This window comes from Bradyrhizobium sp. CB2312 (genome assembly GCF_029714425.1).
Taxonomy (GTDB): Bacteria; Pseudomonadota; Alphaproteobacteria; order Rhizobiales; family Xanthobacteraceae; genus Bradyrhizobium.
Map to the genome: position 1 here is coordinate 5586522 of NZ_CP121668.1, position 111235 is coordinate 5697756.

At 64.7% G+C, this 111235-nt stretch carries 117 protein-coding genes and 3 pseudogenes (2 of these 120 only partly in view); 62 read left to right on the forward strand and 58 right to left on the reverse strand.

The genetic code is table 11. The features are described 5' to 3' along the window. From pdxA to QA642_RS27485, 6 genes are all read left to right on the forward strand, one after another. Positions 1-421: the 3' portion of a 4-hydroxythreonine-4-phosphate dehydrogenase PdxA gene (gene pdxA / locus QA642_RS27460; protein WP_283079642.1), read on the forward strand. 593 nt of this gene lie to the left of the window's left edge; only the last 421 of its 1014 coding nucleotides appear in the window; its start codon lies beyond the left edge, outside the window; the stop codon is at positions 419-421. Continuing rightward, entirely contained in the window at positions 421-1278 is an 858-nt protein-coding gene (rsmA, locus tag QA642_RS27465; protein ID WP_283079643.1) for a 16S rRNA (adenine(1518)-N(6)/adenine(1519)-N(6))-dimethyltransferase RsmA, read from the forward strand. The genes pdxA and rsmA overlap by 1 nt, the downstream gene beginning before the upstream one ends. Positions 1279-1300: 22 nt before the next feature. Beyond that, positions 1301-2359 (forward strand): alcohol dehydrogenase, encoded by a 1059-nt coding sequence (locus QA642_RS27470; protein WP_283079644.1) that lies wholly within the window; start codon positions 1301-1303, stop codon positions 2357-2359. 148 nt (positions 2360-2507) lie between these two features. Beyond that, a complete protein-coding gene (locus QA642_RS27475) occupies positions 2508-2669 on the forward strand; it encodes a Flp family type IVb pilin (RefSeq protein ID WP_283079645.1) in 162 nt (53 codons plus the stop codon). Positions 2670-2736: 67 nt separating this feature from the next. Beyond that, the gene (locus QA642_RS27480; protein ID WP_283086992.1) at positions 2737-2973 is read left to right on the forward strand and encodes a hypothetical protein; all 237 of its coding nucleotides are present in this window, start codon (positions 2737-2739) and stop codon (positions 2971-2973) included. Between the two features lie 324 nt (positions 2974-3297). Continuing rightward, the gene (locus QA642_RS27485) at positions 3298-4017 is read left to right on the forward strand and encodes a Crp/Fnr family transcriptional regulator (RefSeq protein WP_283079646.1); all 720 of its coding nucleotides are present in this window, start codon (positions 3298-3300) and stop codon (positions 4015-4017) included. A 19-nt stretch (positions 4018-4036) separates the two neighbouring features. On the opposite strand, the gene QA642_RS27490 is transcribed toward QA642_RS27485, so the two are convergent. Next, positions 4037-4768 carry a Crp/Fnr family transcriptional regulator gene (locus QA642_RS27490; protein WP_283079647.1) on the reverse strand — a complete coding sequence of 244 codons (732 nt, stop codon included), beginning with the start codon at positions 4766-4768 and terminating at the stop codon, positions 4037-4039. A 155-nt stretch (positions 4769-4923) separates the two neighbouring features. On the opposite strand from QA642_RS27490, the gene QA642_RS27495 reads away from it, so the two are divergent. The 4 genes from QA642_RS27495 to QA642_RS27510 all read left to right on the forward strand — a co-directional run bounded on the left by QA642_RS27495 (position 4924) and on the right by QA642_RS27510 (position 8099). Beyond that, complete coding sequence (locus QA642_RS27495) at positions 4924-5163, forward strand: hypothetical protein (RefSeq protein ID WP_283079648.1); 240 nt, start codon at positions 4924-4926, stop codon at positions 5161-5163. Between the two features lie 15 nt (positions 5164-5178). After that, the gene (locus QA642_RS27500) at positions 5179-5880 is read left to right on the forward strand and encodes a Crp/Fnr family transcriptional regulator (protein ID WP_283079649.1); all 702 of its coding nucleotides are present in this window, start codon (positions 5179-5181) and stop codon (positions 5878-5880) included. Positions 5881-6079: 199 nt separating this feature from the next. After that, a complete protein-coding gene (locus tag QA642_RS27505) occupies positions 6080-6487 on the forward strand; it encodes a hypothetical protein (RefSeq protein ID WP_283079650.1) in 408 nt (135 codons plus the stop codon). Positions 6488-6869: 382 nt separating this feature from the next. Continuing rightward, the gene (locus QA642_RS27510; RefSeq protein ID WP_283079651.1) at positions 6870-8099 is read left to right on the forward strand and encodes a hypothetical protein; all 1230 of its coding nucleotides are present in this window, start codon (positions 6870-6872) and stop codon (positions 8097-8099) included. On the opposite strand, the gene gmk is transcribed toward QA642_RS27510, so the two are convergent. The 9 genes from gmk to QA642_RS27555 all read right to left on the reverse strand — a co-directional run bounded on the left by gmk (position 8032) and on the right by QA642_RS27555 (position 16690). Continuing rightward, complete coding sequence (gmk, locus tag QA642_RS27515) at positions 8032-8691, reverse strand: guanylate kinase (protein WP_283079652.1); 660 nt, start codon at positions 8689-8691, stop codon at positions 8032-8034. The two genes, QA642_RS27510 and gmk, sit on opposite strands and share 68 nt — an antisense overlap. A 3-nt stretch (positions 8692-8694) precedes the next feature. After that, positions 8695-9582 (reverse strand): YicC/YloC family endoribonuclease, encoded by an 888-nt coding sequence (locus QA642_RS27520; RefSeq protein ID WP_283079653.1) that lies wholly within the window; start codon positions 9580-9582, stop codon positions 8695-8697. Positions 9583-9696: 114 nt separating this feature from the next. Next, entirely contained in the window at positions 9697-10968 is a 1272-nt protein-coding gene (gene mltG / locus QA642_RS27525; RefSeq protein WP_283079654.1) for an endolytic transglycosylase MltG, read from the reverse strand. Between the two features lie 125 nt (positions 10969-11093). Beyond that, a complete protein-coding gene (gene fabF, locus QA642_RS27530; RefSeq protein ID WP_283079655.1) occupies positions 11094-12359 on the reverse strand; it encodes a beta-ketoacyl-ACP synthase II in 1266 nt (421 codons plus the stop codon). Between the two features lie 109 nt (positions 12360-12468). Then, positions 12469-12708: an acyl carrier protein gene (locus QA642_RS27535; RefSeq protein ID WP_008551805.1), complete on the reverse strand. Its 240-nt coding sequence runs from the start codon at positions 12706-12708 to the stop codon at positions 12469-12471. 309 nt (positions 12709-13017) lie between these two features. Beyond that, positions 13018-13755, reverse strand: coding sequence for a 3-oxoacyl-[acyl-carrier-protein] reductase (gene fabG, locus QA642_RS27540; protein ID WP_283079656.1), 738 nt, complete (start codon positions 13753-13755; stop codon positions 13018-13020). 67 nt (positions 13756-13822) lie between these two features. After that, positions 13823-14782 (reverse strand): ACP S-malonyltransferase, encoded by a 960-nt coding sequence (gene fabD, locus QA642_RS27545; RefSeq protein ID WP_283079657.1) that lies wholly within the window; start codon positions 14780-14782, stop codon positions 13823-13825. A gap of 174 nt (positions 14783-14956) precedes the next feature. Then, a complete protein-coding gene (locus QA642_RS27550) occupies positions 14957-15982 on the reverse strand; it encodes a fatty acid desaturase family protein (RefSeq protein WP_283079658.1) in 1026 nt (341 codons plus the stop codon). A gap of 3 nt (positions 15983-15985) precedes the next feature. Then, positions 15986-16690, reverse strand: a complete 705-nt coding sequence (locus QA642_RS27555; protein WP_283079659.1) for a TetR/AcrR family transcriptional regulator C-terminal domain-containing protein — start codon at positions 16688-16690, stop codon at positions 15986-15988. A 346-nt stretch (positions 16691-17036) separates the two neighbouring features. Here QA642_RS27555 and rpsF point away from each other — a divergent pair, with 346 nt between their 5' ends. The 4 genes from rpsF to rplI all read left to right on the forward strand — a co-directional run bounded on the left by rpsF (position 17037) and on the right by rplI (position 19529). Further along, a complete protein-coding gene (gene rpsF / locus QA642_RS27560; protein ID WP_283079660.1) occupies positions 17037-17537 on the forward strand; it encodes a 30S ribosomal protein S6 in 501 nt (166 codons plus the stop codon). 5 nt (positions 17538-17542) lie between these two features. Further along, the gene (gene rpsR, locus QA642_RS27565) at positions 17543-17782 is read left to right on the forward strand and encodes a 30S ribosomal protein S18 (protein WP_007592020.1); all 240 of its coding nucleotides are present in this window, start codon (positions 17543-17545) and stop codon (positions 17780-17782) included. A gap of 127 nt (positions 17783-17909) precedes the next feature. Then, positions 17910-18878 carry a DUF2232 domain-containing protein gene (locus tag QA642_RS27570; RefSeq protein ID WP_283079661.1) on the forward strand — a complete coding sequence of 323 codons (969 nt, stop codon included), beginning with the start codon at positions 17910-17912 and terminating at the stop codon, positions 18876-18878. Positions 18879-18929: 51 nt separating this feature from the next. Beyond that, entirely contained in the window at positions 18930-19529 is a 600-nt protein-coding gene (gene rplI / locus QA642_RS27575) for a 50S ribosomal protein L9 (RefSeq protein ID WP_283079662.1), read from the forward strand. 79 nt (positions 19530-19608) lie between these two features. Here rplI and QA642_RS27580 read toward each other — a convergent pair. Both QA642_RS27580 and QA642_RS27585 read right to left on the reverse strand, forming a co-directional pair. Beyond that, positions 19609-20077: pseudogene (locus QA642_RS27580) on the reverse strand (PaaI family thioesterase). A 232-nt stretch (positions 20078-20309) separates the two neighbouring features. After that, complete coding sequence (locus QA642_RS27585; protein WP_283079663.1) at positions 20310-21269, reverse strand: hypothetical protein; 960 nt, start codon at positions 21267-21269, stop codon at positions 20310-20312. 281 nt (positions 21270-21550) lie between these two features. Between QA642_RS27585 and QA642_RS27590 the strand changes: the two genes are divergently transcribed. Then, positions 21551-22801 (forward strand): cyclopropane-fatty-acyl-phospholipid synthase family protein, encoded by a 1251-nt coding sequence (locus QA642_RS27590; RefSeq protein ID WP_283079664.1) that lies wholly within the window; start codon positions 21551-21553, stop codon positions 22799-22801. A 102-nt stretch (positions 22802-22903) separates the two neighbouring features. Here QA642_RS27590 and QA642_RS27595 read toward each other — a convergent pair whose 3' ends face one another. Then, positions 22904-23110 carry a transcriptional regulator gene (locus tag QA642_RS27595; protein WP_283079665.1) on the reverse strand — a complete coding sequence of 69 codons (207 nt, stop codon included), beginning with the start codon at positions 23108-23110 and terminating at the stop codon, positions 22904-22906. Between the two features lie 545 nt (positions 23111-23655). Here QA642_RS27595 and QA642_RS27600 point away from each other — a divergent pair. Next, a complete protein-coding gene (locus QA642_RS27600; protein WP_283079666.1) occupies positions 23656-25167 on the forward strand; it encodes a replicative DNA helicase in 1512 nt (503 codons plus the stop codon). 46 nt (positions 25168-25213) lie between these two features. Further along, on the forward strand, positions 25214-26488 hold the full coding sequence (gene alr, locus QA642_RS27605) for an alanine racemase (protein WP_283086993.1): 1275 nt from the start codon (positions 25214-25216) through the stop codon (positions 26486-26488). A gap of 11 nt (positions 26489-26499) precedes the next feature. Here the strand turns inward: alr and QA642_RS27610 are convergent, their stop codons facing one another. After that, positions 26500-26718 carry a cysteine rich repeat-containing protein gene (locus QA642_RS27610; RefSeq protein ID WP_283079667.1) on the reverse strand — a complete coding sequence of 73 codons (219 nt, stop codon included), beginning with the start codon at positions 26716-26718 and terminating at the stop codon, positions 26500-26502. Between the two features lie 40 nt (positions 26719-26758). Here QA642_RS27610 and QA642_RS27615 point away from each other — a divergent pair, with 40 nt between their 5' ends. Then, complete coding sequence (locus QA642_RS27615) at positions 26759-27529, forward strand: exodeoxyribonuclease III (protein ID WP_283079668.1); 771 nt, start codon at positions 26759-26761, stop codon at positions 27527-27529. A 124-nt stretch (positions 27530-27653) separates the two neighbouring features. On the opposite strand, the gene QA642_RS27620 is transcribed toward QA642_RS27615, so the two are convergent. From QA642_RS27620 to QA642_RS27630, 3 genes are all read right to left on the reverse strand, one after another. Beyond that, the gene (locus QA642_RS27620; RefSeq protein ID WP_283079669.1) at positions 27654-28469 is read right to left on the reverse strand and encodes a hypothetical protein; all 816 of its coding nucleotides are present in this window, start codon (positions 28467-28469) and stop codon (positions 27654-27656) included. A 96-nt stretch (positions 28470-28565) separates the two neighbouring features. Further along, positions 28566-28934: a GFA family protein gene (locus tag QA642_RS27625; RefSeq protein WP_283079670.1), complete on the reverse strand. Its 369-nt coding sequence runs from the start codon at positions 28932-28934 to the stop codon at positions 28566-28568. An 86-nt stretch (positions 28935-29020) separates the two neighbouring features. Beyond that, positions 29021-29329 (reverse strand): hypothetical protein, encoded by a 309-nt coding sequence (locus QA642_RS27630; RefSeq protein WP_283079671.1) that lies wholly within the window; start codon positions 29327-29329, stop codon positions 29021-29023. 180 nt (positions 29330-29509) lie between these two features. On the opposite strand from QA642_RS27630, the gene QA642_RS27635 reads away from it, so the two are divergent. The 9 genes from QA642_RS27635 (at position 29510) to QA642_RS27675 (ending at position 36323) form a co-directional block, all read left to right on the forward strand. Further along, the gene (locus tag QA642_RS27635; RefSeq protein ID WP_283079672.1) at positions 29510-30250 is read left to right on the forward strand and encodes a FadR/GntR family transcriptional regulator; all 741 of its coding nucleotides are present in this window, start codon (positions 29510-29512) and stop codon (positions 30248-30250) included. 31 nt (positions 30251-30281) lie between these two features. Next, positions 30282-31187, forward strand: a complete 906-nt coding sequence (locus QA642_RS27640) for an NAD(P)-dependent oxidoreductase (RefSeq protein ID WP_283079673.1) — start codon at positions 30282-30284, stop codon at positions 31185-31187. A gap of 4 nt (positions 31188-31191) precedes the next feature. Continuing rightward, positions 31192-31863 (forward strand): amino acid ABC transporter permease, encoded by a 672-nt coding sequence (locus QA642_RS27645; protein ID WP_283079674.1) that lies wholly within the window; start codon positions 31192-31194, stop codon positions 31861-31863. 7 nt (positions 31864-31870) lie between these two features. Further along, on the forward strand, positions 31871-32539 hold the full coding sequence (locus QA642_RS27650) for an amino acid ABC transporter permease (protein WP_283079675.1): 669 nt from the start codon (positions 31871-31873) through the stop codon (positions 32537-32539). 30 nt (positions 32540-32569) lie between these two features. Then, a complete protein-coding gene (locus tag QA642_RS27655) occupies positions 32570-33295 on the forward strand; it encodes an amino acid ABC transporter ATP-binding protein (RefSeq protein ID WP_283079676.1) in 726 nt (241 codons plus the stop codon). Between the two features lie 20 nt (positions 33296-33315). Continuing rightward, positions 33316-34110, forward strand: coding sequence for a transporter substrate-binding domain-containing protein (locus tag QA642_RS27660; RefSeq protein ID WP_283079677.1), 795 nt, complete (start codon positions 33316-33318; stop codon positions 34108-34110). Positions 34111-34179: 69 nt separating this feature from the next. Further along, the gene (gene rpiB / locus QA642_RS27665) at positions 34180-34626 is read left to right on the forward strand and encodes a ribose 5-phosphate isomerase B (RefSeq protein ID WP_283079678.1); all 447 of its coding nucleotides are present in this window, start codon (positions 34180-34182) and stop codon (positions 34624-34626) included. A 9-nt stretch (positions 34627-34635) separates the two neighbouring features. After that, on the forward strand, positions 34636-35553 hold the full coding sequence (locus tag QA642_RS27670) for a ribokinase (RefSeq protein WP_283079679.1): 918 nt from the start codon (positions 34636-34638) through the stop codon (positions 35551-35553). A 44-nt stretch (positions 35554-35597) separates the two neighbouring features. Further along, positions 35598-36323: a sulfite exporter TauE/SafE family protein gene (locus QA642_RS27675; RefSeq protein WP_283079680.1), complete on the forward strand. Its 726-nt coding sequence runs from the start codon at positions 35598-35600 to the stop codon at positions 36321-36323. Positions 36324-36330: 7 nt separating this feature from the next. On the opposite strand, the gene QA642_RS27680 is transcribed toward QA642_RS27675, so the two are convergent. Further along, on the reverse strand, positions 36331-38400 hold the full coding sequence (locus QA642_RS27680) for an EAL domain-containing protein (protein ID WP_283079681.1): 2070 nt from the start codon (positions 38398-38400) through the stop codon (positions 36331-36333). Continuing rightward, positions 38400-39557 carry an ABC transporter substrate-binding protein gene (locus QA642_RS27685; protein ID WP_283079682.1) on the reverse strand — a complete coding sequence of 386 codons (1158 nt, stop codon included), beginning with the start codon at positions 39555-39557 and terminating at the stop codon, positions 38400-38402. Before QA642_RS27685 ends, QA642_RS27680 begins: the two co-directional genes overlap by 1 nt. Positions 39558-39759: 202 nt before the next feature. Here QA642_RS27685 and radA point away from each other — a divergent pair, with 202 nt between their 5' ends. The 6 genes from radA (at position 39760) to QA642_RS27715 (ending at position 47071) form a co-directional block, all read left to right on the forward strand. After that, positions 39760-41208: a DNA repair protein RadA gene (radA, locus tag QA642_RS27690; RefSeq protein WP_283079683.1), complete on the forward strand. Its 1449-nt coding sequence runs from the start codon at positions 39760-39762 to the stop codon at positions 41206-41208. A gap of 166 nt (positions 41209-41374) precedes the next feature. Continuing rightward, positions 41375-42004 (forward strand): CvpA family protein, encoded by a 630-nt coding sequence (locus QA642_RS27695; protein ID WP_092216675.1) that lies wholly within the window; start codon positions 41375-41377, stop codon positions 42002-42004. Between the two features lie 28 nt (positions 42005-42032). Further along, the gene (gene purF, locus QA642_RS27700) at positions 42033-43556 is read left to right on the forward strand and encodes an amidophosphoribosyltransferase (RefSeq protein WP_283079684.1); all 1524 of its coding nucleotides are present in this window, start codon (positions 42033-42035) and stop codon (positions 43554-43556) included. Between the two features lie 156 nt (positions 43557-43712). Continuing rightward, positions 43713-44453 carry an SDR family NAD(P)-dependent oxidoreductase gene (locus tag QA642_RS27705; protein ID WP_283079685.1) on the forward strand — a complete coding sequence of 247 codons (741 nt, stop codon included), beginning with the start codon at positions 43713-43715 and terminating at the stop codon, positions 44451-44453. Between the two features lie 78 nt (positions 44454-44531). After that, positions 44532-45677: a hypothetical protein gene (locus tag QA642_RS27710; protein WP_283079686.1), complete on the forward strand. Its 1146-nt coding sequence runs from the start codon at positions 44532-44534 to the stop codon at positions 45675-45677. 167 nt (positions 45678-45844) lie between these two features. Further along, positions 45845-47071 (forward strand): ABC transporter substrate-binding protein, encoded by a 1227-nt coding sequence (locus QA642_RS27715; protein ID WP_027557542.1) that lies wholly within the window; start codon positions 45845-45847, stop codon positions 47069-47071. 185 nt (positions 47072-47256) lie between these two features. Here the strand turns inward: QA642_RS27715 and QA642_RS27720 are convergent. The 8 genes and pseudogenes from QA642_RS27720 to QA642_RS27755 all read right to left on the reverse strand — a co-directional run bounded on the left by QA642_RS27720 (position 47257) and on the right by QA642_RS27755 (position 56107). Next, positions 47257-48512, reverse strand: a pseudogene (locus tag QA642_RS27720) (MFS transporter). Next, the gene (gene der / locus QA642_RS27725) at positions 48509-49891 is read right to left on the reverse strand and encodes a ribosome biogenesis GTPase Der (RefSeq protein WP_283079687.1); all 1383 of its coding nucleotides are present in this window, start codon (positions 49889-49891) and stop codon (positions 48509-48511) included. Before der ends, QA642_RS27720 begins: the two are co-directional and overlap by 4 nt. A gap of 50 nt (positions 49892-49941) precedes the next feature. After that, on the reverse strand, positions 49942-50490 hold the full coding sequence (locus QA642_RS27730) for a hypothetical protein (protein ID WP_283079688.1): 549 nt from the start codon (positions 50488-50490) through the stop codon (positions 49942-49944). Between the two features lie 43 nt (positions 50491-50533). After that, positions 50534-51187, reverse strand: a complete 654-nt coding sequence (locus tag QA642_RS27735; RefSeq protein ID WP_283079689.1) for a tetratricopeptide repeat protein — start codon at positions 51185-51187, stop codon at positions 50534-50536. Between the two features lie 169 nt (positions 51188-51356). Beyond that, positions 51357-52949 (reverse strand): class I adenylate-forming enzyme family protein, encoded by a 1593-nt coding sequence (locus QA642_RS27740; protein ID WP_283079690.1) that lies wholly within the window; start codon positions 52947-52949, stop codon positions 51357-51359. A 71-nt stretch (positions 52950-53020) separates the two neighbouring features. Further along, on the reverse strand, positions 53021-53605 hold the full coding sequence (locus QA642_RS27745) for an NnrU family protein (protein WP_283079691.1): 585 nt from the start codon (positions 53603-53605) through the stop codon (positions 53021-53023). A gap of 70 nt (positions 53606-53675) precedes the next feature. After that, positions 53676-54254, reverse strand: a complete 579-nt coding sequence (locus QA642_RS27750) for a hypothetical protein (RefSeq protein WP_283079692.1) — start codon at positions 54252-54254, stop codon at positions 53676-53678. A gap of 230 nt (positions 54255-54484) precedes the next feature. Beyond that, positions 54485-56107, reverse strand: coding sequence for a peptide chain release factor 3 (locus QA642_RS27755; RefSeq protein ID WP_283079693.1), 1623 nt, complete (start codon positions 56105-56107; stop codon positions 54485-54487). 157 nt (positions 56108-56264) lie between these two features. On the opposite strand from QA642_RS27755, the gene sugE reads away from it, so the two are divergent. After that, positions 56265-56579 (forward strand): quaternary ammonium compound efflux SMR transporter SugE, encoded by a 315-nt coding sequence (sugE, locus tag QA642_RS27760; protein ID WP_283079694.1) that lies wholly within the window; start codon positions 56265-56267, stop codon positions 56577-56579. Here the strand turns inward: sugE and QA642_RS27765 are convergent. From QA642_RS27765 to QA642_RS27795, 7 genes are all read right to left on the reverse strand, one after another. Next, complete coding sequence (locus QA642_RS27765) at positions 56572-57576, reverse strand: inorganic phosphate transporter (protein ID WP_283079695.1); 1005 nt, start codon at positions 57574-57576, stop codon at positions 56572-56574. The genes sugE and QA642_RS27765 overlap by 8 nt on opposite strands. 96 nt (positions 57577-57672) lie before the next feature. After that, positions 57673-58317 (reverse strand): DUF47 domain-containing protein, encoded by a 645-nt coding sequence (locus QA642_RS27770; RefSeq protein ID WP_283079696.1) that lies wholly within the window; start codon positions 58315-58317, stop codon positions 57673-57675. Between the two features lie 154 nt (positions 58318-58471). After that, positions 58472-59440 (reverse strand): branched-chain amino acid ABC transporter permease, encoded by a 969-nt coding sequence (locus QA642_RS27775; RefSeq protein ID WP_283079697.1) that lies wholly within the window; start codon positions 59438-59440, stop codon positions 58472-58474. 1 nt (position 59441) lies between these two features. Then, on the reverse strand, positions 59442-60305 hold the full coding sequence (locus tag QA642_RS27780; RefSeq protein WP_027557529.1) for a branched-chain amino acid ABC transporter permease: 864 nt from the start codon (positions 60303-60305) through the stop codon (positions 59442-59444). Between the two features lie 71 nt (positions 60306-60376). After that, complete coding sequence (locus QA642_RS27785; RefSeq protein WP_283079698.1) at positions 60377-61600, reverse strand: ABC transporter substrate-binding protein; 1224 nt, start codon at positions 61598-61600, stop codon at positions 60377-60379. Positions 61601-61711: 111 nt separating this feature from the next. After that, positions 61712-62458, reverse strand: a complete 747-nt coding sequence (locus tag QA642_RS27790; protein WP_235546869.1) for an ABC transporter ATP-binding protein — start codon at positions 62456-62458, stop codon at positions 61712-61714. After that, positions 62451-63206, reverse strand: a complete 756-nt coding sequence (locus QA642_RS27795; RefSeq protein WP_027557526.1) for an ABC transporter ATP-binding protein — start codon at positions 63204-63206, stop codon at positions 62451-62453. Before QA642_RS27795 ends, QA642_RS27790 begins: the two co-directional genes overlap by 8 nt. 312 nt (positions 63207-63518) lie before the next feature. Between QA642_RS27795 and QA642_RS27800 the strand changes: the two genes are divergently transcribed. Beyond that, positions 63519-64202 carry a hypothetical protein gene (locus QA642_RS27800; protein ID WP_283079699.1) on the forward strand — a complete coding sequence of 228 codons (684 nt, stop codon included), beginning with the start codon at positions 63519-63521 and terminating at the stop codon, positions 64200-64202. Positions 64203-64226: 24 nt separating this feature from the next. On the opposite strand, the gene QA642_RS27805 is transcribed toward QA642_RS27800, so the two are convergent. Then, positions 64227-64580: an ArsC family reductase gene (locus QA642_RS27805; RefSeq protein WP_283079700.1), complete on the reverse strand. Its 354-nt coding sequence runs from the start codon at positions 64578-64580 to the stop codon at positions 64227-64229. 103 nt (positions 64581-64683) lie between these two features. Between QA642_RS27805 and QA642_RS27810 the strand changes: the two genes are divergently transcribed. The 3 genes from QA642_RS27810 to QA642_RS27820 all read left to right on the forward strand — a co-directional run bounded on the left by QA642_RS27810 (position 64684) and on the right by QA642_RS27820 (position 66685). Continuing rightward, positions 64684-65055 carry a tRNA-binding protein gene (locus QA642_RS27810; protein WP_283079701.1) on the forward strand — a complete coding sequence of 124 codons (372 nt, stop codon included), beginning with the start codon at positions 64684-64686 and terminating at the stop codon, positions 65053-65055. A 211-nt stretch (positions 65056-65266) separates the two neighbouring features. Then, positions 65267-65899: a TetR/AcrR family transcriptional regulator gene (locus QA642_RS27815; protein WP_283079702.1), complete on the forward strand. Its 633-nt coding sequence runs from the start codon at positions 65267-65269 to the stop codon at positions 65897-65899. A gap of 3 nt (positions 65900-65902) precedes the next feature. Next, complete coding sequence (locus QA642_RS27820) at positions 65903-66685, forward strand: sulfite exporter TauE/SafE family protein (protein WP_283079703.1); 783 nt, start codon at positions 65903-65905, stop codon at positions 66683-66685. A 2-nt stretch (positions 66686-66687) separates the two neighbouring features. On the opposite strand, the gene QA642_RS27825 is transcribed toward QA642_RS27820, so the two are convergent. The 3 genes from QA642_RS27825 to QA642_RS27835 all read right to left on the reverse strand — a co-directional run bounded on the left by QA642_RS27825 (position 66688) and on the right by QA642_RS27835 (position 68399). Next, complete coding sequence (locus tag QA642_RS27825) at positions 66688-67392, reverse strand: glutathione S-transferase N-terminal domain-containing protein (RefSeq protein ID WP_283079704.1); 705 nt, start codon at positions 67390-67392, stop codon at positions 66688-66690. Positions 67393-67471: 79 nt separating this feature from the next. Beyond that, positions 67472-67615: a hypothetical protein gene (locus QA642_RS27830; protein WP_167336515.1), complete on the reverse strand. Its 144-nt coding sequence runs from the start codon at positions 67613-67615 to the stop codon at positions 67472-67474. A 118-nt stretch (positions 67616-67733) separates the two neighbouring features. Then, positions 67734-68399: a DUF429 domain-containing protein gene (locus tag QA642_RS27835; protein ID WP_283079705.1), complete on the reverse strand. Its 666-nt coding sequence runs from the start codon at positions 68397-68399 to the stop codon at positions 67734-67736. Between the two features lie 313 nt (positions 68400-68712). Here QA642_RS27835 and QA642_RS27840 point away from each other — a divergent pair, with 313 nt between their 5' ends. Beyond that, entirely contained in the window at positions 68713-70053 is a 1341-nt protein-coding gene (locus QA642_RS27840; protein WP_283079706.1) for an RtcB family protein, read from the forward strand. Between the two features lie 41 nt (positions 70054-70094). On the opposite strand, the gene QA642_RS27845 is transcribed toward QA642_RS27840, so the two are convergent. From QA642_RS27845 to QA642_RS27880, 8 genes are all read right to left on the reverse strand, one after another. Beyond that, positions 70095-70442 (reverse strand): carboxymuconolactone decarboxylase family protein, encoded by a 348-nt coding sequence (locus QA642_RS27845; RefSeq protein ID WP_283079707.1) that lies wholly within the window; start codon positions 70440-70442, stop codon positions 70095-70097. 3 nt (positions 70443-70445) lie between these two features. After that, positions 70446-70967 carry a sigma-70 family RNA polymerase sigma factor gene (locus QA642_RS27850; protein WP_283079708.1) on the reverse strand — a complete coding sequence of 174 codons (522 nt, stop codon included), beginning with the start codon at positions 70965-70967 and terminating at the stop codon, positions 70446-70448. Beyond that, positions 70964-71173 (reverse strand): DUF2892 domain-containing protein, encoded by a 210-nt coding sequence (locus QA642_RS27855; protein ID WP_283079709.1) that lies wholly within the window; start codon positions 71171-71173, stop codon positions 70964-70966. The genes QA642_RS27850 and QA642_RS27855 overlap by 4 nt, the downstream gene beginning before the upstream one ends. A 95-nt stretch (positions 71174-71268) precedes the next feature. Then, complete coding sequence (locus QA642_RS27860; RefSeq protein ID WP_283079710.1) at positions 71269-72453, reverse strand: serine hydrolase domain-containing protein; 1185 nt, start codon at positions 72451-72453, stop codon at positions 71269-71271. A gap of 71 nt (positions 72454-72524) precedes the next feature. Beyond that, complete coding sequence (locus QA642_RS27865; protein WP_283079711.1) at positions 72525-73217, reverse strand: GNAT family N-acetyltransferase; 693 nt, start codon at positions 73215-73217, stop codon at positions 72525-72527. Positions 73218-73221: 4 nt separating this feature from the next. Then, entirely contained in the window at positions 73222-73569 is a 348-nt protein-coding gene (locus QA642_RS27870; RefSeq protein ID WP_018646107.1) for a Lin0512 family protein, read from the reverse strand. 229 nt (positions 73570-73798) lie between these two features. Beyond that, positions 73799-75463, reverse strand: a complete 1665-nt coding sequence (locus tag QA642_RS27875; RefSeq protein WP_283079712.1) for an acetolactate synthase large subunit — start codon at positions 75461-75463, stop codon at positions 73799-73801. A 230-nt stretch (positions 75464-75693) separates the two neighbouring features. Next, the gene (locus QA642_RS27880; protein ID WP_283079713.1) at positions 75694-76587 is read right to left on the reverse strand and encodes a LysR family transcriptional regulator; all 894 of its coding nucleotides are present in this window, start codon (positions 76585-76587) and stop codon (positions 75694-75696) included. 104 nt (positions 76588-76691) lie between these two features. Here QA642_RS27880 and QA642_RS27885 point away from each other — a divergent pair, with 104 nt between their 5' ends. Next, positions 76692-77432: an SDR family oxidoreductase gene (locus tag QA642_RS27885; RefSeq protein ID WP_283079714.1), complete on the forward strand. Its 741-nt coding sequence runs from the start codon at positions 76692-76694 to the stop codon at positions 77430-77432. Between the two features lie 23 nt (positions 77433-77455). Further along, positions 77456-77689, forward strand: coding sequence for a 4-oxalocrotonate tautomerase family protein (locus QA642_RS27890; protein WP_283079715.1), 234 nt, complete (start codon positions 77456-77458; stop codon positions 77687-77689). On the opposite strand, the gene QA642_RS27895 is transcribed toward QA642_RS27890, so the two are convergent. After that, positions 77670-78314 carry a class I SAM-dependent methyltransferase gene (locus tag QA642_RS27895; protein ID WP_283079716.1) on the reverse strand — a complete coding sequence of 215 codons (645 nt, stop codon included), beginning with the start codon at positions 78312-78314 and terminating at the stop codon, positions 77670-77672. The genes QA642_RS27890 and QA642_RS27895 overlap by 20 nt on opposite strands. Before the next feature lie 8 nt (positions 78315-78322). Continuing rightward, complete coding sequence (locus QA642_RS27900) at positions 78323-78946, reverse strand: PadR family transcriptional regulator (RefSeq protein WP_283079717.1); 624 nt, start codon at positions 78944-78946, stop codon at positions 78323-78325. Positions 78947-79099: 153 nt separating this feature from the next. On the opposite strand from QA642_RS27900, the gene QA642_RS27905 reads away from it, so the two are divergent. Genes QA642_RS27905 through QA642_RS27920 form a run of 4 tightly spaced genes read left to right on the forward strand, consistent with a single transcriptional unit; the run spans position 79100 to position 82468 of the window. Continuing rightward, complete coding sequence (locus QA642_RS27905; protein ID WP_283079718.1) at positions 79100-79783, forward strand: GntR family transcriptional regulator; 684 nt, start codon at positions 79100-79102, stop codon at positions 79781-79783. Beyond that, positions 79780-81030 (forward strand): dicarboxylate/amino acid:cation symporter, encoded by a 1251-nt coding sequence (locus QA642_RS27910; protein WP_283079719.1) that lies wholly within the window; start codon positions 79780-79782, stop codon positions 81028-81030. The genes QA642_RS27905 and QA642_RS27910 overlap by 4 nt, the downstream gene beginning before the upstream one ends. After that, the gene (locus QA642_RS27915; RefSeq protein ID WP_283079720.1) at positions 81030-82073 is read left to right on the forward strand and encodes a low specificity L-threonine aldolase; all 1044 of its coding nucleotides are present in this window, start codon (positions 81030-81032) and stop codon (positions 82071-82073) included. Before QA642_RS27910 ends, QA642_RS27915 begins: the two co-directional genes overlap by 1 nt. A 41-nt stretch (positions 82074-82114) precedes the next feature. Then, positions 82115-82468 carry an MmcQ/YjbR family DNA-binding protein gene (locus QA642_RS27920; RefSeq protein ID WP_283079721.1) on the forward strand — a complete coding sequence of 118 codons (354 nt, stop codon included), beginning with the start codon at positions 82115-82117 and terminating at the stop codon, positions 82466-82468. 18 nt (positions 82469-82486) lie between these two features. On the opposite strand, the gene QA642_RS27925 is transcribed toward QA642_RS27920, so the two are convergent. After that, on the reverse strand, positions 82487-82999 hold the full coding sequence (locus tag QA642_RS27925; protein ID WP_283079722.1) for a MarR family transcriptional regulator: 513 nt from the start codon (positions 82997-82999) through the stop codon (positions 82487-82489). A 104-nt stretch (positions 83000-83103) separates the two neighbouring features. Here QA642_RS27925 and QA642_RS27930 point away from each other — a divergent pair, with 104 nt between their 5' ends. From QA642_RS27930 to QA642_RS27940, 3 genes are all read left to right on the forward strand, one after another. Continuing rightward, the gene (locus QA642_RS27930; protein ID WP_283079723.1) at positions 83104-83505 is read left to right on the forward strand and encodes an Ohr family peroxiredoxin; all 402 of its coding nucleotides are present in this window, start codon (positions 83104-83106) and stop codon (positions 83503-83505) included. A 74-nt stretch (positions 83506-83579) separates the two neighbouring features. Continuing rightward, positions 83580-83993: a cupin domain-containing protein gene (locus tag QA642_RS27935; protein WP_283079724.1), complete on the forward strand. Its 414-nt coding sequence runs from the start codon at positions 83580-83582 to the stop codon at positions 83991-83993. Between the two features lie 45 nt (positions 83994-84038). Further along, complete coding sequence (locus tag QA642_RS27940) at positions 84039-84911, forward strand: bifunctional helix-turn-helix transcriptional regulator/GNAT family N-acetyltransferase (protein ID WP_283079725.1); 873 nt, start codon at positions 84039-84041, stop codon at positions 84909-84911. Here QA642_RS27940 and QA642_RS27945 read toward each other — a convergent pair. Further along, positions 84908-85633 (reverse strand): SDR family oxidoreductase, encoded by a 726-nt coding sequence (locus tag QA642_RS27945; RefSeq protein ID WP_283079726.1) that lies wholly within the window; start codon positions 85631-85633, stop codon positions 84908-84910. The two genes, QA642_RS27940 and QA642_RS27945, sit on opposite strands and share 4 nt — an antisense overlap. Before the next feature lie 109 nt (positions 85634-85742). Here QA642_RS27945 and QA642_RS27950 point away from each other — a divergent pair, with 109 nt between their 5' ends. Next, positions 85743-86633, forward strand: coding sequence for a LysR family transcriptional regulator (locus QA642_RS27950; protein ID WP_283079727.1), 891 nt, complete (start codon positions 85743-85745; stop codon positions 86631-86633). 17 nt (positions 86634-86650) lie between these two features. Next, positions 86651-87037, forward strand: coding sequence for an ester cyclase (locus QA642_RS27955; protein WP_283079728.1), 387 nt, complete (start codon positions 86651-86653; stop codon positions 87035-87037). Positions 87038-87059: 22 nt separating this feature from the next. Here the strand turns inward: QA642_RS27955 and QA642_RS27960 are convergent, their stop codons facing one another. After that, complete coding sequence (locus QA642_RS27960; RefSeq protein ID WP_283079729.1) at positions 87060-88280, reverse strand: MFS transporter; 1221 nt, start codon at positions 88278-88280, stop codon at positions 87060-87062. Between the two features lie 371 nt (positions 88281-88651). On the opposite strand from QA642_RS27960, the gene QA642_RS27965 reads away from it, so the two are divergent. Continuing rightward, positions 88652-89110, forward strand: coding sequence for a cupin domain-containing protein (locus tag QA642_RS27965; protein WP_283079730.1), 459 nt, complete (start codon positions 88652-88654; stop codon positions 89108-89110). Positions 89111-89293: 183 nt separating this feature from the next. Here QA642_RS27965 and QA642_RS27970 read toward each other — a convergent pair whose 3' ends face one another. Both QA642_RS27970 and QA642_RS27975 read right to left on the reverse strand, forming a co-directional pair. Continuing rightward, the gene (locus QA642_RS27970) at positions 89294-90643 is read right to left on the reverse strand and encodes a squalene monooxygenase (RefSeq protein WP_283079731.1); all 1350 of its coding nucleotides are present in this window, start codon (positions 90641-90643) and stop codon (positions 89294-89296) included. Between the two features lie 271 nt (positions 90644-90914). Continuing rightward, a complete protein-coding gene (locus QA642_RS27975; protein ID WP_283079732.1) occupies positions 90915-92252 on the reverse strand; it encodes an extracellular solute-binding protein in 1338 nt (445 codons plus the stop codon). Between the two features lie 476 nt (positions 92253-92728). Here QA642_RS27975 and QA642_RS27980 point away from each other — a divergent pair, with 476 nt between their 5' ends. Beyond that, positions 92729-94348: a winged helix-turn-helix domain-containing protein gene (locus QA642_RS27980; protein ID WP_283079733.1), complete on the forward strand. Its 1620-nt coding sequence runs from the start codon at positions 92729-92731 to the stop codon at positions 94346-94348. A gap of 178 nt (positions 94349-94526) precedes the next feature. On the opposite strand, the gene QA642_RS27985 is transcribed toward QA642_RS27980, so the two are convergent. Further along, positions 94527-97640 carry an efflux RND transporter permease subunit gene (locus QA642_RS27985; RefSeq protein WP_283079734.1) on the reverse strand — a complete coding sequence of 1038 codons (3114 nt, stop codon included), beginning with the start codon at positions 97638-97640 and terminating at the stop codon, positions 94527-94529. Beyond that, positions 97637-98740: an efflux RND transporter periplasmic adaptor subunit gene (locus QA642_RS27990; protein ID WP_283079735.1), complete on the reverse strand. Its 1104-nt coding sequence runs from the start codon at positions 98738-98740 to the stop codon at positions 97637-97639. Before QA642_RS27990 ends, QA642_RS27985 begins: the two co-directional genes overlap by 4 nt. Positions 98741-99286: 546 nt before the next feature. On the opposite strand from QA642_RS27990, the gene QA642_RS27995 reads away from it, so the two are divergent. The 6 genes from QA642_RS27995 to QA642_RS28020 are packed head-to-tail and all read left to right on the forward strand — an operon-like array spanning position 99287 to position 103375. Next, entirely contained in the window at positions 99287-99754 is a 468-nt protein-coding gene (locus QA642_RS27995; protein WP_283079736.1) for a Na+/H+ antiporter subunit E, read from the forward strand. Next, positions 99747-100037, forward strand: coding sequence for an MrpF/PhaF family protein (locus tag QA642_RS28000; protein ID WP_027560005.1), 291 nt, complete (start codon positions 99747-99749; stop codon positions 100035-100037). The genes QA642_RS27995 and QA642_RS28000 overlap by 8 nt, the downstream gene beginning before the upstream one ends. Further along, positions 100034-100327 carry a monovalent cation/H(+) antiporter subunit G gene (locus QA642_RS28005; protein WP_027560006.1) on the forward strand — a complete coding sequence of 98 codons (294 nt, stop codon included), beginning with the start codon at positions 100034-100036 and terminating at the stop codon, positions 100325-100327. The genes QA642_RS28000 and QA642_RS28005 overlap by 4 nt, the downstream gene beginning before the upstream one ends. Further along, positions 100324-101268 carry a hydrogen gas-evolving membrane-bound hydrogenase subunit E gene (gene mbhE / locus QA642_RS28010; RefSeq protein ID WP_283079737.1) on the forward strand — a complete coding sequence of 315 codons (945 nt, stop codon included), beginning with the start codon at positions 100324-100326 and terminating at the stop codon, positions 101266-101268. Before QA642_RS28005 ends, mbhE begins: the two co-directional genes overlap by 4 nt. Further along, positions 101265-101606: an NADH-quinone oxidoreductase subunit K gene (locus tag QA642_RS28015; protein ID WP_283079738.1), complete on the forward strand. Its 342-nt coding sequence runs from the start codon at positions 101265-101267 to the stop codon at positions 101604-101606. Before mbhE ends, QA642_RS28015 begins: the two co-directional genes overlap by 4 nt. Next, positions 101606-103375, forward strand: coding sequence for a proton-conducting transporter membrane subunit (locus tag QA642_RS28020; RefSeq protein ID WP_283079739.1), 1770 nt, complete (start codon positions 101606-101608; stop codon positions 103373-103375). Before QA642_RS28015 ends, QA642_RS28020 begins: the two co-directional genes overlap by 1 nt. 192 nt (positions 103376-103567) lie before the next feature. Here QA642_RS28020 and QA642_RS28025 read toward each other — a convergent pair whose 3' ends face one another. Together QA642_RS28025 and QA642_RS28030 are read right to left on the reverse strand one after the other, a co-directional pair. Further along, on the reverse strand, positions 103568-105004 hold the full coding sequence (locus tag QA642_RS28025; protein WP_283079740.1) for an IS1182 family transposase: 1437 nt from the start codon (positions 105002-105004) through the stop codon (positions 103568-103570). Beyond that, positions 104988-105965, reverse strand: coding sequence for a LysR substrate-binding domain-containing protein (locus QA642_RS28030; protein WP_283079741.1), 978 nt, complete (start codon positions 105963-105965; stop codon positions 104988-104990). The genes QA642_RS28025 and QA642_RS28030 overlap by 17 nt, the downstream gene beginning before the upstream one ends. On the opposite strand from QA642_RS28030, the gene QA642_RS28035 reads away from it, so the two are divergent. Next, positions 105960-107489 (forward strand): MFS transporter, encoded by a 1530-nt coding sequence (locus QA642_RS28035; RefSeq protein ID WP_283079742.1) that lies wholly within the window; start codon positions 105960-105962, stop codon positions 107487-107489. The two genes, QA642_RS28030 and QA642_RS28035, sit on opposite strands and share 6 nt — an antisense overlap. A gap of 190 nt (positions 107490-107679) precedes the next feature. Here the strand turns inward: QA642_RS28035 and QA642_RS28040 are convergent, their stop codons facing one another. Continuing rightward, a complete protein-coding gene (locus QA642_RS28040) occupies positions 107680-108642 on the reverse strand; it encodes an AraC family transcriptional regulator (RefSeq protein WP_283079743.1) in 963 nt (320 codons plus the stop codon). Between the two features lie 214 nt (positions 108643-108856). Between QA642_RS28040 and QA642_RS28045 the strand changes: the two genes are divergently transcribed. The 3 genes and pseudogenes from QA642_RS28045 to QA642_RS46590 all read left to right on the forward strand — a co-directional run. Then, on the forward strand, positions 108857-109627 hold the full coding sequence (locus tag QA642_RS28045; protein WP_283079744.1) for an alpha/beta hydrolase: 771 nt from the start codon (positions 108857-108859) through the stop codon (positions 109625-109627). Positions 109628-109819: 192 nt separating this feature from the next. Next, positions 109820-110677, forward strand: a pseudogene (locus QA642_RS28050) (alpha/beta hydrolase); the annotation flags it as partial. A 72-nt stretch (positions 110678-110749) separates the two neighbouring features. Further along, positions 110750-111235, forward strand: the 5' portion of a protein-coding gene (locus tag QA642_RS46590; protein ID WP_349253880.1) for a DUF302 domain-containing protein. It continues 9 nt past the right edge of the window; only the first 486 of its 495 coding nucleotides appear in the window; it begins with the start codon at positions 110750-110752; the stop codon falls past the right edge of the window.

Genomic DNA, 111235 nt, shown 5'->3' on the forward strand with positions numbered 1-111235 from the left:
CGAGCTGAAATCGCATTTCGGCATCGAACGGCCGCGGATCGCGATCTCCGGCCTCAATCCGCATGCCGGCGAGGACGGCTCGCTCGGCCATGAGGAGCAGACCGTGATTGCGCCGGCGCTCAAGGTTCTGCGCAACGACGGCATCGAGGCCAGGGGCCCGCTGCCCGCCGACACCATGTTCCACGACGCCGCGCGCAACACCTATGACTGCGCGGTCTGCATGTATCACGACCAGGCGCTGATCCCGATCAAGACGGTCGCGTTCGACGACGCCGTCAATGTCACGCTCGGCCTGCCCTTCATCCGCACCTCGCCCGATCACGGCACCGCCTTCGACATCGCCGGCACCGGCAAGGCCAATCCGGCCAGCCTGATCGCGGCGCTTCAGCTCGCAGGCCGCATGGCGGCTGCAAAACCCTGATGAGCGCGATCGACGACCTCCCGCCGTTGCGCGAGGTCATTCGCCGGCACGCGCTGTCGGCCCGCAAATCGCTCGGTCAGAATTTCCTGCTCGACCTCAACCTCACCGCGCGCATCGCGCGTGCGGCCGCGCCGCTCGAAGACTCCACCATCGTCGAGATCGGCCCCGGGCCCGGCGGGCTGACCCGCGCGCTGCTCGCGCTCGGCGCCCGGCGCGTCATCGCCATCGAGCATGACGAGCGCGCGATCCCGGCGCTGGAAGATATTTCCGCGCGCTATCCCGGCCGGCTCGAGATCGTGCATGGCGATGCCATGACCTTCGACCCGCGACCGCTGCTTGGAGGTGAACGCGCGAAAATCGTCGCCAATTTGCCCTACAACATCGCGACGCAGCTGCTGATCAACTGGCTCACCATCGAGCCGTGGCCGCCCTGGTACGACATGATGGTGCTGATGTTTCAGCGCGAGGTCGGCGAGCGCATCGTTGCGCGCGAGGACGAGGAGGCCTATGGCCGGCTCGGCGTGCTCGCCAACTGGCGCTGCGAGACCAAGATCCTGTTCGACATTTCGCCGTCGGCCTTCGTGCCGCCGCCGAAGGTCACCTCGTCCGTCGTGCGCCTGATACCGCGCGCCGAGCCGCTGCCCTGCGATCGCAAGCTGCTCGAACAGGTCGCGGCCGCAGCTTTCGGCCAGCGCCGCAAGATGCTGCGGCAAAGCCTGAAGTCGCTCGGCGTCGATCCGGCGCGGCTCGCACAGGCGGCCGGCGTCGATGCGACGCGGCGCGCGGAGACCATTCCGATATCGGGCTTTGTTGCCATGGCCCGTGAATTGGCCAATATACGAAACGAAGCTGAATAACAGGAATTCCGGAGGAGAGAATATGGCGTTGATGCGTCGGCAGTCGCTGGTCAAGTTCGATGCGCCCTTGTGCGAGACCATCGTCGACACGCCCAAGCCGCAAGGACGCGAGGTGCTGGTGCACATCGAGCGCTGCGGCCTCTGCCACTCCGATCTGCATATCCAGGACGGCTATGCCGATCTCGGCGGCGGCAAGAAGCTCGACACCACGCGCGGCATGACGCTGCCCTTCACGCTCGGCCACGAGATCGCGGGCGTCGTCGATGAGGTCGGCCCTGACGTTCCGGCCGGACTCGTCGGTGCCAAGAAGGCGGTCTTCCCCTGGATCGGCTGCGGCCAGTGCCGCGACTGCAAGAATGGCGACGAGAATCTCTGCGTGAAGCAGCGCTTCCTCGGCGTCTCCATCGACGGCGGCTTCGCCACCCACGTGCTGGTACCCGACGCGAAATATCTGCTCGACTACGATCCGCTGCCCGTCAACCAGGCTGCGACGCTGATGTGCTCCGGCGTCACCGCCTATGGCGCGCTCAAGCGCCTGGTCGACCGTCCGCGCCAGCGTAACCTGTTGCTGATCGGTCTTGGCGGCGTCGGCATGATGGGCCTGTCGTTCGCGCAGGCCATGTTCAAGCAGCCGATCACGGTCGCCGATCTCTCCCCAGCCGCGCGCGAGACCGCGCTGAAGAACGGCGCAGCGGTTGCCTACGATCCGTCCGAGCCCGACGTGATCAAGCGTATCCTGAAAGAGACCGAGGGGGGCTTCGACGAGATCGTCGACTTCGCCGGCAACGAGAAGTCGATGGCGTTCGCAGTGGCAGTGGCCGCGCGCGGCGGCAAGGTCGTCGTCTCCGGCCTCATGGGCGGCCAGTTCACGCTGCCGATGGTGCAATGGGTCTACAAGCGCCTGACCGTCGAGGGCTTCATGGTCGGCACGCTTGCCGAGGCCCACGAGCTGATGGCGCTCGCCCGCGCCGGCAAGATAAGGCCGACGCCGATGCGCGAGGAGCCGATGGGCGACGTGCAGAAATGGATCGACGAATTGCGCGCCGGCAAGGTCGTCGGCCGCATCGTTCTGAAGAACTGACGGCGCAATTCGCGGCGAGGCGCGGGTCTCGCCGCCTCTCTCTTCCGCAATCAACTCGGAATTGACGAAGGCGGGGTTCCGGATTGGGGAACCTCGCGCGTGCGGATCATTGTCCTTACCAGCACCCTTCGGGAATTCTGGTGAGACCATGCAGATCATCCGACGCTTTCTGGCCGAGGAGTCCGGCGCCACCGCGATCGAATACGGCCTGATCGCCGCCGGTATCGCGCTGGCGATCATCACGGTCATCAACAATCTCGGCACGTCGCTGAAGACGAAGTTCGGCTCGATCAGCAGCTCGCTGAAGTAACGCTCGACTTTTGCTCAAGGGCACGACACCGCGCGGAACGGCTCGGGCTGCTCCGCGTTGGCAGCGCATGTCCATTCGCTGCACCGTCGAAAGCGCATTCTTCATCGCCTGGAGCGCCCTCGAGAAGAGCGGCGAGCTCGGCCCGCCGGACGAGTCTGCGAACATCATTCTCGACGCCATCGAAGCGCAGCTCAGGCTAGGCGAACGCCGACAGCTGATGCTCGCCAACCGGGCGATCGATGCGTACCGCGCGCATGCAGCGCACAGCCGCTTCCTTCACGACTGCGAAGCGCGCTTCGGCTGACGGTCATCGCCCCTCGGGCCGCCGGCCCCCTGCGGCGTTCGAGCAGGTACGGGCCGGCGGTCCGTTGGGCAGAGCGCACGCGGTCCGACGCCCGGCGGTGCCAACACTACACCGCTCCGCACCGCCGCTATGTTCACTCCTGCACAGAGCCCGGCGAAGCTACAGCAGCGTGGCGCCATGCGGCTGACGCTTTACGAATTTCCGTAAGCTCGCCTCCCGACTTTTCAACGTTCGCAAAGGCCTTGTGTGCACTTTGGAACCGTCGGTTCCTCCGCGGAAACGTAGGGTTCTGGCCGGTGCCGATTCCCGGCCAGAGAAAAACACGTGACCGGTCGGCCCTCGAACGATCTCCTCCAGCAGCTCAGCCTTCAGGATTTCGAACTGCTCGCGTCGCACCTCCAGCCGGTCGAACTCGAGGCCAGCCACATCCTGCATCACGCCGGCGACGACGTCGCGGTGGTTCACTTCCCCTGCGGCCCGACTCTGGTGTCGTTCGCCGTGCCGGTCGAGGACGACCGCGAGGTCGAAAGCCTGCTGGTCGGCCGCGAGGGCGCGATCGGCATCCCTGCCGGCCGCAACCCTTCGCTGGCCTATTCACGCATCGTCGTGAAGCTCGGCGGCACGCTCGTGCGGCTGCCGCTGCGCGCGCTCGAGCAGGCGCAGCAGAGGTCGGCGACGCTCCAGGAGCTGTTCTCGCGCCATGCGGACTGCCAGTTCGCGCAGTTGCTCCAGACCGCGGCCTGCAACGCCGCGCATTCGATCGAGCAGCGCGCCGCCAAGTGGATCCTCTCGGCGCGGGAGCATATCGGCGGCCCCGAAATCCCCCTCACCCACGAGCAGCTCGCCGGCATGCTCGGCGTGTCCCGCAGCTATGCCAGCCGCGTGATCCAGATGTTCAAGGCCAGGCGCATCCTCGCGACCCGGCGCGGCGCCATCCTGATCCTCGATGCATTGGCACTCGAAGCCAGGGCCTGCTCCTGCAACGACTCGGTGAAGCGGCATTTTGACGAAGTGCTGGGCGGGATGGCCGCCGCGGAGGGATAGTCATTTGGTCGCTCCGCGTTCACCGCACCAACTGCTGCTTGAGATGCAGATAGGCCGGATTGAAATCCCCGAGCCGCTGCAATTCGCGCCATTTCAGCACGATCAGCTCGCCCTCGCGCAGATCCATGGCGCCACTCCGCCTGAGTTCGGCGAGCGTCCGGTTCACGGTCGCAATCGCCATGCCCAGCGCCTCGCCGAGCTGGACGAGGCTGATCGGCATGCGGCAGCGGTTGCCGCGGACGAGCTGCGCGACGCGGGCGCGGTAGAACAGCTCGCAGAACAAATGCGCCATGCGCGCCTGCATCGGCCGGGCGCTGTTGTTGGTGATGGCCTCGCGGAAGATCGCGGCATCGCGCAGCGTCTCGCGCCACACCGCCATTCCAAACGTCGGCCGCCGCCGGAAGGCGAAGAACAATTCGCGATGCGGGATGAAGGCGACCGTGGCGGGCCCGAGCGCACAGAGCGCATGGTCCATCTGGTCGATGAACAAGCCCTGCGAGTCCGGCAGGTCTCCGGAAAGATGGAACGCGAGATATTGTCGCCGCCCGCTGCCGAGCAGGTGGTAGCGCGCCACCGTGCCGGAGACGACCAGCGCCGAATGTTCGGGCTCGTCGCCCTGCCGGATGAAATCCTCGTTCGGCGCGAAATCGCGCTGGGTGAAGCTGAGCGCGCGGATCTCGGCGACATCCTCCCCGGCGAGCTCCGTGTGCTTGCCGAGGTTCCGGATCAGCACATCGTGGGCTTTTTCCATGGCGGCCGCCAAAATCACGCCGGTTCTATCAAATGATACGTCCGGCCTGCGTTCAGCGGACTAGAACGCGAACCGGAAGCACAGGTTGCTAACGGGGTCGCGACGACGCCGCATCGCCCCCTCCCGTCACCCGATTGCGGATCGAGCCGCCCCTCATGAGCCCTACGACCATCCTGGAGCGCGTCCGCCGCCTGTTTGCAGCGGATCCGGACGCGCACCTCGACAGCATCAGCGACGCCTTCCTGAACGGCACACTGGCTGAGCCGGTGCTCCCGATGTCGGATCAGGAACTCGCGCGTGCCATCCGCGAGTTCCGCAGCCAGCCCGTATCCGACTGGGCCGTGGCCAAGCTGTCGCGGCGCCTGCGCGAAGCGTCCGCGCCGCGCGAGCGCTGAAGCGCACCTGCTCTCATGCCACATCCGAAGTTCATCGCGCGTCTCCAGGCGATCGAAGGTCTCTCCGAACACGAACGCCACCAGATCGCCGGCCTGCCGTCGACGCTGCGCCAGGTCGCGGACGGCGAGATCGTGCTGCGCCAGGGCGAGGCCGCCTCGCGCTGCGTCTTCGTCGTCAGCGGCTTCCTCTACCAGGCCCGCATCGTCGGCGACCGCAGCCAGATCCTGGCGTTCCACGTTCCCGGCGACATGCCGTGCCTGCACACGCTGCTGGTCTCGCCGATGGACGCCGACCTCGTCGGCCTCGGGCCGACCATCGTCGGCTACGTCGCGCACGCCCAGCTCAAGCAGCTGCTCGACGGCTCCTTGCATCTGATCCGCGCCTTCTGGCGCGAGACGCTGATCGATGCGGCGATCTCGCGGCAATGGATCGCGCGCCTTGGCGCCCAGGCCGCCCTGCCCAAGGTGGCGCATCTCATCTGCGAGCTCGCCGCAAGGCTGGAGATCGTCGGCCTCGTCACCGATGGATGCTTCCAGATGCCGATGACACAGCGGCACGTTGCTGACGCTTGCGGGCTGTCGATCGTCCACGTCAACCGCACCATCCAGGAGCTGCGGCATCGAGGCCTGATCGCATGGGAAGGCAGCGAGATCGAACTGCTCCAGCCCGACGAGCTGCAAGCGCTCGCCGATTTCAGGCCGGACTATCTGACCTGAGCGCAATCGTCTGGGTATCCCGGTGCTCGGCCCGATGGATCATCAGCGTCATGTTCCCGTTCGATGAACCCACCGCGAGGAAGCTTGATTTAAGTCAAATCAGACACCGGTGAGAAGCTGAGGTTCTCGCAAGGCGCCGATCCTCACGGCGCAGTATCGCGTCGGTGTTGCACGGCCCCCCAACTCACGGAGGAACGCCATGCTTCGATATATTCTCGCTGCGCTGGCAGCTCTCGTCCTGATCACCGCGAGCCTGATGCCAGATGAGGCATATGCCCGCCGTGGCGGCGGCGGATATCATGGCGGCGGAGCCATGCGCGGCGCTCACGTCCGAGGTGGAGCTGTTCATGCCGGACGTGTCGGCGGATACCGCGTGGCGGGTCGCGGCTATGGATATCGCCCGATACCTGGACGGCCGGTTGCCAGGGGTGTTTACCGCAATGCGGCCTATCGCGGCGCCTACAGAGGCGCAGCCTATGGTCTGGGAGCAGCTGCGGTAGGAGCCGCCGCAGCAGGAGCTTACGGCTACTATAACAATACCAGCGGCTGCACTTACGATACCTACGGCAATTGGGTTTGCCCGGGTCAGTACGGCTATCGCTACTGACCGAAATTGCTTCGGCGCGGACGGCCCTGCGCTTCGCGCGGTGCGAGGTACGTGGATGCCCGGGACGAACCCGGGCATGACGACCTCTCGGAATGCTCGCGTGCGATTGATTGTCCTGTGACGTTCACCGGCGCCGGCCGCGTCGCGGGACGCAGCGGTTCCGGCGCCTGGCGGCGCTGCGACGGCTGCGGCGGAACCGGGAGCTCGACGGAGCAATAACGTTCAATAACGTTAAGGAAAATGCCTTAATTCGCGGTGGAACCACCACCGCGCGGGCCCAATTCAAGCCACATCCTCTCCGGATTTGCGGCTCAATGCCACCCAAGTCTTTGATGACAAAGCGGTGGTTAAGAGTTGCGTCATGCGTAATCGGGAGACCAGGATGGGCAACCGCACCGCAAAGTTCATATCCGCGCTGATTGGCAGCATCATTGCCGGCGCGCCCATAGCGGCCGTATCGCAGAACGCACCGGCTGCATCGAGCCCGGCCAGCGACGCCGCCGACTGCCTTGCCTCGCCGAAGGGCATCGCTCCGCAAGGCCAGCACTGGTACTACCGCCTCGAGCGCTCGACCAAGCGGCAATGCTGGTATCTGCGCGCCGAAGGCGGCAAGGACAATGCCAAGGATGGCGCAAAGCCGGTGCAGACCGCGGCCGAAACACCCGCAGCGGATTCAGCCGCGCCGACGCAGCACCCGGTGCAGGACGCACGCGCCGAATATCTGAAGCCGCGGACCCCGGCCGCGCCCGCACAGCTAGCTCCGACGGCGCCGGCGCCGATGCAACAGGCTGCGGACCCCGCCGCTGACAGCAGCGCGCAGCAGCCCGCCGTCGCATCGCCCTGGCCTGATGCCTCCACGGCCACTTCACCCGCGCCGCAGCCGGCGCCCGCGCCTGTCGCAACGCCAAGCACAAAGGCTACAAAATCGGCTGCGCCCGTGGCGCTCGCGGCCGCAGACAGCAGCACCGACAAGCCGGCCGGCTCGATCCAGATGCTGCTGCTCGTGATCGGCGGCGCGCTGGCGCTGGCCGGCGTCCTCGCCAGCATCATCTACCGCTTCGCGGGCAGGCGCGCCCGCCAGGCCGACCGCCGCGCGCATTGGGACGATTGGGAGCCGCAGGACGAGAATCCGAGCCGCGCTCCCTGGCTCGATGACGCCTCGCGCGTGCAGAAGGCCGGCCCGGTGGATTTCGATGCCGTGCGTCCTCTGGTCATACAGCCCCAAGCCGTGCAGCCGAAAGCCGTGCAGCCGAAAGCTGCGCAGCCAAAAGCCGCACAGCTCGCCGAATTCAGCAGTGCAATCGGCAGGATCGCAGCGCACGCCGCGCCCGCTCGCAAAGTGATCGCAGATCTCGACGAGGCCGACATATTCAACGGCGAATTCAAGATCGAGGCGTCAGCGCCGCAGCTCGCGGCCAACGACGCTTCCGACGAAGCGCCGGCCGATCGCGAGGCGGATGAGGACAAAGAGGATGCGGTCGACATCGACGTGATCACGGCGATGCTGGAACGGCTGGCGCAGGAAGGGCCGCGGCTGAGGCAGCCTAGCCTTGAAGCTGACCTTGCAGACTTCGCACAAATCCCACGAGGCCAATCCGCCGCTCGCGCTTGAGGCGCTCGGCCTTCAGGATCGACTGCACCTCGGCGAAGGCCTCGTCGACGTCGTGGTTGATGACGATGTAGTCGTATTCGGCCCAGTGGCTCATCTCGTGGCTGGCGCGGCTCATGCGCTTGCGGATCACCTCGTCGGAATCCTGCGCGCGCGAATGCAGCCGCTTCTCGAGATCTGCCGCCGACGGCGGCAGAATGAAGACACGAACCACGTCGACGCTCGCCTTCTGGTGCAGTTGCTGCGTGCCCTGCCAGTCGATGTCGAACAGTACGTCCTGCCCGGCCGACAGGGCCGCCTCCACTGGAGCACGCGGCGTCCCGTAGAGATTGTCAAACACGGTGGCCCATTCGAGCAGCTCGCCCTGCTCCACCATCGTCTCGAACTTGGACTTGCTGACGAAGAAGTAGTCGCGCCCTTCGACCTCTCCCGGCCGCATCTGACGCGTGGTCGCCGACACTGACATTTTCAAGCCGGGCTCGCGCTCCAGCAGCATGCGCGACAGCGTCGTCTTGCCCGCGCCCGACGGCGAGGACAGCACGAACATCAAGCCGCGCCGCTCGACCCCGTCAGTTCTGTGACCGCCTGTCGTCATCGATCACTCCAGATTCTGGACCTGTTCGCGGAACTGCTCGACCACGTTCTTCATGGCGAGCCCCGTATTGGTCAGCTCGATGTCGTTCGACTTCGAGCAGCAGGTGTTGACCTCGCGGTGAAACTCCTGGGCCAGGAAGTCGAGCTTGCGCCCGATCGGGCCGCCCTTGCCGATCAGCTCGCGCGCCTGCGCGATGTGCGAGGCGATGCGGTCGAGCTCCTCGCGGATGTCGGCCCTGGTGGCGATCAGGATCGCTTCCTGCATCAGGCGGTCGGAATCGAAACGGTCGGAGGTGTCGAGCAGCGCTGCGATCTGCTCGGCGAGCCTCGCCTTGATCGCCTCGGGCTTGCGGCCCGGCGCGGCTTCTGCCTGCTTCGACAGCTGCTCGATCTCGTCGACGCGCTGGGTCAGGATCTGCCCGAGCGAGGTACCCTCGCGCTTGCGCATCGCGACGAGCTCGGCGAGCGCCTTGTCGAAGGCCTCGGCCGCGGCAGCGCGCGCGGCCTTGTCCTCCTCCTCGTCGCCCTCGGGCTCGGCGACCTCGACGACGCCCTTGATGGCGAGCAGGCCGTCGATGCTCGGTGCCACGGCGTCGACCTTGCCGGAGATCAGCGCGGCGGCCTTGAGCACGGCGTTGAGCACGTCCTCGTTGACGCGGACCGAAGCGGCGGCGTTGGCGCGCTTGACGTTGAGATTGGCGTAGACGGTGCCGCGCGAGAGCAGTTCGCCGGCGCGCTTTTTGGCGTGGGCCTCGAGCTCCTCGAACCCCTGCGGCAGCCGTACCCTGAGGTCAAAGCCCTTGGCGTTGACCGACTTCAATTCCCATTCGAACGTATACGGCCCGCTTGCGCCGTGGCTTCGGGCAAAGCCGGTCATGGACGACAGCGCCATCAGGTCAATTTCTCCGGAAACGCAGGATTCGCGAGGCATCAAGCCACGCGAATCTTAAGACTATTTTGCAGGAAAGTGGAATCCGCAAAGTCCCGTAGCGGACCTGCAGCCAGCCTAGCGCTGGACCACCGGCGGCGAGGGCTGCACCGCGCCCTGCCGGGCCGGTGCGGGAGCCGCCGGGCGGGGCGGCGGCTTCTTCTGCTGGTTGGGCCGCGCCGGCGTGGTCGCGGTCGGCGTATCGGCCGTGGCGGGCGCGCCAGCGGCCGGCGGCGGCGCATCCTCGGCCGGCTCGACCGTGTCGTTCTGGATCTGCTTCTCCATCGCGCGCAGCTTGGCGACGTTCTTCTGGTGCGCGTCGTAGGTCTCGGTGAAGGCGTGCCCGCCGGTGCCGTCGGCGACGAAATAGAGGTCGCGGGTGCGGGCCGGGTTGGCGGCGGCTTCCAGCGAGGCGCGGCCTGGGTTGGAGATCGGGCCCGGCGGCAGGCCCTCGATCACATAGGTGTTGTAGGGCGAAGGCTGCGTGATCTCGCTGCGCTTGATCGGGCGGCCGAGCGTGCCCTTGCCGCCGACGAGACCGTAGATGATGGTCGGATCGGACTGCAGCTTGATCCGCTGCTTCAGGCGGTTGACGAACACGGCGGCGACGCGGCTGCGCTCGTCCGGCTTGCCGGTCTCCTTCTCCACGATCGAGGCCAGCGTCACCAACTGCTCGGGCGACTTGACCGGAATGTCCTGGCTACGGCGCTCCCAGATCTCGGCCAGCACGCGCTTGTGCGCCTGCTGCATGCGCTGGATCACCTGCTCGCGCGTGGTGCCACGCGGGAACTTGTAGGTCTCGGGCAGAAGCGTGCCCTCGCGCGGCAGCTCGCGGACGCTGCCGGTGAAGATGTCGTTGTCGGACAGCCGCGCCACGATCTGCTCGGAGGTCAGGCCCTCCGGTATCGTCACGGCGTGCTGCACCACCTTGCCCTCGACGATGGTGGCGATGACGTCGCGCAAGGACGCATTCTTCTGGAACGAATACTCGCCCGGCTTGAGGTCGGAGCTCGCCTTCAGCGCGGCAACGCTCGCAATGAACACCCATGGGTTGACGTCGGTGACGCCTTCCCGGTTCAGCGTCTCGGCGATGTCGCGCTTGCCCGCACGCTGCGGGATGTTGACGATCTTGTCTTCCTTCAGCGGCCCCGCCGCCTCGAGCACCTGCCGGCCGTAATAATAGACCCCGCCGGCGCCGAGCATGGCGATCAGCAGCAGGGTGATGATGGCATTGCCGACGACCACGAAGGGATTGCGCGCGCGGTCCGATCGCTTCGGCGGCGGCGGGACCTGCTCGGGCTCAAGCGCTGCCCGCGGGCTCCGGGGCGAAATGGGCGGCCTTTCACTCATCGAAGCAACCTGAATCCTGCCGGTTCAATCGCGGCCTGGCAATCGCTTGCCCTGCCAAATGCACGCGCCCGCTTCCATGACTATCGCCGAATACGGCAAAACGGTGGATTCGTCGCAACCACAAACTAATGGACCAGGCGCCGGACAATCACCGACGCGTTGGTACCGCCAAAACCAAAAGAATTCGACAACGCGACATTGACCTCACGTTTCTTCGCCTTGTGGGGCACGAGGTCGATCGCGGTCTCGACCGACGGATTGTCGAGATTGATCGTCGGCGGCACGACATTATCGCGAATCGCGAGAATGGCGAAGATCGCCTCGATCGCGCCGGCTGCACCGAGGAGGTGGCCGGTCGACGATTTGGTCGAGGACATCGCGACCTTGGAGGCGGCGTTGCCGAGCAGGCGCTCGACCGCACCGAGCTCGATCTCATCGCCGAGCGGTGTCGAGGTGCCGTGCGCGTTGATGTAGTCGAGATCCGACGGCGACAGGCCGGCACGCTTGAGCGCGGCCGACATGCTGCGGAAACCGCCATCGCCATCGGGCGACGGCGACGTAATGTGATAGGCGTCACCCGAAAGGCCGTAGCCGATCACCTCGGCGTAGATCCTGGCGCCGCGGCGCTGGGCGTGCTCGAGCTCCTCGAGCACGAGGACGCCGGCGCCCTCGCCCATCACGAAGCCATCGCGGTCCTTGTCGTAGGGACGCGAGGCCTTCTCGGGCGTGTCGTTGAAGCCGGTCGACAGCGCACGCGCGGCATTGAAGCCGGCAATGCCGATGCGGCTGATCGGCGATTCGGCGCCGCCTGCGACCATGACGTCGGCATCGCCGAGCGCGATGAGGCGGGCGGCGTCGCCGACCGCATGCGCGCCGGTCGAGCAGGCCGTGACCACCGAATGGTTCGGTCCCTTCAGCCCGTGCGCGATCGAGACGTAGCCGGAGGCGAGATTGATCAGGCGGCCCGGAATGAAGAACGGCGACACCCGGCGCGGTCCGCGCTCCTTCAAGAGGATCGCGGTGTCGGCGATGCCGTTGAGGCCGCCGATGCCGGACCCGATCATGGTGCCGGTCGCGCACTTGTCCTCTTCGGTCTCCGGATGCCAATTGGCATCGTCGAGCGCCTGGCCGGCCGCGGCCATGCCGAAGATGATGAAGTCGTCGACCTTGCGCTGGTCCTTCGGCTCCATCCACTTGTCGGGATTGAAGGTGTCGTTGGTGCCATCGCCGCGCACGACGGTGCAGGCGTATTTGGTCTGCAGATCGGAGACGTCGAAGCTCTCGATCGGCCGCGCACCGCTCTCACCGTTGAGGATGCGTTTCCAGGTCGGCTCGACGCCGCAGCCGAGTGGCGACACCATGCCGAGACCAGTGACGACAACCCGCCTCATATCCGAAAACTCCGCATCGAAAGATTCACGGCCAATAACAAGAAACCGGCTGACCGCTGGCAAGCGGCCCGTCCGGTTTCAATGTTGTCCCCGCGAAAAATGAAGAGCCTTAGCTCTTCGCGTTCTTCTCGAGAAACTTCGTGGCGTCGCCGACGGTGAGAATCGTCTCCGCCGCGTCGTCCGGAATCTCGCAACCAAATTCTTCTTCGAACGCCATCACCAGCTCGACGGTGTCCAGACTGTCGGCGCCGAGGTCGTCGATGAAGCTCGCGTTGTCGACAACCTTCTCGGGCTCAACACCAAGGTGTTCGACCACGATCTTCTTAACCCGCTCGCCAATGTCACTCATTGCTTAACCTCGTGTTGTTCCCTGTAGACCCGACCCCCCGGGACGATACGAGCCGTCGTGGTCGTTTGACTGCCTTCGCTTACGAACTTTGATTTGGCCCCATCCTAACGATACGGCCCGGCGAACGACGGCCAAGGCTCGGCATCGCCAATATACAGGGTTTCAAAAACCTGCAATGGCGTTCTTTGCCCATCCGTTGAAGGTCCGGTTATCATACTTCAATTGCCTTGACTATAAGCCTCATTTCGCTCCGGAAACGGCCGTTTGCCGCATCCCGCACTGCGGATATGGGCGGCGCGGGACGAGGCGTCAGATCATGGCCATGCCGCCGTTGACGTGGATGGTCTGCCCGGTGACGTAGGCCGCTTCGTTCGAACTCAGGTAGACGGCGGCGGCCGCAATGTCCTCGGGCGTCCCGAGGCGAGCGGCCGGAACCTTGGTCAGAATCGTCTCGCGCTGCTTGTCGTTGAGCGCGTCCGTCATCGGCGTCTTGATGAAGCCGGGCGCGATGCAGTTGGCGGTCACGCCGCGCTTGGCGTATTCGGCACCCAGCGTCTTGATCATGCCGATCAGACCGGCCTTGGACGCGGTGTAGTTGCCCTGTCCGGGATTGCCGGTGACGCCGACCACCGAGGTGATGGCGATGATGCGGCCGAAGCGCTTGCGCATCATCAATTTGGTGGCGGCGCGCGCCAGGCGGAAGGTCGCGGTCAGATTGACGTTGATGACCTCCTCCCAGTCCTCATCGCGGAGCTGGACGAAGAGATTGTCGCGGGTGATGCCGGCATTGGCGATCAGGATGTCGACCTGACCCATCGCAGCTTCTGCGGCGGGCACCAGCGCCTCGACCTCGTCGGCCTTGGAGAGGTTGCAGGGCAATACGTGGCTGCGCTCGCCGAGCTTGCCGGCAAGCTCATCCAGCACTTCCTTCCGCGTCCCCGAAATCGCAACGGTGGCGCCCTGCGCATGCAGCGCCTGCGCGATCGCGCCGCCGATGCCGCCGGTCGCGCCGGTGACGAGCGCCTTCTTGCCAGTCAGATCGAACATCGAAAACTCCTTCAAAGCACGATCCGGAAAAGTGTGTAGCGGCTTTCCGGAACGATCGTGCGTAAACTCAAGCCTGCTTCGCAGCGGCCAATGCATCCTTGGCGGCGGCAATGTCGTTGGGACCGCCGACCGCAACGCCAACGGCACCGTCCGCAATGCGCTTGACGAGCCCGGTCAGAACTTTGCCCGCGCCGATCTCGAAGAAGCGCGTGACGCCCTGCCCTGCCATATAGGCAACCGACTCGCGCCAGCGCACGGTGCCGGTGACCTGCTCGACCAGGCGGCGGCGGATCTCGTCCGGATCGGTGATGGCGCTCGCCAGCACGTTCGACACCAGCGGCGCCGCCGGCGCCTTGATCGCGACCTTGGCCAGCGCCTCGGCCATGGCATCGGCGGCAGGCTGCATCAGCTTGCAGTGGAACGGCGCAGACACCGGCAGCAGCATGGCGCGCTTGGCGCCCTTGGTCTTGGCGATCTCGACGGCGCGGTCGACCGCAGCCTTGTCGCCGGAGACCACCACCTGGCCGCCGCCATTGTCATTGGCGGCCTGGCAGACCTGCCCCTGCGCGGCCTCGCCCGCGACCTCCATGGCGGCTTCGTAGTCGAGGCCAAGCAGAGCGGCCATTGCGCCAACGCCGACAGGAACGGCTTTTTGCATTGCGAGACCGCGGGTGCGAAGCAGCCGCGCGGTGTCGGAGACCGTCAGGCTGCCGGCCGCAGCCAACGCCGAATATTCACCGAGCGAGTGGCCGGCGACGAAGGCCGCATCCCGCCCGACGGAAAACCCGGCCTCGGCCTCGAGCACCCGCAGGGTGGCGATCGACACCGCCATCAGCGCCGGCTGGGCGTTCTCGGTGAGCTGGAGGGTCTCGGCCGGGCCATCCCAGATGGTCGCGGTCAGCTTCTCTCCCAGCGCGGCATCGACCTCGTCGAACACGGCGCGCGCCACCGGAAAGGCGTCGGCCAGGGCCTTGCCCATGCCAACCGCCTGGGACCCCTGCCCCGGAAATGTGAATGCTGCCGTCATCGGCGCTCCCTGCTTGTCGGGCGTGATCACTTGCGAGAACCGGCAGCCGATTACGCGCGGCCTTGGGCCATGGTTCCGGATCACGCTCCAAAGGGGGCCGTAGACACTGTCCGGGGCTGGAATGTCAAGCCAAGATAGGAAGTTCGGCCGGCATTCACCTGGGGATGCGAGCCCCTAGAATCCACCGTTGGTCTGGTTGGCATCGACCGCCGCTCCCGCCCGCGCGCGCCGCGCGCTGTTGACCAGCTGGCCCGGACGGTCGTCCCGGTCGGGTTCCGCGGTCGCAAGCCGCAGCACCGCGGCGTAGCCGGGCTGCACCTCCATGCGGCCGGCATGCCGGCTCGCGCTGAGCAGGCGATGCACCTTCGGCAGATTGTAGCAGGGCACATAGAACAACAGATGATGTTCGAGGTGATAGTTGACGTAGTACGGCGCGATGAACAGCCGCTCGAGAAAGTTCGCATGCGTGGTGCGGGTGTTGCGCAGGGGATCGCTGCTGTCGGGTACGACGGCGTGCTCGGCGATGTTGCGGATGCGGGTGATGACCATCATCCAGGTCAGCAGCGGCACCAGCCATAGCAGCGGATAGGCCCACCACACGCCGGCGGCCACGCACGCTGCGAACATCGCGGCGTTGACGAGGCATTGTGGGCCGAGCTTCTCCCAGAAATGCGCCACACGCTGGCGCCACGGCCAATCCTTCGGCCCCAGCGCGTTCAGGAGCTGCGCCTTTCGCTGCTGATAGCCGGTCTGCCCGGTGATGTCGCGAATGAACTTGCGGCGATAGCTGAGCTTCGTGATCGGAAACGGCGCCGACAGCACGAGATCAGGATCGTCCTCCTGCTGGGTGCGCGCATGATGCTGGAGATGATAGCGGCGATAGCTGCGCGTCTCGGCAAAGAGCGGATAGGCGCAGAACCACTGGCTCAGCGCCAGATTGGTCCTCTCGTCGGCGGACAGGCAGCCATGCGCGCCGTCATGCATCAGGATCGCAAGGCCCAGCTGGCGCGAGCCGATGATGGCGACCGCGAAGATGTAAGTGAGCGGATTGGGCCACCACGCGACGAGCGCAATCGCACCAATGATCAGCGCCCAGGCGTGAGCGATCAGCGCCACGCCCTTCCACGTCACGCGCTGGCGGACGTCGGCGAGTTGATCGTCGGTCAGGAAATCGCGGGCACGCATGCGAAGTGCGGTCATGGACTAGCCCTCCTCGTTGGAGTTGCCGGATGCATCGCGCTCGTCGACGAGACGCAGGCGCGCGGTATCGTTTGTCGATTTTGCCTGCTCGCCCAGCACACGCAGCATCTCGGTGCAGAGCGCCTCGGGCGAGCGGCCCATGGCGTAGCCTTCGAGAATGATGCCGATGGCGACGGCCCAGAATCGCCGCGAGCTTTCGTCGGGCGCGCGCAGGGAGCGCCAGCCGTGGCGGGCCACCTGGCCCGCATAGGCGCGCGTGCCTTCGCTGTGCAGGCGCTCGATGGTGCGCTCGACCAAAGGCGCGAGATCCTGGCGCCGCCGCGTCAGTGTCAGGGCTTCGGCGAAGAAGGCGATCGAATCGCTTGCCGTCACGGTCTCGGCGAGCGCGTAGGTGTATTCCGCCGGCGTGCGGGCCTTCTGAGCGGCCTGCTCGGTCGCGCGCGCCAGATACAGGAGGTCGCGGCAGGCGCATTCGACGAACAGCGCCTCCTTGGTGCGGAAGTAATAGGTGATCTGGCTCGGAAACGCGTCCGCGGCCGCCGCGATGTCGGTGATCGAGGCTCCTGACAGCCCCCGCTCCCGGAACAGCGGGCTTGCCGCGTCCAGCAGCAGCGACCGCATCTTGCGACCGGCCGAGCGCGTCGCACGCACCGCATGCTTGGGATCGCCAGCCGCCTCTTTTAGTTCAGGGACAGACTTTTTGACCATGAGGACCTCTCGCTCGATTTATTTGTATGACATACAAACAAATAATTCAAGCCGGAATGTGGTAATGGGGGATGGGTTAGACCGGACTGCACCGGAACCATCCGGGCCGAAAAGGCGGCCGGCAACCTTGCAAAGCCGGCCAAAATCCGTATAAGCGCGCCATCCGCAGACCCCGGCCGGGAGCTGAACGGACGGTCTCAGCAAATCATTCGTGATTTTGGTGTGGCAGGGCCAGTCGGCCCGTCGTCCCGTGTTTCCGCCTTCTGAGCTTCATCCCAGAGTCCTTTCCGAAGGTCTCTTAAGGGCTTGACGCCGGGCGATGCGCCAACATGAGGAAAGGACTTCCATGCCTCTTTATGAGCATGTCTTTCTCGCGCGCCAGGACGCGAGCACGCAGCAGGTCGAAGAGCTGACTGCGCAGATGACCGGCATCGTCGAAGGTCTCGGCGGCAAGATCACCAAGACCGAGAATTGGGGCGTTCGCTCCCTCACCTACCGCATGAACAAGAACCGCAAGGCGCACTTCGTGCTGCTCAACATCGACGCGCCGTCCGCGGCGATCGCCGAGATCGAGCGCCAGGAGCGCATCAGCGAGGACGTGATCCGCTATCTCAGCGTTCGCGTCGAAGAGCTCGAGGAAGGCCCGTCCGCGATGATGCGCAAGGCCGACCGCGATCGCGAGCGTGACGATCGTGGTGGCGGCTTCCGCGGCGAGCGCGAAGGCGGCTTCCGTGGCGACCGCGAGGGTGGTTTCCGTGGCGGCGATCGTGACGGTGGTGGCTTCCGCGGTGATCGCGGCCCGCGCCGTCCGCGCGAGGAAGCTGAAACCACGACGGATGGGGAGTAAGATCAATGGCTGAAGCTGGTGCACGCCGTCCGTTTTTCCGTCGTCGCAAGAGCTGCCCGTTCACGGGCGCCAATGCTCCGAAGATCGACTACAAGGACTCCAAGCTGTTGATGCGTTACGTCTCCGAGCGCGGCAAGATCGTGCCGAGCCGCATCACCGCGGTGTCCGCGAAGAAGCAGCGTGAACTCGCCCGCGCCATCAAGCGCGCGCGGTTCCTGGGCCTCTTGCCCTACGTCATTCGCTAAGACGAATTCGACCGGCGGCGCCACCGCCGCCGGTCGCACTCTTTGATCTCATAAGGCTTCCGGGTCGTCCGGTCGCCGATGGTTGGGGCGAGACGCCTCTAACCGCTCGAAGGGAGCGGGACAGCTGATGATGGCTTTTGGACTGATAGCCCTGATCGCCGGCGCTGCGTCGGCCCTGATGTTCGCCTCGATCGTGTCGGGCGCGCTGATCTCGCTCGTCCTGGTTTGCCTTGCTCCCCTGCCGCTCATGCTGGCTGCGATCGCCTGGGGCCCGCTCTGCGGCGCGATTGGCGGTCTCGCCGCCATGCTCGTCATCGGCGGTGCGCTCAGCATGCCTCTGGCCTTGGGTTACGGTCTTGCGATCGCGTTGCCGGCCTGGTGGCTCGGGCATCTTGCCATGCTTGGACGATCCGCGACCGGCGGTGCGGCGGTCACGGATGCGACTGCCCTCCATGTCGAATGGTATCCGCTTGGACGTATCCTGCTGTGGATTGCGGCGCTGGCGACGCTTCTGACCGCAGGATCTCTGCTGTCGCTGGGGACTGACGCGTCGGCAATCGGCGACGCGATGCGCCGCGGCTTCGCCAGGATCTTCTCGCTGGTGAGCGACACGACCGTCACCGAGAGCGATCCCCGCGTCAGCCTGATGGTCGCCGTGACGCCGGTTCTGGTTGCGGCCTCGCAGATGACGACGCTCACCCTCAATCTCTGGCTTGCCGCAAAAGTCTCGGCTGTTTCAGGCAAGCTGCATCGGCCCTGGCCGGACCTCAGCAGCACGAGCTTGCCACCGATGACGCTCGTCGCGCTCTGTGTCGCGCTTGCCTTCAGCTTCTCCGGCGGAATGATCGGCATTCTGGCCGTCATCGTCACGACCGTCTTGATGGTGGCCTATGCGCTGATCGGCCTTGCCGTTCTGCACACCATCACGCGCGACCTCGCCAATCGCGGGTTCTGGCTCGCTGCTGCATACGCCATCATCTTCATGTTCAGCGTGAGCCTCGTCCTGCTGACCGCCCTCGGCCTCGCGGACGCGGTGTTCGGCTTCCGCGAGCGCTACCTGCGCAGTCGCCAGCCGCCGCCTTTGCCGACCCCTTAAGTCCAACCCTGCAACTCAGAACTCAAAGACCACTTCAAAAGGAGAACGAATATGGAAGTCATTCTGCTGGAACGCGTCAACAAGCTCGGCCAGATGGGCGAAGTCGTGAAGGTTCGCGACGGCTATGCCCGCAATTTCCTGCTCAAGCGCGGCAAGGCGTTGCGCGCCACCGCCGACAACCGTGCCAAGTACGACGGCATGAAGGCCGATCTCGAGGCCCGCAACCTTGCCTCGAAGGCCGAGGCGTCCAAGGTCGCCGAGAAGATCGAGGGCAAGAACATCATCGTGATCCGTCAGGCGTCGGAAGCCGGTCAGCTGTTCGGCTCGGTCACGGTGCGTGACGTCGTCATGGCGTTCGAAGCCGACGGCGTTTCGCTGTCCCGCCCGCAGGTGCAGCTCGATGCGCCGATCAAGACGATCGGCAAGCACCCGATCACCGTCGCCGTCCACCCCGAGGTCGAGGTCGAGGTCACCGTCACGGTCGCACGCAGCCAGGACGAGGCCGAGCGCATCAACCGCGGCGAGGACATCTCGACCCGCAACGAGGACCGCGATGCGGCCGCCGAGGCGATTGCCGCCGCCGGCGAGTTCTTCGATCCGGAAGCCCAGCACGACGAGGTCGAGCCGGCCCCGGCTGCGGAAGAGAAGTAAGCGGGTTTGCCCGTCATTCCGGGGCGCTCCGCAGGACCGAACCCGGAATGACGAACACGATCAAAGAAGCCCGGCCGCCTCAAGCGGCCGGGCTTTTCGTTTTGGCCCCGATATCCTCGCTCAGCATCGCGATCGAGGCCAGTGCCGTTGCCGTATTGCTTCTCGACACCGTCGCTGAGGCAGAACACGTCGGCGGCGACCACGGAGACCTGGCGGCCCGGCTTGATCACCCTCGCCCGGCAGATCAGCTTGTCGCCGACCGCAGGCGACAACAAATTGAGCTTGTATTCCGCCGTCAGCGCCGGCTGGCCGCGCGTGGTCGCCGCGGCGATGGTCGTGGCGTTGTCGACCAGGAAGGCGGTGACGCCGCCGTGAAAGAAGCCGTGCTGCTGGAGCAGCTCCGGCCGGCGGTCCACGGCGATCGTGCAGGTGCCGCGCGACAATTCGGACAGCTCGGCGCCGACCAGATTCATAAAGCCCTGCCGGCCGACACTGGCGTGGATGCGCGCGGCGATCGGCTCAAATTCGGGATCTGCTTCGGCTCGCATGAGGCCTCTCCTTAGTCCTGGTTGATGCGGTCAGGCGACACCAGCGCACGGATCGCGCAGGCGATCAGCGCATCGGCCTCGCCGCGGAGATCGCTGCGGTCGCGCCCCGACACACTCGCGCTCATCAACCCTCCTAGAGTATTACTCTAGAGTCGTACTCTAATCATGGTCAAGACGATGCGGAGGCCGCGATGACGCGACCTCCGCAGATCGATTGGGAATTTCAGGTGACTTAGCGCGAGATCGGCGGCGCTGGCGAGCCGGAGGACTCCGTCGGCGGCGGCGCCGCAGCGGGCGCGGGCGGCGCCGGCTCCTGCGACCTGGTTGCCGGTTCGGGGCTGGCGGCGGGCGCTGCGGACTTGGGAGCCGCCTCTTCCACCGGCTTGGGCGCAGCCGGTTCAGTGGGCTTCGCCGCGAACGGTGGCGGGGCCGGCGTCACCTGCGGCACCGGATCGGACCGCAGCGCCGGAGCGTCGCTGCTGCGCGGCTCGACCTTGGCGCTATCAGGCTTTGGCTCGGCGGGTTTCTCCGACGCCCTGCTGCTGTCGGGCTTGGTGTCAGGCTCGACCTTGCTGCTCTCCGGCTTGGACTCGGGCCTCGGCTCGCTCTTCTTCTCTTCAGTGGTGGGCGCAGCTGCGTCGACCTTCGGTGCTTCCTCGGTCCCGGGCTTGCTGCGACGCTTGCCTTTGCGGCCCTCGGGCAAGGCCTGGCCTTCAGGGTTCGCACCCTCCTCGCTCGGCCGCGCCGCGCGCTTCTGCCGACCCTCGGCAGGCGGAGCCACGCCCTCGCCCTCCGGCTTGGCCGCTTCCTGGGAGCGCTGGCGGCGGCCCTGATGCTCTGGCGACTGGCCCGGCGCGGTGTTCGCGTCCTTCTCCTTGGCGCCGTCCTTCTTGCCATCCTTGGCCTGATAGCGGGTGTCGGTAGCGCCGTTGGAGACGAGGTAGGAGGCGAGGATGCCCGCCATGTCCGAGCTCGTGGTGTAGTGCTGGCGCAGGAAGCCCGGCAGCGAGCCGGGCGCGACGGACTTCAGCAGGCCACGCGGGCTCTTGTGGCACGCATTGCAGGTCTGCGCGAAGATCTGGGACGGGCTTTTGCCGGCCTCGAGGTTCGTCGCCTGCGCAAGAACGGTATCGGTCGCGCCGAAGCCGATCAGAAGCAATACCGTCGCGAGGCTGAGCGCTCGGCTCGACATTCCCATCATCTCCATTGAATTCCGAGAGGTGCAGCCGGCGGCGGGCGCGGCGGCGGGTGACCTTTTAGCGGATTGAGCCGCGAATGGAAGCAGGCCGCACCCGCAAGGGTGTGGTTAAGCGGTTTTGGAATATCGGCTTTGAACCCGGCGCAATAGTGCGTCCGGAACATCCTCCCCACATTTTACATGCAAACGCATAGGAACCAGAGCGGGACCTGAGCGTCAGATGTGAAGACCGGGTTAGTCGCATCTCTTCGGGTTCGCTCGAGAGGAAGGTGTCGATGGACCGATTGTTGCGTAGATTCCTGTCTCATTTCATCCGCCGCGGGTCGCTGACGGTGACCAGCGCAAGCGGATCGAAGTTCACTTTTGGCGACGGCTCGGGCGAGCCGGTCGCGGTGCGTTTCCTCACCGCGGACGCCGAGCGGAGGATCCTCATCAACCCCGAGCTCGGGCTTGGCGAGGCCTACATGGACGGCGACTTCGTCGTCGAGCACGGCTCCCTAGCTGATGCGCTCGCGATCCTGCTCGATCAACCCGACCTATTGCCACAGTGGGCAAAACCCTGGTGGCACCTGCGCTATCTGACGCGGCACCTGAAGCAGTTCAATCCGCGCTCGCGCGCCCGCAGCAACGTCGCACATCATTACGATCTCGACGCGAGGCTCTATTCGCTCTTCCTCGATGCCGACAAGCAATATAGCTGCGCCTATTTCGAGACGCCGGAGACCACGCTCGACGATGCGCAGCTCGCCAAGAAGCGGCACATTGCCGCGAAGCTGCTCATTGGAAGCGGCCAGCGCCTCCTCGACATCGGCTCGGGCTGGGGCGGTCTCGGGCTCTACCTCGCCGAGATCGGCGGCGCCGACGTCACCGGCGTCACGCTGTCGACCGAGCAGCTGCAGATTGCCAATTCGCGTGCGGCCGAGAAGGGCCTGAGCGGATCGGCGCGCTTCCTGCTCGAGGACTATCGCGACATCGACGGGCCGTTCGATCGCATCGTCTCGGTCGGCATGTTCGAGCATGTCGGGGCGAGGTTCTACGACACCTATTTCGAGCGCTGCGCCGAGCTCCTGAGCGAGGACGGCATCATGCTGCTGCACTCGATCGGCCGGTCACAGGGGCCGGATTCGACCAATCCCTGGATCGCCAAATACATCTTCCCAGGCGGCTACATCCCCGCCGTGTCGGAGGTGCTACCGGCGATCGAGCACGCTGGCCTGCTGGTCTGCGACATCGAGATTCTGCGCCTGCACTATGCCGAAACGCTGAAGGCCTGGCGGGAGCGCTTCATGGCGCGGCGCGAGGAAGCCGTGCAGTTCTACGACGAGCGCTTCGCGCTGATGTGGGAGTTTTACCTGGCAGCCTGCGAGATGACCTTCCGCAAGCAGGCGATGATGAACTTCCAGATCCAGCTCACCAAGCGTCAAGGTGTGGTGCCGATCACCCGGGACTACATCGCGCGGGAGGAAGCCCGCCTGCGGGCGATCGAAGGCGGCGCCAAGCCCAGGCTGAAGCTGGCCGGTGAATGAGTTCTCGAGCCCCGTTTCCGATGGCATCGGAACGGGACTCTCGATTCCTGTTTTGACGCGTTTTCTTGACGCGAACCGGTATCCACTTCGCTTGAAAACGCTCTAGTGACGCAGGGTCGAGATCGGCGAGGACCGGAGAGAGGCCGTTGACGCCAGCTGCGCCCGCAGTTCCGCGATGATCTCGGGTGCGACCGGCTGGCGGCGGATGTCGGGGCGTTCGGCGTGCTGCATGGCGGCGATCAGGCCTGACAGCCAGAGCCGGCTACCAGTCTCGCTTCGCCACTGATGGTGCTGCCGTTCTGGCCGCATCGCTTGCCTCTCCCTGATGGCGGGTCGAAGATAACCCCCTGCCCGCCTGCCTGTTCCGGCTCTACCCCGAAAGAATCCGGGGAGATGTGATCTGCTTCACATAAGTCTGGTCGGGTCCGGCCTAGACCGTCGCTATGAGCAAAGAGACCCAATCCCCATTCGACGTGCAGGACGGCCTCCGTACCGATTACGCCCTGATTGCCACCGGCGTCGGAGCGGCCCTGGTTGCGCTGGTGTACCTCCTGCTGGTCTGAACCCGAGCCGAAGGCTCCGAAGGCTCCCGGGCGGGCCTCGTTCGGTACGCGTCTGAATAGGTCTGCGCCCTCCCCCATAAGGTTCATGTCATCCGGATTTTTCCGTAGCGCGGCTGCGAACGCAGCCGGCGGGGTTCCGCAAATCCGTCAAGCACGGCGCATGCTGCGGCCGCTAATCATCCACCGCTATTAAGATCGGTTGATAGCGACGAGCTTTTGCTTCCGCTTTGGGCTGCGGCGGCGCTTTATCCCGGCCCCGCATCCGCCCAAGAAAATTGCTATCGCTCGACCATGGCCCTGACTGATTCGAACGTCCTGAAACTTGCGCCCGAGCCTGGAACTCCCGCCTATCGGAGCGCGCCGCATAATATCGAGGCTGAACAGAGCCTTCTGGGCGCGATTCTGGTCAACAACGACGCCTTCTATCGTGTCTCCGACTTCCTGGAGCCGAAGCATTATTTCGAGCCGCTGCACCAAACCATCTTCGAAACCGCCGGCAGCCTGATCCGGATGGGCAAGATTGCCACACCCGTCACGCTGAAGACGTTTCTGCCCGCCGATACCGACGTCGGCGGCATGACCATCGGCCAATATCTGGCGCGGCTCGCGGCGGAAGCCACCACCATCATCAACGCCCAGGACTATGGCCGCACCATCTATGACCTCGCACTGCGCCGCGACCTGATCGGCATCGGCGAGGACATGGTCAATGTCGCCTATGACGCGCCGGTCGACTTCGCGCCGCGGGCACAGATCGAGGACGCCGAGCGCCGCCTCTACGAGCTCGCCGAATCCGGCCGCTATGACGGCGGTTTCCAGAAATTCTCGCAGGCGCTGACGGTCGCGGTCGATCTCGCGGCGAAGGCGTTCCAGCGCGACGGAAAGCTGTCCGGCATCTCGACGGGCATGCGGGACCTCGATACCAAGATGGGCGGCCTGCAGCACTCCGACCTCATCATCGTCGCGGGACGCCCCGGCATGGGCAAGACGTCGCTGGCGACCAACATCGCCTACAACGTCGCGCAGGCCTATGTCGGCGAGCTCCAGGCCGACGGCACCATGAGGGCGGCCAATGGCGGCGTGATCGGCTTCTTCTCCTGCGAAATGTCGGCCGACCAGCTCGCCACGCGTATCGTGGCCGAGCGCACCGGCATCCCCTCCTCCCACATCCGCCGCGGCGGCATCTCGGAGGCCGATTTCGAGAAGATCCGCCAGGTCTCGATCGAGCTGCAATCGCTGCCGTTCTATGTCGACGCGACCGGCGGTCTGTCGATCGCGCAACTGATGGCGCGCGCGCGCCGGCTCAAGCGGCAGAAGGGCCTCGATCTGCTCGTGATCGACTACATCCAGCTCTTGTCCGGCTCAGGCAAGCGCGCCAGCGATAGCCGCGTACAGGAAATCACGGAGATCACGACCAGCCTGAAGGCGCTGGCCAAGGAGCTCAACGTTCCCGTGATCGCGCTGTCGCAGCTTTCACGACAGGTTGAATCGCGCGACGACAAGCGGCCGCAACTCTCCGACTTGCGTGAATCCGGATCAATCGAGCAGGACGCCGACGTCGTGCTGTTCGTTTACCGCGAGGAATATTACCTCGCGATGAAGGAGCCCCGCCCGGGCACGCCTGAACACGAGAAGTGGCAGCTTGACATGAGTCTTGCGCACGGCAAGGCCGAAGTCATCATCGGCAAGCAGCGCCACGGCCCGACAGGCACCGTCGACCTGGCCTTCGAAGCCTCGGTCACGCGGTTCGGCGACCTTGCTCCTGACAGTCAGTTGCCCGCTCGCAGCGGCAACGACTACTGAGTTCCTTGAACCAGACCTGCCTCTTGCGTAAAACGGCGCCATGACAATGGCGTCCGACCCCAAAATGATCCCGCAAACCGGCCTTCTCTCCGCGGAGGCCAACCAGGCTGCCGCGCTCGCAGCCTATGGCGGCGTGCTCACCGTCGATCTCGACGCGATCATCGCCAACTGGCGCAAGCTCGAGAAGACGGCGGTGCCGGCCGAATGCTCGGCGGTGATCAAGGCCGACGCCTATGGTTGCGGCGCCGAGCAGGTTGCGCGCGCCCTGAGCAAGGCCGGCTGCAAGACCTTCTTCGTCGCCACCATCGAGGAAGCGCGCAAGGTGCGGGAAGCCGTGCCGGAGGCCGCGCTCTACGTGCTCGGCGGCTACTTCCAGAACACCGGCGAGCACTACGCGAAGATCAACTGCCGCCCTGTCATCGGCGATCTCAACGAGCTCGCCGAATGGGACGTGTTCTGCCGCCGCACCGGCTGGAACGGCGGCGTTGCAATCCACATCGACACCGGGATGAACAGGCTGGGACTGACGCTGTCGGAAGCGCAGGCCATCATCCCCCGCATCAATGCCGGCGATCACGGCATCACGCTGGTGATGAGCCATCTGGTTTCTGCCGAGCAGCTCAACAGCCCGGTCAATGCAAGACAGCTCGCGGCCTTCCGCGGCATCGCCAGCGAGTTCGCGGGCGTGCCGGCGGCGCTCGCCAATTCGTCCGGCATCTTCTTAGGGGCGCCCTTCCAGTTCGACATGGTGCGGCCGGGCGCAGCGCTCTACGGCGTCAACCCGACGCCGGAGGCCGACAATCCGATGCAGCCGGTCGTGGATCTCAAGGCCCGCATCGTGCAGGTCCGCAATGTCGAGCGCGGCGAGAGCGTCGGCTATGGCGGCACCTGGACCGCGCGGCGGCCGACGAAGCTGGCGATCGTCGCGGTCGGCTACGCCGACGGCTATTTCCGCGCCGCCAGCTCCAATGACGGCACCCGCGGCGCCGAGGTGATCGTGGCGGGCAAGCGCTGCCCGGTCGCGGGCCGCATCTCCATGGACCTGATCGCGGTCGACATCACCGATCTGCCGCCGAACGCGGCGCGGCGCGGCCACATGGTGACGCTGCTCGGCGAAGGCATCACCGTCGACGAGCTCGCGCATCATTTCGGCACGATCGGCTATGAGGTGCTGACCAGCCTCGGCCACCGCTACGCCCGCGTCTACAAGGGCGGCAACGTGGTGGAGCCGCTGGCAAAGCCGGAGCCCACGCAGGCGGCCGAGCAGCCGCCCTCGCCGCCGCCGATCGAGCAGCCGCCCTCGCCGCCGCTGCCGAGCTGAACTCTCGCTGCCTACTTCTTCCGGCTGTCGAGCGCTGCCTTGCAGGTGGCGCTGAGCTGACCGCGCTTGGCCTCGAGGCAGGCGATGACCTTGCCGCCGCCCGGCGCGATGCCGGCGCAGAATTTGTCATAGTCCGCCTTGCACGCACCGCGCGGATCGGACGATTGTGCCGAAGCGACACCGGAGAACGCGACGGCGACGACGATGGCGGCAAAGCTCAACTTGGACATTGTATCTCCGGTGACGGAAGGCAGGAGCCGATAGCTCTACATGAAGATTGCGACATTCAACATCAACAACGTCAACCGCCGCCTGCCCAATCTGTTGGCTTGGATGCGCGCAGCGAAGCCCGATGTCGTCGCGCTTCAGGAATTGAAGGCGAGTGATGGCGAATTTCCGGCGGCCGCGATCGAAAAGGCCGGCTACGGCGCAGTGTGGTGTGGACAGAAGACCTGGAACGGCGTCGCCATCCTCGCCCGCAACGCCGAGCCTGTGCTGACGCGAGACCGGCTACCGGGAAAGGCGGGGGATCACGAAGCCCGCTATATCGAGGCCGCCGTGCGCGGAATCATCGTCACGAGCATTTACTTGCCCAACGGCAATCCGCAGCCAGGACCGAAATTCGACTACAAGCTCGACTGGTTCGCACGGCTCAAGCGCCACGCCAAAACCTTCATCAAGCAGGAACTGCCCGTGGTGCTCGCCGGCGATTACAACGTCGCGCCGACGGAGATCGATATCTATCCGACCCGCTCATGGGACAAGGATGCGCTGATCCAGCCGAAGAGCCGCGCGGCCTACGCCTCGCTCGTCGCGCAAGGCTGGTGCGATGCGATCCGCGAGCTGCACCCTGAGAAACGCATCTACACGTTCTGGGATTACAAGCGAAACCGCTGGCCGCGCGATGCGGGCCTGCGGCTCGATCATCTCCTGCTCAGCCCTGCCCTCGTCTCACGCCTGGCGAAGGCCGGTGTCGACAAGAAGGTGCGTGGCGAGGAAGGCGCGAGTGATCATGCGCCGGCATGGGTGGTGCTGAAATAAACGAGGAGCCGTAGATCTCGTAGGGTGGGCAAAGGCGCTCTTGCGCCGTGCCCACCATCTCGTATCGATAAAACTGTTGGTGGGCACGCTTCGCTTTGCCCACCCTACGAATGAGTGCCGTGGATTACCGCCCGTAATATTCCTGCACCGTATCCCACGCCGCCTTTTGCAGCAGCTGGGTCGTCTCCGCATCGAGCCCCATCGTGTAGGAATTGCCGACCGGCGAGCGTCCCGTCAGCGCGGCCAGCGTCACGCAGGTTGCCAGATACGTGCCGGCGGGACTCGGATGCCGCTTGTCGGGCGCATAGAGATTGAGCTCGGGCTGGAGCTTGCGGACACGCGCGAAGGCAAGACCTGCGGGAATGACCAGCGCATCGTTTGCGTTGCCGGCGATCGTATAGGCCTCGGCCAACCCGTCCGTCATCTCCGGCTTGTCGGCGTAGGCCCAGGACATGAAAAACACCGGCCGCATGCCATGGGCACGGACGATGTCGCTGTCTTTCTTCGCGAAGGTCGTGAACGCATCTTTCAGCTGCGGATGGATCGGGCACTGGCTGCAGTCCATCATCACCACAGCGTCGTACTGCTTGCCCGGCTTGTTGAAGACCACGTTGTTCTGGTCGTCGAAGGAATACGCACCGAGACCGCCGGGTCGCAGCAGATTGTCCATGTCGTGCCAGTCGAGGCCGGAGCCACCGATCGTCGCCATGGTGTTGCGATAGGCCGCCTTGTTCTCGGCATCGGCTGCCCGCTCCATGAAGGTGAGATGCCCGGGCATGCCGTTGTTGTAGTAGAAGAAGCTGTTGCCGACGAACAGCGCGGCCTTGGGGAAGTCTGGTCCGAGCGAGGTGACCTTCGGCTTGGTCTGTGCCTGCGCATTGAGGCCGGCCACAACGACCAGACACATTGCGAGCATCACTCGCGCAAAAAGACGCATCATGGCTTCCTCCCTTTTCTCGGGGTGGAACCAGATCAGCTTTTCAAGACGCCCTCAAGAGGACGGGGGCGCGCGGCACACATGCGTCGCCCCGCATGCTCACCACAAATTCTTACCGTCGATCATGTTGACCGGCACGGCGTCGAGATCGAAATCGTCGAACAGGCGCGCATTCACCGCGACCTTGGGATTGTCGAAATCGGGCTTGCCGCTCGACCAGTCCGGCGACTCCGAATAGGTGCCGCAGCCGCAATTGGCGCAGAAATGATGTTTGACGGTGCGGCTGCCCCAGAGATAGGTCGCGACGTTGTCAGCCGGTGACAGCAGGCGAAACTGCGCCGGCGTGTAATAGGCCCACAGCGCGCCGCGCTTGGCGCAAAGCGAACAGGTGCAGCGGGTGACGCTGACGGGCGCCTCCGTCACCTCGAATACCGTCTCACCGCAATGACAGCTTGCCTCGATCGGCATGACCCGCTCCCCATTTTGTCAGGAGATGGTCGTAGCCGGCCCCTGCTGCCAACATGCTGTCAGCAGCAAACCCTGCCCGGAAAGGTTCAGTTGGCGGAGAGCCGCCTGGCGTTCGCGGCCACGTGCTCGCGGTAACGCTGGATGATGGCCGCCGGCGTTGCCCCTGCGAGCAGATTGGCTGCCGCCTCGAAGGCCGCGGCGATCTTCTCGCTCACCATCAGCACGGCCTCCTGCCCGGCCGCCTCGTCGCCATGGCTGAGCTTCTCGCAGCGCAGCCGCACCACTTCGCTCGCCTCAAACGCGAGCATCGCGCCAGCGCACCAGGGAAAGCCGTTGTCGGATCCGCCGAGCACCGCATGGCGGTCGAGCGCGGAGAAGGAGTGGTGATCGGGCATCGCGGACCTCAAATTCTTTGAGCGAGCGCTCCGATCAATACACTTCAAATTCTAAGGATCAGGCCGGGGAACCGGTCGGATTGGGCAGTGCTGAGACATCGACCATTAACCAAGGCCCTTGACGCCATCACTCTGGTTAGCCTACTGGTCTGACCAAGATCAGACCAAAGCGGGATGGGGATGGAGCTCAAGCGCGCCACCGAAGGCGAAAAAGGGTTCGAAAAGGTGTTCGCCTTCTTGCGCGAGCGCCTGCTCGCGGGCTCGCTCAAGCCCGGCGACCGCCTGATCTCCGAGCGCGAGCTCGCAACCCTGCTTGGCGTCAGCCGGCCGATCGTCCGCGAGGCGCTGCGCGCCCTGACCGTGCTCGGCATCGTCGAGATCCGCGACCGCATCGGCACCGTCGTGACCCGGCCGGACGTCTCGGTGCTGAACGACTTCTTCACCTTCGCGCTGGCCCAGCAAGCGGACATGCTTGACGACGTCATGCAGGCGCGCGTCGCGATCGAATGCCAGGCGATCCGCCTCGCCTGCGAGCGCGCCAACATTGCCGATTTCGAGCGCCTGCAGCGCGCGCTCGCGAAGATCGGCGAGACGATCGACGAGGCCGATGCCGGCGGCATGGCCGACTTCGAATTCCACCGCGCCATCGTCGTGGCGTCACATTCGGAAACGCTTTCCGTTTTGCACAGCTCGATGGCGGGCCTCCTTACGCATTCGCATCGCAGCCGCCGCGAACTGGTGCAGGCCTTCCCGTCGATGAAAACCTATCTGATCGACGACCACCGCCGCATCTTCGAAGCCGTCATCGCGCGCGATCCAGAACGCGCCGACGCCACGCTGCGCAAGCATTTCGCCATCGGTGACGAATACCGCAGGCGCGCCGTCGTCGGCGACATCGACAAGACCGGCGCCTCACGCTGATCGCAGACCAACCAAGAAACGGACTGAGGACATGGGACGGAACGACAAGGGCAATGTGGGCTTCATCGGCATCGGCACGATGGGCCGCGAGATGGTGCGCAACCTGCTGATGGCCGGCCATGCCGTGCGCGCCTTCGATCTCAATGATGCTGCCCTGGCCGACAGCGTCATGGAAGGCGCGACGCGCGCCGCGGGCCCCGCCGATGCCGCTCAAGGTGCCGACATCGTCATCACCATGCTGCCCGACACACCCCATGTCGAGGCGACCATTTACGGCGAGCAAGGCCTTTTGAGGTCTCCCCCACCCGGCAAGCTCATCGTCGACATGAGCACGATCTCGCCGGTCGCGGTCCGCCGCATCCATGCCGACTTGCAAAAAGCCGGTGTCAGCTTCATCGACGCGCCGGTCTCAGGCGGGCCGGTAGGCGCCAAGAACGCCGCGCTCTCGATCATGGCTGGCGGCGATGCTGACGCGTTCGCCAAGGCCGAGCCGTTCTTCCGGGCGATGGGCACGACCATCACGCATGTCGGCGCATCGGGCGCCGGGCAAACGGTCAAGCTCTGCAATCAGCTGATCTGCGGCATCAACATCCAGGCGATCTGCGAGGCACTAGCGCTCGGCCGCGCTTCGGGCCTCGACCTCGATCTGCTGCGCCGGGTGCTGCTCGGTGGCTCCGCTGCCTCCTGGATGCTCGACAAGCTCGGCCCCGCAATGATTGCGGGCGACGTCTCCGCGGGCTTCCGCATCGATCTGCAGCTCAAGGACCTTCGCCTCGTGCAGGAGCACGCGCAGGCTCTCAACGTGCCCCTGCCCGGCACCGCACTCGTCACCAGCCAATATGTCGACGCCCGCGCCCATGGCGAAGGCAGCAACGGCAACCAGGCGCTGTTCCGCGTCTACGACCGCATGACCAACCAGACGACCGGCCGAAGCTGATACGATGAGCCTCCAACTCGACTTTCCCGCAGTGATGGAGCGTTGGCCAAGTTTCTTGGCTGGCGCTGCGCTGACGCTCGAGTTGGCTTTCTTCGCGACCGTGCTGGGCGCTCTGATCGGCACGCTCGCAGCTGTCGGCCGCGGCTCGCGGAGTTCGCTGATCGCCGGAGCGTGCAAAGTCTACGTCGAGGCGATCCGCAACACGCCGCTACTGGTCCAGATCTTCCTGGTCTATTTCGGCCTCCTGAAATTCTCCGCCTTCACCGTGGCCGTGGCGGCGCTGACGATCAACGTCGGCGCCTACACCGCCGAGATCATGCGCGCCGGCTTCGAGGCGATCCCGCGTGGACAGATCGAGGCGGCCGAGGGACTGGCGCTGTCGCGGCTGCAAATCTACTGGCACATCATCCTGTTGCCGGCGGTCGAGAAGGTCTATCCGGCGCTGACCAGCCAATTCGTGCTGCTGATGCTGGCCTCGTCGGTGTGCTCGCAGATCTCGGCGGAAGAGCTCACCGCCGTCGCCAACTACATCCAGTCGGACACCTATCGCGCGTTCGAGACCTACATCATCGTCGCCGTGCTCTACGTCATCCTGTCGCTGGTGATGCGCGCCGGCTTCTGGGGCCTCGGCCTCGCGCTGTTTCCGCGTCGTCGCCGGCTCGGCACGCCGCTGTGAGATGATCATGGGCGGACACCTCAACATCAATCATCTGATATTCCTCGGCCAGGGCGCGCTGTGGACCATCGGCCTTTCGGTGATCGCACTGATCGGCGGCGGCATCGTCGGTTTCGTGATCGCGCTGGCGCGGATCTCACCGCTCAAACCGGTGCGGATCGCCAGCGCCGTCTATGTCCAGCTCGTCCAGGGCACGCCGCTGCTCGTCATCCTTTTCCTCGGCTATTTCGGCCTCGCGGCGATCGGCCTCAAGGTCTCGCCGCTGACGGCCGCCGGCGCCTCGCTGACGCTCTATGTCGCCGCCTATCTCGGCGAGATCTGGCGCGGCTGCATTCAGTCGGTGCCGAAACCACAATGGGAGGCTGCCGAGGGCCTCGCGCTGAGCCGGACCCAGCGCATGATGAAAGTGATCCTGCCGCAGGCGATCCGCATCGCGACGCCGCCCACGGTCGGCTTCATGGTGCAGATCATCAAGAACACATCGCTCGCCTCCGTCGTCGGTTTCGTCGAGCTGATGCGCTCGGGCCAGATCGTCAACAACTCTCTGTTCGAGCCGTTCGCCATCTACGCCATCATCGCCGTCACCTATTTCGCCATGTGCTATCCCCTCTCCCTGTTCAGCCAGAGGCTGGAACGGCGGATGGGACGTGGCAGGTCCAACCTTGCACCGGCCTGATATGCAGCAGAATCTCTCCTCCGACCGATCGTGTCGCTCCGCGACGTGCAGAAGAGCTTTGGGCCGCTCCGGGTGCTCGATGGCGTCTCCTTTGCCGTCGAGCGCGGCGAAGTGCTGGCCCTGATCGGCCGCTCCGGCTCCGGCAAGAGCACGGCGCTGCGCTGCATCGACCGCTTCGAGAAGGTCGATGGTGGCGAGATCGTCGTGTGCGGACATCGGGTCGACCGTCCCGACGTCGATCTGCGCGCACTGCGTCAGGACGTCGGCATCGTGTTCCAGAGCTACAATCTGTTTCCACACCTCACGATCGAGCAGAACATCACGCTTGCACCCTGCGCCGTGAAGGGCATGGCCTCCTCGCAGGCCAAGGACCTCGCCCGAAAAGTGCTGGCGCAGGTCGGGCTCGAAGAGAAGCTGCACGCCTATCCCGAACAGCTCTCCGGCGGTCAGCAGCAGCGCGCGGCGATTGCTCGCTCGCTGGCGATGCAGCCGAAGGTCATGCTGTTCGACGAGGTCACCTCTGCGCTGGATCCCGAGCTCACCGCTGAAGTGCTGAAGGTGATCGAACAATTGGCAGCCGACGGCATGACCATGGTGATGGTCACCCACGAGATGGGCTTTGCCAAGGGTATCGCCGACCGCATCGTCTTCATGCATCGCGGCAGGGTCCACGAGACCGGACCCGCCTCGATCCTGACATCGCCGACGACCCCCGAGCTCACGCAATTCGTGGGCACGGGAAACCTAAAATCATAACAGGGAGAGGAGAACCAAGAATGACAAACAAGACGTTGCTGGGCACCGCCGCGGCTTTGTGCGGCCTCATCATGATGGCGGCCACGCCGGCATCGGCCGACCTGCTCGACGACATCACGCAGGCGAAGAAGATCCGCATCTCGACCGATCTCGCCATCCCGCCCTCGGGCATGATGGATTCGAGCATGAAGCCGACCGGCTCGGACGTCGAAGTCGCCCAGCTGCTCGCCAAGGACTGGGGGCTCGAGCTCGAATTCATCCAGACCACCGGCGCAACACGCATCCCCAACGTCCTCACCGGCAAGGCCGACATCATCATCTCGACCCTGTCCGTGACGGCCGAGCGCGCCAAAGTCATCGACTTCACCAAGCGCTATGCAACGCTGCAATCCGACGTCGGCTGCCTGAAGTCGTCGACCGTGAAGGACTGGCCGGACCTGAAGGACAAGTCCATCGGCGTCTCGCGCGGCACCACGCAGGACACCACTCTGTCCAACATGAAGGACAAGGACCTCAAGATCGCCCGCTACGACGACGACGCCACCATGGTGACCGCGGCCGTGTCCGGCCAGGTCGACTGCGTCGCGTCGTCGGCGACGATCATCAACCAGATCGGCGTGAAGAACCCCTCGCGCGTGTTCGAGTCTCGGATTCCGCTGGCGACCTTCGACCTCGCGATCGGCCTGAAGAAGGGCGAGCAACGGCTGATGGACAAGCTCAACGCCTGGATCACCGAGAACGTCAAGAACGGCAAGCTCAACGCAATCTACAAGAAATTCCACGGCGTCGAGCTGCCGCCGGACATGCGCAGCTGAACCATAGAGAATCCGTGACAGCCGCTGTTCGGCTGTCACGGCCAATACAAATATCAAGAAGGACATCACATGCGTCTCGTCATCGGATCCGACCACGCCGGCTGGCCGCTCAAGCAGACCGTCATCGACCACATCCGCAAGCTCGGCCACGTCATCGTCGACGTCGGCTCCTATGACGACAAACCGGTGGACTTCCCCGACATCGCGCGGGCCGTGGCGCAGAAGGTGACCTCGGGCGAAGCCGCACGCGGCATCATGGTGTGCGGCACCGGCGTCGGCGCCTCGATCGCCGCCAACAAGATGAAGGGCATCCGCGCCGCGGTCTGCCACGACGTCCACTCAGCCCATCAGAGCGTCGAGCATGACGACGTCAACGTCATGTGCATCGGCGCACAGATCGTGGGCGCCTGGCTCGCCGTAGACCTCGTCTCGTCCTATCTCTCGGCCGAATTCTCCACCGACGAGGATTTCCGCCGCCGCGTCGAGAAGCTGCGCGTCATGGACGAGCAAGGCTGACGTCCCCTCATGATCCTGGTGTTCGGGTCGCTCAACATCGATCTGGTCGCGCAGGTCCCGGTCATTCCCGGCGCCGGCCGGACGGTGCTCGCGCTGTCCTACCAGACGCATTTCGGCGGCAAGGGCGCCAACCAGGCCGTCGCCGCCGCACGGATTGCGCGGCCGGGACAGGTCCGCATGGCGGGCCGCGTCGGCCAGGACGGATTCGGCGACAGCGCGATCGAGAACCTCAAGTCAAACGGTGTCGATACCGGTCTCGTCGTCAGGGCCGACGAGCCGACCGGCTGCGCCTTCATCACGGTCGATCAGGCCGGCGAGAATGCGATCACTGTAGCGAGCGGCGCCAACATGGCCGCGAATGCCGCAGACCTGCCCGCCGCGCTCCTTGGCACTGACATGGTGCTCGTGCTTCAGATGGAGGTGCCGTTTGCACAGGCGCTGCAAGCCGCACGGCGAACGACATCGGCCTCGGGCACCGTCATCTGGAACCTCGCGCCTGTCCCGGACAAGATGACGCGCGAGATGGTGTCCGAGCTTCTCGGCGTCACTGACTATCTTCTCCTCAACGAGCACGAGGCAATGGACGCCGCAGTCGCCATCGGCCTCGCGCCGTCCGGTTACGAAGCTGCAGCCGCGGGCCTGGCCAGGACGGGTGACCTCACCTGCATCGTCACCGCCGGCGCGCAGGGCGCCTTGGCTGTCGCAGCGGACGGAACCCGTTTGCACGCGCCCGCCCCGCGCATCACGCCAGTAGACACGACAGGGGCCGGCGACACCTTTGTCGGTGCGTTTGCGGCGATGGTCCACGAGAAGGTTCCGCTGCAAAGCGCGCTCCAGGTCGGGTGCGAAGCGGCGGCCCAGAAGTGTCTCACGCCGGGGGCACAGGCCGGCATGCCGGTGCGGGCGAAGATTCCGTCTCTCGCTTAGCGTCGTCCGCGGCTACAGTGCTCCGATTCCCGGAGCCCCTGCCCTTGGCCTTTCTTTTCGTCCTCACCGTCGGCCTGATCGCCGGCACCATCTCAGGCATCGTCGGCACGGGGTCGTCGATCATGCTGATGCCGGTGCTGGTCTATGCCTACGGGCCGAAGGAAGCGGTGCCCATCATGGCGGTCGCCTCCGTGATGGCGAACTTTTCGCGGATCCTGGCGTGGTGGCGCGAGGTCGACTGGAGGGCCTGCTTGGCTTATTCGGTGACGGGCATTCCGGCCGCAGCACTCGGCGCGCGCACCCTGCTGGCGCTGCCCTCGCACGCCGTGGACCTTGCCATCGGAAGTTTCCTGATTGCGATGGTGCCGGTGCGGCACGCCCTGGCACGGCATGACCTCAAGGCCAATCTCTGGCACCTCGCGATCGGGGGCGCGGTCATCGGCTATCTCACCGGCATCGTGGTCTCGACCGGCCCGCTCAGCGTGCCGCTGTTCCTGTTCTACGGCCTGTCCAAGGGCGCCTTCCTCGCCACCGAAGCTGCCTCCTCGCTCGGCCTTTACTTCGCGAAGTCCGTGACCTTCGAACGGTTCGGCGCGCTCACCAGTGACGTCTTCATCAAGGGCCTGATCGCCGGCGCCTCGTTGATGTCAGGCGCCTTCATCGCCAAACGCTTCGTGCTGCACCTGAAGCCCGAGATGTTCCGCCTTCTGATGGACGCGATCATGATCGCGGCCGGGCTCTCAATGCTCTGGAACGCGGCGCAGTCGTAAGCAGCCCTCAGGCGGCAAATTCCGGCGCGATCGAGGGGCTCTCCGCAATGACACGCCTCTCGGGCACCGCTTGTCTCTCGAGCCATTGCAGCACGGCCTCGAGCGGCTGCGGCCGGTGATAGAGATAGCCCTGCCCCAGCGTCACGCCCATCTCGCGCATCGCCCGCGCCTGCTCGGCCCGCTCGATGCCTTCGGCGACGAGCGTCAGCCCCAGCGTGCCGGCGAGCGATGCGATGACGCCGACGATCGCCTTGTCTTCGGCGCTATCGGGGATCTCGCTGATGAACGCCTTGTCGATCTTGACCTTGTCCAGCGGAAAGCGCCTGAGATGCGCGAGCGAGCTGTATCCGGTGCCGAAATCGTCCAGCGCGATGGTCGCGCCGAGGCGCCGCAACCGGTGCAGCGTCTCGGAGGCACTGGCAATGTTGTTGATCAGCGAGCCCTCGGTGATCTCGAGCTCCAGCGACGATGGCGCGACATCGAAGCGCGCGCAGGTCGCGCGCAGCTCGGCGGCGAGCGAATGGTCGGCGAGCTCGGACGGCGGCAGGTTGATCGCGATCCGGATCTGCGGCCTGCCGGCGGCGGCCAGAAGCTGCAGCGCCCGGCAGGCATCGGTCAGCACATAGCGCGTCAGCCGCGCATTGTTGCCGCTGCGCTCGATCAGCGGCAGGAATTCGCCGGGGCCGATCACGCCATGTTCAGGGTGGCGCCAGCGAATGAGCGCCTCGAGCCCGACGACGGCCTGGCTCTCGAGGTCGACCTGGCTTTGATACCAGACCTCGAACTGCCCCTCGGCGAAGCCTGCGGGAACGGCGAGCTCGAGGTCCCTGCGGCGGCGATACTCGCGCTGAAGTGCTTCGTCCAGCACGGCGACCGTGCCGGGCGCCTTGCTCTTGGCGTGGTAGAGCGCGATGTCGGCAAGCGCCGGCAAATGCGACAATTCAGGGTCGCCGGCGCGGCGCACGGCAAGGCCGATGCTGGCGCGCGGCACCACCTGCTTGTCGTGCAGCCGGATCGGCTCTGAGATCGCGTCCAGCAGCTGGCGCGCGAACGCCTGCGCGGTCGCCGCGTTGCTGACCTCGGGGCGGATCACCACGAACTCGTCGCCGCCGAGCCGCGCCACCCAGTCTTGCGGCTCGACTGCCGCAAGCAGACGCTCGGAGATGTGGACCAGGAACTTGTCGCCGGCATCGTGACCGAAGGTGTCGTTGATGCCCTTGAAGTCGTCGAGATCGATGAAGCAGAACGCGATCAGCGAGTCCGGCGAGCCGGCATCGTTGCTCAGCGTCAGCAGCTGCTCGGACAGCGAGCGGCGATTGGGCAGGCCCGTCAGCGGATCGTGCGCGGCCATGTGCCCGAGCCGGTCGAGCGCTCCCGACGTCGTGTGCTGCATGGCGTTGAAGGCGCGGGCGAGCTGGCCGAATTCATTGGAGGACTTGACGTCCGCCGGATAGGCACGGCCATCCTGCTTGCTGCGCTGGATCGCCGACATCATCGCCGCCAGCGGCCTGCCGATGAAGATGTTGGCGGAGATCCGCATCGCGATCAGGGTGGCGAGCGTTGCGAGCAGGCCGACGACCAGCAGCAGCACCAGCCGGCTGCCCGCATCCGCATACAGCGCCGCACGGGAATAGGCGATCGCGATGCGGCCGGCCTGCACCGACATGTTGCCGTTGCTGTAGTGGATCGGACGCGAGACCTCCGCAACCCCCTGCTCCGAAGGACGCGCTACCACGCGGGCAATCGCAACGCCGGTGTCGTCGTAGACGGCCGCCGCGGCGATGGTCTCGTCGTGCATGATCTCGTTCAGCACGCCCGTGACCTGGTCGTAACGCATCTTCCAGAGCGGCTCGGCGATCAGCTCGGCCCGGCTCTCGGCGACGCGGGCCATGCGGGCATCGAGCTGCCGGATCTGCGACCAGAAGCTCGAAGCCTCGACGCCCGCGGAGGCAAGCAATTGCACCAGCAGCAGAACCGGCACGGTGGCCCAGATCATCGCGCGGACGACCGAGCGCAGACGCGGCGGCACGGCCTGCGCGCTGCGGTCCCGATCGGTCATGTCGTCCTCGTTTTGCATCAATCGGCGGTGCCTTCCACTGGCGCCAGCGACGAGATCAGCGCGTCGATCGAGAAATCGTACGCCCCACAGCGTCCCGGCTTTGCCCTGAACCGCGTGAAGTCGATGCGGTCGAAGGCGCGCACCCGGATGAGGTCGCCGACCGAAACCAGATTGTCGCGCGTGATCGCGGATGTCTTGACCTCGACGCGCGGCGATGCGGCCGCGAAATCGCAGCCGTCGGCATAGTCGCGCAGGAGAACGATCGACCAGCCGCCGAGCAGGAAATGCCCACCGTCGCTCAGGAGCAGATGGCCCGCCTTGATCTCGCGCAGCGCGTCGTCGGACCAGTTGAGGCCGGCCACCTGGATGTTCCGGCCGGGCGTGAGGCCGGCAGCGGTCGCCGCGCGCAGCGCGCCGAGCGCCATCGGATCGTTTCCGGCCCAGATGCCGGCCGGCCTGATCTCCTTGCGCGAGGCCCAGCCCAGATAGTTCGCGGTGACCCGCTCGGCCTCGGACTGCGTCCAGTTGGCGAACAGCATGCGGTCCACCACCACATCGGGCGCAGCCTCGACGGCGAGCTTGAGGCCGGCATTGCGGGCGATCGAGGACGGGGTGATCTCGTCACCGCCGATGCCGAGAATGTGGATCTTGCCGTCGGCGCTCTGCCATTTCTCGGCGCGCGCGGTGGCGATCAGGGCGTTCGCCATCCGCGCCCCCGCGGTCTGAAGATCGGTCGTGATATCGCCGAGCCAGGTCTTGAGCTTCTGGCGGGGCGGGCCAAGGCGGGCCGCGTCATCGCCGATCAGCGTGTTCGAGAGCAGCAGCGTCTTGACGCCGGCGGCCTCGGCCGCCTCAAGGATCGGAACGGCGGCGGATTCCTCGTTCGAGAGGATGAGGAAATCGGGCTTGTCAGCGCGCGCGACCACGCCGAAGCCCAGCTCCTGCATGGTGCGGTAATTCCGCTCGCTGGTCAGCACCTCGATATGCGCGTCGAGCTTGCGGCCGGCGGCCTGCATGGTCTGCGCGACCATGTCCCAATAGACCTCGCCGGTCTTGCCGGGGTTGACGAAAACGATGTTGAGACGCTTGGCGTCCGCCGCAACAGCGCCGCCAGGCGGCATCAGAACGCCGCAGGCCATGCTCATCGCGAGCAATATGCGCAAGACTACAGTCATTTGTTTCGCCATCCCGTCTCGGTTCCGAAACTGGGCCTGCGTCCGCTAACATTTGGCAAAGTCCGGCCTAGTGCCGCGGCGCAGAGCTAACAAAGGGTGTATCGGACGCGCTGAATTGCCATATTTGGCGGCGCGGGTCGCTCTGTCCGCCCTCCGTTCCGTGCTATCAGCAGGCCCGAAACCCCTCCGACTCGCTGTCCCCATGGCCAAGAACACGCTTTCCTTCGTCTGCCAGAACTGCGGCGCGGCCTATAACCGCTGGCAGGGCAAATGCGAGTCCTGCGGCGAGTGGAATACGCTCGCGGAAGAAGACACCAGCGGCAGCGTCCCGGTGTCGATCCGCTCCAAGCGCAAGGGCCGGACGTTCGCCCTGGAGAGCCTTGCCGGCAAGAGCCCGGACGCGCCGCGCCTGTCGTCGGGGATGACCGAGCTCGACCGCGTCACCGGTGGCGGCTTCGTCCGCGGCTCGGTGCTCTTGGTCGGAGGCGATCCCGGCATCGGCAAGTCGACGCTGTTGACGCAGGCGACCAGCATGATGGCGCGCGCCGGCCACCGCATCGTCTACATCTCCGGCGAAGAAGCCATCGCCCAGGTGCGGCTGCGCGCCGAGCGGCTCGGCCTGTCCGACGCGCCGGTGCAGCTCGCCGCAGAGACATCGGTGGAAGACATCGTCTCGACGCTGTCGGACGGCGCGGTCCCGCGGCTGATCGTGATCGACTCGATCCAGACCATGTGGACGGACACGGTGGAATCGGCGCCCGGCACGGTGACGCAGGTGCGCGCCTCGGCACAGGCCCTCATTCGTTTCGCCAAGAAAACCGGCGCTGCCATCATCCTGGTCGGCCACGTCACCAAGGACGGCCAGATCGCGGGCCCTCGCGTCGTCGAGCACATGGTCGACGCGGTGATGTCGTTCGAGGGCGAAGGCTCGCAGCAATTCCGCATCCTGCGCGCCGTGAAGAACCGTTTCGGCCCGACCGACGAGATCGGCGTGTTCGAGATGACCGGCCTTGGCCTGCGCGAGGTCACCAACCCTTCCGAGCTGTTCCTGTCCGAGCGCGATCTCGGCACGCCCGGCACCGCAGTCTTTGCGGGCATCGAGGGTACGAGGCCCGTCCTGGTCGAATTGCAGGCGCTTGTGGCCCCGACCTCGCTCGGCACCCCGCGGCGGGCCGTGGTCGGCTGGGACCAGAGCCGGCTCTCGATGGTGCTGGCGGTGCTGGAGGCCCATTGCGGGGTCAAGCTGTCCGGCCACGACGTCTATCTGAACGTCGCGGGCGGCCTGCGCATCCACGAGCCGGCTGCCGACATGGCCGCCGCAGCCGCACTGGTATCGTCCCTGGTTAATGCGCAGTTACCCACCGATGCCGTCTATTTCGGCGAAATTTCGCTCTCCGGCGTGATCCGTCCGGTGGCACAGACGCCGGCCCGGCTCAAGGAAGCGGCCAAGCTCGGCTTCAAACGCGCCGTACTGCCCGAATCGGCCCGGGGCGGCGATGCCGGCGGTGACGCCGGATTGTCACTGAACGCGGTCAACAGCCTCACGACGCTGGTGGCCGAAATCGCCGCCAGGGGCTCCCGCCGCGGCGATCAGAGCGCTCCGGCGGAGAAAAATGCCACACCGGCAAGATTCCGCCGTGGAGAGGGTTAGCTGGAGGTGACGTTCCCCGCCCCCGCCGCTATACAGCCGTCACAAAAGCAGCATGGGATTGCGTGGTTGCGGCCTTGCCGGGAACGCCGTCTGCCCCTCTTTTAAGGCAGCGGCCAAGCACCGATTCGCTGAGCACCTTTGAAGTACGAGCGGACCAGACCAGCCGATGCCAGTAACACTCCTCGACCTGATCCTGCTCGGTGTGATGCTGATCTCGGGCCTGCTCGCCATGGTCCGCGGCTTCATGCGCGAAATCCTGTCGATCGCAGCCTGGGGCACGGCGGCGATCGTGACGCTCTACTCCTTCTCGAAGCTGCTGCCGACGGCCAAGACCTATTTCAACAACGACACGGTCGCGAGCGTGGTCGTCGTCGCAGGCGTGTTCGTCGGCACCCTGGTCATCGTTTCCGTGATCACGGTCCGGATCTCCGACATGATCCTGGATTCGCGCATCGGCGCGCTGGACCGCACCCTGGGGTTCCTGTTTGGCCTCGCTCGCGGGCTTTTGATCGTCGTGGTCGCGTTCCTGTTCTTCACCTGGCTGGTGCCGGACAAGCAGCGCCCCGACTGGGTCACGGGGGCCAAGTCCCGCGTCGTGCTCCAGGGAACCGGCGATTGGCTGATGTCCCTCTTGCCTGATGACCCCGAGAACACCATCTTGAAGAGATTCAAGAAAAACAAACCAGATGATGATCAAGCTGATTCCGAGCAGCAGCCTTCGGGCAGTGGCGACGGATACAGTAAACCGGCTCGTGACAGTTTGAAAAAACTGATCGAGAAACCCGCGGCACGTTGACTTGAGCCCAGAGAGAGGCGCGAACGAGATGCGACACCCTGACCAGGACGCTCAACTTGATCTCGACGCCAAGGCCGGTTTGGGCCCATCCGCGCTGGAGCTTCAGGACGATCTGGAAGGGGATACGCTGCGCGAGGAATGCGGCGTGTTCGGCATCTACGGCCACCCCGACGCCGCCGCCATCACGGCGCTCGGTCTCCACGCCCTCCAGCACCGCGGCCAGGAAGCCGCCGGCATCGTCTCCTACGACGGCAGCCGCTTTCACAGCGAACGCCGCCTCGGTCTCGTCGGCGACACCTTCTCCCGCCGCGAGGTGATCGATCGCCTGCCCGGCAACATGGCAGTCGGCCATGTCCGCTATTCCACCACCGGCGCCACCATCCTGCGCAACGTGCAGCCGCTGTTCGCCGAGCTCAATGCCGGCGGCCTCGCGGTCGCCCACAACGGCAACCTCACCAACGGCCTGACGCTGCGCCGCGAGCTCGTGAAGCACGGCGCGATGATGCAGTCGACCACCGACACCGAAGTGATCCTGCATCTGGTCGCGCGCTCCAAGCGCGCCCGCTTCATCGAGCGCTACATCGACGCGCTGCGCGAGATCGAGGGCGCCTATGCGCTGGTCTCGCTGACCAACAAGAAACTCGTCGGCGCGCGCGACCCGCGCGGCATCCGTCCGCTCGTGCTCGGTGAGCTCGACGGCTGCCCGATCCTGACCTCGGAGACCTGCGCGCTCGACATCATCGGCGCCCGCTTCATCCGCGACATCGAGCCGGGCGAAGTCATCGTGTTCGACGAGAACGGCCAGGACATCCACAAGCCGTTCCCGCCGATGGCGCCGCGCCCCTGCATCTTCGAATACATCTATTTCTCCCGGCCGGATTCCATCGTTCACGGCCGCTCGGTCTATGAAGTGCGCAAGGCCTTCGGCGCGCAGCTCGCGCGCGAGAGCCACGTGCCGATCGACGTCGTCGTGCCGGTGCCGGATTCCGGCGTACCCGCTGCGGTCGGCTACAGCCAGCATTCCGGCGTGCCGTTCGAGCTCGGCATCATCCGCAACCACTATGTCGGCCGCACCTTCATCCAGCCGACGCAGGCGATCCGCGAATCCGGCGTGCGCATGAAGCATTCGGCCAACCGCGCCGCGATCGAAGGCAAGCGCATCATCCTGATCGACGACTCGCTGGTGCGCGGTACCACCTCGAAGAAGATCGTGCGCATGATGCGCGATGCCGGCGCGAAGGAAGTGCATTTCCGCCTCGCTTCGCCGCCGATCCTCTATCCTGATTATTACGGCATCGACCTGCCCGATCGTGGTGGCCTCTTGGCCGCGACGCATTCGCTGGAGGAGATGCGTGAGATCATCGGCGCCGACTCGCTCGCCTTCCTGTCGATCGACGGCATGTACCGCGCCATGGGCGAGCCCGGCCGCGATCCCGCCAATCCGAAATTCTCGGATCATTGCTTCACCGGGGCCTATCCGACCCACCTCACCGACCAGACCCAGACCGAGCCGCAGCCGCGGCAGCTGTCGCTGCTGGCGGAGGCGAGCTGACGGCGTAGCCGTCATCCCGGGGCGGTCCGCAGGACCGAACCCGGGATCTCGACGTTGTCTTGCAGCCTCTAGATTCCGGGTTCGATGCTTCGCATCGCCCCGGAATGACAATGCCGCAGGCTTGTGCGGACCGCCTGCCTCTGCGATACCGCCTGCATGACAAAACCGCTCGCCAATCGCATCGCTCTCGTCACCGGCGCCTCGCGCGGCATTGGATTCGCCACGGCCCTCGCTTTGGCAAAGGCCGGCGCGCATATCGTTGCCACCGCGCGCACACAGGGCGGGCTGGAAGAGCTCGACGACGAGATCCGGAAAATCGGCGGCAGCGCCACGCTGGTGCCACTGGACCTCACCGATTTTGATGGCATCGCGCGGTTAGGCGCCGGCCTGCACGAGCGCTATGGCAAGCTCGACATCCTCGTCGGCAATGCCGGCGTGCTCGGCCCCTCTTCGCCCATCGGCCATATCGAGCTGAAGACGTTCAACGACGTCATGGCCGTCAACGTCTCTGCCAACTTCCAGCTGATCCGCTGCATGGAGCCGCTGCTGAGGCAATCCGATGCCGGCCGCGCCGTGTTCATCACCTCCGGCGCCGCCAACAAGGCGACCGCCTATGTCAGCCCCTACGCCGCCTCCAAGGCCGCGCTGGAGACGCTGGCGCGCGCCTGGGCGCAGGAGACCGCGAACACGTCTCTACGCGTCAACCTGTTCAATCCCGGGCCGATCCGCACCCGTATGCGCGCGACCCTGATGCCCGGCGAAGACCCCGCGACGCTCGACACGCCCGAGCAGGTCGCCGAATTCATCGTGCCGCTCTGCGCGCCCGACTGGACCGAGACTGGCAAGTTCTACGACTATAAGACCCGCAGCCTGATGAGCTTCCGCCCGCCGGCCTGATTGACTCGGGTCCCTCCCCGCGATTGACTGCCGGCGCTCAAGCGGCAGCAAGCTGCAGGCCAAAAAAGGGAGGTCGCCATGACACCATGGCATCGCGCAGGGCTTTCGCGTGCGCTCGCAAATGTCTCTCACGCCTTCTCCATCCTGATCGCAGCCATTGCGCTCGTCCTTCCGGGCGTTGCGATTGCTGCCGACGTCCCGACCTTCGCGGTCGATCCTTCCTGGCCGAAGCAGCTGCCGAACAACTGGATCCTCGGCCAGGTCGGCGGCATCACCGTCGACTGGCAGGGCCACATCTGGGTGATCCATCGCCCGCGCTCGCTCACCGACGATGAGAAAGGCGCGAGCCTCAACCCGCCGCGCTCCAAATGCTGCGTCTCGGCGCCGCCCGTCCTCGAGTTCGACAGCGATGGCAACCTGCTGCGGTCCTGGGGCGGACCGGGCGAAGGCTATGAGTGGGTCGGCCGCGAGCACGGCATCGAGGTCGACGAGCGCGGCTTCGTCTGGGTCGGCGGCAATGCCGACAACGACAACGCGATCCTGAAGTTCACACTGGACGGCAAGTTCGTGGCGCAGATCGGCAAGATCGCGCCGAGCCTCGGCAGCAACGACACGACGCAGCTCGGCAAGCCCGCCGAAACCGCGATCGACAAGGAGGCGAACGAAATCTACGTCGCCGACGGCTACGGCAACCACCGCGTCATCGTGTTCGATGCAACGACGCTCGCCTACAAGCGGCACTGGGGCGCCTACGGCAACAAGCCGAATGATGACAAGCAAGGTCCGTATGATCCCAAGGCGCCGGTGTCGCAGCAATTCGGAAATCCCGTGCACTGCGTGAAGCTCACCAATGACGGCCTCGTCTACGTCTGCGACCGCATCAACAACCGCATCCAGGTGTTCAAAAAGGACGGCACCTTCGTGAAAGAGTTCTTCTTCGAGAAGAACACGCTCGGCAATGGCGCCGTCTGGGACATCGCGATCTGGCCCGATCCGAAGCAGACTTATCTGCTCAGCGCCGACGGCGAGAACAACGAGATCAGGGTGATCAAGCGCGACGACGGCGGCGTCGTCGGCAGCTTCGGGCATAACGGCCGCAATGCTGGGCAATTCCACTGGGTGCATGCGATGGCGATCGACGCCAAGGGTAATGTCTATACCGCCGAGGTCGATACCGGAAAACGCATCCAGAAATTCAAGCTGACCTCGGACGCGCTGAAATAGCGTCTCAACGCATTTTGTCCAAAAGTTAACCGACGGATGACGCTACGACGCAGCGTCATCCGGCTTTAGGCGCATTGCCGGGACCTGCGGGACACGGTAGAGCCATCAGCCGGAACAAGGCTCCGCAAGAGGGCCGTCCGCATATTTGACAATGGAGGAAACCTTTTATGACGACGACGTTCGCGCGCCGCTCCGCGGCCCTTCTGGCCTGCGCCGCTTTCGGTTTTGCCACATCCGCCTACGCCCAGGACAAGACTGTCACGATCGGCGTGCTCAATGACATGTCCAGTCTCTACGCCGACATCGGCGGCCCCAACTCCGTGGTGGCAGTCAAGATGGCGGTGGAGGATTCCGGCCTGGCTGCCAAGGGCTGGAAGATCGAAGTCGTCAGCGGCGACCACCAGAACAAGCCGGACATCGGCGTCAACATCGCGCGGCAGTGGATCGACACCCAGAAGGTCGACATGATCACCGACACGCCGAACTCCGGCGTGGCGCTTGCGGTCAGCAACGTCGCCAAGGAAAAGAACGTCGTTTTGCTCAACAATGGCGGCGCCAGCGCCGACCTCACCGGCAAGGCCTGCAACGCCAACACCATCTCCTACACCTACGACACCTACATGCTCGCCAACGGCACCGGCAAGGCGCTGACCAAGGCCGGCGGCGACACCTGGTTCTTCCTGACCGCCGACTATGCATTCGGCGCCGCGCTCGAGCGTGACACCAGCGCGGTGGTCACCGCGAACGGCGGCAAGGTGCTCGGCGGTGTCAAGCATCCGCTCAATACGTCCGACTTCTCCTCCTTCCTGCTGCAGGCGCAGAACTCCAAGGCGAAGATCGTCGGGCTTGCCAATGCCGGCGGCGACACCACCAACTCGATCAAGCAGGCGGCCGAGTTCGGCATCGTCGAAGGCGGCCAGAAGCTCGCCGCGCTCCTGCTGTTCATCAACGACGTCCACTCGCTCGGCCTCAAGACCGCGCACGGCCTGACCTTCACCGAATCCTTCTACTGGGACCTCAACGAGGGCACGCGCGCCTTCTCGAAGCGTTTCCAGGATAAGACCGCCAACAAGGCGATGCCGTCGATGACGCAGGCCGGCAACTATGCCGGCGTGCTGCATTACCTCAAGGCGCTCGAGGCGCTCGGCGGCAACCCGCATGACGGCGCCAAGGTCGTCGCCAAGATGAAGGAAATCCCGACCGACGATCCACTGTTCGGCAAGGGCCCGCTGCGCGAGGACGGCCGCCGCATCATCCCGGCTTACCTGTTCGAGGTGAAGAAGCCGGAGGAGTCGAAGGGTCCGTGGGACTATTACAAGCTGGTCGCGACCATCTCGGCCGAAGACGCGGCCAAGCCGCTCAAGGACAGCGAGTGCCCGCTGGTGAAGAAGTGACCGCGTAGCGGTCATCCCGGGGCGATGCATAGCATCGAACTATGGTGCGCAATTGCGCACCTGAGGATCTCGCGCGGCATTCTACACTGCCGTAGGGTGGGCAAAGGCGCGTAAGCGCCGTACCCACCTTCTCGCCACATACTCAAGACGTGGTGGGCACGCTTCGCTTTGCCCACCCTACGGGTCTACGAGACTGTCTTCGTGGTCGCCAGCGCCCGCAGCGCGATCGCAACGCACGCCACCATCAGCACGGCCGCGAGCAGGAATGGTGCGCCGGGCAGATGCAGCGGCGCGCTGGCGCCGATGAAATAGGAGAACGTCAGGGTGAACAGGAACGGGCCGACGAGCTGCGAGACGCTCTGCACGCTCGCGGTCGCGCCCTGCAACTGGCCCTGCTGATCGGGCGCGACCAGCCGCGTCATCAGCGATTGCGAGGCGGCGCCAGAGATGCCCCACAGCGACAGCACGGGAATACCGATCCAGGACAGCGGTCCGGTCGGCGCAGCGCCCAGGATCACGAAGCCGATCGCGCCACAGCACAAGCCCATCAGCAGCGCGTTCCGCTCGCCGAGCAGGCGCACGATCGGGCCGATCGCGAGCCCCTGCACCACCATGGTGCAGATGCCGACCATGGCCAGCGTCAGGCCCACGGTCTTGGAATCCCAACCGTAGCGATAGGTCGCATAGAGCACGAAGGTCGACGGCAGCACCACATGCGCGACTTGCGCGATGAAATTGACGATCGACAGCCCAGCCAGTGCCGCGTTGGAACGCAGCAGACGTAGCGCTCCGACCGGATTGGCGCTGGTCCAGTGGAACGGCGCGCGTTTTTCGGGCGCCAGCGATTCCGGCAGGACCAGTAATCCATAGAGCGCATTGGCAAAGCTCAAGGCCGCCGCGGCCCAGAACGGCAGCCGCGGATCGATGTCGCCGAGCAGACCGCCGAGCGCCGGCCCCAGGATGAATCCTGCACCGAACGCCGCGCCAATCCTGCCGAACACCGCCGCCCGCTGTTCCGGCGGCGTGATGTCCGAGATGTAGGCAAAGGCGGTCGAGATGCTCGCCGAGGTGATTCCGGAGATCAAGCGCCGATGAACAGCCACGTCAGCGACGGCGCCAGCGCCATCAGGACGTAGTCGGCGGCGAGCCCAAAATTCGACAGCAGCACCACCGGCCGCCGTCCGAAGCGATCCGACAGCGCGCCAAGCATCGGCGAGAACACGAACTGCATCAGCGCCCAGGCGGAGCCGAACAGTCCGAAAATGCGCGCCGCATGAGCCGTGTCGTTGCCCACGAAGCTCTCGACCAGCTTTGGCAGGATCGGCATGATCACGCCGAGCGCGAGCATGTCGAGCAGGATGGTGACGAAGATGAAGGCGACCGCGCCGCGCCGGACCGGCGCTGTGCCTTGCGCCACCGCCTCGCCGGCGCCGTCACTCATGACGGCCGCTTGCGCTTGTGCGCGAAGGGATTGGCCTTCTCGCGCAGGGTGATGCGCACCGGCGTTCCCGGAAGCTCGAAGGTCTCGCGCATGGAATTGGTCAAATAGCGCAAATAGGACTGCGGCACGGCGTCGGCGCGCGAGCAGAACAGCACGAAGCTCGGCGGGCGCGCCTTGTTCTGCGTGATGTAGTTCAGCTTCAGCCGGCGGCCGGACACCGCGGGCGGCGGATTGGCCTGGATCGCCTGCTCGAACCAGCGATTGAGTGCGGAGGTCGGCACGCGCCTGTTCCAGACCGCATAGGCGTCCTGGATCGCCTGCATCAGGCGGTCGATGCCCTCGCCCATCAAGCCTGACACGGCAACGATCGGCACGCCCTTGACCTGCGGCAGCCAATGATCGGCGTCGCGGCGCAGGCCGGAGATCGCACCGCCGCCCTTGGTCTCCATCAGGTCCCATTTGTTGACGGCGAGCACGACGGCGCGGCCCTCGCGCTCGATCAGATCGGCGATGCGCAGGTCCTGCTCCTCGAAGCGGTTCTGCGAGTCCATCATCAGCACGACGACTTCGGCAAAGCGAACCGCGCGCAGCGCGTCGGCGACCGAGAGCTTTTCCAGCTTCTCCTCGATGCGCGAGCGCCGGCGCAGGCCTGCGGTATCGAACACGCGGAAATCGCGGCCCTTCCAGTTGATCTCGACCGCGATGGAATCGCGCGTGGTGCCGGCCTCCGGGCTGGTCAACAAACGTTCTTCGCCGAGCAGATGATTGATCAGCGTCGACTTGCCGGCATTGGGCCGGCCGACGATGGCGACCCGGATCGGGCGCGTCGCGGCCTCTTCTTCCGAGAGCGGCGCGTCGTCCTCATCCTCGTCTTCTTCGACGGGCTCCGGCATCAGCTTAGCCAGCTCATCGTAGAGCTCGCCCATGCCCTCGCCATGCTCGGCCGAGATCTGGATGGGATCGCCGAGACCGAGAGCAAAGGATTCCATCGCGCCGGCATCGCCATGCTTGCCTTCGCTCTTGTTGGCGACGAGCAGCACCGGCTTGTTGGCCTTGCGGGCAAAATCGGCGAAGGCGCGATCAGTGGGCGTGAGGCCGATGCGGGCGTCGATCACGAAGAACAGCGCGTCCGCCTGCGCGATCGCGGTCTCGGTCTGCTCCTGCATCCGCGCAGTCAGCGAACCCTTGGCGCCCTCGTCGAGGCCGGCGGTATCGATGATGGTGAATTGGAGATCGCCGAGCCTGGCCTCACCCTCGCGGCGGTCGCGGGTGACGCCCGGCAGATCATCGACGAGCGCGAGCTTCTGTCCGACCAGGCGGTTGAACAGCGTCGACTTGCCGACATTGGGCCGGCCGATGATGGCGATCGTGAAGGACATCGGTCATTCGTGCGCTGCCGAGGCTGCGCCTGTCAATGCAGTGAGGATGATTAGCGCGAGAAGCTGCCGCTCGGCAGCGGCGCCGGGAAAGCGCCCTGCGACTGCTGCTGCGTGGTCTGGGCCGATTGTGCCGGCTGCTGTTGGACGGGCTGGTCCGGCGGCGGCGCGGTGGTGCGCTTGCGGACGATCTTCTGCTTGGGCGGCGGAGCGGCCGACGGCGGCGCAGCTTCCGGCTGGGCCTCGCCATCGACCTCGCCGGCGGGCGCCTGCGCGGGTGCGGCCGCGGCGGCCGGCTGCTTGCTCTTCTTCGCCTTGGCGCCCTTGGCCGGCTCAGGCGGCGGCGGCTCTGTCGGCAAAGCCGCAACGGCCCCCGCGTTCGGATCGGGCTGTTGCTGGGCGCCCTTGTACAGCTCCTTCGGGACGCCTTGCTCGAGGCCCGGGACACCTTCCGGGAACACCGGCTTGCGGTCGCCTGGCAGCTTCTTCTTGGTGTCGAGGAAGTCGAGCATGTCGCTTGGATCGAAGCTGGAGCAGCCGCCCAGGACGCCTGTGAAGGCGATCAGGACGGCGGCTGCGATCAAGCGTGGCGTGCGGCGCATCTTGGTGTCTCGTTACGTCAGAGGGCCCGAAGGTCAGCTCTTGTCAGCTTTTGGCGACGGGCGGCAGCAGAGCCTGAAGCGCCTCGGCGCGCGAGCGCAGCCCTGGCGGCGTTTCGCCGTCTTCGGCAATCGTATCGAGCCATTTGCGCGCGGCGGTCGCGTCATTGTTGCGCCAGGCCGACAGCGCCAGCATCTCGCGCGCGCTGTGGCGGAAGGTCGATTTGGGCGCGGCCGAAGCCTCGAGCCGCTGCTGAATGTCGGCATAGGACGCGCTGTCGAGCAGCAAGCCGGCGGCGCGGATCTTTGCCATATCCTGCCACTCACCACCCACACTGCGATCGGCGGCGATATCATCATACAGCTTCGCGGCCGCCTTGGGATCGCGGGGGGCGGCCTCCGCCGCGGCGCGCAGCCGCGCCAGGGTGCGATAGCCCGACGGCGCCCTGGCGGCGAGCTCGGTGAAGGCGGCCTCGGCCTCGGCGTGCTTGTTCTGGTCGGACAGCTCGACGGCCTTCTCGAAGGCGGCGCCGGCCTCGGCGGCCTTCTTGGCCTCCAGGTATTGATAGCCGCGCCAGCCGCCGACAGCGGCCACGACCAGCACCATCAGGGCGATGAAGTAGATCGAATACTTATCCCACAGCTTCTTGAGCTGTTCGCGACGTACTTCCTCGTCGACTTCGTCAAATAATTCAGACACTTATGCTAATCCCATGCCCGTCCGGGTGCGCGCGCCAATGCGTCCGCGTCAAGAATCCCGTACCCGCGTGGCGGCGAGGTACCCTAACGATATGGCGGTGGCAAGGCAAAGCCAGCCCAATCAAGGCGTTAACCACCCGGCAGAAGCCCGAAACCACCCTCTGGCCGGCTCAGGTCCCCAAGAGCTCCCGCAGCTGCCGCTTCAGCACCTTGCCATTGGCATTGCGCGGCAGCGGCTCGGCAGTGATCGCCATGGTCTCGGGGACCTTGTAGTCGGACAGCCGTTCCGCGCACCAGGCCCGCAAGGCATCGGCGGCCACCGGCGCGCGTGTCACCACGACGGCATGGACGCGCTCGCCAAGCACCGGGCACGCCCTGGCGATGATCGCACTCTCGACCACCGCGGGATGGCCGGCTAGGACGGATTCGACCTCGGCGGAATAGATCTTCAGGCCGCCGCGGTTGATCATGTCCTTCTGCCGGTCGAACACGCGGACAAAGCCTTCGGCGTCGACCGAGCCGAGATCGCCGGAGTGCCAGAATCCAGCGGTGAAGCTCTCGGCGGTCGCCTTCGGATTGTTCCAGTAGCCCTTGATGACGGAGGCGCTCCGAATCCAGAGTTCGCCGATCTCGCCGGGCGGCAGCTCACGGCCATCAGGCCCCATCGCGATGATGCGTGCACCGGGGCACGGCAGGCCCACGCTATCGATGTGGCTCGCGGTCAGCTCGCCCGGCATGATCGTCGACGGTGACGTCGTTTCGGTCGCGCCGTAGCAGTTCGCAAGCTTCAGGCCGGGGATCGTCGCCTTGAGCTTCTCGATGGTCGCGACCGGCATCGGCGCGCCGCCGAAGCCGCCGATGCGCCAGCTCGAGAGATCATAGTTGTCGAAATCGGGCTGGAGCAGGCAGAGATTGTACATCGCCGGCACCATCACCGTGTAAGTGACGCGCTCGCGCGCGGCGAGCTTGAGATAATCCGCGGCCTTGAACTCCGGCATGATGATCAGTGCGCCGCCGCAGCGGATCATCGTCGTGATGTTGGCGACGACGCCGGTGACGTGGCCGAGCGGCACGGCCGCGATCGAACGGTCCGCTGCCGTCAATTGCAGGCAGGACACGAACACCATCGAGGAATGCACGATGTTGCAATGGGCGAGCATCGCGCCCTTCGGCTTGCCCGTCGTGCCCGATGTGTAGAGGATCATTGCGGTGTCCTCTTCACCCACCTCGACCGGCGCCGAGGCCGGCGCGTGGTCAGCGAGCGTGGCGAAACGCGACAGGACCGGATCGCTGTCGACGACGACGCGGTGGATCACAGCGGGCACATCCGATGCATCGGGCAGCCGGTCGGCGAGCCCCGCCTCATGGATCAGGACCTTCGCGCCGCAATCGGCGAGCACATAGGCGATCTCCGGCTTCTGCTGGCGCGTGCTGAGCAGCACCGTGACGAGGCCCTCATGCACGGCGGCGAACAGCAGAAGCGGAAACTCGATGCGGTTGCCGAGCAGGATCGCAACACGATCGCCGCGTTGCAGGCCGAGCTTGCGAAAGCCCGCCGCGATCCGTGCCGACCGCTCCACCGCCTGCCGCCAGCTCAGGCGGACGTCGCCTGCGATGAGCGCTTCGCCATCGGCATTGCGGGCGCAGGCGTCTGCGATCATCGCCCACAGGTTCGCGGGACGGTCGCAGAACGCCGGCACCACCCGATCGCCAAAGCGCGCCTCGAGACGCATCGGCGAAATCTGAGATTGCGACCAGTCCATCGGAACGCCTCGGCTTATTGCTCTTGTTATCTTCCGCGCACGATCGAGCGGTGCTGTCTTGTGCCGGTCGGCTAGATGCCCATGACGGGAACGCCGATCACGACAGGATGGAACGCAAAGGCCAGCGCCAGATACGCAACGATGCCGACGGCGACCGCGATCAGATCGTTGGTGACGCCGCCCACCGGGATCGGCGGCCCGCCGGCGTCCTTGCGATGCTTGAGCGAGATGCGGTCATACACCGCCCAGCCCAGGAACGAGCCGAACAGGATGATGGAGCCGAGATCGCCGTTGGCGAGCAGATGCGCCGCCGCCCAGAGCTTGATGCCGGCCAGCATCGGATGCTTCAACGTCGCATAGATGCGGCCGCGCAGGTAGGAGGCGACCACCAGGATGACCGCGGGAAGCATCAGCGCCAGGGTAATGTGCTTGAGCGCCTTCGGCGGATACCAGACATCGATCCAGCCGGAACTGCGATAATGGGCAAAGCCCCAGATGATCAGCGCCAGCCCCGCAAGCGAAACGACGGAGTAGAGGAGCTTGTAGGTCCCCTCGCCCAGCCGCGCGATGGCCTGCCCGCGTGCCTCACGTTTCGTGGTGAAAACATGGGCCGCGAAAAACAGCACCAGCCCCAGGATCATGACCAGCAGACCCACGACATCCTCCCCTCGTCCAGCGCCCCGCCCATGGCGTATCATCGATTGGCCGCCGGTCGCAACTGACGCGCTACTTGCCGGGCTCCCGATTGTCGACGTAGCGGATCGCAATCGGCCGTCCGGCCAGCGCGCCGCCGAGGCCGCCGGTGAATTTCAGCGGCAGACAGGCTTTCAGCGATGAATTGATCGCGTTGAGATAGGTGGTTCGGATGTCGGCGGGGACGCCCGCGGTCGCGTATGTCAGGCGTGGCGGGCCGATCAGGCCGCCCGCCTTGTTGAAGCTGAAACGCACCGACATCTGCATGCCCGCCCGTGTATTGTCAGAGGGTGGCGACCAGCAGCTGCGCAGCTCGGCGAAGAGGTCGCCGATCGTGTCGAGGTCGTGATCCGGCCTTTGATACTTGGCGCGATCGGCGTCGGACGGAACGCTCTCGATCGTGAGCTGGAGTTTCTGGCCGTAGGGATAGTCGATCTCGGGAATGCAGGGGCCGGGCTCGAGCGGGCTGCAATAATACGGCGTACAGGGCCGGCCGTCGAGGACGCTGCACGGCTCGTGCGAAAACGGAATCGGATTGATCTGGCGCGGCCGCGCGTCGGCCGCCATCGTCGAGATCGCCAGCAGGAGAAAAGGAAGGATGACGCGCCACATGATGCGAGCTCGCGATGTCACACGAGTCGAAGGTGGCATTGCCTCTGACAACGTCAAGCCTGCGGACGTTCACATGCTTGCGTTCAAGCACGCTGTCGTCGCCCGGCTTGACCGGGCGACCCAGTACGCCGTGACGGCAATGATTGGATCGATGGGCTGCGGCGTACTGGATTCCCCGCCTTCGCGGGGAATGATAGTGGGGCGTGTGGCCAGTGGCGGGCGAGAGCGCCCTACCCTTTCTTCTTGACGTCCTTGACGTTGGTGAACTCGATGCCCTCGGCGCGCTCCCTGGTGTAGCCGAGATAGAACTCGTTCCGCGCCAGGTACACGGGATCGCCGTCGACATCGTCGGCAATGCTGGAGGTGTTGGCGGCGATGAAGGTGTCGAGCTTCTTGCGGTCCTCGGAGGAAACCCAGCGCGCGAGCTGGAACTCGCTGACCTCGAATTCGACCGGCAGCGAATATTCGGCTTCGAGGCGCGCCTTCAGCACGTCGAGCTGAAGTGCGCCGACCACGCCGACCAGTGCGGGCGCGCCGTCGCGCGGCCGGAACACCTGGACCACGCCCTCTTCCGACATCTGCTGAAGCGCTTCCTTCAGCTTCTTCGCCTTCATGGCGTCGGTGAGCCGGACGCGGCGAACGATTTCCGGCGCAAAGCTCGGCACGCCGACAAAGTTGAAATCCTCGCCTTCGGTCAGCGTGTCGCCGATGCGGAGCGTGCCGTGATTGGGGATGCCGACGACATCGCCGGCAAAGGCCTCGTCCGCCACCGAGCGGTCCTGCGCGAAGAAGAATTGCGGGCTCGACAGCGGCATGCTCTTGCCGGTGCGCACCAGCTTCGCCTTCATGCCACGGCTGAGCTTGCCGGAGCACAGGCGCGCGAAGGCAATGCGGTCGCGGTGGTTCGGATCCATGTTGGCCTGGATCTTGAACACGAAGGCGCTCATGCGCGGATCGGTGGCCTCGACCTTGCGCTGGTCGCTGTCCTGCGCGCGCGGCTCGGGCGCGAACCTGCCGAGACCTTCCAGGAGGTCGCCGACGCCGAAATTGCGCAGCGCGCTGCCGAAATAGACCGGCGTTAGATGCCCTTCGCGAAACGCGTCGAGCTCGAATGGTTTTGAAGCTTCGGTGACGAGCTCGAGTTCGTCCTTCACAGCAGAGGCGTCGAGATTGGCGTTGAGCTTGGCGAGCTCGGCGATCTCGATCTGCTGCACGGCGCCGGTCTTGGCACCGCCGCCTTCGAGCAGGCGGACACCGCCGTTAATGACGTCGTAGGTGCCAAGGAAGTCGCGGCCGCGGCCAACCGGCCAGGTCATTGGCGTGGTGTCGAGCGCCAGGGTCTTTTCGATCTCGTCGAGCAGCTCGAACACGTCCCGGCTCTCACGGTCCATCTTGTTGATGAAGGTGATGATCGGGATGTCGCGCAACCGGCACACCTCGAACAGCTTGCGGGTGCGCGCCTCGATGCCCTTGGCGGCGTCGATCACCATGACGGCGGAGTCGACGGCCGTCAGCGTGCGATAGGTGTCTTCCGAAAAGTCCTCGTGGCCCGGCGTGTCCAGGAGGTTGAACACGAGGCCCTCGAACTCGAAGGTCATCACCGAGGTCACGACCGAGATGCCGCGCTCGCGCTCGATCTTCATCCAGTCCGAACGCGTGTTGCGCCGCTCGCCCTTGGCCTTGACCTGGCCGGCGAGGTTGATGGCGCCGCCGAACAGCAGGAGCTTTTCGGTCAGCGTGGTCTTGCCGGCGTCGGGGTGGGAGATGATCGCAAAGGTCCGTCGTCGCGCCACCTCAGAGGCAAGCGGGGAACGGGCCGGCGATTCGGCTGTGGTGGTGGCGATGTCGGACATGGCGGGAGCGTTTGGCAGGGAAAATGGGCCTGATCAAGCCTCATTTGGTGATTGCGGAGCCCTCCGGCCAGCCCCATATCCGCCGACGGGAGGGACGGCCCTCCCTTTCGCAGCCAATCGCCAGCGGGGACGACCCTGCCTTGAATGGAGGGTCGTCATGGCCTGGAGCATCCTGTTCGTCGCCGGTCTTCTCGAGATCACCTGGGCGATCGGGCTGAAATACACCGAGGGTTTCAGCAGGCTTGTTCCGTCCGTCGTCACGCTCGCGGCCATGGCCGGCAGCGTCATTCTGCTGGGATTTGCCCTCAAATCCCTGCCCGTCGGGACCGCCTATGCGGTCTGGACCGGGATCGGCGCGGTCGGCACCGCCACGCTCGGCATCTTCCTGTTTGGCGAGCCCGCCACCGCCTTCCGCCTCGCCAGCATCGGGCTGATCGTTGCCGGCATCGTCGGCCTGAAGCTCGTCACCTGAAGAGCTGGACTGCCCACCAGGTCAGCGCAGCCACGATCGCCGAGGCCGGGATCGTGATCACCCAGGCATAGACGATCGAGCTTGCGACGTTCCAGCGCACCGCCGAAACCCGGCGGGCTGCGCCGACGCCGACGATGGCGCCAGTGATGGTGTGGGTGGTCGAGACGGGAACGCCGAGGAACGTCGCCATGAACAGGGTCGCGGCACCGCCGGTCTCGGCGCAAAAGCCCTGCATCGGCGTCAGTTTGGTGATGCGCAGGCCCATGGTGCGGACGATGCGCCAGCCCCCCATCAGCGTCCCCAGCGCCATCGCCGCCTGGCACGACAGCACCACCCAGAAGGGCACCGAGAATTCGCTGCCGAGATGGCCTTGCGAATAGAGCAGCACGGCGATGATGCCCATGGTCTTCTGCGCATCATTGCCGCCATGGCCGAGCGAATAGAGCGAGGCGGAGGCGAATTGCAGGATGCGGAACGCGCGATCGACCGCGAACGGCGTCGAGCGCACCGAGAGCCAGGACACGATCGCCACCAGCAGCATCGCCAGCAGGAAGCCGACCAGCGGCGACAGCACGATCGCCAGCACCGTCTTCGACAGACCGCTCCACACCGCCGCCGAAATCCCGGCCTTGGCCATGCCGCCGCCGACGAGGCCGCCGATCAGCGCATGCGACGAGGAGGACGGGATGCCCAGCGCCCAGGTCACGAGGTTCCAGATGATGGCGCCGATGAGAGCGGCGAAGATCACCTGGGCATCGACGATCGAGGGATCGATGATGCCGGTTCCGATGGTCTGGGCGACGTGCAGGCCGAACACCATGAAGGCGACGAAATTGAAGAACGCGGCCCAGAACACCGCGAATTGCGGCCGCAGCACGCGGGTCGACACGATGGTCGCGATCGAATTGGCGGCGTCGTGCAGGCCGTTCAGGAAGTCGAACAGCAGCGCGACGGCGATCAGTCCGACCAGGACGGGAAGACCCAACACGGCATCCACGGCGGCCCTGCCTTACTCTTCGCGCATGATCTCCGCGCAAACGCGTTCCGCGTTTGTCGCGAAGGAAAACCGCTGCACACTTTTCCGGATCATGCGCTAGACCTGCTCGATGACGATGCTGTTGATCTCGTTCGCGACGTCGTCAAAGCGGTCGGCCACTTTCTCCAGATGGTCGTAGATCTCGACGCCGACGATGAAATCCATCGCGTTGCCATCGCGATGCTTGAGGAACAATTCCTTCAGCCCGATGTCATGGAGGTCGTCGACGCGCCCCTCGAGCTTGGTCAGTTCCTCCGTGATGGCGGTCAGCATCGCGACGTTCGGTCCGATCGATTGCAACAGCGGCAATGCGCGTCCGACCAGATTGGCGCACTCGATCAGGAGCCCGCCGATCTCGCGCATCGGCGGCTCGAACGTGCGGACCTCGAACAGCATCACGGCCTTGGCGGTCTGCTGCATCTGGTCGATGGCGTCGTCCATCGAGGTGATGAGGTTCTTGATGTCGCCGCGATCGAACGGCGTGATGAAAGTGCGTCGCACCGCCGTCAGCACCTCGCGGGTGATGTTGTCGGCCTCGTTCTCGAACTGGTTGACGCGCTGGCAATAGACCGGCGTCTCCTCGCCGCCATTGAGCACGCCCTGGAGTGCAACGGCGCCCTGAATCACGGTCTGGGCATGGCGGTCGAACAGTTCGAAAAAGCGCTCTTCCCTGGGAAGCAGAGCGCGAAACCAACGCATCATGGGGTCGCTACCGGCTCGAAATGGCCCGGCCCGAACGAGCCGTCACAAAACTGTCATAGACCATTTCGACGCCGCGCGCGTGTCTTCTCACGCCCGCGGAGCCGGATCATCCACCGCTTTAGCGCACCAATGAAATTGATGCGATATCAATGATTTAGAGCGAGCGCCGGAAGTAATGGGCGATTTCGCCAATGACGCCGCGGCGGAAGGTGAGCACGCAGACCACGAAAATCGAGCCCTGAATCACCGTCACCCACTGGCCGAAGCCCGCCAGGTATTGCTGCATGGCGATGATGGCGAAGGCACCAACCACCGGGCCGAAGATGGTGCCGAGACCGCCAACCAGCGTCATCAGCACGACCTCGCCCGACATCGTCCAGTGCACGTCGGTGAGTGAGGCGTTCTGCGCCACGAACACCTTCAGCGCACCGGCAAAGCCCGCCAGCGTCCCCGACAGCACGAACGCCAGGAACTTGTACTGGTCGGTGCGATAGCCGAGCGAGATCGCGCGCGGCTCGTTCTCGCGGATCGACTTCAACACCTCGCCGAACGGCGAGTTGATGATGCGGTAGATCAGCAGGAAGCCGGCGAGGAAGCCGACCAGCACGACGTAATAGAGCACGGTCGGCTTCGACAGATCGAGCACGCCGAACATGCGTCCCTGCGGAATGCCCTGGATGCCGTCCTCACCATGGGTGAACGGCGCCTGGAGATAGATGAAGTACAAGAGCTGCGAGAGCGCCAGGGTGATCATCGAGAAATAGATGCCCTGGCGGCGGATCGAGATGTAGCCGGTGATGATCGAGAGCGCGAAAGCCGCGGCGACACCGACGAGAATGCCGAGCTCCGGCGGCAGCGCCCATACTTTCAGCGCGTGAGCGCTGCAATAACCGGCGGTGCCCATAAACATCGCGTGACCGAACGACAGCAGTCCGCCGTAACCGATCAGCAGGTTGAAGGCGCAGGCCAGCAGCGCGAAGCACAGCGCCTGCATCACGAAGAACGGATAGACCCCCGTGAAGGGCACCGACGCCAGCAGCAGCGCCATCAGCACGAATACGATCATCTCGTCGCGCATCGCACGCGGGGTTACCGGCAGCGTGTCGTCCGTCAAGGCTGTCATATCAGGCCGCCCTTCCCGTCAATCCCGTTGGCTTCACCAAGAGCACCAGCACCATCAGCACGAACACGACGGTGTTGGACGCCTCGGGGTAGAAATATTTGGTCAGCCCCTCGATCACACCGAGCGCAAAGCCGGTGATGATGGAGCCCATGATCGATCCCATGCCGCCGATCACGACCACCGCGAACACGACGATGATGAGGTCGGCGCCCATCAGCGGCCGCACCTGGTTGATCGGCGCCGAAAGCACGCCGGCGAGCGCGGCAAGGCCGACGCCGAGACCATAGGTCAGCGTGATCATGCGCGGAACGTTGATGCCGAAAGCGCGTACCAGCGTCGGATTCTCGGTGGCGGCGCGCAGGTAGGCGCCGAGCCGCGTCTTCTCGATCAGGAACCAGGTCGCCAGACACACCACCAGCGAGAAAATGACCACCCAGCCGCGATAGACGGGCAAGAACATGAAGCCGAGATTCATGCCGCCCTTGAGCTGGTCCGGAATGGCGTAAGGCAGGCCGGAGGAGCCGAAATAGTTCTGGAACACGCCCTGCACGATCAGCGCGATGCCGAAGGTGAGGAGCAGGCCGTAGAGGTGATCGAGCCCGGTCAGCCATTGCAGCATGGTCCGTTCCAGGATCATGCCGAAGATGCCGACGATGATGGGGGCCAGCAGCAACGCCCACCAGTAATTGATGCCGCCGAGGTTGAGCAGGAAATAGGCGACGAAGGCGCCCATCATGTAGAGCGCGCCATGGGCGAAATTGATGATGTTGAGCATGCCGAAGATCACGGCAAGCCCGAGACTGAGCAGCGCGTAGAACGAGCCGTTGATCAGTCCCACCAGTAGCTGAGCGTAAAGAGCCTGCATCGATCCCGCACCCGGTCCCTTCGGCGTTCCCTAGAGTTGCCCGCCGGCTCGAAGCCGGCGGGCTGTTGGTCTTACTTCTTGAGCAGCGCGCACTTGCTCTCGGAGAGCGGCGTGAAGGCCTGGTCGCCCGGCACCGTGCCAACCAGCTTGTAGAAGTCCCACGGTCCCTTGGACTCCGAGGGCTTCTTCACCTCGAACAGATAGGCGTTGTGGATGGTGCGGCCGTTGGGCTGGATCTCGCCCTTGCCGAACAGATCGTCCTCGGTCGGCATCGACTTCATCTTCTCGACGACCTTGACTCCGTCATGCGGATTGCCGCCGAGGGCTTCGAGGGCCTTGAGGTAGTGGCGCACGCCCGCATAGACGCCCGCCTGCACCATGGTCGGCGGAGCGTTGTTCTTCATCTTCTCCGAGAACCTCTTGGAGAAGGCGCGGGTCTTGTCGTCCATGTCCCAGTAGAAGGTCTCGGTGAAGTTGAGGCCTTGCGCGGTCTCGAGGCCGATCGCCTTGACGTCGGTGAGGAACAACAGCAGCGCCGCGAGCTTCTGGCCGCCCTTGACGATGCCGAATTCGGCCGCCTGCTTGATCGAGTTGGTGGTGTCGCCGCCGGCATTGGCAAGGCCGATGATCTTGGCCTTGGAGGCCTGCGCCTGCAGCAGGAAGGACGAGAAGTCCGGCGTGTTCAGCGGATGCTTGACGCCGCCGACGACCTTGCCGCCGTTGGCGGTGACCACCGCGGTGGTGTCGCGCTCGAGCGCCGCGCCGAAGGCGTAGTCCGCGGTCAGGAAGAACCAGCTGTCGCCCCCGGCCTTCACCAGCGCCTGGCCCGTGGTGTGGGCCAGCATGTAGGTATCGTAGGTCCAGTGCACGGTGTTGGGCGAGCACTGTGCGTTGGTGAGGTCCGAGGTCGCTGCGCCAGAGTTGATGTAGACGCCGTTCTTTTCCTTGATGACGTTATTGACCGCGAGCGCCACGCCGGAATTCGGCACGTCGACGATGACGTCGACCTTGTCGACGTCGAACCACTGCCGCGCGATCGCGGTGCCGATGTCGGGCTTGTTCTGGTGATCGCCGGAGATGATGTCGATCTTCCAGCCCTTCGCCGCAAGACCAGAATCTTCAACGGCCATCTGCGCGGCGAGCGTCGAGCCGGGACCGCCGAGATCGGCGTAGAGGCCCGACTGATCGGACAGCGCGCCGATCTTGACGGTCTTGTCCTGCGCGAACGCGACGCCTGTTGCGGCGAAGGTGAGCGCGGTGGTCAGCAGCAATGACGCAATCGACCTGGTCTTCATGCAACGTTCCTTTTGAATTTTCTCTTTGGCCGTTCTTAGTTTGAGCACGATCGCTTCGGAAAACCGCTACACACTTTGTGCCAACGCGGCCCTGCCGGTCCTGATCATGCTCTAGACACCGAGATAGGTGTGGAGCTTGTCCATGTTGGCGGCAAGCTCCGAATTGGAAAATCCGTCAATGATCTTGCCGTGTTCGACCACGTAGTAGCGGTCGGCGACGGTGGAAGCGAAGCGGAAGTTCTGCTCGACGAGGAGGATCGTGAAGCCCTCCTTCTTGAGCCGCGCAATGGTGTGACCGATCTGCTGGATGATGACGGGCGCAAGACCTTCGGTCGGCTCGTCCAGCATCAGGAAGCTCGCGCCGGTGCGCAGGATGCGCGCGATCGCCAGCATCTGCTGCTCGCCGCCGGACAGCTTGGTGCCCTGGCTGTTCAGCCGTTCCTTCAGGTTCGGGAACAGATCGAAGATCTGATCGAGCGGCAGTCCGCCCGCGCGGACCACCGGCGGCAGCAGCAAATTCTCGCGCACGTCGAGGCTGGAGAAGATCCCCCGCTCTTCCGGACAGAACGCGATGCCCATGCGGGCGATCTTGTCGGAGGTCGCGCGGATGATGTCCTGGTTGTTGAACTTCACCGAGCCGGTCCGCTTGCCGATGATGCCCATGATCGACTTCAGCGTGGTGGTCTTGCCGGCGCCATTGCGCCCGAGCAGGGTGACGACCTCGCCTGCATTCACGTCGAAGTTGATCCCGTGCAGGATGTGGGACTCGCCGTACCAGGCCTCGAGGTTGCGGACCTGAAGGATGTTGCCGCCGGTGGCGGCCTTCGCGGGAGCTTCGGCCATCGCAGTCTCAGGCATGACCGGCTCCCAGATAGGCTTCCTTGACGCGCTCGTCTTTGGTGAGCTCTGCGTAATGCCCCTGCGCCAGCACCTGCCCGCGCGTCAGCACGGTGATGATGTCGGAGAGATTGGCGACGACGCTCAAATTATGCTCGACCATCAGGATGGTGTATTTCGCGGAGATGCGCTTGATCAGCGCCGCGATTTTGTCGATGTCCTCGTGGCCCATGCCGGCCATCGGCTCGTCCAGCAGCATCATCTCAGGGTCGAGCGCGAGCGTGGTTGCGATCTCAAGTGCGCGCTTGCGCCCGTAGGGCATCTCGACCGCGGGCGTGTTGGCAAACTCGCTGAGGCCGACATCGTTCAACAGCTCGCGTGCGCGATCGTTGAAGCGGTTGAGCACGGACTTCGAGCGCCAGAAGTCGAACGAGGAGCCGTGCTGGCGCTGGAGCGCGACACGGACGTTTTCCAGCGCGGTGAGATGCGGAAACACCGCCGAGATCTGGAACGAACGAACGAGACCCATGCGGGCCACGTCGGCCGGCGCCATCGCGGTGATGTCCTGGCCCTTGTACAGGATTTTCCCGGCAGACGGTTTCAGGAACTTGGTCAAAAGATTGAAGCACGTCGTCTTGCCGGCACCGTTCGGGCCGATCAGCGCGTGAATGCTCCCACGGCGGACTTTGAGCGCAACGTCGCGGACGGCGAAGAAACCCGCGAACTCCTTGGTCAAGCCTTCCGTTTCGAGAATGAACTCATCGGCCAAACAGATTTCCCCCTACCCGCACGACGCGCTGGCCGCGCGTGGCTGTCCTTGTTTACTTCGGCTTTCCGGAGGCCTTGGAGCCTGTCCCGGAACGCCGCCTCCGGGCGCGGAATATGCCGGAGGTGACGGGGGTTAGGCAAGGCGGAAAGCTGAGCAGATCAGGCCTCCGGCTGGGATACAAATGCTCCCTTAGTCGGAGACGTTTTGATGTCGCCTGCCTGGCCTCCCGGTTCGCGAAAGCTCCGGTCATCAAGCCGTCGTTAACGGTCTTTCGTTCCCCGCACCAGCCTTCATAGAAAATTTTCCCGCAACATGGATCATGTGCGGGTTTTACATGCCAGGAATATTGTTTTGGATTTCGCAAGCGCCGCTCCCTCCGTCGTCAAGTCGATCCGGCAGCGTGATCTCCTGAACACGTGGCTGCGACTTTATGCGCGCGAGCAGATGGTGCCGGCGATCTGGGAGTATCAGCCGGCAAGACTCGAGGATGAGCTGTCGGATCTCATTTATTACACGGTGGACACCTCAGCTCCGACGCCGCGGCTGACCATCCAGAGCGAAGGCACTCGCATCTCGCGCGCGTACGGACATACCGGCAAGGGCGTTCTGCTCGACGACTATATCGGGCCACGACTCGTGCCGTTCGTGATGCCGATCTATTACGAATGCGTCGCGCGCGGACTTCCGGTCTACAGCGTTGCTGAGGTCGACGACATCTACGGCCGCGTCGTAGCCTATGAGCGCCTGCTGCTGCCGTTCCAGACCGACGGCAAGATCTGCCACGTCATCGCCTCGCTCAAGACCTTCTGCGAGGACGGCGGCTTCGAGATCAAGAATCTGATGCGCGGAAATGACGCGCTGCCACGCCCGAAGCTGCGCGCGGTGATCGACTGCGACCTGTTTCATCGTGCCCCCGGCCGCATTGCGGCGGCCGACGTGGTCGAGCTCGTCGATCAGCCCGGCGTCACCACCACCGAGATCATCGAGCTGAACTGACGTCCAGCGAGATCGGGCATCGACCTATTTGGTCTTGACGTCCTTGGCATAGATATCCGGCTTGAAGCCGACCAGCAGCTTGCCGCCGATCTCCAGCACCGGTCGCTTGATCATCGATGGTTGCGCCAGCATCAACGCCAGCGCCTTCTTCTCGGTGAGACCTTCCTTGTCGGCATCGAGCAACTTCTTGAAAGTCGTGCCGGCGCGATTGAGCAGCGTCTCCCAGCCGACCTTGTCGCTCCACTGCTTGAGCTTGTCCTTCTCGACGCCCGCCGCCTTGTAGTCGTGGAATTCATACGCGACGCCATGGGTGTCGAGCCAGGCGCGCGCCTTCTTCATGGTGTCGCAGTTCTTGATGCCGTAGATGATGTTGGGCAAGACGTCCCCCGCGCACGCGTCATATCGTGACCACGGCGTTGTACGAAACTCCGCGTCGCGCCACAATATTGCGAACGATGCCAACTCTCCGAACGGACAGATTATGCACGTCACCCACGATCCCGCAGCCGCGGCCTCGCCGACCATCGACTTCAACGCCTTCCTCGCGGTCGACATCCGTGTCGGCACCATCGTCGACGCAAAGCCGTTCCCGGAGGCGCGCAAGCCGGCCTTTCGGCTGTGGATCGATTTCGGACCTGTGATTGGCGTGCGCAAGAGTTCGGCACAGATCACCGAAAACCACCCGCTCGAGACGCTGGTCGGACAACAGGTCGCAGCCGTCGTCAATTTCCCGCCGCGCCAGATCGGGCCGGTCGTCTCCGAAGTGCTGACGCTCGGCTTCCCTGATGCCGACGGCAAGGTGGTGCTGGTGCAGCCGAGCAAGCCGGTGCCGAACGGCGGGCGGCTGTTCTAGCGGCGCAGTCGGGCCAGGCCGTCACCTCTCCGGGCGCGTTCGCAACCGAATAATCCTCCTCCTTTCCCGGCTCTGGCGGGCCGGACTTGACCAAAATGCGTTTTCACATTAAAAATGACTGACTGATCGTTTTTTATTCTGATCGGCCATTTCGGAGTGCCTCTCGCCGACAGCGAAGACGATCAATCAGTCAGTTATTTACGGACGCAATATGCCCAAGATCAGCGACAAGCAGCGCGAAGGCCGGCGGCAGCAGATTCTGGAAGCCGCGCTCGCCTGCTTCGCCGAGGACGGTTTCCACCAGACCGGCATGGCCGACATCGTGAAGCGGTCGGGGCTGAGCCACGGCGCGGTCTACCTCTACTTCCAGAGCAAGGACGATCTGATCGAGGCGCTCGCCGACGACCGGCATCGCCGCGAGGCCGTGCTCAACTCGGTCGCGCAAGGATCGGGCGATCCGATCGAAGGCCTGCAGGCGCTGGTCCGCGTCTACGCGCAATGGCTCACCGACCCTGCCGGTGAAGCGCGGCGACGCGTCGGCATCCATGGCTGGGCCGAAGCGCTGCGCAACCGCCGCGTCCGCACCAGCGTCGTCGAAGGCATCGACATGCCGCGTGCCCTGATCGTGGCACTGGTCGAACGCGGCCAGCACGACGGGCTGATCAAGCGCGACCTCGGCGCCGATGCGATCGCGCGTGTGCTGATCGCGATCTTCCAGGGTTTTGTGCTGCAGAAGTGCTGGGGCGAGGATTTTGACGTCGAGGCCTGCATGGCGGCCGTCGGTGGCGTGATCGATGGCTTCCGCACGACGAAGCCGGACGTCAAGCGACGAACCAGGACATGAACGATGCCCTGGATTCATGAGCTCCTCGCCGGCGCTGGCGTCGGTCTGGTCGCAGGGCTGGCATCGGGTTTCACAGGCACTAGCCCGGGTGGCGGCCTCGTGATCTTCTCCGTGCTGCTGCTCGGGGCCGAGCAACACGTTGCCCAAGGCACATCGCTGATCACGCAAATCCCCCCAACCGGCCTCGCCGGCGCGCGCCGCTACTGGCAGAGCGGCAATCGCAGTCCGCTGCAATGGATCATCTGGATCGGCATTGGATTTCTCGTCGGTGGCGTCGGCGGCGGCTATGCCGCGGCGTCGGTTTCGGACTCCGTTCTGCAATGGACTTACGTGGTCTATCTCGTTGCATTGATCGCGCTTCTGATCCTGCGCCGCGAGCGCAAGAACGACAGCATCAAGGCCCGTGACCACGACGAACTGCCCCGGCTCCCACTGCTCCTCATCGGCATGCTCGCCGGATTTTCCTCCGGCTTCATGGGCATCGGCGGCGGGCTCGCGATTACCGTCGGCCTCGCCGCGGGCCTGCGCGTGCCGCAACATCAGGCGCAACTTGTCAGCCTGATTTTCTCGGTGATCCCGACCAACATTCCGGCGGCCTGGATCTACTGGAGCAAAGGGGCGATGGTCGGCTGGCCGGCCATCATCGGCATCGTCGCCGGCCTGTGGATCGGCACCGACCTCGGCGCGCGCATGGCCAACGGCGTCCGCAAATCGGCGCTGCGCCGGGCCATGATCGCCCTCGTCTCGCTGATGGCGTTCTACATGACGTACAAGGCGCTGGGCTGATCTTACGGCCGCTTCGGAATGTTCAGCCCGCGCTCCACCGCCGGGCGCGCCAGCCCGCGTTCGAGCCAGGCACCGACCGACTTGAATTGATTGAACTCGACGAGATCGCCGGCGCCGTAGAAGCCGATGAGATTGCGTACCCAGCCGAGCATCGAGATGTCGGCGATGGTGTAGTCGTCGTCCATGAACCATTGCCGGCCGGAGAGATGCGTCTCCATCACGCCAAGCAGACGCTTGGCTTCGCCGACGTAACGATCGCGCGGCCGCTTGTCCTCAAAATCCTTGCCGGCGAATTTGTGGAAGAAGCCGACCTGGCCGAACATCGGGCCGATGCCGCCCATCTGAAAATGCACCCACTGGATGGTCTGGTAGCGGCGCGCGGCGTCCTCCGGCAGCAGTTTGCCGGTCTTCTCCGCGAGATATTGCAGGATGACACCGGACTCGAACAGCGGCAGCGGCCTGCCACCGGGACCATTGGGATCGAGGATCGCAGGGATCTTGCCGTTCGGATTGAGCGATCGAAACTCTGCCGTCGTCTGATCGTCCTTGCCGAAATCGACGAGATGGACTTCGTAAGGCAGCCCGATCTCCTCGAGCATGATCGAGACCTTGACGCCGTTCGGCGTCGGCAGCGAATAGAGCTGAAGCAACTCGGGGTGCTTCGCAGGCCAACGCTTGGTGATGGGAAAGGCGGACAGATCGGACATCGGGACCCCGGTGCGTTCGTGAGACGCCGCCTAATCTAGGCGAGCCGGCGAACGGCGCAAGGCCGGGCAGTTGGCCGGATCACAATGGCCGCAGCAAATGGCTGGTGGCGTACACCACGTCGTGCTGTGCGCGCCGCTCGATGAAGAGCTGCCCGGTGACGAGGAGCGCCCCGGTGAAGACGAGCGCGAGCATCGCGGTCGCGAATTGACTGGCATCATTCATCGCGAGGAATTCTCCGTGATCGGTTCGCACGGGGAACGCGGTCCGACCACCGGCAGTTCCTATATACGTCAAATAAATTGCCGCTTTTTCCCGATTTATGATGGCGCCGCGAACCGCCTCAATAATTGATCTCCATCCGCAACCCGCGTGGATCGACCTCCTCCCCGCCGACACGCTGCGTGCTGTCGCGTGCAGCGGTTGCACAGGCGCAGGCATCGATGAGATCGTCGCGGCCGATACCGGTGCCGTGACGCTGCGTCAGCCATTTCGGCAGGCGGGTGAAGCCGCTTTGCGCCAGAAGCGCGATGCGTTGCTCGCGGCCTTCCGCAGACGTCTTCCTGGCAAGCCGCTTGCGGCCGGCGAGATTCCAGAAAATCAATTCCGGATGCGCCTCCCCGATCGTCGCCTGCCGCGCCGGCGTCATGATCGCGTCGACGTCCCTGATCTTGTCCCTGATATTCCAGAGCTGCGCAGAGACGCCCCTGCCCTTGCCTTCGTGTTCCCAATAGTGCCGATTGGCTGCCGCCATATCGGGAAACGTCCAGAGGTCACGGCGCGCCCCGAGAAACACGGCAGGCCCGACCAGCTCGCGTGCGTGCAAATCGCAGGCCCGGTAGCCGCTCGGCTTCAATCCGATCGGCATGTCGATCATCGCGCGCGCGTGCGGCATTGCGAGCAGCCGTGTCAGCCCCGGCGAGTAATCGAAGCCGTGATCGCCGCGCTCGTCAATCCAGGCCGCGACCCAGCCGAAGCGAAATCCATCAAGGCCGAGATAGTTGGGCACGTCACGCGTCCGTCATTTTCAGTTTTCGCACGCGCCTCGCTTGACATCTGCAAGTTGCGGGCGTACGTCGTGCGCCCTCGCGAGCACTTCCGCTCGCGAAGCACACCATGAACCCGCGCGATGCCGTACCACTACGAAATCCTGGTCCGCCTGTCGAATGACCTACGGTCAATCGATTGCGCACGCTCGGCTCATGGGAGAGGTCTTGCCTGATAGCGAGACCAAAAGTCCACGTCTCACGGACCCTCCCGAGCCGACCGCTCCGGAGGGTTTTTTGTTGCCCAAGGCAATACGTCAAACAGGACAAACGACCATGCGACGATCCGATCCCTACATGGAACGCGCCCGCGAGCTGTGCCTTGCCGCCGGTGTCGCTCCCGACTCGCGCGTCGGCGAAGGACGCGGCCAGCCGGCCTGGTGCCTGTACAAGGACGCCGCGCGCAAGGAGCACCTGGCCCGCGAAGCCGATGCGACCGCGAGCGCGATCGCCCAGCTGCGTCCGCAGGACGCCCGCTTCCAGAATGCGCCGCTGAAGATTTTCGGCCCGCATGAGGAGGCGACCATCGCGCAGATGCGCAACTGCATGGCAGTCGGCAACGTCGTGTCCGGCGTGATCTGCGCCGACGGCCATCTCGGTTACGCCCAGCCGGTTGGCGGTGTCATCGCCTATGAGAAGCAGATCAGCATCTCCGGCGTCGGCTTCGACATCGGTTGCGGCAACATGGCTGCAAGGCTCGACACGCGCTTCGACGACATCGCGCCGATCGCCCCCACGATCATCCGTGACGTCGCCAAGGTGATCTCGTTCGGTGTCGGTCGTGCCAACGCCGAGCGGGCCGAGCACGAGCTGTTCGACGACGGCGACGCCTGGCGTGAGAGCGACATGGAGGCCTACCGTCAGAAGGCGGTGAGCCAGCTCGGCACGGTCGGATCGGGCAACCACTATGTCGACCTCATGCGCGACGAGGATGGCTTTGTCTGGATTGGCGTCCACTTCGGAAGCCGCGGCCTTGGACACACCTCCGCGACGCGCTACCTCAAAGCCGCTGGCGGCAAGGACGGAATGAACGTCCCGCCAGCCGTAGTCGACGAGGACTCCGAGCTCGGCCGCCGCTACATCGCGGCGATGCAGCTCGCCGGGCGTTACGCCTATGCGGGCCGCGAGTGGGTCGTCGAACGCGTCCGCCAGATCATCGGCGGCAGCGTGACCGAGAGCGTGCACAATCACCACAACTATGCCTGGCGTGAGACCCACGACGGCAAGGATCTGTGGGTGGTGCGCAAGGGCGCGACGCCGGCGTTCCCCGGCCAGAAGGGATTCGTCGGCGGCTCGATGGGCGACGACGCCGTCATCCTCGAAGGCGTCGACAGCCCGGAAGCCAAGGCTTCGCTCTACTCCACCGTGCACGGCGCAGGCCGCATGTTCGGGCGCAAGGAAGCGAAGCGGCGCTTCTCGCGCGAGGAGATGGACCGCTGGCTCAACGAGCGCGGCGTCACCTTGATCGGTGCCGACCTCGACGAGAGCCCGATGGCCTATCGCCGCCTGCCCGACGTGCTCGCCCAGCACGCCGGTACCGTGCGGGTGCTGCACACGCTGCGGCCCTTCGCCGTCGCCATGGCTGGCGAAGGCGAATTCGATCCTTGGAAGGACTAACGCAAACAGCGGACGGGAAGCTTGCCTCCCGTCTGCACCATCTAGCTCTCCCCCTCGCCGCGATGCCGCTCGAACGGGCGCTGCGCCAGCAGCGCATGGCCGAGCGTGCCACCGGCACGGACCGCGGCCGCGATCAGCGCGGCTTCCGCCACCTCCTCGCGCGTTGCGCCGGCTTTCGCCGCCTGCGCCGTGTGCACGTCGAGGCAATAGGCGCACTGCGTGGTGAGCGCGACCGCGAGCGAGATCAGCTCGCGATATTTCGGCGGGATCAAGCCATCCTTGCGTTCGACCGCGTGGTTGAACGCCAGGAACGCGTTGGCCTCGACCGGCGCGAGCGCCACGAAGGCCGGAATCGATTTCAGATCGTCAGGGGTTTGATAATCGGTCATGGCTCATCTCGTCAGATATTCGCGCATCAGGGCGCGGGCGCGATGCAGGCGGGCCTTGACGGTTTGCCTGGACGCACCAAGTGCGTCGGCGATGTCATCGATGGTCATTTCCTTGACGTCGCGCATCAGCGCGACGTCGCGGTAATGTGGCGGCAGCGCCTCGAACGCCGCGGCCAGGTCGAGCCGCAGATCCGCTTCGGGACGCGAAAGGATCAGCGCTTCTGCTTCGCCTAGGTCGATCGCCGGCGCGAAGCCGGCTTTGCGCGCGAGCCGCAGGCATTCGCGGCGGACCACGCTGAACAACCAGCCCGAAAACGCCAGCAGCGAGCGGATCGTCCCGACATGGCGGAACAGGATCCACAGCGCTTCCTGCGCGGCGTCCTCGGCATCCGCCGAGCTGCGGCAGGTCGCGCGGGCGTAACGGCGGATGTCCGGCTGCGCCGTCTCGAGCAGCGAAGCGATCGCCTGGGGATCGCCGAGCCGCGCCGCCTCGAACAGGTTTGGCGAGATCGCAGCCGCACTCACGACACGCCTCCTCTCCCGATCCCGGCCATCGCGCACATCGGGCAATAGCCAACGAGGCCGGTCAACGCGAAGCCGGCACCGCCGAGCGCCACCAGCCACGCCGCAGCGCCTGTGAGATAGACCAATGCCGCGAGCGCCACCGCGATTCCTGCGGCGATCCGCACCGCCTGATGCAGTCCGCCGATGTTCTTCCTGTAAAATGCCATCACGTCCTCCGAGATGAGCCGAGGCAAGATGCCTCGACCATCAAGAGGAGGCGAAGACCGGAAAGGATTCGCGGCGGTCGGCAATTTTCTCGCGGTCAGCCTCCGACCGCCTGATAGGCCAGGCGCTTGAACTCGAAGAAGAACGGATTCCAGAACCCCATGTAGCGCTGGGCCATCAGCACGCCGGCAGTGTTGGCCTCCGGGCAAATCCACCAGTGCGTTCCCGCGAGGCCGCCCCATTGGAATTCGCCGGTAGAGTTCGGCGGATCGAACGGCGTCGGCGCGAAAGTGACGGCGCCGCCGAGGCCAAAGCCCTTGCCGGGGATCGGCCCGAGATTGGCAAAGCGGATGGACTGGCCCGCGGGCAGCTGGTTCGTCATCATCTGCCGCAGCGTGTCGGGCTTGAGCAGTGTATCCGCCCCCGGCAGCAGCGCGCGGACCAGCGCCAGCACATCGGGCAAGGTCGAGACCAGACCGCCGCCGCCCGACAGCCGTGGGAACGACCGCCGATAAGCCTGCGGGTAAGGCAGATTGTCGGCGCGCGTCAGGCCCGGCTTCATGGGATCAAGTACATCGGCACCATTGTAAAGCGCAACCAGCCTGCCCTGCCGCGCCTCCGGCACGTAGAAGCCGGTATCGGTCATGCCGAGGGCATCGAAGATGCGCGCCTTGAGGAAGGCATCGAGGGGCTTGCCCGAAACGACCTCCACGAGGCGGCCGAGCACGTCGGTCGCGACCGAGTATTCCCAGCCAGTGCCTGGATGATAGGACAGCGGCAGATCGGAGAGCTTGTCGATCATGTCGGTCAGCGGCGTCAGCGGATTGAGCACGCGCGCTTCGTTGTAGCCTTTGAACAACACCGTGCCGGGATCGAAGATACCGTAGCTCAGTCCGGACGTGTGGGTCAGGAGCTGGCGGATCGTGATCGGGCCGTTCGCCGGCTCGACGTCGGCAAGGCTCGTCGCGCCCTGCCTGAGCACCTTGCGATTGCCAAGCTGTGGCATGAATTTCTCGATCGCGTCATCGAGCCCGATGCGGCCTTCCTCGACCAGCAGCATGATCGCGCAGGTGACGAAGATCTTGGTGTTGGAGAACGCGCGGAAGATGTGGTCGGGACGCAGCGCGGTATTCGCCTCGCGATCGGCGAAGCCGACGCATTGCTGGTCCACGACCTCGCGCCCGCGCAGCACCGCCCAGGATACGCCGGGAATGATCTCCTGATCGACGTACCGCTGCATCGCCGTCCGCGCAGCGGAAAAATCTGGCGTCCTGGCGTCCATGCGTCTCCCCCATTATGGTTGGGATGATATAGCGCGCTTTCGCCGGAAATGAAGGGCCTCCCTAAGGACGCCTACTCCTGCTTCATGAACGCCGTCACATGCAGGCGGCGACGGAGGCGCATGCCCTGTCGCCGGTACAGCGCGATTGCGGATGTGTTGTTCGAAAACACATGCAGGAACGGAATTTCGCCGCGCGCCTCGATCCGGCGCGCGACAGCTGCGAGCAGCGCCTGCGCGTAGCCGCGCCCGCGATGATCAGGATCGACGCAGACCGCGGTCATCTCGACGAACTTGCCCGGCTTCATCCGCTCGCCCGTCATCGCGACCAACTCGCCGCCGGCACGAATGCCGAGGAAGGTGCCGAGCTCGTGCGTCCGCGCGGCGAAGGGTCCGGGCTTGGTCAGCGTCGTCAATGCCGTCATCGCGGGAACGTCGGCCTTCCCGAGCGTGACGATCTCGGCATCACGCCGCGGGCTGTCCGCCGGTGAGCCGATCATCTGGTCACAGCTCTCAGACAGCACCACCTTGAAGCCGACGGGAACATCGACCGGCTCCGGCGTGAACAGCGCGACAACCTGCGTGGGCGCCATGAGATCGCCGAGCGCGGCGAAACTCCCTGCGGACATGTCGACCATGTCGGCGAACGGCGTCATGTCCTGGGGATAGCACAGCGCGCGCGGGCCGCCTTCGGCCAGATGTTTATGGCTCGTTGTCAGCGCGCCCCAGATCGGACGGTCCAAAAGCGCCTCATCGCTGTCGGTCACTGGGTCAGTCCTTGTCGAAGCTGACGATGACGGCGGCATTGGCGATCAGGATGGGATCGTTGGCCACTTCCGTGGCCGAGGGAATTTCCAGCCCGCCCTTGACCGCGGTGACGGTCACGGTGCCGTAAGGAAGCTCCTTTGCAACGGCTTCCTTGTCGACCGCCTCGGGGTTGGGTACGCCGATCGTGACATCCACGAACATGTCGTTTGCGGTCTTGCCGATCATCCTGAAGAAACCCAGGCTCGAATGCCGGATGGCATCGGACACCGCCCGCTTCGCCGCCTTGGTGGCGTCCCTGCCGTGGACGTCGACGCCCATGCCCATCTCGGTAACGCAGCGAACACGTGTCATTTCATAGTCCTGTGGCTGGTGAAGTGATTGTTACGAATGTCGGCGATCGGTGGTCGCAATACAAGTGCGAGCCCATCCCTCGTGTCCCGGACGCGCTGCAACGCCCTTGGCGTTGCTGCGCAGAGCCGGGACCCAGGAGGCCACAAAATGCGCTGATGCATGGGCCCCGGCTCTGCAGCGCACCGCTGAAGGAGCGCTGCGCCGCGTCCGGGGCACGAGACTGTAGTTTTCAAGCCTTCGCCTTTTCGTGCGCGCGCAGCTCATCGACCAGCACCCGGACGTTCTCCGAATAGTCGATCGGGATCACGACCAGATGCACCCCGCCCGCCTTAAAGGCGGCCTCCAGCGTCGGGCCAAAGCTGTCGATGCTCTCGATCCGATGTCCCTTCGCGCCATAGGCCTTGGCGTACAGCGTAAAGTCGGGATTGCCGAAGGTCATGCCGTAATCGGCGAAATGATCGACGGCCTGCTTCCAGCGGATCATGCCGTAGGCGTTGTCCTCCAGCACCAGCACGACCAGATTGAGCTTGAGGCGGACGGCCGTCTCCATCTCCTGGCTGTTCATCATGAAGCCGCCGTCGCCGGCGACCGCGAGCACGCGGCGATCGGGATAGAGCATCGCCGCCATCATCGCCGACGGCAGGCCAGCGCCCATGGTCGCCAGCGCGTTGTCGAGCAGCAGCGTGTTGGCGACGCGGGTGCGATAGTTGCGCGCGAACCAGATCTTGTACATGCCGTTGTCGAGCGCGACGATGCCGTTCTCGGGGATGACCTGGCGGATGTCGTGCACGATGCGCTGCGGCGTCGGCGGCCAACGCGCCTCGGTGGCGCGATCGGCGATGTGATTGAGGATCTCTTCGCGGAGCGGCAACAGCGTCGCGGCCTGCGGTAGCTTGCCTTCGAGCCGATCGGCGAGCTGCTCCAGGCTCGGGCCGACATCGCCGACGACCTCGGCATCAGGAAAATAGACCAGCTCGACGCTCGCCGGCGTGTAGCTGACGTGAATGACCTTCGGCCCCGACGGCCCCATGATGAAGGGCGGCTTCTCGACGGGATCGTGGCCGATCGCGACGATGAGGTCGGCGGCGTCGATGGCGTCATGGACGTAGTCGCGTTCGGACAGCGCCGCGGTGCCCATATAGAGATTGGTGCCGCCGGGCACGGTGCCCTTCCCCATCTGCGTGGTGAAGAACGGAATGCCAGTCCGCCGCACGAAGCTGGCGATGCCGTGGGTCGACCGCGGCCGGCTGGTCGCCGCCCCCATCATCACCAGCGGACGCTTCGCGGCCAAGATCATCTCGGCGGCACGATCGAGCGCGGCGCGATGGGCGACCGGGATCTCGATCGGATGAACCGGGATTGCGGCGGCCGCAGGCACTTCATCGCCGGCGATGTCCTCGGGCAGCTCGAGATGCACCGGTCCGGGCCGCTCCTCCATCGCCACGCGAAACGCGTCGCGCACCACGGTCGGGATCGAGGAGGCGCTGACGATCTGCCGTGACAGCTTTGTCAGCGGCTTCATCGTCGCCACCACATCCACGATCTGGAAGCGCGCCTGCCGGCTGCTCATGATCGGCTTCTGGCCGGTGATCAGGATCATCGGCATCGCGCCGAGATGGGCGTAAGCCGCACCGGTGGACAGGTTGAGCGCGCCGGGACCGAGAGTGGAGAGACACACGCCGGGCTTGCCGGTCAGCCGCCCGTGCGTCGCCGCCATGAAAGCCGCGGCCTGCTCGTGGCGGGTCAGCACCAGTTCGATCTTGGAGGTGCGCAGCGATTCGACGAGGTCGAGGTTTTCCTCGCCGGGCACGCCAAAAATGCGGTCGACGCCTTCATTCTCCAGCGCCGCGACAAACAGGTCCGAGCCCTTCACCTTGCGCTCCTGCCCACTCATGTCGCCTCCCGCTCGTTGTGCTGGCTCCCGTGTTCCACAGGAGCGGGCGCATGGTAGCGGTCTGCGGCGCGGGCACAACTCACAATGCGGCGTGGTTTGTGATGCGCAGTGCGTCCGACACACTCCGCTGTCATGCCCCGGCTTGAGTCGGGCGATGACGGCGGAGTTTGAGGCACACAGCCGCAATGACGGAGCTCGGCGCAACGCCGCGCTACGAAGTGCGGCCTCCATCAAAGCTTCGCCGCAGCAAAAATCCCTGCGATCCAGTCGAGAAAGACGCGCAGGCGCAGCGCGAGCTGGCGGTTCTGCGGATAGAGCGCCGAGAGCGGCGTCGGCGACGGCGGATAGTCGGCGAGCACCTCGACCAGCGCGCCGCTGGCGAGATCATCGGCGAAGCGATAACGCGGCGCCTGCGCAAGGCCGAAGCCGAGCCGTGCGAGGTCGGCCATGGTGTCGGAATTGTTCACGCGCACCCGGCTCGGCAGCACGATCTGGCGCAGTGCGCCGGCAACAGAAAATTCCAGCGGCAGCACGTCGCCGGTGCGCGAGGAGACGAAGGCCACCATCTGGTGTTCCTCGAGCTTATCAGGCATCACCGGCATGCCGTGACGCGCAAGATAGGCCGGGCTTGCCACCGTGATCTCCGCGATCGTGCCGAGGCGACGCTGGATCATGCCGCTGTCACCGGGCTCGCCCGACCGGATCACGCAGTCGACACCCTCGCGCACGAGATCGACCAGCCGGTCGCCCTGCCCGATCTGCAATTCGAGCTGCGGATGGCGCGAAAGAAACTCGGGCAGATGCGGCAGGATGAAGGTCCGGGTCAGCAAGGGATGCGCGTCGATGCGGAGCAGGCCGCGAGGTTGCGCGTCGCGCATCGCGGCTTCCGCCTCCTCGACTTCCGCGAGGATGGCGACGCAGCGGCGATAAAAGTCCTCGCCGTCGAGCGTCGGCGTGACGTGGCGGGTCGTCCGCTCCAGCAGGCGCGCGCCGAGGCGCGCTTCGAGCCCGCGCAAGACCTCGCTCGCCGTCGAGCGGGGAATGCCGAGATCGGCAGCCGCAGCCGTAAAGCTCCGCCGCTCGACGAGACGGACGAACAGGCGCATGGCGTCAAAGCGATCCATGGCCAATTGTTCACCATAACCGACAAGTAATGGCAAGTGTCGGACGATTATCCGGCCATAGCGACCAGCTATTCTCGCCCTCATCAACATCGAGGAGAGCCGCCATGACCAAGCAAGTTCAGCGTGCCGCCATCGTCACCGGCGGCTCCCGCGGCATCGGCGCGGCGATCGCCCGCCGGCTGGCGCAGGACGGGATCGCGGTCGCGATCAACTATGCCAGCGGCAAAGGGGCCGCCGATGCGCTCGTGGCCGAGATCGCGGCCGCCGGCGGACGCGCCATCGCCGTGCAGGCCGACCTCGCCGATCCGGCAACGCCGGCGCGGCTGTTCGATGCGGCCGAGCGGGCCTTCGGCGGCATCGACATCCTCGTCAACAACGCCGGCATCATGGAGCTCGGCCCGCTCGCCGAGGTGACCGACGAAGCGTTCGCGCGGCAAACGTCGATCAACCTCGACAGCGTGTTCCGCTCCTTGCGCGAAGCAGCGCGGCGGCTCCGCGACGGCGGCCGCATCGTCAGCTTCTCCTCCAGCGTCATCGGCCTTTATCAGCCCGGCTACGGCGTCTACGCCGCAACCAAGGCCGCGATCGAAGCCATGACGCACATCCTCGCCAAGGAGCTCGGCGGCCGGCAGATCACCGTCAACGCGGTCGCGCCCGGCCCGGTCGAAACCCGGCTGTTCCTGGAGGGCAAGAGCGAGCAGCAGGTGCGCGCCATCGCCGCCATGAACCCGTTCGGCCGCCTCGGCCAGCCCGACGACATCGCCGGCATCGTCGCCTTCCTCGCCGGCCGCGACAGCGGCTGGGTCAACGGCCAAATCATCCGCGCCAATGGCGGCGTGGTCTGACACATCACACGGAGAGACCCATCATGCCTTTCGCCAATATCAAGATCCCCCAGGCCGCGCTGTCACGGGCGCAGAAGGCGGAGATCGTGCATAACCTCACCGCGCTGTTCGTCCACTATTTTGGCGAAGCTGCACGGCTGCATACGATGGTGCTGATCGAGGAGGTGCCCGACGGCGGCTACGGCCGCGCCGACGAGGTGTTCGTGGTTCCCGAGGCCTATCGCGCCAGCGACGCCGTCAGTTCACCTTCAGACTGAGCTCGGTGCCGCCCTTGAGCGGCAGCGTCATCGAGACGAAGCCGTTGTCGGGATCGCGGATGAAGTCGAGATAATCAGATTCGGCGTTGTCGTTCATGACATAGCCGCCGACCAGAAGCTGCGGCGCCACGATCTCGATCACCTCGCGCGCGAGCGAGGGACCTTCCTCGCCCGGCCAGCCGTCGATCAGGACGAAGTCGACGGGGCCGCCGAGGTCGCGGAGAGTCTGCCGCGCATCGCCCTGTCGGATCTCGGCATAGTCGGCAAGGCCTGCTTTGGCGAGATTGCGCCTCGCAGTCTCGACCTTGGCCGGCACGATCTCCGAGCCGATCACGGTGCCGCCGCCATTGTCGCGGATGGCGGCCGCAAAATAGAGCGTGGACATGCCGACCGAGGTCGCGAACTCGGCCACACGTGTGGCGCGCAAGCCGCGGCAGAGCAGATAGATCAGTTCGCCCTGCTCGGGATGGATCGAAAAGCCCTGCTCGGCATAGGCGTGGGGATCGTGGCTGTTGAAGGCGCCGCGCGGCCCGCCGCCGGCCGGCCGCTGCCGCGCGCCTTGCAGGCGCGCGATGACGGCGTTGACGCGCGGGTCCTGGATTGGGCTGTGAGGCCGATCGTTCATCTGCGACCTCACTTGCCGAGAATTTCCGCCGCGGCACGATCCAGGATCGCAGCGATCCGGCGTGCTTCGGCGGAGTCGCTGCCGTGCTTGGTGCGCAGCGCGCGCTTGAGATTGTGGCGGGCACGGTGCAGCTCGTCCGAGGCATCCGCATCGAGATCGCCGATGCCGGCAAAGGCCTCGCGCACCTCGTCCATGCGGCGTCCGATCCGCGACAGCGCCTGAAGGATCGCGTCAGCGGTCGCGCGGTTCTCGGCAAGATGCGCCTCGCCCTGCGGCGTGATGCTGTAGAGTTTTCGGCCGCCATCCTGCTCGACGCGCGCGTGCCCGACCTCCTCGAGATAGGTCAGCGCCGGATAGATCACGCCCGGGCTCGGCGTGTAGAAGCCATCGGAGCGCTCCTCGATGATCTTGATCAGCTCGTAGCCATGCGCCGGATTTTCGGCGAGCAGCGCCAGGATGACGAGCTGGAGGTCCTGCGAGGACAGCCGCCGCGCGCCGGGGAAATCATCACCGCCGCGGCCGAAAAAGCCGTGCCCGCCGCGGCCGAAGCGCCGACCGCCGCCATGCCGGCCCATGGCGAAATGGGCGAAGTGCCCAAAGTGGAAGTCTCTGTGGTCTCGTCCGTGGCGCATATCGTACGTCCCTTTGTAAAACGTATCTTACGATATAATTTACGATAGTCTGGCCGCAACCCACAAGTCCGTGATTTCACTCCAGGCGCGTTTCGCCAGTGAAATCAGGAGATCGACTTGACATCCCGCTGACATGCCGCTGGTATGTCAGTCATGGTCACCAACTCTCTCGAGCGCGATCGCGCCTATTCGCTGCTCCGCGATCTCGTCACCTCCGGCGAGTTCGCTCCCGATGAGCCGCTGTCCGAACGCAGCCTGTCGACCCGGCTGGCGCTCGGACGCACCCCGGTCCGCGAGGCGCTCAAGGCACTCGCCAAGGACGGCCTGCTCACCATCCATCCGATGCGCGGCACCTTCGTACGCCAGATGTCGTTCGACGATCTGCGCGAGATCCACGAATTACGGCTCGCGCTCGAGGGCATGGCGGCCTATCTCGCCGCGACGCGCGGGCCGACCGAGCTGCTGCGTAACTGTGCGGAAGAGCTGCGCAGCATCGAGGCGCGCACAACACTCGATGTCGAAGAGGCTCAGCAGGCCGGCTGGGCCTTCCACGACGAACTGTTTCGCGCGACCGGAAATGGCCGGCTGGCGCAGTCCTACGACAATTTGCGCGCGCAGAGCGGCCTCGCCCTGCAGAAGATGCGGCAATACAGCACTGCGCGCACCCGCCAGGCCGTCAGCGAGCATCTCGACATCTACGCGGCTGTCGAAGCGCAAGACCCCGACGCCGCGCAGCAGCGCATGTGGCGGCACCTGTCGTCCGCCTTCGAGGCGCGCCTCACCGCGCTGGGCGCGATCCGCACCCAATACCCTGGACAAGGAGACCGTCACGCATGATCCGGCCGCTGCTCAGATTGCCGCTCGTGTTCCAGATGCTGCTCGGATTGGTGCTGGGCCTTTGCGTCGGCCTGCTCTGGCCGGATGTCGGGACGAGCCTGCGGCCGATCGGCACCGCCTTCGTCGAGGCAGTGAAGATGATCGTCATTCCCGTGGTGTTCGCGGCCGTGACCCTCGGCCTCTACCGGATGGGCCGCGAGCTGAAGGTCCTCGGCCGCGTCGCCGCGATCAGCCTCGGATATTTCTACCTCGCCACGGTGATCTCGATCCTGATCGGCCTCCTTCTCAACGCCGCCTTCCATCCCGGCGCCGGCGCGCCGCTCGCCGCGACCGGCAAGGTGCCGCAGAACCTCGCGGTGTCGGTCGACTGGATCAAGTTCTTCATGGACATGATCCCCTCCAACATCGTCGCGGCGATGGCCGAGCAGAAGATCCTGCCGACGCTGGTCTTCGCCATCCTGTTCGGCCTGGCTCTGGCCTCGATCGGCAAGGTGGGCGAGCCCATGATCGCCGTGCTGGAAGCGGTGATGGCGGCGATGTTCAAGATCACGAAGTGGATCACCTCGCTCGCTCCGATCGCGATCTTCGCGGTGATGGCGTGGCTGTTCGCAACGCAAGGGCTCGCCACCGTTGTCGCGCTCGCAAAGCTGGTCGGCGTGATGTATCTCGGCCTCGCCATCATGGTCGCGATCTTCTGGCTGATGCTGCTTGCGATCGGCGAGAGACCCCTCGCCGTCACCAGGGCAGTGATGGAGCCGATGATCCTCGCCTTCTCCACGCGCTCCTCCGAAGTAACCTTGCCGCTGCACATGGAGAAGCTGAAGGCGATGGGCGCCTCCGAGCGCATCGTCTCGGTGGTGCTGCCGCTCGGCTATGCCTTCAACCGTGATGGCGCCATCATGTATTTCGCGCTCGCCGTCACTTTCCTTGCGGAGGCCTATGGCGTGACGCTGACCTGGTCGACGCTGTTCACCATCGTGATGGTCACGACCATCGCGAGCAAGGGCAGCGCCAACGTTCCCTCCGGCGGGCTCGTTGCGATCGCCATGGTGCTGTCGGCGATCGGGCTGCCGGTCGAGGCGCTGGCGATCATCGCCGGTGTCGACGCCTTCCTCGACATGGGCCGTACGGCGATCAACGTGTTCGGCAACACCGTAGCTGTGAAACTGGTCGAGCGGTTCGCGGGCGACGTCGTCGCCGACGAGGCGCAGCCGGTGGCGGTGGGTCTGAAAGTGCAGGATGCCTGATGAGCGCGCAAGACAGCAGCCATGACGGCATCGTCGACCTGCGCAGCGACACCGTCACGCTGCCGACGACGGCGATGCTGGAGCGCATGCAACATGCCCGGCTCGGCGATGACGGCCGCGAGGGCGATCCGACGGTTCGCGCGGTTGAAGCGCGCGGCGCCGCGCTTATCGGCAAGGAAGCAGCTCTGTTCGTGCCAAGCGGCACGATGGGCAATCTGCTGGCGATGCTCGCTCATGCCGAGCGCGACAAGGATGTGTTCGCCGATCGCGGCGCGCATCTGCTCAATTCGGAGCTCGGCAGCGTCGTCACGATCGCGGGGCTCGCCCCGAAGCCCATCCAAAGCCGTCGCGGCGCAATGGACGAGACGGCACTCGAAGATGCGATCCGCGCCTCTGGTAGCCCCGGCCTGATCGCGATGGAGACCACGCATAACGGCGCCGGCGGCGCCGTGCTGCCCCTTTCCCACATGATGCGAATTCATGCGCTCGGGCAAGCCCGCGGGATTCCCGTGCATCTCGATGGCGCCCGCCTTTTCAACGCCGCGATCGCCCTTGGCGTGCCGGCGGCGCAGATCGCCGCGCGCGCCGACAGCGTCATGGTCTGCCTGTCCAAGGGCCTGAGTGCGCCGGTCGGCAGCCTGCTCTGCGGAAGCGCAGCTTTCGTCACGCGGGCGCGGGGTTTGCGAAAACTCGTCGGCGGCACCATGCGGCAGTCCGGCATCGTTGCGGCCGCCGGCCTCGTTGCGCTGGAGACGATGATCGCGCGTCTCTCCGAGGATCACGCGGCCGCGAAACGGCTCGCGACGTCATTGAGCTGGCTCGACCCCGCCCTGGCCGACCCCGACCATGTGCAGACCAACATCCTCCGCGTCAATGTCTCCGCAACTACGCGCGACGCCGCCGCCTGGGCCGACGGCGTGAAGCAGCACGGCGTCCTGGTGCAGGCAAGCGGCCCCTCGCAGCTGCGGCTCGTTACCCATCGCCACATCGATGACGCGGCAGTGGATCGCACCATTGCAGCCTTCGAGGCGGTCCGGGGGTAGCCCGCGTTGCAAGCCGCGGGCAGCGTGCTATCGCTCGTGCCATGACTCCGAAGAGCTTCGAAACGCGCTGCCTGCGTCTGCCCGCGACCACCAAGGTGGTGCAGTGGGAAGGCACCTCCGTATTCAAGGTCGGCGGCAAGATGTTCGCGCTCGGTGGCGGCTTTGCCGCTGGTACCGGTGGCTACATGTTCAAGGTCTCGGACATGGCCTACACGATGTTGATCGAACATGGTGTCGCACGGCCGGCGCCATACCTTGCGCGCGCGAAATGGGTGCAACTCATCGGCAACAACGCCCTGCCCGACGCCGAGCTCACGGCCTATCTCGCACAGGCCCATGCCCTGGTCGTCGCAAGGCTGACGCGGAAGTCGCGCAAGGCGCTGGGGCTGGAGTGAGCGCGCGCAGACCGCGCGTCAGGCCGTTTCCTCGTTCGACTTGCCGTGACGCAAGAGATTGTCGCGCAGCCGGCTCACCGTCTTCTGCACCACCGGAAACTCGTCGCCGAGCCCGGTCGCCTCGATCAGGGACCCGCCGAGATCCTGCTCGATCAGCTTGCGCCCTGCCGGCGTCAGGCTCAGGCGCACCTGCCGCTCGTCAGCGGGATCGCGGTGCCGCCTGATCAGCCCCATCTGCTCGAGCTTCTTCAGGATCGGCGTCAGCGTGTTGGATTCCAGAAACAGCTTCTCGCCGAGCGCGCTGACGGTCAGCTCGTCCTCGTCCGACAGCGCCACCATCGCGATGTACTGGGTGTAGGTCAGCCCGACCTTGTCCAGCAGCGGCTTGTAGGCGCGGCCGAAGGCGAGATTGGCCGAATAGACCGCAAAGCACAGGAAGTTCGACAGTTTTCGCCGTTTTTCGGCGGCTTTGGGGGTACGGGCCACGGGAACCTCCGCAATTCGTGATCTCGCAACCAATATAAATCGCATCCGATTAAATCGGAAGAGCTTGACCGGTCCGGACATCGGGTTTATTTCAGCACGCATCCGATTATATCGGACACGATTTATTTTTAACCCGAAGGGAATCCCCCATGTCCACCGCTGCCAAGCTCCTCTTCACCGGCAAGACCCACGTCACCTCCGGCGCCAACGGTGCCGCGCGCTCCGGCGACGGATCGCTCGATATCAAGCTGGCTGAGCCGCATCCGGCCGCCGAAAACCTGTTCGCCGCCGCCTGGTCGGCCTGCTATCTCGGCGCGCTCGGGCTCGCCGCCGCGCAGCGCAAGGTCAAGTTGCCGACCGAGCCCTCGGTCGACACCACGATCGGCCTCAACAACGCGAGCGGCAGCTTCTTCCTGCGCGCCCGGCTCGACGTCAGCGTGCCCGGCGTCGACCGCACGGTTGCGCAGGAGCTGATCGAGGCCGCGCATGGCATCTGCCCCTACTCCAAAGCGGTGCACGGCAACATCGAGGTGACGACGACTCTGGTCTGACGCGCGACGCGGCCCGGCCTGCAGCGGCCGGGCCCGCGCGGTTCAATCCATCCAGCGACCATCAGGAACCCATCATGAGCCACCGTCTTTCGTCAGCCGTACGTATCCTCGCCAGCGCGGCCGTGCTCGCCACCAATCTTCTCACGCTGCCCGCGGCGGCGCAGCCGTCCGGCATCACGCGCATGGATTTGCAACGCCACGATCTCAGCGCGCCCGGACGCGAGGCCGTGCAGGTGCGCGTCGACCTCGCTCCCGGCGTGGCGTTCGGCCGGCACACCCATCCGGGCGAAGAGATCATCTACGTGCTGGCGGGCGCCATCGAATACGACGTCGAAGGCAAGCCGCCGCTGACCTTGAAGACCGGCGACGTGCTCTTCATCCCGGCCGGCACGGTGCATGCCGCGAAGAACGTCGGCGCGGTGCCTGCGAGCGAGCTTGCGACCTATATCGTCGAGAAGGACAAGCCGCTGCTGACGCTGACGAGGTAATCTCCCGATTGACCCGAAAACGATATCTGACTAAAGTCAGATATCATGCTCGACCCGGTCTCCCGCGTTCGGCGCTTCAACCGTGCCGTCACCTCCGCCGTCGGCGCGCTCGACAATTCGTTTCTCGGACGCGGGCGACCGCTCGGGGCCGCACGCGTGCTCAACGCGATCGGGCACGGACGCTCGGACGTCGCCGAGATCCGCGACTATCTCGGCCTCGATTCCGGGCTGATGAGCCGGCTGCTGCGCAGCCTCGAGGACGAGGGACTGGTCGCGACCGATGCGCATGCGGACGACGCGCGCCGCCGCGTCGCCACGCTGACGCGCGCGGGCCGGCGCGAGTTCGCAGCGTATGAGGCGCTGTCGAACACGCAGGCCGAGGGCTTCCTTGCCCGGCATTCGCAGCGCGAGGCGCTGCTCGCGGCGATGGACTTGATCGCCGCAGCCCTGACGCGCGAGCGCGTCACGCTGGATGAGATGGATCCGCAGAGCCAGGAGGCGCGCTACTGCCTCGGCGAGTACTATGCCGAGCTCGGCCGCCGCTTCAAACAGGGCTTTGACGTCTCGTTGTCGCGCGATCCCGACGCCAAGGACATGTGCCGCCCGCGCGGCAGCTTCATCGTCGTGATGTCGGACGCGCTGCCGCTCGGCTGCGTCGGACTGAAGGGAACCGACCACGGCTACGCCGAGATCAAGCGGCTCTGGGTCGCTCCTGCCGCGCGCGGCTTGCGGCTCGGCCGGCGCCTGATGGACGCAACCGAGGCCACAGCGCGCGAGCTCGGCATCGCGCTACTGCGGCTCGACACCAACAGCGCGCTGCCCGAGGCCGGCCAGCTCTACCGCACCACCGGCTGGCGCGAGATCCCGCGTTTCAACGACGATCCCTATCCGAACCTGTTCTTCGAGAAGCGGCTCTAAGTCGTCCGCGTCGGCCGCACCACGATCTCGTTGACGTCGACATCATCGGGCTGCTCGATCGCAAAGCGCACCGCGCGGGCGATCGCGTTCGGCTGGAGCGCAATGGCCCGGTAGGTCTTCATCGCTTCGGCCGCGGCGGGATCGGTGATGGTGCTGGCGAGCTCGCTTTCGACCACGCCGGGATGGATACAGGTGACGCGGATGTTGCCGTGCTCCTGGCGCAGGCCGTCCGAGATCGCCCGCACCGCGTATTTGGTGGCGCAATAGACCGCCGCGGTCGGCGATACGCTCAGCGCGCCAATCGAGGCGATGTTGATCACATGACCCGAACCGCGCGCCACCATCTCCGGCAGCACGGCCGCGATGCCGTACAGCACGCCCTTGATGTTGACGTCGACCATCCGGTCCCACTCCTCGACCTTCAGCGAGGCCATCAGCGACAGCGGCATCACGCCGGCATTGTTGATGGTGACGTCCACCCGCCCCCAGACGCCGCGCGCGGCACTGGCAAAGGCGGCGACGCTGGCGCGGTCGGTGACGTCGAGCGGATGCGCGAGCGCCGTTCCGCCTGCAGCGTTCAGCTCGGCTGCGAGATCCTTCAGACGATCAACGCGCCGCGCGCCCAGCAAGACCTTTGCACCTGCCGCGGCGAGTTCGCGGGCGATGCCTGCGCCGATGCCACTGGAGGCGCCAGTGATGAGAACGATTTTATCCATTGCCATGAGGGGTCCTTTTTCGATCGCGTCGGCAGTAGCCGCGCGAAAGATGGACCGGAGCCGCCGTCGTGATAAGACGACGATCCTTAACCAGTTCGGCAAGCTGATCTAACCAATGGAACACGATCTCAACGCCCTCGCCGTCTTTGCGCTGGTCGCCGAAGAGCGGAGTTTTCGCGCCGCTGCCGACCGTCTCGGGGTAACGCGCTCGGCCGTGAGCCAGACCATCCAGCGGCTCGAGGAAACGGTCGGCATCGCGCTGGTCCAGCGCACGACGCGCAGCGTCAGCCTGACCGAGGCCGGCGAGCGGCTGCATGCGGAAATCGCCCCCGCCCTCGCCGACATGCGCGCCGCGCTCGGCAACACCGAAGCATTGCAGGGACGGCCGCGCGGACTTCTGCGCCTCGCCGTGTCCTCGATTGCCGAGCATTTTCTGTCGGGACCGTTTCTCGCGTCTTTCACTGAAGCAAATCCGGAGGTGCAGCTCGACGTCACCGTGACTGATGCGGAGTTCGACATCGTCGCCGCCGGCTATGACGCCGGCGTTCGGCTCGGCGAGGTCATCGAGCAGGACATGATCGCGGTGCCGATCGCCGGCGACGAACGCCAGCTCGCGGTCTGCGCCCCGTCGTTTCGCGACCGCTTCGGCGTGCCCTCCCACCCGTCCGAGCTTCCGTCCTTTCGCTGCATCGGCTGGCGTCCGGCACCGAACGTTACGCCTTATCGCTGGGAGTTTGCGGAGGGCGGCAAGGAGTTCAGCGTCGCGGTGGCGCCCGAGATCACCACCAACGACATGGCGCTGATGATCAAGCTGGCGGTGGCGGGCGCGGGCATCACCTTCGGCATGGAGGCGAGCTTTCGCCCCGCGATCGCGCGCGGCGAGCTGGTGCCGATCCTGGAGGACTATTGTCCCTTCTTCGCCGGCTTCTATCTCTATTATCCGAGCCGCCGCAACCTTGCGCCGAAACTACGCGCGCTGATCGACCACCTGCGGCGGCGCGCGTGAGCCGAAGGGAATTTGCCATGACTGGTGACGACCTCGCCGGCATCTACCGCGCCTACATCGCCTGCCTGAACCAACAGGATTGGCCGGCGCTCGGGCAGTTCGTGCATGATGACGTCGTCCGCAACGCGCGGCCGCTTGGGCTGTCGGGCTACCGCGCGATGCTCGAGCAGGATTTTCGCGACATCCCGGATCTGCGATTCAACATCGAGATGCTGATCTCCGAGCCGCCCCGCATCGCTGCCCGGCTGAAATTCGATTGCACGCCGGTCGGGACGTTCCTTGGGCTCGCCGTCAATGGGAAGCGCGTGTCGTTCTGCGAGAACGTGTTCTACGAATTTCGCGACGGACAGATTCGGCAGGTGTGGTCGGTGATCGACAAGACGGCGATCGAGGCGCAGCTCTGACGCCGCGCCTCGACGGTCGCCATCATGCCGCCGCCGGCGCCGCCTCGCCTTGCGGCTTGGCAAAGGGGCGGAATGTCATCGCCATCAGGAACGCGCCCAAGCCCATCGCCCAGGAGGCGATGTAGAGCCAGGCGTAGCTGGAGAACGCGTCATAGATCAGACCGCCGGCGAGCGGGCCGGTCGCCATGCCGAGGCTGCCGGCCATCGCGGTGCCGCCGATCACGGTGCCCATCATCCGCAGCGGAAAGTTTTCGCGGGCGAGCACGGCATAGAGCGGCATGGTGCCAGCATAGATGAAGCCGAACACGGCGCCGACCGCGTAGAACGTCGCGAGCTGATGCGCGAAGACATAAGCGAGCGCGCCGAACGCCTGGAGCAGCAGCCCCGAGACCAGCACGCGCTTGGCGCCGAAGCGGTCGCCCATCAGGCCGAAGGCGATGCGGCCGCCCATGCCGGCAAGGCCCTCGACACTGTAGATCGTCACCGCCGCGATCAGCGGGATGCCGCAGCTCACGGCATAGGACACGGTGTGGATGATCGGGCCGGAATGGGTGGCGCAGCAGAAGAAATTGGTCGCGAGCAGGATCAGGAATTGCGGCGAGCGCAGCGCCTCGGCCATCGACATTTCCCCCTGCCCCGTGCCCGCGCCTGACGGCGCGGCCGCGGCCTGCGCGAGCGCGGGCGGGCGGCGCACCAGCAGCGAGACCGGGATCATGATGGCGCCGACCACGAGCGCCACGATCTGCATCGAGGTGCGCCAGTCGTGGCCGGAGACGAGCCAGGCCGCGAGCGGCGACATCGTCATCGGCGCCATGCCCATGCCGGCCGACACGAGCGACACGGCAAGGCTGCGGTGCGTATCGAACCAGCCGGTGACGGTCGCCATCATCGGCGCGAAGATCGCGGCGCAGGAGGCGCCGACCAGCAGGCCGAACACGAACTGGAACAGCAGAAGCGAGGTCGCATGGCTCGCCGCGAACAGGCTGAGCGCCAGCACGGTCGATCCCGTCAGCACCACCGGACGCGGCCCGAACCTGTCCGTCGCCGTGCCCCAGGCCATGCTGGTGCAGGCCATCGCCAGGAAGCCGATCGTCATCGCGCTGGAGATGCCGGTCACCGACCAGCCGGTGTCCTTTGTGATCGGCTGCAGGAACACCGGCAGCGAGAACATGCCGCCGATCGCGACGCAGCCAAGCAGGCCGCCGGCGGCGACGATCACCCAGCGATAGGAGGAAGCATTCATTTTGGTCTCCCGTCAGATCTGTCTGGGTGGAAGACGAATGGGAACCGTGCGGGCCGACAGAGTAGCGTGATTTTTTGCGGTGGGCTCCCTGGCCTCGCGAATTTCGGGCCCGCACATCAAAAATCTCGAAAACAACGCCATGCACAGTAGCCGGCAGCAGCGGGATCAATGACTTACGAGGCGCATCGCTTGCGATGCCCAAGAATTGCTAGGAATCGCGATGCCAGCAAGCGATTTGACACGTCGGGCAAAACACCGGCATGATGTCATCATCCCGCCAGCATAGTCGCATCACGTTTGGACGCCCGCCGATCATGGCGCGCGGTCGCCGATCCGTGCGCGATGCGCTGGTTTTCGAATGGACCCTTGACATGCCAAAGATCGACATCGCCGCAGTCCCGACCCGCAAGGGCTCGGGCTATCCGGCCCCCTTCGACGCGCCGTGCGCCGAGCGCATCCGCAAGCGGCTCGGCAACGCCGGGGGACTTGCGGATTTCGGCGTCAATCTGATGCGCCTGCCGCCGGGCAACTGGTCGAGCCAGCGGCACTGGCATTCGCATGAGGACGAGTTCGTCTATGTGCTCGAAGGCGAACTGGTGCTGATCGAGGACCAGGGCGAAACCGTGCTGCGCGCGGGCGACTGCGCCGCCTTCCCGAAAGGCAGTGGCAACGGCCATCACATGATCAACCGCTCGGATGCAGTGGCGGTCTATCTCGAGGTCGGCTCGCGCGCGCCCGAGGACCTCACGACCTGCTCCGACATCGACATGATGAGTGCGAACTCCGACGGCCGCTTCGTGCACAAGGACGGTACGCGCTATCCGGACTAAGCCGTGTACCTGCAAACGTGACTGGCGACTACGCTCGCTTCGCGCCTATAGCGACCAAGTTCGTGCGGCAGCGCGGTATGTCGCGATGGTCCATGAAGAGACTCATGCACCGCTGCAATTACGAGTTGGCTGATCCATCACGGCGGCACGCTCGAAAACGGCGTAAATCGCTCCCCGCAAGAGTCACACCTCGGTCATTTTCGCAAGCACTCGCTCGACGAGCGCAGGATCGCGATAGACGCTGCGTGGCTTCAATAGATGTTGGACCTCGACGGTTAGCTTATGGACGGCCGGATCTTCGGCGGCAAGCCGGGTCAGGGCGATACCGAAGTTGCGCGTCATCTCAAAATCCGCCGGACGTTGCCCGCGCGTACTGGGAAACGCGAAGTCGAGTATGGCCACCGACCACGGCGTCTCGATCAACGTCGGCACTTCGGCGAAGAAAGCAGGTGCCAGCCCGGCGATTGAATCGCTGTTTACCGCTAGTCTCTCGAGAAGCCCTTGGAGCAGGCGCGCCTCCAGGGCGGCCACGCTCATGCCTTGCCCGTAGACGGGATTGAACCGACAAATTGCGTCGCCGATCGGCAACAGCCCGCGGGGAAAACCATCGAGCCGCTCGAAATGACGCCGCACGCTTTCCGGGAAACCGTAGCGCGCGACCCCGTCGAGGCGCCTGGCGTGCTTGATCGCATTGTAGATCGTCGGCGTCCGAAGCGATCGAGCATACGTCAGGAACCCCTCCGCATCACCGGGCGGGACCTCACCGAGGCGGCCGCTAAGGGTTACCATCCACCGGTCGCCCTCGAGCGGAAGCAAGATGCCACCCCGGCGATTGTGGGGCGCCTGAGCGAAGGTGATGACGCCTTTCCACTCGGTCGGCGCATCGTCGGAAACTGCAAAGACACATGTGGAATAGGAGAGATCGATGCCGATTGTGGTCTCCTCGGGCAGCGGTCGGCCGCCCGATTGCAGCAGGGCGAGAGTGAGCGTGCCGCGTCCGGTGGCGTCGACGACAAGATCCGCAGCGATCGTCTCGCTCGTGCCCCTGCCATTCTCGCAGCGCACGCCGATGACCGCCTCTCCATTTGGCGACGCCAGCACTTCCGTGACCCGGCAGCGCTGGCGCAACACGATGTTGGCGAGGCCTTCGACCCGGCGCCGCACGACGTGCTCGATGGTGGGCCGTGACGCCGCATAACCGCACCAGCCGAGATCGCGTTGCGGGAAGGGATTGTAGCCCGGGGGCTCGAGGCGGGTATCGAGACCGGCCTTGAGCCGCACGCCTCCCGCCCGTGCGAGATCCTGCTCGAATCCCGGGAACAGCTCGCTGAGAGCGCGCTGGCCGCTGAGCAGCAACGCATGCACATGCCGCGCCTGCGGCGTCCCGGCGCGACGCGTGGGCTCCACGGGTAGAGTGTCGCGCTCCAGAACAACGAGCTGCTCGAAGTGGTCGGCAAGCGCCCCTGCGGCCGCGAGCCCACCCATTCCCGCGCCGATCACGACAGCCTGCTTGCCGACGAGAGTTGATGCCATCGCCACCTCCCATTTCCAAGTGTGTCTTGATCGACTCGAATCGATCCAAGCGCGGGCGAGCGCTCGGGGCCCGGTGATGATGGCTCGGTGTGCCCTGAGAGCAAAAACGGGTCGAGTTAAGCAAATAACGAGTCTGCGGGATGGTTGTGCGGCCGGTCGTCGAGAACGGCCCGTGCAGTCGTTGGGTACCCACGTGTTGCGAACATTAGTCTTAGCGCTGGCCGCGTTTGGCCGATCCGCTACGTGGAGCGAGCCGCCATACCTCCCGTCGTCAGCCTCGCATGAAGCCCTCGCACTCGCCCTCCGCCCACGCGAGGCTGCTCTCCAGTGCTTCACCCCGCGAGTAGCGGAGGCACATTTTGGTCATCGTCGCCTGCGCGAAGATCTGCTGTGCGATCTTCGGCGGCGCGGGCCAAGCCGCGATTGATAGTCTCTGATGATTGTAGGGATTGGGATAGTGGTAGAGCGTGCCTTTCGGCGGCTCCGCTTCCGCCCAGACCCTCAAGTTCGTGAACTTCACGTAGGCCGGGAGATCATAACCGCCGCTGGCGACCACCAGCTTCTCAATCGACGACGCCTGCGAGAGATGCGCGAGCAGGCTCTTCGCCGCCTCCTTGTTCTTGGAGAAATTCCAGATGCCCCAGAAGAAAGGGAAATACGGCGCAAAGCGGCCCTTCGGGCCCGCCGGGAGGCCGTGGGTCCAGCATTGCTCGGCAACGTGTGGTGCATCGCGCTTGGCCACCGCCCAAGGACTCGGCGGATTCATGATCAGCGCGCCCCTGCCAGAGATCAACCATTTGTTGTTGGAAGCATCATCCCACGCCGGCACGTCGGGGGGCAGGAACGCGATCAGCCTCTTGTAAAATTCCAGCGCTTGGCGCACCTCGTCGGTCTTGACCGTAAGATTACCGTTGGCATCGACCAGCTGCGCGCCGAATGACTGGAAGAATGCCCCGGCGGCAACCACGCTGTCGACGGTCTCTCCCAACCCGATGCCGAAGGGGAAGCCGCCTTTGTGGCAGGCTTCAGCGGCCTTCAGGAAGGCGTCCATCGTCCAGCTGTCGGCCTGCGGCGGGCTGCCAGCCGGGTAGATCGCCTGCACATCGATGCCGGCGTATTTCTTCATCAGATCAATGCGAGAGCAAGGAGCCTGGATTTGGCTGCCGATCGTAGCGGGAATGGCCATCCAAGTGTCGTTTACTTGGCCAAGATACTTCACCGTGCCATTCACCTCGCCGTTCTGCTTGAGGATCGGCTCCATGACATCGTTCACCGGCTCGAGCCGTTCGGCATAATTGTGAACACGCCACGTGGTCATCGCAAGAATGTCGTGTCCGGCCTTCGCTTGCGCTTCGGCGGCGCCGGTTAGAAGGAGTTTGTTGCCTTGGCTGCCAATGTAATCGATCTGAACGTCGACCTTTGCCTTTTCGGCCCATTCTTTGACGAGATCCGCGGAGGTCGTGTTGGCGCCCGGCACAAAGTGGTCCCAAAAACCTATCGATAGCTTACCGGCGGCGTAGGCGCCGCGCACATAAGGCGCGGTGACGAGCGCGGCGGAAGACATGGCCGACGCGGTTACAAACTGTCGTCGAGAAAACTTTCGTGACATTTGTTCCCTCCACGCTGATCAATGGGCTGTTTTGTTTCTCGTGTGCTTCCTCGGCGCTGCGCGAAAAAGAGGGGCGCGCAGCTGTTGAAGATTTGGATGGCCGGGTCTGCGTCCACCCGCAATCATGATACGACAAAGCGATAGCGGCTGCGCTGGTCGCGATAGAGGCGCGTCGCATGGTCTTCAAGGCCATGACAACTTCCTTGGCATTTACGAGGGGCGTTGCCGCCGATCCTTCAAGCGGAGGCCCACGTTAACTCTCTTACCGCCGCTCGGGTACGGCCGGGCAGCAAGGTAAGCCGTTGGCTGCACTCCTGGATTGTCTCTGCGCAAATCGCTGCCAGCCTAAAGACCGTATCAGGTCGTGGGTGAACGCTCTTGACATTCTGCTTACATTCTCCTCACCGACCGCATATTCTTGCGTTGCAACCGGCACGGGACACCGTCGGGAGAAAGTTACCCAAGGAATTGCCAGCTTGCGGTATCTCTTCGAGCAGTACGCGTTCGACACCGACCGTCGCGAACTTTACCGCGGGGCGCAATTGGTTTCCGTTGCTCCGCAGGTGTTCGATCTGCTCGCTTACCTGATCCGCAACAGGGAACGGGTCGTGAGTAAGGACGACCTCATCAATAACGTTTGGAACGGCCGTGTCGTGTCCGATGCTGCAGTGACGACGCGCCTGAATGTCGCTCGGAGCGTGATCGGAGATTCCGGCGAGAAACAACATTTTATCAAAACTCTGCAACGCAAGGGCTTTCGTTTTGTTGGGGCGGTGCAGGAAGTGCGCCGGCCTGCAGACGTGTTGCCCCCAGCCTGTTCTGGTGAACAGATCTTTCAGGTTATAGCTGACCCGGATCGGCCCGATGCCGCGACCGTTACGATGTCCATTCCTGCGCCGCGTCTTTCCATCGTCGTGCTGCCATTCGCAAACATCGGAGGTGATCCCGAGCAGGACTATTTCGTCGACGGCGTGACCGAGAGCCTGACCACCGACCTTTCGCGCATCAGCGGCTCATTCGTGATCGCTCGCAACACCGCTTTCACCTTCAAGGGCAAAATTGTCGATGTAAGGCAGATCGGACGCGAGTTGAACATCCGCTATGTTCTCGAAGGTTCAGTGCAGCGAGGCGGCAACCGGATTCGCGTGAATGTTCAGCTGATCGATGCCGAAACCGGCACTCACCTCTGGGCCGAGCGGTTCGAGAAACCCGTCGCCGACCTGTTCGACACGCAGGATGAAATCGTATCGCGGCTAGCAAACACGCTGAATGCCCAGCTCATTCAGGTTGAGGCGCGGCGAGCGGGACGTTCAACCCATCCCGATGCGATGGACCTGTATTTCCAAGGCTGGGCTTACGAGAACAATGGGACGACCGCGGACTACATGACGCAAGCGCAGGTCTTTTTCGACCGTGCCCTGGCGCTTGATCCCGGAAACATTGAGGCGCTGGTCGGTTCGGCGCGGGTTAGAGCGGCGTTTGGTGCCAACCTTATGCGCGACGACTGGACCGCACACTTTGTTGCGGCCGAAGCAGTCATAGTGCGGGCTCTGTCCCTTGCGCCAAACCATGCTCGGGCCCATAGCGTCCTGGGTTTCGTCCAGTCATTTACCCATCGCGCGGTCCAAGGCATCGCTGAATGCGAACGAGCGTTGGCACTGGATCACAATTTGGCCGACGCTCATGCCTTCATCGGTCTCGCTAAGACTTTTCTCGGTCGCAGCGATGAGACCGAGGCCCATGTCCGCGAGGCGCTTCGCCTCTCTCCTCGCGATAACTACGCCTACCGGTGGTCAATGTTTGTCGGTCTCGCCAAGTTGGCGCTCGGCGCCGACGTGGAAGCGGTTGCCTGGCTGCGCCGGAGCATCGAGGCCAACCGAAACCATCCCATCCCGCATTGCTTTCTCGCCGCCGCTCTGGCTCTGCTCGGCTCACCGGACGAGGCGCGGGCCGCCGCGCGGGCGGGCCTTGTGCTCAATCCGACCTTCACTCTCCGCCGCTTCCGAGCCCGCGCGGCGAGCGACCATCCGGCTTACCTCGCCGGGCGCGAGCGTGTGTATGAGGGCCTGCGCATGGCCGGGGTGCCGGAGGGCTGATGTCCGCTTCGGGTCCAGAAGCTGCCCTACCCGCCAGGTCGCAGTTTTCCCCGACAGACATTACATACGAAAGCGCGCCCCCACTGCGGGTGCCGAAACTGTAAAGCTTTGTCCAAGGGGTATGAGCGCGGCTTCGATCAACGCGATGAACCCGCTCAAGACGAAGGACATAGGTTGACTACATTGTCGTAGGCGAGGATTCCCCTTTCGAGCTTTGCCCTCTGCGCATTGGCGGCTTACGCAGCGCGGGACCTTCGGCCGACTCCGTGGCGCCGAACCAGGTGACATAGAGCGTCGGCAGGAAGACGAGCGTAAGAACCGTGCCAACCAGCAAGCCACCCATGATCGCGAAGGCCATTGGACCCCAGAAGACTGTAGGTGCGATCGGAATCATTCCGAGGACAGTCGACACAGCGGTCAACATGATCGGGCGAAATCGGGAACTGCTACCGTCGACCGCGGCTTCCCAGGGCGTCTTCCCTAGAGCACGTTCGGCGTCAATCTGACCAATCAGAATGACCACGTTCTTGCTGATCATGCCGAGAAGCGCCAGCACACCGAGAATGGCGACGAAGCCTAGCGGCCTTCCTGACAGCATCAAGGCGGCAACGACACCGATCAGACCAAGCGGCGCCACGCTGAGGACCATGAAAAGTCTCGGAAAGCTCTGGAGTTGCGCCATAAGGATAGTGAACATGACGAACAGCATCACCGGAACCACAGCCAGCACGGATGCCTGCGACTTCTGGCTCTCTTCCACCGTGCCACCCACGACCACGTCGTACGACGGCGGGAGCGTCTTTCTGAAGCTCTCGATCGCCGGCGACAGCGACGTGACCACGCTTGCCGGCAACGTGTTGCCGACGATAGCCGCCTGGACGGTCAAGGTCGGAACGCGATCGCGTCTCCAGATGAGCGGAAATTCTTGGTCATATTCGAAGGATGCAAACTGGCCGAGAGGAACGGTTTGCCCGCTCGGCAAGGCCACCTGCAGATTGCGCAGGCTGTCCAGCGAAACCCTCTGCGCGTCGGTCGCACGCGCGACCACGTTGACCAGGTAGATATCGTCGCGAACCTGGGTTATCGGCGTGCCGGTCATCATCGCGTTCAACGTGGTTGCGATCGCCTGCGAGCTGAGGCCGAGAAGGCGGGCTTCATTCTGATCGACGCGGATGCGCACCTGTCGATCGGGCTCCATCCAGTCGAAATTGACCTGCCTGGTCTCCAGACTGGAACCAACGATCCGTCCAACATCGAGCGCAATCTCTCGTACCCGCTCTACGTCAGGCCCGCTGACGCGGTACTGTACTGGCCATCCAACCGGAGGTCCAAGCTCGAGCGGAGAAACGAACGAAATTGCCTTGGGGAATTCCTGAGCCAGGAGCTTTTCGAGCTTGGCATGCAGCCGGTCGCGGGCCGCAACGTCCTTGGCGACCACAACGCTCTGGGTAAAGAAGTCGTTCGGTAGTTGCACATTGAGGGGCAAGTAGAAGCGGATGGCGCCGCGTCCAACATAGGTGCTCCATCTTGCGACATCGGAATCCGCCCCAAGAGCCGCATCCAGACGCTTCGCCGCCGCCTCGCTCGCATAGATTGACGCGTTCTGCGGCAAACTGATATCTACCAGCAATTCCGGACGATCCGACGACGGAAAGAACTGCCGCGGGATCAACGGCATCGCAAGGACCGCGGCTACCAGGAGCGCCACCGAGATCGCGATCGTCAGCCATTTCCCGCGCATCGCGAATGTCAGGAAGCTCCGGTACATCCGGAAAATCCTGCCCGGATCCGCGGAGTCGCGTTGCCGGGGCGGGACCAAGATCGCAGCGCCGAGCAGTGGCGTGAAAATGACCGCCACGAACCACGATACCAGCAGCGCGATCGTGACCACGGCAAACAGCGAGAACGTGTATTCGCCGGCCGAGCTCGCCGCAAAGCCCACCGGGATAAAGCCCGCGATCGTCACCAACGTGCCCGCGAGCATCGCCATCGCATGGGTCCGGTATGCGAAAGTTGCCGCCTCGACCTTGCTGGCGCCCTCCGCCAATTTGTTGAGCGTCGCGTCGGTCGTCGTCATCGCGTCGTCGACCAGCAACGCGAGCGCAATGATCAGTGCGCCAAGCGATATACGCTGCATGTCGATGCCAAGAAGCGCCATGATCGGAAACACGATCGCCAGCGTGAAAGGTATGGCAAGCGCAATGATCAGGCCGGGGCGTACGCCGAGGCTGATGAAGCTCACCACCATGATGATGGCGATCGCCTGCATCAGCGAGACCATGAACTCCCGGATCGCGTGGTCGACGACAACGGGCTGGTCCGCGACCAAGCTCGGCTCAATTCCGATCGGAAGTTCCGCCGTGATCCGGGCCATTGCCTTTCTGAGGTTGGCGCCGAGCGCAAGGATGTCGCCGCCATCCCGCATGGCGATGGCAAGTCCTATTGCCGGCTGACCATTGACACGAAACATCGGCTGGGGCGGGTCCGTGTAACCGCGCCGTACGCGGGCCATATCTCTCAAGCGCAGCATGCGGCCGCCCGCCGAGAAGTTGATGTTGGCGATGTCCTGCTCCGACTGGAAGCCTCCCGACACCCGAATCGAAATGCTTTCCGAGCTTGTCTGTATCGTTCCGGCCGGACGCACGATGTTTTGCGACTGGAGCGCTGCAATCAGGGCGGACCGATCAACGCCGAGGGCCGCGAGCTCCTTGGTGGAAAATTCGACGAAGATCACTTCATCCTGCTCGCCCAACAGCTCGATCTTCGACACGTCGGGCACGAGAAGCAGCCTCGAGCGGGTCTCCTCGACCCGATCGCGCAACTCACGCTGGCTGAAGCCGTCGCTGGTGAAGCCGTAGATGATCCCGAACGTATCGCCGAATTCGTCATTGAACGCCGGCCCAATGACGCCGTCGGGCAGCGTATGGCGCATGTCGCCGATCGACTTGCGCACGTGGTACCAGGTGTCGGCAACCTCTCTTGCGTTTGCGCTGCCCTTCAGATTCACGAAGACGATCGAGACGCCGGCCCTCGTGAAACTTCGCAGGAAGTCGAGATGCGGCGTTTCCTGAAGTCGACGTTCGAGGCGCTCCGTCACCTGTTTCACCGTTTCCTCCACGGATGCGCCAGGCCAGGCGGCCTGAACAACCATGGTCTTGATGATGAAGGCTGGATCTTCGTTGCGCCCCAACCGGAAATAGGACAGTACGCCGGCAATGACCGCAACGATCATCATGTAGACGACCAGCGAGCGGTGCTTCAGCGCCCAATCGGAAAGATTGATTCCGCTCATGGCCCTGATCCGAGAACGCGGACTGTCTGACCCGAGTGAAGCGCCTGGACGCCGGCGGTGACAATGACTTCACCGGTGTCGAGTCCTTGCGAGATCACCGCTTGGGCTTCATCGAACCGTAGCACATCCACATTGCGAACTGAGACCGTGTTGTTGGCGGGATCGACGACCCAAACGGCGGGGCGTTGGTTCATCCTGGTCAGGGCGGAAGAAGGAATATCGATCATCGGCCCGGCACTCGTGCTCACCCTTCCGACGACCGTCGCGCCCAGCCGCATCGCCGGCGGGGGATCGGTCAGACCGACTCTGACCTCGAAGGTCCGCGTCACGGCGCTGGCCTGCGCGGCGACCTCGCGAACGCGCCCCTTCGCCTTTATTGTCGGATCATCGGCTAGGCTGACTTCGACCTCCGGATCCGAAGAAGCCGATCTGACCAATTGAGAGGGAATGTCGAAGACGGCGTCGCGGCCGTCTTGTCGCGCGATCCTCGCAATCATCTGCCCGACCTGGACCACTTCGCCGGCTCCCGGGCCGGTGGCGGTTATCACGCCGGGTGCATCGGCCGTCAGTTCGGTGAAACCGACGAGGTCATGTGCGGCGCTCAGTTGCGCCTCAGCCGCGTCGACCTGCGACTGCGCAGTTTGCTGGGCCTGGGTGGCAGCATCGAAATTGGCGCGCGTTGTCCAGCCCTGCGCCAAGAGCGTCTCCTGACGGTCGAAGTGATTGCGTGCCTGCGTCAACTGTCCCTGCGCCGCAGCCAGAGATGCCTGCGCCTGACGCAGTCCATTCAGTTCGTTCTGTGACTCCAATCGCGCCAGCATTTGGCCGGCTTTGACCCTGTCGCCAATCTTGGTGTCGTTGCTCAGAAGTCGCCCGGATATCCGGAACGCAACATTCACTTCATCTTCGGCTTCGATCCGCCCTGTAAATGTCAGGGGTGTTGTGACCTTGCGCTTTTCCACAGTCGACGTGCGCACGATTCGCGGAACGGGCGTGTCATTCGTTGCCTGTTCTCTGCCGCAGGCTCCCAGGGTCAGCGAGAATGCCGCCACGAACGTCGACGTTACCATGTATCGGAACGTGCAACGGCTGCCGCTCATGGACATCACCTCTTGCGTTCCAAGACTATCGCCGTGGGTATTTTGCCGAACGGCTTTGGTATAAAAATCGGTAAATCTACTCGGTGCGGCTGGATTTAATCGTGGTTTGCCGAGGTGTGTTCGTAGGGAGTTTTCCTAGGGGTGATCAGGCCTTCACCCGATATCGCCAGTTCTGCTGCCAATACATGATGGGATCACGAGATGGAGTATGGCGCGCGGCGGAGCCGTCGCGCGCTACTCGCGCTTCACTTGATCGGCGCCGTCGAACCTTGAGGGTCGCGAGATCCTATCCAAGACGATGGCGCCGGACGATCCACTCGTGGGCGCCATCGGAACCATTTTGGATGATGATGTATCGCTACGCCAGCTCGCGGCTTGAGCATTGAATGACTTGCCGAGAGAGACATCTTCCGCGAAGTTTACGTTTATCTCCCGCAAGTCCGTATCTTCGCCGCAACGCAGGCGCCGACGTTAGAAACGAGCCAGGAAGCGGCCATGAAAGGTCCCTCGGCTGATCCAGATGCATGCGCCGCCGCAGCTGGTCCATTGTGGCCGGTCGCGACGTACCGAGCATCATTGTTCTTTTGCCTGTGGCTGGTGCTTGCCGGTGTCGATGTCGCCGATCTTCCCGCCGCCGCGGCCGCGATCGCCGCCGCAACTTGGACGAGCCTGCACCTGCTCGAGCCGAGCCGCGCGCGGCGATCGGTTCGCGCCATCGCCCGCCTGATCCTTCTTTTCCTGTATCACTCGGTGGTCGCCGGAGCAGACGTTGCAGGGCGCGCACTTAATCCCCGATTGCCGCTGCACCCGGGATTTGTGACCTATCCGAGTCGGCTTTCGCCCGGGCTGCGGCAGAACGTGTTCACGACGCTCACCAGCCTGCTGCCCGGGACGGTGCCGGCGGGCGAGGAGAACGGAGAGATCGTCTATCATTGCCTCGACATCCGACAGCCGGTCGTGACCGATCTTGCCGCCGAGGAACTGGCGCTGGTTCAAGCCCTATACAATGACTGAGTTCCTGACCGCCGCAGTCGGCTTGATCCTGGCCCTGCTGGCACTCGGGCTGGTGTCGATATTGCGTGGTCCGGGCGATGCGGACCGTATGATGGCGGCGCAATTGATCGGCACCGCAGGCATTGCCGTGTTGCTCCTTCTCGGCACCGTGACGGGCGTCCCGGCGGCCATCGACGTGGCATTGATCCTGGCGTTGCTCGCCACCTTCGCGTCCATCGCGTTCGTCAAGAAGGGGCTTTCCCGCCTCGAAACCGACGGGCTTGATTCAACGGGGGACAGATGAACCTCGCACGCGACGTCGTGACGATTGCCTGCGTGTCGGCGGGAGCGTTCTTCTTCCTCGCCGGCACCGTCGGCCTTCTTCGCTTTCCCGACACCCTGACCCGCCTACACGCGCTGACCAAGGCAGACAATCTCGGCCTGGGCTTCGTCGTGCTTGGCTTGCTCCCACAGGCAGGAAGCCTGCGCGACGGGTTGAAGCTGATCTGCATCTGGATGTTCGCACTGCTTGCCGGCGCCACCGTTTCCCAGTTGATCGCGCGCACGGCGCGCCAGAGCGGAGCGGCCAAATGAGTACCGCAACAGTCTTCGAGATCGCACTCGCCGCCGTGGTGCTGGGCCTCGCCATCTGGACCATCGCCGTCCCCGATACCTATTCGTCCACCGTCGGGTTCGTCGCCTACGGCCTCCTGGTTGCGCTGATATGGGTGCGTCTCGACGCGGTCGATGTCGCACTAACGGAGGCCGCCATTGGCGGAGGTCTCGGCGGCGTGATGCTGTTAGGGGCGGCCGCCAGACTGCGCGGTAGCGAGGTGACAACGGCCGAACGTTGCAGCCTCACCGTGCGTCTCAGCGCCGCCATATTGTCTGCATCGACAGCGGCGGTGCTGGCCTTCGCAATCCTGCTCCTGCCGAATCCGCCACCAACGCTGGCACCGGCGGCCGTCTCGAATGCGGGAGCAACCGGAATGGCCAATCCCGTCACCAACGTGCTCATGGCCTTCCGCGGGATGGACACCATGCTCGAGAAGGTCGTGCTCCTGCTTGCCATCGTCGGTGTGTGGTCGCTCGCGGCGGACCGCAATTGGGGCGGTCGTCAGGGACCGCGCCACGAGGCCGACCCCAAGGGCGTTCTCGCCTTTCTCGCGCGCCTCCTTCCTCCCGCGGGCATCGTCGTCGGCATTTACATGCTGTGGACGGGGGCCGATCACCCCGGCGGAGCATTTCAGGGCGGCGCGGTTCTCGCGTCGATGTGGCTCTTGGTCATCATGGCTGGTTTGGCGGATACGCCACCCGTGAGCAGTCCACGGCTGCGGCTGGTCCTAGTGGCCGGGCCTGGCCTGTTTCTGGCCGTCGGCTTCGGTGGACTTTGCTTCGGAGCGGCGTTCCTCGCCTACCCGGTTGCAATCGCTAAACCTCTGATCATTGGCATCGAGGTCGCGATGACCCTGACGATTGCAGCGACACTCGCCCTCCTGCTCGCCGGCGCGCCGGAAAGGAGTGTCGAGCCATGAGCGGCGTCACGGTGTTTGGATCATTCGCAGCTGCGGCGATTGGACTTGGGCTCTACGGCCTGATTACCAATCCGCGACCGCTTCGCAAGATCATCGCATTCAATCTGGTCGGCAGCGGCGTCTTTCTTCTGTTTGGCATCGTCGGACGAAGGGGCACCGCGGCGGGCGTTGGCAATGATCCGGTCCCACAAGCCCTGGTGATCACGGGAATAGTGGTAGCGTTTTCCGCAACGGCCCTGGCGATCGCCTTGCTGCTCCGATTGTTCCAGACCGGCGGCTCCCTGACGCTCGGCAGTCGCGCGCCGCCGGGCCCGCGGTCCGACCCATCCGGTGACTGATGTTGGCTCCTGCCTCAGCGCTGGCGACGACGACGTTCGGCTTCGTGCTAGTCCTGTCGGTCGCCGTACCGGTTGCGGGCATCCTGCTGGCATTCACTCTCGGCGACCGTTACGTCCGGCAGGTAGCCCTAGCGGTTGTACCGTTGGGGTTGGCGATTGCGGGGGCCATTCTCCTGGCCGTGCCGCAGGGCGGCGGCCTCATAGTCTATCTACTTGGTGCATGGTCGCCCCCGCTAGGAGTGGCCTTGCGCGCGGACGGACTGTCGGCGGTGATGCTCGCGACCACGGCGATTGTGATCTGCGCGGTCGCCGTCTTCGCCACGACTGACTTTCGTCCAGCATCGGACGCACGCACCTCCTTCGCATTCTGGATCCTGTTGCTTGCCGTTTGGGCAGCGCTGAACATGATCTTCGTTGGCGGCGATCTCTTCACCCTGTATGTCGCGCTGGAGTTGCTGACATTCGCCGCAGTCCCGCTGGTCTGCCTCGATGGCCGCGCGGAGACGCTTCAGGCCGCGTTACGCTATCTTGTCTTTGCATTGCTCGGCTCGGTTCTCTACCTGCTGGGCGCGGCCCTGCTCTACGGCTTTTATGGGACGCTCGACATGGTGCTCATGTCGCGTGTCGTCTCAGCGCAGCCGGGCGTGCTCATTGCCGTCGCATTGATGACGGTCGGCCTCCTCGCAAAGACCGCGCTCTTCCCGTTGCACCTGTGGTTGCCGTCCGCTCACGCCGGCGCGCCGGCCGCGGCGAGCGCAATTCTATCCGGCTTGGTCGTGAAGGGATCGTTCTTCATCCTTCTGCGGCTTTGGTTCGACGTGATACCTGGCCTGCCCAGCCTTGCCGCCACGCAATTCCTGGCGGCACTGGGGACCGGCGCGATCGTGATCGGAAGCGTGGTCGCCTTGCGGCAGGAGCGCCTCAAGCTGCTCGTAGCATATTCGACGTTGGCTCAGATCGGGTATCTCTTCTTGATCTTTCCGCTCGCTGCCAATGCCTTGGGTCAACTCGAGACCGGGCAAGCCTTTGCGGCGGGATTGCTGCAGGCGATCTCTCACGCCTCCGCAAAGGCGGCGATGTTCCTGGCCGTCGGATCGATCTACACCGGGCTGGGCCATGACCGCATTACCGGGCTGGGCGGTGTCGCACGTGTCCTACCTCTCAGCGTACTGACCTTCGCAGTGGGTGGCCTCGCGCTGATGGGCGTTCAACCCAGCGGCGCAGCCTTTGCGAAAGAGCTTCTGCTGCAGGAGGCAACGAGGACAGGACAGTGGTGGTGGGCCGCGGTGCTGCATGCCGGTGGAATGTTCACGACCGCCTATGTCCTGTTGGTTCTGGCCTATGCGCTCGCGCCTTCCGATCAACCGATCGCGCCCATCCAGACGGCGCTGCCAAGCCGCGACCTACCCGCGCTCGCCCTGGCGATCTGTTCGCTGCTGCTTGGCTTAGTACCCTGGGAACCATACCTGCCGATCTCACATGATGTGCTGCCGAAATTGTTCAGTAGCGATGGGTTCGCAAAATTGCTCCTGTCCGTGCTGGGAGGTGCGACGCTCGCCATCCTGCTAAATCCCTGGCGGCATCCGCTGGCTGCCTCGTCCGGCTGGAAGGCGCTGGGGAAGGTCCTCGAGCCGCTACGGCGCATCTGCTTTGGATTCGGCAACCTGGTCGAACAAGCCGATGGTCTTCTTCGCGAATGGGCCGCGGCAGGCATCTCCCTGCTACTGCTCGGCCTGGCCCTCGCCGTATTGATGTTCGCCGCAAACTGAAGACATATCGTTCGGATTGATCCAGCCCGGCAGCAGCTGGTTCTGCCGCGCACGAACCACCATCATTCGCACCGGGTTCGCTTTGAGTCGGGCGCGTCGAACGCTCGGCCAAGCTAAGTCCGCTTCGGGTCTTGGCCGTGTAAAAACGATCTCAAAGGGCGTCGGTCCCGGAAGCGGGGAGCCGCGTGTGTCTCAGGCCCCGATCGCAGCGATCAGCGGCTTGATCCCGACGATGTTCATGACCCGTGTCAGATTATAGGCCAGCACCGAGAGTGCCATTTCGGCGGCTACTTTTGGAAGCGTTTTGGTGAGGAAGTGTGTCGCTCCCATGCGGGCCTTCATCGTGCCGAACGGATGCTCGACTGTCTCTCGACGCTGGCGCATGGCTTGTGGGTTTGCATCGAGACGCTGCTGCACAGCCTCGAGCAGATGCTCATGCTCCCATCGTGGAATCCGCCGCTCTGGCCCTGTCGTGCACTGCGATTTAAGCGAACAATTTTGACAGGCCGTGGTCCAGTAGCGCCGTAGCCGCTTCCCGTCTTCCTCGCTCGTGAAGCGATAAGGCAGTTGCTCTCCAGCTGGGCAGCGATAGGCGTCCTCTTCAGGCAAATAGACAAAATCCTGCTTGCCGAAGCGCCCATCTGACTTGGCACCCGACGTCTGTGGCTTGGGCAGAGTTACCGTGATGCCGGCCTCGTGGCACGCGAGGATCTCCACGCTGCTGAAGTAGCCGCGATCGGCAACGGCCTCGAGCGCATCGGTCTGGAGCACTTCTTTCGCCTGCTTTGCCATATTGGCCAGTTGAGCCCGATCTGAGCCGCTGTTCGTTACCTCATGCGTCACAATCAGATGGTGCTCGGTATCCACGGCGACCTGCACATTGTAGCCGACGACGCCGGAGCCGCGGCCGCTCGTCGCCATCGAGCGGCTATCGGGATCAGTCAAGGAGATTTGCTGGTCAGGCGATGCAAGCATCTGCTTCTCGTAAGCGGCAAGCTTGCCCATTTCCTCCTTCAGCTTCGTCAGCTTTTCGGTAAGCCTCGTCACCTTCGTGGCCAGGGCCTCCGTCGGCTCCTGCCGGTCGGCCGTGTCAAGTTGGCCTAGATACCGCGCGACGCTCTCCTCCAGCTGGGAGCGTCGCCGCTCCACCTTCGCCCGGGTGAAGTTCCTGTCCCGGTTGTTCACCGCTTTGAACTTGCTGCCGTCGATGGCAACGCTCGCCGTCGTCAGGAGACCCATCCCACGGCAGAGTTCAACGAAGCGCGCACACACCCTGCGCAGCGCCAGGCCATTGTCCTTGCGGAAGTCGGCAATCGTCTTGTGATCGGGAGTGAGCCGACCCAGCAGCCACATCAGTTCGACATTGCGTCCGGCTTCTCGTTCGAGCCGCCGGCTCGACTGCACCCGGTTCAGATAGCCATAGATGTAGAGCTTCAAGAGAACCGAGGGATGGTACGATGGCCGACCGGTCGCCGCCGGCTCAACCTCGAAGCTCATCTCGGCCAAATCGAGCGCATCGACAAACGCATCGATCACACGGACAGGATTACTCTCGTCAATGAAATCATCGAGGCATTCCGGCAACAGCGTGCATTGCCCACGATCCGCCTCCTCAACGAAGCGCCTCATCGATTCCCCCAAAAAGAATCACCGGAGAATCATAGCAGCGGCACAGCGTTTTCACACAGCCAGGGTCATTTTCGAGGGTTTCAGCGGAGATTGTCGGGACGCATTCGTCGGCCTGGTCCAAAAGCCATGCAACGAATGCCTTCACCCGTGTATCACTTGCCAAGACCGCGGGCCAGCGCACGAGGTGTACCTTCGTCGACGGCATGTCCCAGGTCTCAGGCAACACGCGCACAAGGCGGCCGTCGATGAGCGCGTCGCGCGCGAGGAGTGAGCGCGTCAGCACGACGCCGCTGCCTTGAAGTGCGGCACCGATCGCTGTCGCCATGTTGGCGTAACGTAGTCCAACCGGCGGCGGCGCGTTGAGGCCAAGTCGCGCGAACCACGTCGACCAGGACCACTCGGTTCCCGCGTTCGCGTCTACGCCAGCCCCCTTATGGATCAGCGGCAGCGCGGCGATGCGCGTCGGGTCGTCGAGCGGCGCGGACGGCAATAGTCGCGCGTGGCAAACCGGGAAGACCTGCTCGCGGAACAACACGCGCTGCGTCGAGGTCTCGCGTGCCTCGCCCTCGAGGAGCCAATGGATCGTGATGTCGAGATCGAGGTGGATCGCTTGCGCCGTGCTCTCGACGATGATCAGTTCGATCGGCGTCGATGGGGCCTTGAACATCGGCAGGCGTGCGACGAGCCAATAGTCCGCAAGCGCTGCGCTGACGCCGACGCGCAGTGGGCCATTGCTGGCCGCAGCGCGGCATCGCGCGCGTAGCTCCCCGAGGCCGGTGAGGAGTTCCGCAAGGCCGGATGCAAGCGCTTCACCCGCGGGCGTCGGCCGCATGCCGCCCGAACTCCGCGTCAGCAGCGGCAAACCCATAAAGTCTTCCAGCCGGCGCAACCGGTGGCTCACTGCGCTTTGCGTCACGCCGAGATCGCTTGCTGCGGCGGTGACGCTGCCGAGACGGTGCACGGCTTCGAAGGCGATCAGGGCATCGAATGGAGGTTGGGCGGTCATGCCGGCATTATGAAGGAGATTCATGCTGAGTTGAACACTCGACATACGCCACGAGCGCAAACCGATGATACCAAGCGGGCATCGCAGCGCTTCTGCGCGGCACTTTCCCGGTTCGGCAGAGGATTTGTGAAGTCGGCACCCTCCCTATCCGCCCGTGATCTTTCCGTTGCCCTGACACTCGGCCTCGGAGCTTTCTTCACGAATCTCGACGTCACCGCCGTCGTCGTCGCGCTGCCTGCGATGGCGCGTACCCTCAGCTTCGGCATGGCCGCGACGGCGTGGGTGATCGATGCGTATTCGCTCGCTTTCACGGGCATGCTGCTCGCGGCTGGGGCAATCGCCGATCGCTTCGGTCGCCGCCGCGCTTTGCTGACAGGCAATGTGATCTTCCTTGTCGCGTCCCTTGCCTGCGGCCTTGCCTGGGACGGTCCGTCGTTGTGGCTCGCCCGTGGTCTGCAAGGCGTTGGCGCGGCGTTCGTCGTCACAGGCGCCCTGGCGCTCGTCGCCAGCGCGTTCCCGGATGCCGCCGTCAGAGCGCGTGTGTTCGCCTTGATGGGCGTCGTCTCCGGTGTTGGGATGGCCGCGGGGCCGACGCTCGGTGGCGTGATCACGGCTTGGACCGGGTGGCGCTGGATCTTCTTCATCAACGTGCCGTTCTGCGTGGCTCTGGCCATTGCGGTGCCGCGGTTCGTCGCCGAGAGCCAGGCCGCGGAGAAGCGCCCGCTCGATATTGTCGGCGTTGCCCTGTTGACGACGGCACTCGCGCTACTGATTGACGCGACGTTGCGCGTACGTGCCGACATGATCGGTGCCGCGAGCCTCGGCGGCGCGGCGCTTCTGCTGTTGGCAGGCTTCGCCCTTCAACAGCGTCGGCGCGCTGTGCCGCTCCTCGACCCGACCGTGTTCGGGACACCCGCGATGATCGGTGTCGGCCTGCTGCTGATTGCGGTCTCCGTCAGCTACTGGGCCATCCTTGTTTATCTGCCGCCAGCGATGCAGAGCGCATTCGGGTGGCACGCCAATCGTACTGGCCTCGCGCTGCTCGCTGCAACGGCGCCGATGCTAATCGTGCCGCCAATTGGCGGCCACCTCGTGATGCGCATCGGTTGGCGCTGGCACTTCGCGCATTCTCTCGCGATACTCGCGGTCGGTAATCTCCTTTTACTTGCATCGCTCTGGCGGACAGATAGGGCCGAGATCCTCGGTCTTATGCTCGCGGGCATGGCAGCGATCGGCAGCGGCGCGGCGCTCGCCCACCCGCAACTTTCGGGTGCCCTGCTCGCGCTCGCCCCGCCGGACCGTTCCGGCATGGCCTCCGCCATGACGATCGTGGCGCGACAGGGCGGCTTCGCGCTTGGGATCGCTGCGCTGGCCGTAGTTGGTGGCGGACAAGCCTTCGAGGCCATTTTTGCTACCGCGGCGTCAACAGCAGTCCTGGGCGTGCTTGCAGCAATTTTCCTGCTTCCCGCTGATCGGTGAGCGTATGAAATATGGGTCTGGTTTGCCCCCGCGACCGTCGGCTCGGCTGCGATAGGTCATGGGCGGCAATCGCAGGCTCCCAAGGAGACCGCTAAGGGCGAGCAACTGACGCAGGAGACGTTTTGTGCGTCTCCTCTCTCCGCTTGTCCAACTCAGAGGCTATTCTTGGATTTATCGAGAGCACCCGAGGTCAATCGGCAACTTCTGCTTCCTGAACGTCGCCGTGCCTTTCACCGCCGTTAGAGCGCCGAGCTGCTCGGTATCGGCCAGGCGACAGGCCGTGATGTCGAAGGAACAGCTTCGAGAACGCCGCCGATGTCTCATAACCGACCCGGCTGGCAATCCGTGCGATGGGCTCATCACTGGTTTCCAGCAGGAACGCCGCTTCCGCCATCCGGCGTTCGATCACATAGCGATGCATGGACCGGCCGACGAGCTTGGTAAAGCGCGCTGAAAACGCCGAACGGCCGAGCCCGACGCGACGGCCAAGGTCGCTCAGAGTCCAGGGACGCTCCGGGCTTTCGTGAATGAGCTTGAGCGCCGGTCCGATATGCGGGTCAGAAACGGCCCCGAGCCAGCCGCCTTGTCCGGGACTGAGAGACGAGATCCAGCTTCGGAGCACCTCGACAAAGAGCACTTCCGTCAGTCGTGAAAGCGCGACGCGTTGGCCGGGACGCTCAAGCGCGGACTCGCTGACCATGCGACGCAGGATCGCTTCAAGCCAACCACCGTCCGTCGTCGGCTTCAGCAGCAGCACGGGCGGTAGTAGCTCCAGCACGCCGCCACACAGTGGCCGCGAGACCGTGAAATTGCCGCAGATCATGGTCGAGTGCGGCTTTGCACGGCTGCCGTGACGAATGACGCCGAACCGCGTCGACGCTCGATCGATATCTATGATCCGCAAAGGCTTGGCCCGGCGGTCCGAATAAAACACGTGGGGCTCGCCGCGCGTAATCGCGACAAAATCGCCCTCGGTCATCTGGATCTCTTGTCCGTGCTCGAGCGCGAGGGTCGCCGATCCTCGGCTGAGATAGTGAAACAGCGCGTAGGGGCGCGCCGGCAGCTCGAGATGCCAGGGATGGCCGAGCTCGAAGTGAAACAGCAACGTCCCGGCGAGACGAACGCGATCGAGCATCTGGGCGAGGATGTCCATGCCGTCGAGACTATCCCCGTGGACGATCGGACACAACACGCGGACGATTGGTCCCTGTGGTCCGGAAGGTTCGCGAATTACGTCATGTCGCAGCGGGCCGGCATCACGTGCGGCGACCATTTCGCCGACGGCGGATGGCAAAACCGCGAGGTTGCTGGAAACGCCTGTCCATCCCCCCGGACTTGTTCGTCCGACATTCCAACAGGAACATTCAATGCTAAATATGCTTCTCTCAGCCGCCACCGCACTCCTGGCCGGATCGACATTGGTCGGCGCCGCTTATTCCGCCGAACTGCCCAAGGGAGCAGCCCACAACGTCGTGCTCGTGCACGGCGCTTTCGTGGACCAGACGAGTTGGCAGCCCGTCGCCGATATCCTCACGAAGAAGGGCTACAACGTCACGCTCGTCGAAAATCCGCTCACCTCGCTCACGGCTGACGTCGATGCCACCAAGCAGGCGCTCGCGAAGCAGGACGGCAAGACCGTTCTGGTCGGCCACTCCTGGGGCGGAGTGGTGATCACGCAAGCCGGCGACGATCCCAAGGTTTCGGCGCTGGTCTATGTCTCCGCCTTCGCGCCGGACGTTGGCGAATCCCTGGCATCGCTGTCAAAAGCCGGCCCGCCGACCGAAGGTGGCAACGCGATCCGTCCCGACGCGAAGGGCAATTTGTACATTGACCCGAAGGTGTTTCCGTCGGCGGTCGCGGCTGACCTTCCGCCGGAGATCGCCGAGCACCTGGCCAAGTCGCAGCTTCCATTGAGTGTCGCTGCGTTCGAGGCCCCCGTCACCATTGCGGCCTGGCATGACAAGCCGACCTTCGATGTCATCACCACGAAGGACAAGGTCATCGCGCCCGAGGCCCAGAAGTCGTTCGCAGCCAGGATGAAGGCTCAGGTGACGGACGTCGCCGGAAGCCATGCCTCGCTCGTCGTCCATGCCAAGGAAGTCGCCGAGGTCATCGAAAAGGCAACGCTCGTGAAGTGATGGTGCCGCTCCCGGCGCCTTCACGCCGGGAGCGCACACGTTCGCTTCGGGCAAATGCGGAACGCGCAGACCGCGATAGCGAAAAGCCGGCGAAGCCGCAGAAGCGCGAGCGCCGCCCTAAAGAAGGCCTCGGTCGCTGCGCCACGCCGGTCCCCCACCCGATTATCTCATGCCCAGCATCCGGAGGATGACATGACTCAACGCGACATCGCGAAAAAGGACGCCGCCACACTCGAAACGGCGCCTACCCTCTATATCGACGGCAGCGGAATCCGCTTTGCCTATCGCCGTCTCGGCCCCACGATCGGAACTCCGCTGATTCTTCTGCAGCACTTCTCGGGCAACATCGACGCATGGGATCCCGCCGTCGTCAACGCGCTGGCCACTGATCGCCCCGTGATCGCTTTTGACAACGCCGGGGTCGGCCGCTCGACCGGTCGAACGCCCGACAACGTCGAGGCGATGGCGCGAGACGCCATCGATTTCATCCACTTGCTCGGCCTTTCCGAAGTGGACCTGCTCGGCTTTTCCCTCGGCGGCTGCGTCGCTCAGCAGATCGCCGCCGAGCACGGACAGCTAGTCCGCAAGCTCATTCTCGTCGGCACTGCGCCGAAAGGCGGCGAGGAACACCTGTTGGCGGTTCTGCAGGACGCATTCTCCAAAACCGATGCGCCGGACCCACGCCTGCCGCTGTTCTTCACGAGTTCACCTGCCAGCCAGGCCTCCGGCCTGGCCTTCCTGAAAAGGGCGAAGGTGCGTCAGGACGATCGGGACACCGACAACGGCAGCGCTGTCACCGATCCGCAGGCCAAGGCGCTGATCACCTGGTGTGCCACACCTGATCCTGAGCACGCCACTCTGCGTGCCATCCGCCAACCCACTCTTGTGGTCAGCGGCAGCGACGACACCATGCTCCCCGCGAGCAACGCCTACGCGATGTCTAGGGAGCTCAGCAACGCCAAGCTGGTCCTCTATCCCGATTCAGGTCACGGCGCCCTGTTTCAGCACCACGAGATGTTCGTCAGCCACGTCCGGACTTTCCTGGACGCGCAGCCCGCGACTGCGGCGCACTTCGACGCCATCAGACGCACTCCATCAGCAAGAATTGCTACAGAGGACAAACTGACAATCGCGAAAGTCGAGGTGGAGCGATTCACCCTCACGAGCTCAAAACCGTTCGACGCTGTCGTGGCGGCCTTCAAGTCCGCTGTCGGCCAGCCTGACACTGTCGAATTTTTCAAGGAGACGAGAGCGACAAATTCCTTCACGGATTTGGAACGCATTGTAAAACGCAGCCTCGGTCGAACGGACCTTATGCTCTTCGCACAGTTCGACCTGGGCGACATTCTGCGTCGCGAGGCCGGATCCGGGACGCCCAGGATCATGCGGTTTGTGGTCGGCAATCCACTCATCATGAAAGAAATGGTCAAGCACGTCCCCGATGCCGGGTCCTACGCTCCAGTCACAGTGCTTGTTGATGAGCGTGCCGACGGCGTGCATGTCTCTTATGACAAGATGGAGGGCTATTTGATGAATTATGGCAGCCCGGAAGCCCTTGCTGTCGCCCGAGCTCTCGATGCGAAGATCACGACCCTGCTGCACGAGTGC

Coding starts and splice junctions, on each gene's coding strand:
- QA642_RS27960 (WP_283079729.1), bottom strand. CDS start 88,280: ATGAATGCTTCCTCCTATCGCTGGGTGATCGTCGCCGCCGGCGGCCTG.
- QA642_RS27875 (WP_283079712.1), bottom strand. CDS start 75,463: ATGAGTGGGCAGGAGCGCAAGGTGAAGGGCTCGGACCTGTTTGTCGCG.
- QA642_RS27845 (WP_283079707.1), bottom strand. CDS start 70,442: ATGACCGATTATCAAACCCCTGACGATCTGAAATCGATTCCGGCCTTC.
- QA642_RS27925 (WP_283079722.1), bottom strand. CDS start 82,999: ATGCGATTTATATTGGTTGCGAGATCACGAATTGCGGAGGTTCCCGTG.
- QA642_RS27975 (WP_283079732.1), bottom strand. CDS start 92,252: ATGTCACGAAAGTTTTCTCGACGACAGTTTGTAACCGCGTCGGCCATG.
- QA642_RS27950 (WP_283079727.1), top strand. CDS start 85,743: ATGGAACACGATCTCAACGCCCTCGCCGTCTTTGCGCTGGTCGCCGAA.
- QA642_RS28045 (WP_283079744.1), top strand. CDS start 108,857: ATGCTAAATATGCTTCTCTCAGCCGCCACCGCACTCCTGGCCGGATCG.
- QA642_RS27910 (WP_283079719.1), top strand. CDS start 79,780: ATGATCCGGCCGCTGCTCAGATTGCCGCTCGTGTTCCAGATGCTGCTC.
- QA642_RS27500 (WP_283079649.1), top strand. CDS start 5,179: ATGCCACATCCGAAGTTCATCGCGCGTCTCCAGGCGATCGAAGGTCTC.
- QA642_RS27535 (WP_008551805.1), bottom strand. CDS start 12,708: ATGAGTGACATTGGCGAGCGGGTTAAGAAGATCGTGGTCGAACACCTT.
- QA642_RS27550 (WP_283079658.1), bottom strand. CDS start 15,982: ATGACCGCACTTCGCATGCGTGCCCGCGATTTCCTGACCGACGATCAA.
- QA642_RS27695 (WP_092216675.1), top strand. CDS start 41,375: ATGCCAGTAACACTCCTCGACCTGATCCTGCTCGGTGTGATGCTGATC.
- QA642_RS27645 (WP_283079674.1), top strand. CDS start 31,192: ATGAGCCTCCAACTCGACTTTCCCGCAGTGATGGAGCGTTGGCCAAGT.
- QA642_RS27595 (WP_283079665.1), bottom strand. CDS start 23,110: ATGCGGCCAGAACGGCAGCACCATCAGTGGCGAAGCGAGACTGGTAGC.
- QA642_RS27870 (WP_018646107.1), bottom strand. CDS start 73,569: ATGACACGTGTTCGCTGCGTTACCGAGATGGGCATGGGCGTCGACGTC.
- QA642_RS27945 (WP_283079726.1), bottom strand. CDS start 85,633: ATGGCAATGGATAAAATCGTTCTCATCACTGGCGCCTCCAGTGGCATC.
- QA642_RS27775 (WP_283079697.1), bottom strand. CDS start 59,440: ATGACAGCCTTGACGGACGACACGCTGCCGGTAACCCCGCGTGCGATG.
- QA642_RS27635 (WP_283079672.1), top strand. CDS start 29,510: ATGGAGCTCAAGCGCGCCACCGAAGGCGAAAAAGGGTTCGAAAAGGTG.
- rsmA (WP_283079643.1), top strand. CDS start 421: ATGAGCGCGATCGACGACCTCCCGCCGTTGCGCGAGGTCATTCGCCGG.
- rpsF (WP_283079660.1), top strand. CDS start 17,037: ATGCCTCTTTATGAGCATGTCTTTCTCGCGCGCCAGGACGCGAGCACG.
- QA642_RS28025 (WP_283079740.1), bottom strand. CDS start 105,004: ATGAGGCGCTTCGTTGAGGAGGCGGATCGTGGGCAATGCACGCTGTTG.
- QA642_RS27770 (WP_283079696.1), bottom strand. CDS start 58,317: ATGATGCGTTGGTTTCGCGCTCTGCTTCCCAGGGAAGAGCGCTTTTTC.
- QA642_RS27885 (WP_283079714.1), top strand. CDS start 76,692: ATGACCAAGCAAGTTCAGCGTGCCGCCATCGTCACCGGCGGCTCCCGC.
- mbhE (WP_283079737.1), top strand. CDS start 100,324: ATGAGTACCGCAACAGTCTTCGAGATCGCACTCGCCGCCGTGGTGCTG.
- QA642_RS27555 (WP_283079659.1), bottom strand. CDS start 16,690: ATGGTCAAAAAGTCTGTCCCTGAACTAAAAGAGGCGGCTGGCGATCCC.
- QA642_RS27860 (WP_283079710.1), bottom strand. CDS start 72,453: ATGGACGCCAGGACGCCAGATTTTTCCGCTGCGCGGACGGCGATGCAG.
- QA642_RS27640 (WP_283079673.1), top strand. CDS start 30,282: ATGGGACGGAACGACAAGGGCAATGTGGGCTTCATCGGCATCGGCACG.
- QA642_RS27740 (WP_283079690.1), bottom strand. CDS start 52,949: ATGGACTGGTCGCAATCTCAGATTTCGCCGATGCGTCTCGAGGCGCGC.
- mltG (WP_283079654.1), bottom strand. CDS start 10,968: ATGAGTGAAAGGCCGCCCATTTCGCCCCGGAGCCCGCGGGCAGCGCTT.
- QA642_RS27685 (WP_283079682.1), bottom strand. CDS start 39,557: ATGACTGTAGTCTTGCGCATATTGCTCGCGATGAGCATGGCCTGCGGC.
- QA642_RS27620 (WP_283079669.1), bottom strand. CDS start 28,469: ATGATGCGTCTTTTTGCGCGAGTGATGCTCGCAATGTGTCTGGTCGTT.
- QA642_RS27650 (WP_283079675.1), top strand. CDS start 31,871: ATGGGCGGACACCTCAACATCAATCATCTGATATTCCTCGGCCAGGGC.
- QA642_RS27680 (WP_283079681.1), bottom strand. CDS start 38,400: ATGCAAAACGAGGACGACATGACCGATCGGGACCGCAGCGCGCAGGCC.
- QA642_RS27935 (WP_283079724.1), top strand. CDS start 83,580: ATGAGCCACCGTCTTTCGTCAGCCGTACGTATCCTCGCCAGCGCGGCC.
- QA642_RS27955 (WP_283079728.1), top strand. CDS start 86,651: ATGACTGGTGACGACCTCGCCGGCATCTACCGCGCCTACATCGCCTGC.
- QA642_RS27480 (WP_283086992.1), top strand. CDS start 2,737: ATGTCCATTCGCTGCACCGTCGAAAGCGCATTCTTCATCGCCTGGAGC.
- QA642_RS27660 (WP_283079677.1), top strand. CDS start 33,316: ATGACAAACAAGACGTTGCTGGGCACCGCCGCGGCTTTGTGCGGCCTC.
- QA642_RS27730 (WP_283079688.1), bottom strand. CDS start 50,490: ATGCGCCGCACGCCACGCTTGATCGCAGCCGCCGTCCTGATCGCCTTC.
- QA642_RS27880 (WP_283079713.1), bottom strand. CDS start 76,587: ATGGATCGCTTTGACGCCATGCGCCTGTTCGTCCGTCTCGTCGAGCGG.
- QA642_RS27670 (WP_283079679.1), top strand. CDS start 34,636: ATGATCCTGGTGTTCGGGTCGCTCAACATCGATCTGGTCGCGCAGGTC.
- QA642_RS27785 (WP_283079698.1), bottom strand. CDS start 61,600: ATGAAGACCAGGTCGATTGCGTCATTGCTGCTGACCACCGCGCTCACC.
- QA642_RS27855 (WP_283079709.1), bottom strand. CDS start 71,173: ATGGCATTTTACAGGAAGAACATCGGCGGACTGCATCAGGCGGTGCGG.
- QA642_RS28015 (WP_283079738.1), top strand. CDS start 101,265: ATGAGCGGCGTCACGGTGTTTGGATCATTCGCAGCTGCGGCGATTGGA.
- radA (WP_283079683.1), top strand. CDS start 39,760: ATGGCCAAGAACACGCTTTCCTTCGTCTGCCAGAACTGCGGCGCGGCC.
- QA642_RS27755 (WP_283079693.1), bottom strand. CDS start 56,107: ATGTCCGACATCGCCACCACCACAGCCGAATCGCCGGCCCGTTCCCCG.
- purF (WP_283079684.1), top strand. CDS start 42,033: ATGCGACACCCTGACCAGGACGCTCAACTTGATCTCGACGCCAAGGCC.
- QA642_RS27915 (WP_283079720.1), top strand. CDS start 81,030: ATGAGCGCGCAAGACAGCAGCCATGACGGCATCGTCGACCTGCGCAGC.
- QA642_RS27800 (WP_283079699.1), top strand. CDS start 63,519: ATGGATCATGTGCGGGTTTTACATGCCAGGAATATTGTTTTGGATTTC.
- QA642_RS27470 (WP_283079644.1), top strand. CDS start 1,301: ATGGCGTTGATGCGTCGGCAGTCGCTGGTCAAGTTCGATGCGCCCTTG.
- QA642_RS27505 (WP_283079650.1), top strand. CDS start 6,080: ATGCTTCGATATATTCTCGCTGCGCTGGCAGCTCTCGTCCTGATCACC.
- QA642_RS27940 (WP_283079725.1), top strand. CDS start 84,039: ATGCTCGACCCGGTCTCCCGCGTTCGGCGCTTCAACCGTGCCGTCACC.
- rplI (WP_283079662.1), top strand. CDS start 18,930: ATGGAAGTCATTCTGCTGGAACGCGTCAACAAGCTCGGCCAGATGGGC.
- fabF (WP_283079655.1), bottom strand. CDS start 12,359: ATGAGGCGGGTTGTCGTCACTGGTCTCGGCATGGTGTCGCCACTCGGC.
- gmk (WP_283079652.1), bottom strand. CDS start 8,691: ATGACGACAGGCGGTCACAGAACTGACGGGGTCGAGCGGCGCGGCTTG.
- QA642_RS27590 (WP_283079664.1), top strand. CDS start 21,551: ATGGACCGATTGTTGCGTAGATTCCTGTCTCATTTCATCCGCCGCGGG.
- QA642_RS27585 (WP_283079663.1), bottom strand. CDS start 21,269: ATGTCGAGCCGAGCGCTCAGCCTCGCGACGGTATTGCTTCTGATCGGC.
- QA642_RS27810 (WP_283079701.1), top strand. CDS start 64,684: ATGCACGTCACCCACGATCCCGCAGCCGCGGCCTCGCCGACCATCGAC.
- QA642_RS27890 (WP_283079715.1), top strand. CDS start 77,456: ATGCCTTTCGCCAATATCAAGATCCCCCAGGCCGCGCTGTCACGGGCG.
- QA642_RS27970 (WP_283079731.1), bottom strand. CDS start 90,643: ATGGCATCAACTCTCGTCGGCAAGCAGGCTGTCGTGATCGGCGCGGGA.
- alr (WP_283086993.1), top strand. CDS start 25,214: ATGGCGTCCGACCCCAAAATGATCCCGCAAACCGGCCTTCTCTCCGCG.
- QA642_RS27985 (WP_283079734.1), bottom strand. CDS start 97,640: ATGAGCGGAATCAATCTTTCCGATTGGGCGCTGAAGCACCGCTCGCTG.
- QA642_RS27510 (WP_283079651.1), top strand. CDS start 6,870: ATGGGCAACCGCACCGCAAAGTTCATATCCGCGCTGATTGGCAGCATC.
- rpiB (WP_283079678.1), top strand. CDS start 34,180: ATGCGTCTCGTCATCGGATCCGACCACGCCGGCTGGCCGCTCAAGCAG.
- QA642_RS27610 (WP_283079667.1), bottom strand. CDS start 26,718: ATGTCCAAGTTGAGCTTTGCCGCCATCGTCGTCGCCGTCGCGTTCTCC.
- QA642_RS28005 (WP_027560006.1), top strand. CDS start 100,034: ATGAACCTCGCACGCGACGTCGTGACGATTGCCTGCGTGTCGGCGGGA.
- QA642_RS27490 (WP_283079647.1), bottom strand. CDS start 4,768: ATGGAAAAAGCCCACGATGTGCTGATCCGGAACCTCGGCAAGCACACG.
- QA642_RS28040 (WP_283079743.1), bottom strand. CDS start 108,642: ATGGACATCCTCGCCCAGATGCTCGATCGCGTTCGTCTCGCCGGGACG.
- QA642_RS27570 (WP_283079661.1), top strand. CDS start 17,910: ATGATGGCTTTTGGACTGATAGCCCTGATCGCCGGCGCTGCGTCGGCC.
- QA642_RS27630 (WP_283079671.1), bottom strand. CDS start 29,329: ATGCCCGATCACCACTCCTTCTCCGCGCTCGACCGCCATGCGGTGCTC.
- QA642_RS27710 (WP_283079686.1), top strand. CDS start 44,532: ATGACACCATGGCATCGCGCAGGGCTTTCGCGTGCGCTCGCAAATGTC.
- rpsR (WP_007592020.1), top strand. CDS start 17,543: ATGGCTGAAGCTGGTGCACGCCGTCCGTTTTTCCGTCGTCGCAAGAGC.
- QA642_RS27895 (WP_283079716.1), bottom strand. CDS start 78,314: ATGAACGATCGGCCTCACAGCCCAATCCAGGACCCGCGCGTCAACGCC.
- QA642_RS28000 (WP_027560005.1), top strand. CDS start 99,747: ATGACTGAGTTCCTGACCGCCGCAGTCGGCTTGATCCTGGCCCTGCTG.
- QA642_RS27600 (WP_283079666.1), top strand. CDS start 23,656: ATGGCCCTGACTGATTCGAACGTCCTGAAACTTGCGCCCGAGCCTGGA.
- QA642_RS27475 (WP_283079645.1), top strand. CDS start 2,508: ATGCAGATCATCCGACGCTTTCTGGCCGAGGAGTCCGGCGCCACCGCG.
- QA642_RS27615 (WP_283079668.1), top strand. CDS start 26,759: ATGAAGATTGCGACATTCAACATCAACAACGTCAACCGCCGCCTGCCC.
- QA642_RS27930 (WP_283079723.1), top strand. CDS start 83,104: ATGTCCACCGCTGCCAAGCTCCTCTTCACCGGCAAGACCCACGTCACC.
- QA642_RS27905 (WP_283079718.1), top strand. CDS start 79,100: ATGGTCACCAACTCTCTCGAGCGCGATCGCGCCTATTCGCTGCTCCGC.
- QA642_RS27965 (WP_283079730.1), top strand. CDS start 88,652: ATGCCAAAGATCGACATCGCCGCAGTCCCGACCCGCAAGGGCTCGGGC.
- sugE (WP_283079694.1), top strand. CDS start 56,265: ATGGCCTGGAGCATCCTGTTCGTCGCCGGTCTTCTCGAGATCACCTGG.
- QA642_RS27705 (WP_283079685.1), top strand. CDS start 43,713: ATGACAAAACCGCTCGCCAATCGCATCGCTCTCGTCACCGGCGCCTCG.
- QA642_RS27780 (WP_027557529.1), bottom strand. CDS start 60,305: ATGCAGGCTCTTTACGCTCAGCTACTGGTGGGACTGATCAACGGCTCG.
- QA642_RS27990 (WP_283079735.1), bottom strand. CDS start 98,740: ATGAGCGGCAGCCGTTGCACGTTCCGATACATGGTAACGTCGACGTTC.
- QA642_RS27790 (WP_235546869.1), bottom strand. CDS start 62,458: ATGCCTGAGACTGCGATGGCCGAAGCTCCCGCGAAGGCCGCCACCGGC.
- QA642_RS27825 (WP_283079704.1), bottom strand. CDS start 67,392: ATGTCCGATCTGTCCGCCTTTCCCATCACCAAGCGTTGGCCTGCGAAG.
- QA642_RS27520 (WP_283079653.1), bottom strand. CDS start 9,582: ATGGCGCTGTCGTCCATGACCGGCTTTGCCCGAAGCCACGGCGCAAGC.
- fabD (WP_283079657.1), bottom strand. CDS start 14,782: ATGACGGCAGCATTCACATTTCCGGGGCAGGGGTCCCAGGCGGTTGGC.
- QA642_RS27625 (WP_283079670.1), bottom strand. CDS start 28,934: ATGCCGATCGAGGCAAGCTGTCATTGCGGTGAGACGGTATTCGAGGTG.
- QA642_RS27820 (WP_283079703.1), top strand. CDS start 65,903: ATGCCCTGGATTCATGAGCTCCTCGCCGGCGCTGGCGTCGGTCTGGTC.
- QA642_RS27750 (WP_283079692.1), bottom strand. CDS start 54,254: ATGTGGCGCGTCATCCTTCCTTTTCTCCTGCTGGCGATCTCGACGATG.
- QA642_RS27920 (WP_283079721.1), top strand. CDS start 82,115: ATGACTCCGAAGAGCTTCGAAACGCGCTGCCTGCGTCTGCCCGCGACC.
- QA642_RS27840 (WP_283079706.1), top strand. CDS start 68,713: ATGCGACGATCCGATCCCTACATGGAACGCGCCCGCGAGCTGTGCCTT.
- QA642_RS27830 (WP_167336515.1), bottom strand. CDS start 67,615: ATGAATGATGCCAGTCAATTCGCGACCGCGATGCTCGCGCTCGTCTTC.
- QA642_RS27495 (WP_283079648.1), top strand. CDS start 4,924: ATGAGCCCTACGACCATCCTGGAGCGCGTCCGCCGCCTGTTTGCAGCG.
- QA642_RS27815 (WP_283079702.1), top strand. CDS start 65,267: ATGCCCAAGATCAGCGACAAGCAGCGCGAAGGCCGGCGGCAGCAGATT.
- QA642_RS27715 (WP_027557542.1), top strand. CDS start 45,845: ATGACGACGACGTTCGCGCGCCGCTCCGCGGCCCTTCTGGCCTGCGCC.
- der (WP_283079687.1), bottom strand. CDS start 49,891: ATGTCCTTCACGATCGCCATCATCGGCCGGCCCAATGTCGGCAAGTCG.
- QA642_RS27900 (WP_283079717.1), bottom strand. CDS start 78,946: ATGCGCCACGGACGAGACCACAGAGACTTCCACTTTGGGCACTTCGCC.
- fabG (WP_283079656.1), bottom strand. CDS start 13,755: ATGTTCGATCTGACTGGCAAGAAGGCGCTCGTCACCGGCGCGACCGGC.
- QA642_RS28020 (WP_283079739.1), top strand. CDS start 101,606: ATGTTGGCTCCTGCCTCAGCGCTGGCGACGACGACGTTCGGCTTCGTG.